94 protein-coding genes are annotated in these 93,251 nt (G+C 74.3%); 51 read left to right on the top strand and 43 right to left on the bottom strand.

Annotated features, from left to right (window positions below; genetic code table 11):
• Positions 1-137: 137 nt before the first annotated feature.
• The 3 genes from ACPXCB_RS27725 to ACPXCB_RS27715 all read right to left on the bottom strand — a co-directional run bounded on the left by ACPXCB_RS27725 (position 138) and on the right by ACPXCB_RS27715 (position 3,079).
• Positions 138-722 (bottom strand): general stress protein, encoded by a 585-nt coding sequence (locus tag ACPXCB_RS27725; protein ID WP_425878741.1) that lies wholly within the window; start codon positions 720-722, stop codon positions 138-140.
• Positions 723-774: 52 nt separating this feature from the next.
• On the bottom strand, positions 775-1,584 hold the full coding sequence (locus ACPXCB_RS27720; RefSeq protein WP_425878740.1) for a helix-turn-helix domain-containing protein: 810 nt from the start codon (positions 1,582-1,584) through the stop codon (positions 775-777).
• A 115-nt stretch (positions 1,585-1,699) separates the two neighbouring features.
• Positions 1,700-3,079, bottom strand: a complete 1,380-nt coding sequence (locus ACPXCB_RS27715; protein ID WP_425878738.1) for a glycoside hydrolase family 6 protein — start codon at positions 3,077-3,079, stop codon at positions 1,700-1,702.
• 168 nt (positions 3,080-3,247) lie between these two features.
• Between ACPXCB_RS27715 and ACPXCB_RS27710 the strand changes: the two genes are divergently transcribed.
• Positions 3,248-3,763: a metallophosphoesterase family protein gene (locus tag ACPXCB_RS27710; RefSeq protein WP_425878736.1), complete on the top strand. Its 516-nt coding sequence runs from the start codon at positions 3,248-3,250 to the stop codon at positions 3,761-3,763.
• On the opposite strand, the gene ACPXCB_RS27705 is transcribed toward ACPXCB_RS27710, so the two are convergent.
• Positions 3,757-3,972, bottom strand: a complete 216-nt coding sequence (locus ACPXCB_RS27705; RefSeq protein ID WP_132235944.1) for a DUF3072 domain-containing protein — start codon at positions 3,970-3,972, stop codon at positions 3,757-3,759. The two genes, ACPXCB_RS27710 and ACPXCB_RS27705, sit on opposite strands and share 7 nt — an antisense overlap.
• Positions 3,973-4,136: 164 nt before the next feature.
• Here ACPXCB_RS27705 and ACPXCB_RS27700 point away from each other — a divergent pair, with 164 nt between their 5' ends.
• Positions 4,137-5,078 carry an NAD(P)/FAD-dependent oxidoreductase gene (locus ACPXCB_RS27700; protein WP_425878748.1) on the top strand — a complete coding sequence of 314 codons (942 nt, stop codon included), beginning with the start codon at positions 4,137-4,139 and terminating at the stop codon, positions 5,076-5,078.
• Between the two features lie 36 nt (positions 5,079-5,114).
• Here the strand turns inward: ACPXCB_RS27700 and ACPXCB_RS27695 are convergent, their stop codons facing one another.
• The 3 genes from ACPXCB_RS27695 to ACPXCB_RS27685 all read right to left on the bottom strand — a co-directional run bounded on the left by ACPXCB_RS27695 (position 5,115) and on the right by ACPXCB_RS27685 (position 9,354).
• Positions 5,115-6,404 (bottom strand): cation:proton antiporter, encoded by a 1,290-nt coding sequence (locus tag ACPXCB_RS27695; RefSeq protein WP_425878734.1) that lies wholly within the window; start codon positions 6,402-6,404, stop codon positions 5,115-5,117.
• Between the two features lie 105 nt (positions 6,405-6,509).
• Positions 6,510-7,187 carry an HAD family hydrolase gene (locus ACPXCB_RS27690; protein WP_425878732.1) on the bottom strand — a complete coding sequence of 226 codons (678 nt, stop codon included), beginning with the start codon at positions 7,185-7,187 and terminating at the stop codon, positions 6,510-6,512.
• A 40-nt stretch (positions 7,188-7,227) separates the two neighbouring features.
• Positions 7,228-9,354 carry a SpoIIE family protein phosphatase gene (locus ACPXCB_RS27685; RefSeq protein ID WP_425878730.1) on the bottom strand — a complete coding sequence of 709 codons (2,127 nt, stop codon included), beginning with the start codon at positions 9,352-9,354 and terminating at the stop codon, positions 7,228-7,230.
• Between the two features lie 189 nt (positions 9,355-9,543).
• Here ACPXCB_RS27685 and ACPXCB_RS27680 point away from each other — a divergent pair, with 189 nt between their 5' ends.
• A complete protein-coding gene (locus ACPXCB_RS27680) occupies positions 9,544-10,410 on the top strand; it encodes a mechanosensitive ion channel family protein (RefSeq protein WP_425878729.1) in 867 nt (288 codons plus the stop codon).
• Between the two features lie 90 nt (positions 10,411-10,500).
• Here ACPXCB_RS27680 and ACPXCB_RS27675 read toward each other — a convergent pair whose 3' ends face one another.
• Entirely contained in the window at positions 10,501-10,878 is a 378-nt protein-coding gene (locus ACPXCB_RS27675) for a DUF6401 family natural product biosynthesis protein (RefSeq protein WP_357880610.1), read from the bottom strand.
• Positions 10,879-11,040: 162 nt separating this feature from the next.
• On the opposite strand from ACPXCB_RS27675, the gene ACPXCB_RS27670 reads away from it, so the two are divergent.
• The gene (locus ACPXCB_RS27670; protein WP_425878728.1) at positions 11,041-11,490 is read left to right on the top strand and encodes a hypothetical protein; all 450 of its coding nucleotides are present in this window, start codon (positions 11,041-11,043) and stop codon (positions 11,488-11,490) included.
• Positions 11,491-11,568: 78 nt separating this feature from the next.
• Here ACPXCB_RS27670 and ACPXCB_RS27665 read toward each other — a convergent pair whose 3' ends face one another.
• On the bottom strand, positions 11,569-13,338 hold the full coding sequence (locus tag ACPXCB_RS27665) for an ABC transporter ATP-binding protein (RefSeq protein WP_425878727.1): 1,770 nt from the start codon (positions 13,336-13,338) through the stop codon (positions 11,569-11,571).
• Positions 13,339-13,412: 74 nt separating this feature from the next.
• Here ACPXCB_RS27665 and ACPXCB_RS27660 point away from each other — a divergent pair, with 74 nt between their 5' ends.
• On the top strand, positions 13,413-13,976 hold the full coding sequence (locus ACPXCB_RS27660; RefSeq protein WP_425878725.1) for a TetR/AcrR family transcriptional regulator: 564 nt from the start codon (positions 13,413-13,415) through the stop codon (positions 13,974-13,976).
• Positions 13,977-14,017: 41 nt separating this feature from the next.
• Here ACPXCB_RS27660 and ACPXCB_RS27655 read toward each other — a convergent pair whose 3' ends face one another.
• Positions 14,018-14,230, bottom strand: coding sequence for a hypothetical protein (locus tag ACPXCB_RS27655; protein ID WP_132235960.1), 213 nt, complete (start codon positions 14,228-14,230; stop codon positions 14,018-14,020).
• Positions 14,231-14,384: 154 nt separating this feature from the next.
• Between ACPXCB_RS27655 and ACPXCB_RS27650 the strand changes: the two genes are divergently transcribed.
• Positions 14,385-15,593, top strand: a complete 1,209-nt coding sequence (locus tag ACPXCB_RS27650; RefSeq protein ID WP_425878723.1) for an MFS transporter — start codon at positions 14,385-14,387, stop codon at positions 15,591-15,593.
• Positions 15,594-15,666: 73 nt separating this feature from the next.
• Here ACPXCB_RS27650 and ACPXCB_RS27645 read toward each other — a convergent pair whose 3' ends face one another.
• The 4 genes from ACPXCB_RS27645 to ACPXCB_RS27630 form a co-directional block, all read right to left on the bottom strand.
• Entirely contained in the window at positions 15,667-15,927 is a 261-nt protein-coding gene (locus tag ACPXCB_RS27645) for a hypothetical protein (protein WP_425878721.1), read from the bottom strand.
• A 94-nt stretch (positions 15,928-16,021) separates the two neighbouring features.
• On the bottom strand, positions 16,022-16,483 hold the full coding sequence (locus ACPXCB_RS27640) for an SRPBCC family protein (protein ID WP_327027630.1): 462 nt from the start codon (positions 16,481-16,483) through the stop codon (positions 16,022-16,024).
• Between the two features lie 52 nt (positions 16,484-16,535).
• Positions 16,536-16,952, bottom strand: a complete 417-nt coding sequence (locus ACPXCB_RS27635) for a DUF2795 domain-containing protein (RefSeq protein WP_425878720.1) — start codon at positions 16,950-16,952, stop codon at positions 16,536-16,538.
• 72 nt (positions 16,953-17,024) lie between these two features.
• A complete protein-coding gene (locus tag ACPXCB_RS27630; RefSeq protein WP_425878718.1) occupies positions 17,025-18,005 on the bottom strand; it encodes a YihY/virulence factor BrkB family protein in 981 nt (326 codons plus the stop codon).
• 159 nt (positions 18,006-18,164) lie between these two features.
• Here ACPXCB_RS27630 and ACPXCB_RS27625 point away from each other — a divergent pair, with 159 nt between their 5' ends.
• Positions 18,165-18,566: a ChaB family protein gene (locus ACPXCB_RS27625; protein ID WP_425878716.1), complete on the top strand. Its 402-nt coding sequence runs from the start codon at positions 18,165-18,167 to the stop codon at positions 18,564-18,566.
• Positions 18,567-18,627: 61 nt separating this feature from the next.
• On the opposite strand, the gene ACPXCB_RS27620 is transcribed toward ACPXCB_RS27625, so the two are convergent.
• A complete protein-coding gene (locus tag ACPXCB_RS27620) occupies positions 18,628-20,061 on the bottom strand; it encodes an aldehyde dehydrogenase family protein (protein WP_425878714.1) in 1,434 nt (477 codons plus the stop codon).
• A gap of 70 nt (positions 20,062-20,131) precedes the next feature.
• Here ACPXCB_RS27620 and ACPXCB_RS27615 point away from each other — a divergent pair, with 70 nt between their 5' ends.
• Positions 20,132-21,736 carry a phytoene desaturase family protein gene (locus tag ACPXCB_RS27615; protein WP_425878712.1) on the top strand — a complete coding sequence of 535 codons (1,605 nt, stop codon included), beginning with the start codon at positions 20,132-20,134 and terminating at the stop codon, positions 21,734-21,736.
• Positions 21,737-22,263: 527 nt separating this feature from the next.
• Here ACPXCB_RS27615 and ACPXCB_RS27610 read toward each other — a convergent pair.
• The 3 genes from ACPXCB_RS27610 to ACPXCB_RS27600 form a co-directional block, all read right to left on the bottom strand.
• Positions 22,264-23,031 (bottom strand): polyprenol monophosphomannose synthase, encoded by a 768-nt coding sequence (locus ACPXCB_RS27610; protein WP_425878710.1) that lies wholly within the window; start codon positions 23,029-23,031, stop codon positions 22,264-22,266.
• A 119-nt stretch (positions 23,032-23,150) separates the two neighbouring features.
• Positions 23,151-24,152, bottom strand: coding sequence for an SDR family oxidoreductase (locus tag ACPXCB_RS27605; RefSeq protein ID WP_425878708.1), 1,002 nt, complete (start codon positions 24,150-24,152; stop codon positions 23,151-23,153).
• Positions 24,149-24,577: an SRPBCC family protein gene (locus ACPXCB_RS27600; protein ID WP_425878706.1), complete on the bottom strand. Its 429-nt coding sequence runs from the start codon at positions 24,575-24,577 to the stop codon at positions 24,149-24,151. The genes ACPXCB_RS27605 and ACPXCB_RS27600 overlap by 4 nt, the downstream gene beginning before the upstream one ends.
• Positions 24,578-24,862: 285 nt before the next feature.
• Here ACPXCB_RS27600 and ACPXCB_RS27595 point away from each other — a divergent pair, with 285 nt between their 5' ends.
• Genes ACPXCB_RS27595 through ACPXCB_RS27560 form a run of 8 tightly spaced genes read left to right on the top strand, consistent with a single transcriptional unit; the run spans position 24,863 to position 33,529 of the window.
• On the top strand, positions 24,863-26,524 hold the full coding sequence (locus ACPXCB_RS27595; RefSeq protein ID WP_425878747.1) for an HAD-IIIA family hydrolase: 1,662 nt from the start codon (positions 24,863-24,865) through the stop codon (positions 26,522-26,524).
• Positions 26,521-27,498 carry a glycosyltransferase gene (locus ACPXCB_RS27590; RefSeq protein WP_425878704.1) on the top strand — a complete coding sequence of 326 codons (978 nt, stop codon included), beginning with the start codon at positions 26,521-26,523 and terminating at the stop codon, positions 27,496-27,498. Before ACPXCB_RS27595 ends, ACPXCB_RS27590 begins: the two co-directional genes overlap by 4 nt.
• Positions 27,483-28,697: a glycosyltransferase gene (locus tag ACPXCB_RS27585; RefSeq protein ID WP_425878702.1), complete on the top strand. Its 1,215-nt coding sequence runs from the start codon at positions 27,483-27,485 to the stop codon at positions 28,695-28,697. Before ACPXCB_RS27590 ends, ACPXCB_RS27585 begins: the two co-directional genes overlap by 16 nt.
• Positions 28,694-29,341, top strand: a complete 648-nt coding sequence (locus ACPXCB_RS27580; RefSeq protein WP_425878745.1) for a D-sedoheptulose-7-phosphate isomerase — start codon at positions 28,694-28,696, stop codon at positions 29,339-29,341. Before ACPXCB_RS27585 ends, ACPXCB_RS27580 begins: the two co-directional genes overlap by 4 nt.
• A 13-nt stretch (positions 29,342-29,354) precedes the next feature.
• Positions 29,355-30,914, top strand: coding sequence for a PfkB family carbohydrate kinase (locus tag ACPXCB_RS27575; protein WP_425878701.1), 1,560 nt, complete (start codon positions 29,355-29,357; stop codon positions 30,912-30,914).
• Positions 30,911-31,612, top strand: coding sequence for an SDR family oxidoreductase (locus ACPXCB_RS27570; protein ID WP_425878699.1), 702 nt, complete (start codon positions 30,911-30,913; stop codon positions 31,610-31,612). Before ACPXCB_RS27575 ends, ACPXCB_RS27570 begins: the two co-directional genes overlap by 4 nt.
• Positions 31,609-32,562, top strand: coding sequence for a glycosyltransferase family 9 protein (locus ACPXCB_RS27565; protein ID WP_425878697.1), 954 nt, complete (start codon positions 31,609-31,611; stop codon positions 32,560-32,562). The genes ACPXCB_RS27570 and ACPXCB_RS27565 overlap by 4 nt, the downstream gene beginning before the upstream one ends.
• Complete coding sequence (locus ACPXCB_RS27560) at positions 32,546-33,529, top strand: DNA topoisomerase IB (protein WP_425878696.1); 984 nt, start codon at positions 32,546-32,548, stop codon at positions 33,527-33,529. The genes ACPXCB_RS27565 and ACPXCB_RS27560 overlap by 17 nt, the downstream gene beginning before the upstream one ends.
• 217 nt (positions 33,530-33,746) lie before the next feature.
• On the opposite strand, the gene ACPXCB_RS27555 is transcribed toward ACPXCB_RS27560, so the two are convergent.
• Positions 33,747-34,727, bottom strand: coding sequence for a helix-turn-helix domain-containing protein (locus ACPXCB_RS27555; protein WP_425878695.1), 981 nt, complete (start codon positions 34,725-34,727; stop codon positions 33,747-33,749).
• A 119-nt stretch (positions 34,728-34,846) separates the two neighbouring features.
• Positions 34,847-35,605 carry a TetR/AcrR family transcriptional regulator gene (locus ACPXCB_RS27550; RefSeq protein WP_425878693.1) on the bottom strand — a complete coding sequence of 253 codons (759 nt, stop codon included), beginning with the start codon at positions 35,603-35,605 and terminating at the stop codon, positions 34,847-34,849.
• A gap of 100 nt (positions 35,606-35,705) precedes the next feature.
• On the opposite strand from ACPXCB_RS27550, the gene ACPXCB_RS27545 reads away from it, so the two are divergent.
• On the top strand, positions 35,706-36,671 hold the full coding sequence (locus ACPXCB_RS27545) for an ATP-binding cassette domain-containing protein (protein ID WP_425878691.1): 966 nt from the start codon (positions 35,706-35,708) through the stop codon (positions 36,669-36,671).
• Positions 36,664-37,437 carry an ABC transporter permease gene (locus ACPXCB_RS27540; RefSeq protein ID WP_425878689.1) on the top strand — a complete coding sequence of 258 codons (774 nt, stop codon included), beginning with the start codon at positions 36,664-36,666 and terminating at the stop codon, positions 37,435-37,437. The genes ACPXCB_RS27545 and ACPXCB_RS27540 overlap by 8 nt, the downstream gene beginning before the upstream one ends.
• A 67-nt stretch (positions 37,438-37,504) precedes the next feature.
• Here ACPXCB_RS27540 and ACPXCB_RS27535 read toward each other — a convergent pair whose 3' ends face one another.
• The 4 genes from ACPXCB_RS27535 to ACPXCB_RS27520 all read right to left on the bottom strand — a co-directional run bounded on the left by ACPXCB_RS27535 (position 37,505) and on the right by ACPXCB_RS27520 (position 41,018).
• Positions 37,505-38,008, bottom strand: coding sequence for a hypothetical protein (locus ACPXCB_RS27535; protein ID WP_425878688.1), 504 nt, complete (start codon positions 38,006-38,008; stop codon positions 37,505-37,507).
• Positions 38,009-38,076: 68 nt separating this feature from the next.
• Entirely contained in the window at positions 38,077-39,708 is a 1,632-nt protein-coding gene (locus ACPXCB_RS27530; RefSeq protein WP_425878686.1) for a RecQ family ATP-dependent DNA helicase, read from the bottom strand.
• A 145-nt stretch (positions 39,709-39,853) separates the two neighbouring features.
• Entirely contained in the window at positions 39,854-40,804 is a 951-nt protein-coding gene (locus ACPXCB_RS27525; protein ID WP_425878685.1) for a TIGR03557 family F420-dependent LLM class oxidoreductase, read from the bottom strand.
• Positions 40,805-40,895: 91 nt separating this feature from the next.
• Positions 40,896-41,018 (bottom strand): hypothetical protein, encoded by a 123-nt coding sequence (locus tag ACPXCB_RS27520; protein WP_425857669.1) that lies wholly within the window; start codon positions 41,016-41,018, stop codon positions 40,896-40,898.
• A gap of 178 nt (positions 41,019-41,196) precedes the next feature.
• Here ACPXCB_RS27520 and ACPXCB_RS27515 point away from each other — a divergent pair, with 178 nt between their 5' ends.
• Positions 41,197-42,693 (top strand): glycoside hydrolase family 3 protein, encoded by a 1,497-nt coding sequence (locus ACPXCB_RS27515; protein ID WP_425878684.1) that lies wholly within the window; start codon positions 41,197-41,199, stop codon positions 42,691-42,693.
• Between the two features lie 37 nt (positions 42,694-42,730).
• Here the strand turns inward: ACPXCB_RS27515 and ACPXCB_RS27510 are convergent, their stop codons facing one another.
• Both ACPXCB_RS27510 and ACPXCB_RS27505 read right to left on the bottom strand, forming a co-directional pair.
• The gene (locus tag ACPXCB_RS27510; protein ID WP_425878682.1) at positions 42,731-43,018 is read right to left on the bottom strand and encodes a GNAT family N-acetyltransferase; all 288 of its coding nucleotides are present in this window, start codon (positions 43,016-43,018) and stop codon (positions 42,731-42,733) included.
• Positions 43,015-44,241: a cysteine desulfurase-like protein gene (locus ACPXCB_RS27505; protein ID WP_425878681.1), complete on the bottom strand. Its 1,227-nt coding sequence runs from the start codon at positions 44,239-44,241 to the stop codon at positions 43,015-43,017. The genes ACPXCB_RS27510 and ACPXCB_RS27505 overlap by 4 nt, the downstream gene beginning before the upstream one ends.
• Positions 44,242-44,332: 91 nt before the next feature.
• Between ACPXCB_RS27505 and ACPXCB_RS27500 the strand changes: the two genes are divergently transcribed.
• The 7 genes from ACPXCB_RS27500 to ACPXCB_RS27470 all read left to right on the top strand — a co-directional run bounded on the left by ACPXCB_RS27500 (position 44,333) and on the right by ACPXCB_RS27470 (position 48,744).
• Positions 44,333-44,698 (top strand): hypothetical protein, encoded by a 366-nt coding sequence (locus ACPXCB_RS27500; protein ID WP_311414303.1) that lies wholly within the window; start codon positions 44,333-44,335, stop codon positions 44,696-44,698.
• Between the two features lie 59 nt (positions 44,699-44,757).
• Positions 44,758-45,579, top strand: coding sequence for a DUF1206 domain-containing protein (locus ACPXCB_RS27495; RefSeq protein WP_425878680.1), 822 nt, complete (start codon positions 44,758-44,760; stop codon positions 45,577-45,579).
• Positions 45,580-45,661: 82 nt separating this feature from the next.
• Positions 45,662-46,858 (top strand): mechanosensitive ion channel family protein, encoded by a 1,197-nt coding sequence (locus tag ACPXCB_RS27490; protein WP_425878678.1) that lies wholly within the window; start codon positions 45,662-45,664, stop codon positions 46,856-46,858.
• 339 nt (positions 46,859-47,197) lie between these two features.
• Positions 47,198-47,632 carry a phage holin family protein gene (locus ACPXCB_RS27485; RefSeq protein WP_151456905.1) on the top strand — a complete coding sequence of 145 codons (435 nt, stop codon included), beginning with the start codon at positions 47,198-47,200 and terminating at the stop codon, positions 47,630-47,632.
• A complete protein-coding gene (locus ACPXCB_RS27480) occupies positions 47,629-47,979 on the top strand; it encodes a DUF3618 domain-containing protein (protein WP_151456904.1) in 351 nt (116 codons plus the stop codon). The genes ACPXCB_RS27485 and ACPXCB_RS27480 overlap by 4 nt, the downstream gene beginning before the upstream one ends.
• On the top strand, positions 47,976-48,248 hold the full coding sequence (locus tag ACPXCB_RS27475) for a DUF4235 domain-containing protein (protein ID WP_089001055.1): 273 nt from the start codon (positions 47,976-47,978) through the stop codon (positions 48,246-48,248). The genes ACPXCB_RS27480 and ACPXCB_RS27475 overlap by 4 nt, the downstream gene beginning before the upstream one ends.
• A 292-nt stretch (positions 48,249-48,540) precedes the next feature.
• Complete coding sequence (locus ACPXCB_RS27470) at positions 48,541-48,744, top strand: cold-shock protein (RefSeq protein WP_088962828.1); 204 nt, start codon at positions 48,541-48,543, stop codon at positions 48,742-48,744.
• Positions 48,745-48,949: 205 nt separating this feature from the next.
• Here ACPXCB_RS27470 and ACPXCB_RS27465 read toward each other — a convergent pair whose 3' ends face one another.
• Together ACPXCB_RS27465 and ACPXCB_RS27460 are read right to left on the bottom strand one after the other, a co-directional pair.
• Positions 48,950-49,144, bottom strand: a complete 195-nt coding sequence (locus tag ACPXCB_RS27465) for a hypothetical protein (RefSeq protein WP_425878676.1) — start codon at positions 49,142-49,144, stop codon at positions 48,950-48,952.
• Between the two features lie 40 nt (positions 49,145-49,184).
• On the bottom strand, positions 49,185-50,168 hold the full coding sequence (locus ACPXCB_RS27460; protein ID WP_425878675.1) for an aldo/keto reductase: 984 nt from the start codon (positions 50,166-50,168) through the stop codon (positions 49,185-49,187).
• Between the two features lie 84 nt (positions 50,169-50,252).
• Between ACPXCB_RS27460 and ACPXCB_RS27455 the strand changes: the two genes are divergently transcribed.
• Positions 50,253-51,059, top strand: a complete 807-nt coding sequence (locus tag ACPXCB_RS27455) for a trans-aconitate 2-methyltransferase (RefSeq protein ID WP_425878673.1) — start codon at positions 50,253-50,255, stop codon at positions 51,057-51,059.
• Complete coding sequence (locus ACPXCB_RS27450) at positions 51,056-52,081, top strand: adenosine deaminase (protein ID WP_425878672.1); 1,026 nt, start codon at positions 51,056-51,058, stop codon at positions 52,079-52,081. Before ACPXCB_RS27455 ends, ACPXCB_RS27450 begins: the two co-directional genes overlap by 4 nt.
• A 238-nt stretch (positions 52,082-52,319) precedes the next feature.
• Here ACPXCB_RS27450 and ACPXCB_RS27445 read toward each other — a convergent pair whose 3' ends face one another.
• Together ACPXCB_RS27445 and ACPXCB_RS27440 are read right to left on the bottom strand one after the other, a co-directional pair.
• Positions 52,320-53,708, bottom strand: coding sequence for a HAMP domain-containing sensor histidine kinase (locus tag ACPXCB_RS27445; protein WP_425878670.1), 1,389 nt, complete (start codon positions 53,706-53,708; stop codon positions 52,320-52,322).
• A 29-nt stretch (positions 53,709-53,737) separates the two neighbouring features.
• A complete protein-coding gene (locus ACPXCB_RS27440; RefSeq protein ID WP_425878668.1) occupies positions 53,738-54,427 on the bottom strand; it encodes a response regulator transcription factor in 690 nt (229 codons plus the stop codon).
• Between the two features lie 74 nt (positions 54,428-54,501).
• On the opposite strand from ACPXCB_RS27440, the gene ACPXCB_RS27435 reads away from it, so the two are divergent.
• On the top strand, positions 54,502-55,422 hold the full coding sequence (locus ACPXCB_RS27435) for an ADP-ribosylglycohydrolase family protein (RefSeq protein WP_425878666.1): 921 nt from the start codon (positions 54,502-54,504) through the stop codon (positions 55,420-55,422).
• 49 nt (positions 55,423-55,471) lie between these two features.
• Here ACPXCB_RS27435 and ACPXCB_RS27430 read toward each other — a convergent pair whose 3' ends face one another.
• Complete coding sequence (locus ACPXCB_RS27430; RefSeq protein WP_425878665.1) at positions 55,472-56,374, bottom strand: YcnI family protein; 903 nt, start codon at positions 56,372-56,374, stop codon at positions 55,472-55,474.
• A gap of 267 nt (positions 56,375-56,641) precedes the next feature.
• On the opposite strand from ACPXCB_RS27430, the gene thrS reads away from it, so the two are divergent.
• Complete coding sequence (gene thrS / locus ACPXCB_RS27425) at positions 56,642-58,642, top strand: threonine--tRNA ligase (RefSeq protein WP_425878663.1); 2,001 nt, start codon at positions 56,642-56,644, stop codon at positions 58,640-58,642.
• 58 nt (positions 58,643-58,700) lie between these two features.
• Here the strand turns inward: thrS and ACPXCB_RS27420 are convergent, their stop codons facing one another.
• Positions 58,701-59,438 carry a D-Ala-D-Ala carboxypeptidase family metallohydrolase gene (locus tag ACPXCB_RS27420; RefSeq protein ID WP_425878661.1) on the bottom strand — a complete coding sequence of 246 codons (738 nt, stop codon included), beginning with the start codon at positions 59,436-59,438 and terminating at the stop codon, positions 58,701-58,703.
• Positions 59,439-59,661: 223 nt separating this feature from the next.
• On the opposite strand from ACPXCB_RS27420, the gene ACPXCB_RS27415 reads away from it, so the two are divergent.
• Both ACPXCB_RS27415 and ACPXCB_RS27410 read left to right on the top strand, forming a co-directional pair.
• Positions 59,662-60,174 (top strand): HIT family protein, encoded by a 513-nt coding sequence (locus tag ACPXCB_RS27415; protein WP_425878744.1) that lies wholly within the window; start codon positions 59,662-59,664, stop codon positions 60,172-60,174.
• Between the two features lie 193 nt (positions 60,175-60,367).
• Positions 60,368-61,426, top strand: a complete 1,059-nt coding sequence (locus tag ACPXCB_RS27410) for an aldo/keto reductase (protein ID WP_425878659.1) — start codon at positions 60,368-60,370, stop codon at positions 61,424-61,426.
• A gap of 25 nt (positions 61,427-61,451) precedes the next feature.
• Here the strand turns inward: ACPXCB_RS27410 and ACPXCB_RS27405 are convergent, their stop codons facing one another.
• Positions 61,452-63,614 (bottom strand): elongation factor G-like protein EF-G2, encoded by a 2,163-nt coding sequence (locus tag ACPXCB_RS27405; protein WP_425878657.1) that lies wholly within the window; start codon positions 63,612-63,614, stop codon positions 61,452-61,454.
• 251 nt (positions 63,615-63,865) lie between these two features.
• Between ACPXCB_RS27405 and pgsA the strand changes: the two genes are divergently transcribed.
• The 9 genes from pgsA (at position 63,866) to ACPXCB_RS27360 (ending at position 71,207) form a co-directional block, all read left to right on the top strand.
• Positions 63,866-64,498: a phosphatidylinositol phosphate synthase gene (gene pgsA, locus ACPXCB_RS27400; protein ID WP_425878655.1), complete on the top strand. Its 633-nt coding sequence runs from the start codon at positions 63,866-63,868 to the stop codon at positions 64,496-64,498.
• A 43-nt stretch (positions 64,499-64,541) separates the two neighbouring features.
• The gene (locus ACPXCB_RS27395; RefSeq protein ID WP_425878654.1) at positions 64,542-65,474 is read left to right on the top strand and encodes a phosphatidylinositol mannoside acyltransferase; all 933 of its coding nucleotides are present in this window, start codon (positions 64,542-64,544) and stop codon (positions 65,472-65,474) included.
• Positions 65,475-65,489: 15 nt separating this feature from the next.
• The gene (locus ACPXCB_RS27390) at positions 65,490-66,650 is read left to right on the top strand and encodes a glycosyltransferase family 4 protein (RefSeq protein ID WP_425878652.1); all 1,161 of its coding nucleotides are present in this window, start codon (positions 65,490-65,492) and stop codon (positions 66,648-66,650) included.
• Positions 66,651-66,652: 2 nt separating this feature from the next.
• Complete coding sequence (locus ACPXCB_RS27385) at positions 66,653-67,153, top strand: hypothetical protein (protein WP_425878650.1); 501 nt, start codon at positions 66,653-66,655, stop codon at positions 67,151-67,153.
• A gap of 251 nt (positions 67,154-67,404) precedes the next feature.
• Entirely contained in the window at positions 67,405-68,322 is a 918-nt protein-coding gene (gene pdxS / locus ACPXCB_RS27380) for a pyridoxal 5'-phosphate synthase lyase subunit PdxS (protein WP_151456191.1), read from the top strand.
• Between the two features lie 99 nt (positions 68,323-68,421).
• Positions 68,422-69,030: a pyridoxal 5'-phosphate synthase glutaminase subunit PdxT gene (gene pdxT / locus ACPXCB_RS27375; protein ID WP_425878648.1), complete on the top strand. Its 609-nt coding sequence runs from the start codon at positions 68,422-68,424 to the stop codon at positions 69,028-69,030.
• Positions 69,031-69,147: 117 nt separating this feature from the next.
• A complete protein-coding gene (locus ACPXCB_RS27370; protein WP_425878646.1) occupies positions 69,148-69,360 on the top strand; it encodes a hypothetical protein in 213 nt (70 codons plus the stop codon).
• A 235-nt stretch (positions 69,361-69,595) separates the two neighbouring features.
• On the top strand, positions 69,596-70,345 hold the full coding sequence (locus tag ACPXCB_RS27365; protein ID WP_425878645.1) for a YebC/PmpR family DNA-binding transcriptional regulator: 750 nt from the start codon (positions 69,596-69,598) through the stop codon (positions 70,343-70,345).
• Between the two features lie 199 nt (positions 70,346-70,544).
• The gene (locus tag ACPXCB_RS27360; protein ID WP_425878643.1) at positions 70,545-71,207 is read left to right on the top strand and encodes a DUF402 domain-containing protein; all 663 of its coding nucleotides are present in this window, start codon (positions 70,545-70,547) and stop codon (positions 71,205-71,207) included.
• Positions 71,208-71,456: 249 nt separating this feature from the next.
• Here ACPXCB_RS27360 and ACPXCB_RS27355 read toward each other — a convergent pair whose 3' ends face one another.
• The 7 genes from ACPXCB_RS27355 to ACPXCB_RS27325 form a co-directional block, all read right to left on the bottom strand.
• The gene (locus ACPXCB_RS27355; protein WP_311414476.1) at positions 71,457-72,521 is read right to left on the bottom strand and encodes an ABC transporter permease; all 1,065 of its coding nucleotides are present in this window, start codon (positions 72,519-72,521) and stop codon (positions 71,457-71,459) included.
• Positions 72,518-73,411, bottom strand: a complete 894-nt coding sequence (locus tag ACPXCB_RS27350) for an ABC transporter ATP-binding protein (protein ID WP_425878640.1) — start codon at positions 73,409-73,411, stop codon at positions 72,518-72,520. Before ACPXCB_RS27350 ends, ACPXCB_RS27355 begins: the two co-directional genes overlap by 4 nt.
• 81 nt (positions 73,412-73,492) lie before the next feature.
• Positions 73,493-74,194: a response regulator gene (locus tag ACPXCB_RS27345; RefSeq protein WP_425878743.1), complete on the bottom strand. Its 702-nt coding sequence runs from the start codon at positions 74,192-74,194 to the stop codon at positions 73,493-73,495.
• 14 nt (positions 74,195-74,208) lie between these two features.
• On the bottom strand, positions 74,209-75,495 hold the full coding sequence (locus ACPXCB_RS27340; RefSeq protein WP_425878639.1) for a sensor histidine kinase: 1,287 nt from the start codon (positions 75,493-75,495) through the stop codon (positions 74,209-74,211).
• A 129-nt stretch (positions 75,496-75,624) separates the two neighbouring features.
• On the bottom strand, positions 75,625-76,575 hold the full coding sequence (locus ACPXCB_RS27335; protein ID WP_425878638.1) for an HAAS signaling domain-containing protein: 951 nt from the start codon (positions 76,573-76,575) through the stop codon (positions 75,625-75,627).
• Positions 76,572-76,913 (bottom strand): PadR family transcriptional regulator, encoded by a 342-nt coding sequence (locus ACPXCB_RS27330; protein ID WP_425878636.1) that lies wholly within the window; start codon positions 76,911-76,913, stop codon positions 76,572-76,574. The genes ACPXCB_RS27335 and ACPXCB_RS27330 overlap by 4 nt, the downstream gene beginning before the upstream one ends.
• 132 nt (positions 76,914-77,045) lie before the next feature.
• Positions 77,046-77,681: a hypothetical protein gene (locus ACPXCB_RS27325; RefSeq protein ID WP_425878635.1), complete on the bottom strand. Its 636-nt coding sequence runs from the start codon at positions 77,679-77,681 to the stop codon at positions 77,046-77,048.
• A 247-nt stretch (positions 77,682-77,928) separates the two neighbouring features.
• Here ACPXCB_RS27325 and ACPXCB_RS27320 point away from each other — a divergent pair, with 247 nt between their 5' ends.
• Positions 77,929-79,473 carry a serine/threonine-protein kinase gene (locus tag ACPXCB_RS27320; RefSeq protein WP_425878633.1) on the top strand — a complete coding sequence of 515 codons (1,545 nt, stop codon included), beginning with the start codon at positions 77,929-77,931 and terminating at the stop codon, positions 79,471-79,473.
• A 185-nt stretch (positions 79,474-79,658) separates the two neighbouring features.
• Here the strand turns inward: ACPXCB_RS27320 and ACPXCB_RS27315 are convergent, their stop codons facing one another.
• A complete protein-coding gene (locus ACPXCB_RS27315) occupies positions 79,659-80,291 on the bottom strand; it encodes a hypothetical protein (RefSeq protein ID WP_425878632.1) in 633 nt (210 codons plus the stop codon).
• Positions 80,288-80,851: an RNA polymerase sigma factor gene (locus tag ACPXCB_RS27310; protein WP_425878631.1), complete on the bottom strand. Its 564-nt coding sequence runs from the start codon at positions 80,849-80,851 to the stop codon at positions 80,288-80,290. Before ACPXCB_RS27310 ends, ACPXCB_RS27315 begins: the two co-directional genes overlap by 4 nt.
• A 268-nt stretch (positions 80,852-81,119) precedes the next feature.
• On the opposite strand from ACPXCB_RS27310, the gene dnaE reads away from it, so the two are divergent.
• From dnaE to ACPXCB_RS27295, 3 genes are all read left to right on the top strand, one after another.
• On the top strand, positions 81,120-84,650 hold the full coding sequence (gene dnaE / locus ACPXCB_RS27305) for a DNA polymerase III subunit alpha (RefSeq protein WP_425878629.1): 3,531 nt from the start codon (positions 81,120-81,122) through the stop codon (positions 84,648-84,650).
• Positions 84,651-84,712: 62 nt separating this feature from the next.
• On the top strand, positions 84,713-85,168 hold the full coding sequence (locus tag ACPXCB_RS27300; protein WP_425878627.1) for a hypothetical protein: 456 nt from the start codon (positions 84,713-84,715) through the stop codon (positions 85,166-85,168).
• A gap of 71 nt (positions 85,169-85,239) precedes the next feature.
• Positions 85,240-86,277 (top strand): aminotransferase class V-fold PLP-dependent enzyme, encoded by a 1,038-nt coding sequence (locus tag ACPXCB_RS27295; RefSeq protein ID WP_425878625.1) that lies wholly within the window; start codon positions 85,240-85,242, stop codon positions 86,275-86,277.
• Positions 86,278-86,316: 39 nt separating this feature from the next.
• On the opposite strand, the gene ACPXCB_RS27290 is transcribed toward ACPXCB_RS27295, so the two are convergent.
• Entirely contained in the window at positions 86,317-87,177 is an 861-nt protein-coding gene (locus ACPXCB_RS27290; protein ID WP_425878624.1) for an SPFH domain-containing protein, read from the bottom strand.
• 310 nt (positions 87,178-87,487) lie between these two features.
• Between ACPXCB_RS27290 and ACPXCB_RS27285 the strand changes: the two genes are divergently transcribed.
• The 6 genes from ACPXCB_RS27285 (at position 87,488) to ACPXCB_RS27260 (ending at position 92,836) form a co-directional block, all read left to right on the top strand.
• The gene (locus tag ACPXCB_RS27285; RefSeq protein WP_425878622.1) at positions 87,488-88,249 is read left to right on the top strand and encodes an ABC transporter ATP-binding protein; all 762 of its coding nucleotides are present in this window, start codon (positions 87,488-87,490) and stop codon (positions 88,247-88,249) included.
• Positions 88,236-88,928, top strand: a complete 693-nt coding sequence (locus tag ACPXCB_RS27280) for an ABC transporter ATP-binding protein (RefSeq protein WP_327027698.1) — start codon at positions 88,236-88,238, stop codon at positions 88,926-88,928. The genes ACPXCB_RS27285 and ACPXCB_RS27280 overlap by 14 nt, the downstream gene beginning before the upstream one ends.
• A 40-nt stretch (positions 88,929-88,968) precedes the next feature.
• A complete protein-coding gene (locus ACPXCB_RS27275; protein ID WP_425878621.1) occupies positions 88,969-90,228 on the top strand; it encodes an ABC transporter substrate-binding protein in 1,260 nt (419 codons plus the stop codon).
• A gap of 7 nt (positions 90,229-90,235) precedes the next feature.
• Positions 90,236-91,117, top strand: a complete 882-nt coding sequence (locus tag ACPXCB_RS27270) for a branched-chain amino acid ABC transporter permease (protein WP_425878619.1) — start codon at positions 90,236-90,238, stop codon at positions 91,115-91,117.
• Positions 91,114-92,130, top strand: coding sequence for a branched-chain amino acid ABC transporter permease (locus ACPXCB_RS27265; RefSeq protein WP_425878617.1), 1,017 nt, complete (start codon positions 91,114-91,116; stop codon positions 92,128-92,130). The genes ACPXCB_RS27270 and ACPXCB_RS27265 overlap by 4 nt, the downstream gene beginning before the upstream one ends.
• Before the next feature lie 76 nt (positions 92,131-92,206).
• Complete coding sequence (locus ACPXCB_RS27260) at positions 92,207-92,836, top strand: transcriptional regulator (protein WP_425878615.1); 630 nt, start codon at positions 92,207-92,209, stop codon at positions 92,834-92,836.
• The last annotated feature ends 415 nt before the right edge of the window (positions 92,837-93,251 follow it).

Genomic DNA, 93,251 nt, shown 5'->3' with positions numbered 1-93,251 from the left:
CCCCCCCCCCCCCCCCCCCCCCCCCCCCCCCCCCCCCCCCCCCCCCCCCCCCCCCCCCCCCCCCCCCCCCCCCCCCGGCTGCCGGACGAGGGGCGGCCCGGGGCGGTCGCGGCCGGCGGGCGACCCCGGCGAGAGCCTCAGCGGGCGGGCGTTGAGGCCGCCATGTGCATCCGGCCGAGCAGCTGACGCGCCTGCTCGGCGAACTGCGCGTCCACGAGCACGGCGTACTGGCCGGCGCGCAGCGAGCTGGCCGAGGTGAAGTCGCGCCGCCCGCCGGTCATCGCGTGCGCGACCGCGCCGAACACCGCTCCCCAGATCGCGCCGACGAGGAGCCCGACCAGGATCGCCGCGACCCAGTTGCCGGCGGTGAAGATGCCGAACAGCAGCCCGATGAAGAGTCCGAACCAGGCGCCCGTGCCGGCACCAGCCAGGGCCGCCCGCCCCGTCGTCATCCGGCCGAGCACGGTCTCGACCAGGGTGAGGTTCGTGCCGACGATGGCGCTGTGTTCGACCGGGAACCGGTTGTCCGCCAGGTAGTCGACGACCCGCTGGGCGGACGGATAGTCCGGATACGACCCGATCGTCACGGTGGGCGGACCGGTCTGTGGGCCGTGCCCGTCGTGACCGGGGCCGCTCGGGCGGCCGGCCGGACCGGACGGGAGGGTGTCGCCGCCCGGCATCCCGGGCCGCCATGCCGAGGTGGGACTCGACGGTGTGGTCATGAGTTCCTCCTTCGTCACCGCCCGCGTTCCCGCCGCCGTCGCGAGGTAACGCTCAGCGGGCGTCGGCACGCAGGTACGTGGCGGTGGCCTCGTCGGCGGGGAAGAAGGACTCGATGGAGAGCTCCTCGACCGTCACGTCCAGCGGGGTGCCGAAGGTCGAGACGGTGCTGAGGAAGGCCAGCTCGCCGCCCGGGTGACGCAGTCGCAGGGGCACGACGACGTCCCCGGCGCGGGGCAGGCCCGCGTCCGGTTCGACCGGTCCGCCCGGGTAGCCGCGCAGCTCGTCGTGCAGCGCGCCCAGCTCGGGATCGTCGGTCAGCCCCAGGTGCCGGCGCAGCCGCCCGAGCAGGTGGGCCCGCCACTCGCCGAGGTTGGCGATCCGGGGCGCCATGCCCTCGGGGTGCAGCGTCAGCCGCAGCGCGTTGGCCGGCGGCCGGAGCAGGTGCGCGGCGACGCCCTCCGTGAGCAGCGGCAGGGTGGCGTTGCCGGTCACCAGGTTCCAGCGCCGGTCCACCGCGACGGCCGGGTACGGCTCGTGCGCCCGCAGCACCCGGCGTACCGCGTCGAGGACCCGTCGCAGCTCGGGGGAGTCCAGCGGGGCGTGGGAGTAGACGGGGGCGTACCCGGCGGCCAGCAGCAGCCGGTTGCGGTCGCGCAGCGGCACGTCGAGGTGCTCGGCCAACCGCAGGACCATCTCCCGGCTCGGCGCGGAGCGCCCGGTCTCCACGAAGCTCAGGTGCCGGGTGGAGATCTCCGCCCCGACCGCGAGGGCGAGCTGGCTGAGCCCGCGCCGCCTGCGCCACTGCCGCAGCAGCGCCCCGACCGGCGCCCGCCGCTCCTGCACCGCCACGGCCACGCCCACGCGCCGATTCTAGGCCGCGCCGCCACGGCAACGCCCACGCGCCGATTCTAGGCCGCGTCGCACGGGACGGCCCCGGGCCTCGCCCGCCCCGTGCGGGACGGGCGAGGCGCGGTGGTCAGGAGCAGGCGGTGCCGTTGAGGGTGAACCCGGTCGGGGTGGGCAGGGCGCCGCCCGGCCAGGTGCCCTGGAACCCGAGCGAGACCGTGCCGCCCGTGGGCAGGCCGGCGTTCCAGGCGGCGTTGCGCACGGTGATCCGGTCGCCCGACTGGGTCCAGTCGCCGTTCCAGCCGTTGGTCAGCCGGACCCCGGCGCCGGGGGCGAACGTGAGGGTCCAGCCGGTGAGCGCGGCGCCGTGGTTGGTCACCCGCAGCTCGGCGGTGAAGCCGCCGGACCACGAGTTCGGGGTGTACGACACCGTGCAGCCGCCGGTCGGCGGGGGAGTGCTCGGCGGGGGCGTCGTGGGCGGGGCGGTGGTCGGGGGCGCCGTCGTGGGCGGGGCCGTGGTCGGCGGGGCGGTGGTGGGGGCAGGGCCGGCGGCCAGGGCCAGGTCGTACGCCCGCTGCGGCACGAACTGGCCGGCCGGCGCGATGCAGCCGTCGGCCTCGCCGGGCAGCTTCACCCACAGGTACGCGTCGATGGCGGAGTCGCCGGTGGCGGTGGTGCTCGGGGTGCCGATGGCCCGCCCGGCCGGGTCGCACCACTCGGCGCCGGCCGGCCCGTTGCCGTTGCGGCTGGTGTCGACGACCGCCTTGAGCCGGGACACCCCGGTCGCCGCGATCACGGCCTTGGCGTAGGCGACCTCGTCGGCGGTGCGCCGGTAGTTGGAGACGTTGAGCGAGATGCCGTCCGCGCTGTTGGCGACGTCCGCGCCGAGCAGCCGGGAGGCGGCCTCGCCGGGGGCGAGCCACCCGGAGTGCCCGATGTCGAAGTAGACCCTCGCGGCGGCCGAGCCCGCCTTGAGCTTCTTGCCGGCGTACGCCATGGAGGCCTTCGTCTCGGCCTGCTGGGCCGCGTTCTGGCAGCTGGTCATCAGCGGCAGCACGTCGGGTTCCAGGACGATGGTCGCCGGCCGCCCGGCCAGGCCGGCCGCGACCTGGTCGACCCACTGCCGGTACGTGGCGTGGTCGGGGGCGCCGCCGCCGCTCGCGCCGCTGCAGTCCCGGTTCGGGATGTTGTAGACGACCAGGATCGGCACCTTGCCGGCGGCCGCCGCCGCGCCGACCAGGGCGTCGACCTCGGACCGTACGGTCGAGGTGTTGGTCCGGGTGAACCACCGGCCCTGGGGAACGTTCGCGATCCGGCCGGAGATCACGGCGGCCCGGGGGTCGCCGGGGTTGGCGGCGACCCAGGCCGCCGCGGCGGTCGCCGGGTCGACGTAGAACGCCGAGTCGGCGGCGACCGCGGCGGGTGCGCGGACGATGCCGACGGTGACGGTGGCGGCGACGGTGAGCGCCGCCGCGGCGCTCAGCGCGGCGAGTGCGGGTCTGCTTCTCACGGGATCTCCAATTCCATCGAGGAGCACCGCTGGAAGCGCTCCCATGCATCGCCGTCAAACTACGTGCTGATTGCGGCGATGTGAAGGGTCCGCGTCGAGGTCGCGACTTTTTGGGGCGTCGGGCCGGCGTGCCGACCACCAGCGCGCGGCCCGCGGGAGAATGGCGGGATGCGTCTGGTGATCACCGCCGACACCCACGTGCCGAAGCGGGCCCGGGACCTGCCGGAGCCCCTCTGGGCGGCGGTCGACGCCGCCGACGTGGTGCTGCACGCGGGGGACTGGGTCGACGAGGCGCTGCTGGACGCCCTCGCCGCCCGGGCCCGCCGCCTCGTCGGGGTGTACGGCAACAACGACGGGCCGGCGCTGCGCGCCCGGCTGCCGGAGGTCGCCCGGGTGGAACTCGACGGGCTACGGGTCGCCGTCGTGCACGAGACCGGCCCGAAGGCCGGGCGGGAGAGCCGCTGCGCGGCCCGCTTCCCCGACACCGACGTGCTGGTCTTCGGCCACTCGCACATCCCCTGGGACACCCTCGCCCCGGACGGCCTGCGGCTGCTCAACCCCGGCTCGCCCACCGACCGGCGGGCCCAGCCGTACGCCACGTACCTGACGGCGCGGGTGGCGGCGGGACGGCTCGACGAGGTCGAACTGCACCGCCTGCCACCGCGCCGCCCGCCCGGTCACTGACCGCGGCCGGTCTCCTCCTGGAGTTGGTCGATCCGCTTGGAGGCCTCGGCCTTCGTCAGGCCCTCCGGCGGCTCCTCGCCCGCCTCCCGGGCCAGGGTCGCCAGGTAGGACTCCTGGGCGGCGGTCGGCGGCTCCTCGCCGGTGACCCACTCGTCCGGGTCCTTGATGGCGCCCTGCGGGTTGGCCTGGCTGCTGCTGCGGTCCGTCATGGTCTCCACCTTCCTTCGAACAGACGTGCCAATACCCCGTGCGGCGCCGAACCATGCCGCCCTGAGGCGCGTCCTACGCCCGGACGCGCCGGGCGTGTCTCCGGCCGTCCGGGCGACGCGGGCGCGCATACGATCACCGGATGACGGCGGCGCAGCGGGCGGGCGTGGTGGTGGTCGGCGCGGGCATCGCCGGAGTGGCCTGCGCGACGGAACTGGCCCGCGCCGGCATCCCGGTGGAGATCCGCGAGCGCGCCCGGGTGGCCGGCGGCCGGATGGCCAGCCGCCGCTTCGACGGCCGGCCGGCCGACACCGGCGCCGCCTACTTCACGGTCAGCGATCCGGACTTCGCCGAGGTGGCCGAGGGATGGCGCTCGGCCGGCCTGGCCCGCGAGTGGACCGACACCTTCGTCGCGTACGGCGCCGACGGCCGGCGTGCGGCGCCCGGCCCGATGCGCTGGGCGGCGACCCGGGGGCTGCGGACGCTGGTGGAGCACCTGGCCCGGGAACTGCCGGTGACCGTGGACCGGCTCGTGCTCGGCGTCGCGCCCGGGCCGGTGGTGGACGGGCGGCCCTGCGAGGCGGTGGCGCTCGCCATGCCGGGGCCGCAGGCGGCCCTGCTGCTCGACCCGGCCCTGGCCGCCGCCACCCGGGCCACGCAGGTCCAACGCTGGTCGCCGTCCCTGGCCGGGGTGCTGCGCTTCCCGGCCCGCCGGTGGGCCACCTTCCGGGGCGCCTTCGTCAACGACCACCCGCTGCTGAACCTCGTCTGCGACGACGGCGACCGCCGCGGCGACGACGCGCCGGTGCTGGTCGCCCACACCACGCCCGAGTTCGCCGCCGGCCACCTCGCCCAGCCCTCCGGGGCCGGCCGGGCGATCGAGGAGGCCGTCCGGGACCTGCTGGGGCTGCCCGAAGCAGCGGAGCACGTGCACGTGCACCGCTGGACTTACGCGAAGCCCACCGCCGGCCCCGGCGGGACGTACCACCTCGACGCCGACGGCGTCGGGCTGGCCGGTGACGCCTTCGGCGCACCCCGGGTGCAGAGCGCCTGGCTCTCCGGTCGCGACCTCGGCCGTGCCCTCGTCACCCGCCTGGGCGGAGGGTGAGGAAGCGGCCCCTCCGCACACCGGCGGGCCGGGCGGTCAACCCCCGGTGGTGACGGGCTCGCCGGCGTGGCGGCGTTCGGACGGGTCGGACGTGCGTTCCCCCGCCCGGTCCAGCAACTGCATCACCGGGGTCGCCGCGATGCCGTGCACCACCACCGACACGATCACCACGAGGCCGACGGTCGCCCAGATCAGGTCCGCCTGGGGGAAGTCGGTCTTCGCGGTCGCGTACGCGATGTAGAAGAACGAGCCGACGCCCCGGATGCCGAACAGGGCGATCACCCAGTGCTCGGCCGGTCGGCCGGGCGCCCCCCGCAGCGACAACCAGCCGAGCAGCGGGCGGAGCACGAAGACCAGCGCCAGGCCGACCGCGGCGGCCGGCCAGGTCAGCGGGCCCAGCAGGCCACCCACCACGGCGCCGCCGAAGAGCAGCAGCAACAGCACGGTGAGCAGCCGCTCCACCTGCTCGGCGAAGTCGTGCAGCACGGAGTGGAACTCATGGGTGCGTTCGGCGGCCCGGATCGCCCGCGCGGCCACGAAGACCGCCAGGAAGCCGTACCCGCTGACGACCTCCACCAGCCCGTACGCCAGGAAGGTCGCGGCCAGCGCGAGGAAGCCCTCCGAGTGCCGGGCCAGCCGCAGCTTGCTCGGGGCCCGGAAGAAGAGCTTGCCGAGCAGCCACCCGACCAGCCACCCGCCCGCCACCCCGGCCGCGACCTTCCAGAGCACGTCCACGCCGAGCCAGTGGCCCAGCCAGTCGCCGGGGGCGAGGCTGGTGGTGGCGATGGCGATGGCCGCGTACACGAAGGGGAAGGCCAGCCCGTCGTTCAGCCCGGCCTCGGAGGTGAGGGCGAAGCGGACCTCGTCCTCGGAGTCCTCGACGTCGGTGGGCTCGCCGACCTGCACGTCGGCGGCGAGCACCGGATCGGTCGGGGCGAGGGCCGCCCCCAGCAGCAACGCGGCGGCCGGCACCAGCCCGGCCCACCACCAGCCGAGCAGCGCCACCGCCACGATGCACAGCGGCATGGCGATGGCCAACAGCCGCCAGGTCGACGACCAGCGGGCCCAGCTCAACGGCCGGTCGATCTTCAGCCCGGCACCCATCAGCGCGACGATGACGCCGATCTCGGTGAGGTGGGTGGCGATCTGCGGGTGCGCGAGCGGGTCCGGATTCGGCAGCCCGACGGGGAGGACGAAGACCAGCATGCCCAGCCCGAGGAAGGCGATCGGCATGGACAGTGGTCGACGTTCGAGCACGCGGGGCAGGATCCCCGCCAGCAGCGCGCCCAGACCGACCACCGCGAACGCCACGTCCATCGGCTCCACGACCCCACCTCTCCGCCTCGCCCACGGCGTGCGGGCAGGTGGTGCAAGTCCTTGCCCCCGGAAGACTTCTCGTATTCCTCTTCGGAGCGACGGAGCTGGCGCCGGTCACCCCGCCCGGGTGACCGGCGAGTCGTCGAGGGTGGCGAGCAGCGCGGCGGGGTCCTCGTAGACGGCCACCGCACCGGCCCCGGCCAGCTCGCCCCGGCCGGTGCCGCCGCAGGTCAGACCGACGCAGGGGATGTCCAGCTCGCCGGCGGCGGCGACGTCCCACACCGAGTCACCGACGAAGACCACGAGTTCGGCGGCGAGCCCGGACTGCTCCAGCGCGGCGACCAGGATGTCCGGCGCCGGCTTGCTCTCCCGCGCGTCCGCCGAGCTGGTGATCGTGTGGATCACGTCGTCGGCGGCCAGCGCCCGGCGCAGCGCGACCACCTCGTGCTCGGCGGCGGAGGTCGCCAGCACCACCCGCAGTCCCCGCTCCGCGCAGGCGCGCAGCAGGTCGGCGGCGCGGGGCAGCGGGACCAGCCGCTCCCAGTACTCGGCGAAGAGGGTGTCGTGGGCGGCGCGCAGCTTCTGGTCCGCGCTCCGGTCGCGCTCCGGGCCGAGCAGGTGGTCGAGCAGCTTGTCCGAGCCCATCCCGATGGCGCGGTGGATCGTCGCCATGGGTACGGGCCGGTCGGTCTGGCGCAGCGCCTCCCACCAGCTCACGGTGTGCAGGTAGGTGGTGTCGACCAGGGTGCCGTCCACGTCGAAGAGGACGCCGGTGGGCTTGTCGGTGGGCATACGGTCCTCCTACCCCGTCCGGCCGGGCTGACGCCACCGCTCACGCGGGCGGGATCAGGATCTCGAACCAGACCGTCGAGCCGCGTACGGTCGGGTCCGTCCCCCACGCGTCGCTCAGCTCCTCGATCAGCCCCAGTCCCCGGCCCCGGCTGCTGAGCGTGTCGGTCTGCGCGCGGGTCACCGTGCCCCGGGTGCCCGAGTCGGCGACCGACACCAGCAGCCGCTCCGGGCTGAGGTCGATCTCCACCCGGGCGGCCGTGCCCGCGTGCAGCAGGGCGTTGGTGGTCAGCTCGCTGGTGCAGAGCACCGCCGCGCCGATGATCGACTCGGGCACCTGCCACTCCGTGAGCTGCGCGGTCATCCAGTGCCGTACCCGGCTCGGCGCGGTCGGCTCGGCCGGCACCTCCATGCCCGTCGACCTTGACGGCCGCAGCGCGTGCTCCACCGCCAGCACCGCGACGTCGTCCTCGGTGGCGCCGGGCACCGCCGCGATGGCCACCGCGCACAACGCGCGGGGGTCGCCGCTGCCCGCGCCGGCCACGGCGACGGCCAGGGCGTCCAGGCCGGTCGTCAGGTCCTGCCAGCGCCGCTCCACCACACCGTCGCTGAACAGCAGCAGCGTGTCGCCGGGGGCGAAGGGCACCGTGACGGTGCGCGGCCGGCAGCCCAGGCCCAGCGGGGCGCCAGCGGGCACGTCGAGGTACTCGGCGACCGGGGCGCCGTCCGGGGCACACCGGCGGATCAGCGGCGCGGGGTGACCGGCGCTGGCCAGGGTGAGCCGCTGCCAGTCGGCGTCGACGACCCCGAAGACCACCGTCACGAACAACTCGTGCGTGTCGCCCTCGGCGCCCAGGCTGGTCACCAACCGGTCGAGCCCGGCCAGCACGGCGTCGGGGCGGGGGTCGGTCAGCGCCAGCGCCCGCAGCGCCGCGCGGACCTGACCCATCCGGGCCGCGGCCTGCACGTCGTGGCCGGCGACGTCGCCGAGCACGATCCCCAGGCCGCCGTCGGGCAGCAGGAAGGCGTCGTAGAAGTCCCCACCGGCGGCGTTGCCGTCGACGCCCGGGTCGTAGCGGGCGGCGATCCGCATCCGGGGCAGGTCGGGCAGGTGCTCCGGCAGCATGCTGCGTTGCAGCAGCTGGGCGGTGCCGTGCTGGGTCTCGAACCGGCGGGCCCGCTCGGCGGCCTGACCGACCAGCTCGGCCGAGGCGGCCAGCAGCGCCCGTCGGGCGGCCGACCAGACGTGCGGGACCTGGTAGCCGACCGTCAGCCCGCCGCGCACCACCGAGGCCCGCAGCGGCACCGCCGCGAGCGAGCGGACCTTCTGGTCGTGCCGGTCCACCGCGATCTCCCGCAGCGGCTGGCCGTCGTCGACGAAGTGCGGCACGCCGCTGCGGGCGACGGTCACCACCGGCCCCAGCCCGTCCGGCGGGACGCGCCGCCACAGCGGGGGGAGGCGCTCGTCGGCCTCGTCCATCAGCTCGCCGCGGATGCGTCGGACCATCCGCCAGCCGCCGCCGCCCTCGTCGACGGCGAACGAGACCCGGTCGGCGTCGAACGCCGTGATCGTGTAGCGCAGCGCGACCCGGGCCACGTCGTCCAGGGTCAGGGTGCCGGCGAGCGCCGCGGCGAAGTCGCTGAGGCTCTGCAACTGCTGGGTGACCTGGGTGGTCTCCGCGGCCACGGTCAGCACGCCGACGATCCGCCCGGCGCTGTCGCGCACGGGGGAGTAGCCCCGGGTGAAGACCGACTGCTCGACCAGGCCGGGACGGCGGTGCAGCGGAAGCGTGGTCTCCTTCTCCAGGAACGGCTCCCCGGAGCGGTAGGTGTGCGCGATGGCGTCCCCGACGCCGGGCAGCGGCCAGGACTCCGCGAACACCTGGGCCGCCGGCCGGCCCACCGCGTCGGGGTGCCGGTCGCCGATCAGCTCCGCGTACGCGTCGTTGTAGACGAGCAGGTGCTCGTCGCCCAGGGTGAGGGCCATCGGTACGGGCGAGGCGAGGAGCAGTTCGGTGGCGGCCCGGACCGCCGGGTCCCACGTCCGCCACGCACCGAGCGGGGTGCCACCCCAGTCGTGGCGCGGGACGGCGGCCGCCATGCCCGACGCGGTGGGTGTTCCCGAGACCGGGGCTGGTGGGTTCGGGACCCGTCCGACCGTTCCTGGCATGAGCGCAGCCTAGCCGGAGGGTCCGTCGGCTGTTTCCGATCATGCCCTGCGCGTCGCCGGGGCCGGACGTTCGGGCAGGTCAGGGCCATTCTGCGGTGACATGTCGGGAAAAACTCGGGGACCGGGACGGCGTGCCGCGACGGTGGCGGGGTAAGCGCGCGGCGCAGTCCATGCGACAGGAGGGACATCATGCCGGAAAGCCTCGCGGTCAGGCAGGTCGACATCGGCAACGCCGTGGCCGACATGTGGAGGTCGGTGCTGCTCTTCATACCGCGGGCCATCGCGTTCATCGCGATCCTCGTGGTCGGATGGCTCATCGCCAGAGCCGTGCTCAAGATCGTGGACACGGCGTTGGAACGGGTCGGGTTCGACAAGGCGGTGGAACGGGGCGGCATCAAGCGCGCGCTGGAACGCACCAAGTACGACGCCAGTGACATCCTGGCGAGACTGGCGTACTACGCCGTGCTGCTGTTCACCCTGCAGTTCGCCTTCGGGGTGTGGGGACCCAACGCGATCAGTGACCTGATCAGCGGCGTGGTCGCCTGGCTGCCACGCGCCTTCGTGGCGATCGTCATCATCGTCGTGGCCGCCGCGATCGCCAACGCCGTCCGGGATCTGATCACCGGGGCGCTGGGCGGGCTCGCGTACGGCAAGGTCCTGGCCGACCTGGTGGCGGTCTTCATCCTCGCGCTGGGTGTGATCGGCGCGCTGAACCAGGTGGGCATCGCCACCACGGTGACCACACCGGTGCTGATCGCGGTGCTCGCCACCGTGGCCGGCATCCTGATCATCGGTGTCGGCGGTGGCCTGGTGCGGCCGATGCAGAACCGCTGGGAAGGCTGGCTGAACCGGATGGCCGAGGAGTCGCGGGCGGTGCAGGAGCACCGCCGGGCCCGGGAGGCCGGTCAGACCGACGTCGGCCGGCAGATGGCGGACCGGACGGCGGCCGAGCGCACCGAGGTCATGCCCCGCGGGCAGGAGTCCGCGACGGCCGGCGGGCGCGGCACGTACCAGTCGGGGAACGTCAGCGACGAGACCCAGCAGTTCCGCCGCTGACCTGGCGGTGAGCGAGACGGGGAGGGGTGTCCGCGGACGTGCGGGCGCCCCTCCGGCGTGTCCGGCCGGGATCCGGGGCCCGCCCGGGCTTCAGACCAGCGGGAGCGGGGCGGTCGCCGGGGCCCCGAGCGAGCGGGTCAGCGCGCAGACCGCGAGCAACCGGGTGAGCAGCCAGTCCGGTGCGGACCAGTCCACCGGCGCCGCCGGCGGCTGCCAGCCGTGCTCCAGCGCGGCGGCGCGGACACCTTCCGCGTAGCCGGCGAGCGCGGCGGCGCTCAGCGGCCGGCGGTCGCCGTCCAGGCTCTCCCGCACCGCCGCGGCGTGCTGGTCGACCAGGGCGAGCAGGCCCGGACGCGCGGCGGCGGCGGCCAGTCCCTCGGCACCGACCGAGGCGGACAGGAGAGCGAGGGTGGCTCGCGCCGAACTGGCGGCGGAACGGGCCTCGACCCGGGTGAACGGCACACGCATGGTGACCGAGGCTATCCGGCCGTGACCAGGGTCGACCTCGGCCGGTCGGCGGGTTTTTGACCCTCCCCCGAACGGTCAGCGGGCGACGTGGGCGGTTGATCCGACGTCGGTGGGGCAGGAGGGAACCGCCCGGACGGGCACAGCCGAAACCTGGAGGAACGGATGGGACGACACGAGGACGGGCCGGACGAGGAGCACCGCAGACCCGCCGGGGTCAGCGACGGGACGGTGGCGGCGCTCGGCAAGCTGAGCGAGGCGCTGGAGTGCGTCGAGCGGGTCCGCGGTCACCTCTACTCGCTGCACCAGCTGGTGGGGCACGCCGACCTGATGCTCGACGACGCCGTGGAGATGTTCCGCGCCGCCGGGCACGACCGGATCGCCGACCGTATCGACACCGACCTGCTGGGCCGCAACGTGATCGCCGGACGGTGGACGTTCCAGATCGTCGAGGACTTCGACGACAACTACTACGCCCTCTTCCGCGACCTCGACCGGGCCGCCCGGGAGGAGCTGGTCGGCGGTCGCCGGCACCTCTACGAGGCGGAGATGAAGGAACGGCGGCGCAGCCGGGGCCGACCCGGGCACGAGGCGCGCCCCGACGGCGGAGGCTAGCCGCGTGCGCCCCCGCCGCGCGCGCGACGGGCGGCCCGCCGCGTCGGCGGGTGGGCCTGCTGTACGGCCCAGGGACAGCTAGCGCGCCGCGACCGGGTGCTCCTCGGCCGCGATGCGCAGCGCCTCGACCAGGCGGCGGTAGAGGTCGTCGCCGGCCAGCAGCTCGGCGTGGGTGCCCTGGGCCCGGATCCGGCCGTGCTCCAGCACCACGATCCGGTCGGCGTCGAGCACCGTGGAGAGCCGGTGTGCGATGGTCAGCACGGCGCCGACCGCCGCGCGCTGCCGGACGCACTCCTGCAACGCCGCCTCGGTCAGCCCGTCGACCTGCGCGGTCGCCTCGTCGAGCAGCAGCACGTCGGGGGTGCGCAGCATGGCCCGGGCCAGGGCGATGCGCTGGCGCTCCCCGCCGGACACCTCCGTCGACGACAGCGACGTGTCCAGTCCGTCCGGCAGTGAGTCGATCTTGTCGTCGAGCCGGACGGCGCGCAGCACCGTCCGGATCTCCTCCTCCGTGGCGTCCGGATGGGTGAACCGCAGGTTGTCGCGGATGGTGCCGGGCACCACCGGCGTCTCCTGCTCGACGTACGCCAGCCGGGCCCGCACCTGGTCGTGCCCGTGGGCCGCGTACGGTCGGCCGTCGAGCAGCAGGTGCCCCCGCTCGGGCTCGAGGAAGCGCAGGATCAGCGAGAAGAGCGTGGTCTTGCCGGCTCCCGAGGGCCCCACGATCGCGGTGTGCCCACGCCGGGGGACGGCCAGGTCGATGTCCCGCACCGCCGGGGGCGCCTCCGGGCCGTACCGGGCGGTGACCCCGCAGAACACGAGCACCGGCTGCTCCGCGTCGGGCGTCGGCGCGCGTTCCGCCGGGGCGGGCGCCGGTCCCGCCGGCTCGGTCGCGATGGTCTCGACCTCGCGGATCCGTCCCGCCGCCGCGATCCCCGCCTGCAACGCCGTGGTGTTCTGGGTCAGCTCGGTGATCGGCCCCATCAGCTGGAACGTGTACAGCAGGAAGGCGATCAGGCTGGAGATCTCCAGCAGGCCGTGCTGGGCCCGCCAGGCGCCGATGCCCAGGATCGCGATCACCGCGAGCTGGATCCCCGTCCAGGCGATCGTCCAGACCGACGCCGTCACCCGCGCGGCCCGTACGCTGTGCGTCGCCGCCTGCCGGGCGTCGGCGACGATCCGCTCGGTCAACCGGGCCTCCGCCCGGCTGGCCTTGACCGTGCGGATCGCGCGCAGCGCCCCCTCCAGGACGCCGCCCAGCGCGCCCGTCGACTCCTGCGCCGCGGCCTGCGCCTGCCCGATGCGGGGCATCAGTGCGCCCATGACCGCGGCGACGACCAGCACGGCGGCCACGGTGCAGCCGAGCAGGAACAGGTCGAGCACCCCCATCAGCACGAGGGTGCCGGCCAGGGCGATGCCGGCGTTGACCAGGCCGACGATGCTGCCGGACGCCTCGCGTAGCAGCTGGGTGTCGGAGGTGGCCCGGGTGACCAGTTCGCCGGTGGGGCGGCGTTGCAGGTCGCCGACGCGGGCCCGGAGGTAGTGCCGGACGATCGAGGCCCGCGCGTCGAGCACGATGTGCTCGGCAAGCGTTCCGAGCAGCCGCCACTGCCACAGCGAGACGGCCGCGCCGACGACGACGAGCGCCAGCAGGGCGCCGATCGGGCGGGCCATCGACTCGCCGGCGCCGAGCGTGTCCAGGACCCACTTGGTGACCATCGGCGTCGCGAGCCCGGCCGTGTTGGCGGCGAGCCCCAGCACGAGACCGAGGAGCATCGTCCGCCGGTGCGGGACGAGGAACGAGGTGAGCGTGCGCAACCGGGGGAACGCCGGGGCGGAAGGAGTCATGCCCTGAATGGAACACCAGTGTTCCATTCAGGGCAACCGGTATTCCGAAAGGACGTGTTGGTATCGTCGCCGACGTGACCGACCAGCAGGTGTCCGGCAGTCGCGCCCGGACCCGCCAGGCCATCGTCGACGCGGCGATCGAGGTGTGGGGGCGCAACCCCGCCGCCTCCCTCGGCGACATCGCCACCGCCGCCGACGTGGGGCGTACGACGTTGCACCGCTACTTCGCCGAGCGGGCCGACCTGTTCGGGGCGGTCGGCGCCGAGGCCGGCGCCCGGCTGGACCGGGCGACCGCCCAGGCGCGGATCGCCGAGGGCGCCGGTGCGTCGGCCGTGCGCCGGCTCTGCCAGGAGTACTTCGACCTCGGCACTCTGCTCTCGCTGATCTTCACCGAGCCGGAGACCGGTGCCGGTTCCACCGACGGTGGGTGCGACCCGGACTTCGTCGCGATGGTCGAACGCGGGCACCGCGACGGCACCATCGACCCGGAGCTGCCGGCGGGGTGGGTGCAGAGCCTGATCTGGTCCCAGTTGTACGCCGGCTGGGCCTACCTGGCCGAGACCGGTGCCTCCCGGCACGAGGTGCTGCGCCTGATCCTGCGCACCGTCGACGGCGCGATCGCGGTCAAGCCGGGATGATCCGGCCGGCGCGGCGGGATGCCGTCGCGCCGGCCGCCGCGTCACTCCATGGAGCGGGCGTCCGCCGGGCGGCGGCGGGCCGCGTCGTCGGCGATGATCACGGTCGCCACCATCAGCGCGACGCAGAGGCTGAACAACCAGGAGTCGTCCGATGCCAGCTTGGCGGAGACGGGAGCCTGCAGCGCGGCGAGGAGGAAGCCGAGCCATGCCAGGCGGCGCTGACGCGTGGAGAGGATGCCGGAGCCCTGATGCATCCCGAAAGTCTTGCTCGCGACCCGGCGCTTGCCGTCAGCCGAACGGCCGATTCTGGATGAGCTGTCCGTTTTACCACCCGTCCGGACCGTAATCTTCGTCCCACCGGGGGAGGCGGACTGGCGCCGCCGTCGACTCCGGGCAGGATGGTCCTCCGTGTCCACCGCCCCGCCCCGCGCCTCGCTGCTCCTGCTGGCCTACCTCGCGTTCGTCAGCCTCGGCCTGCCCGACGGCCTGATCGGCGTGGGCTGGCCCTCGATCCGGGCCGACTTCGGCGTGCCCACCGAGGCCGTCGGCCTCGTGCTCACCGCCGGCACCGCCGGCTACCTGACCTCCAGCGTGCTGGCCGGCTTCACGCTGGCCCGGCTCGGCGTCGGCTGGCTGCTCGCCGGCAGCACGCTGCTGGCCAGCCTCGCGCTCACCGGCTACGCGTCGACCCCCGGGCTCGCCCTGATGGTGGGCTGCGCGCTGGTGCTCGGCCTGGGCTCCGGCGCGATCGACTCCGGCCTGAACGCGTACGCGGCCGGCGCCTTCGGCCCCCGGCACATGAACTGGATGCACGCGTTCTTCGGCCTCGGCGTGGCGCTCGGGCCGTTGATCATGACCGGCGCGCTCAGCGCCGGGCTCTCCTGGCGCTGGGGCTACGGCCTGGTGGCGGGGGCCCAGCTCGCGCTGGCCGCCGCGTTCGCGCTGACCGTGCGGGCCTGGCGGGACCGCGCCCCGGCCCGCGAGACCGCCGGGTCCGCCGCCGGGGAGGCCTCCGTCGCCCCACCGACCGTCACCCGGGTACGCGAGACGCTGCGCCTGCCGGCGGTCTGGCTCGGCGCGTCGGCCTTCGCCGTCTACGTGGCCATCGAGGTGGCGGCCGGGCTCTGGGCGTTCCTGCTGCTGACCGAGGGACGCGGCCTCGGTGCGGCTGTCGCCGGCGTCTGCGTCTCGGGCTACTGGGGCAGCCTGTTCGTCGGGCGCGTGGTGCAGGGCGTGGTGGCCGAACGGCTGGGCGCGGCGGTGGTGCTGCGGGGCAGCCTGGCCGGGATGGCGGTCGGGGCGGTCCTGATCGCGTTGCCGGCGCCGGCCTGGGTCGCCGTGGCCGGGCTGTTCGTCGTCGGCTTCGCCGCCGCCCCGGTCTTCCCGCTGCTCACCCTCACCACCGCCGAGCGGGTCGGTGCGGCGCACGCGGACCGGACCATCGGGCTCCAGATCGCCGCGGCCGGGCTGGGCGGCGCGCTGGTGCCCGCCGGCATCGGGGTGCTGCTCGGCAACACCTCGGTCGAGCTGCTCGGGCCGGCGCTCGTCGTCCTCGCGCTGGGCCTGATCGCCCTGCACGCGGCCGGCACCCGCCGGCCGGCCCCCACGCCCCGCTGAGCGGCGTGGACCCTTCGCGTCGAGCGGCGCGGCGGGCGGACCCGGGTGGGCCCCGCCCGCCGCGCCGTGCGGTTCACATCGTGTCCGGTCCGGTCCGGCCGGTCGTCGAGGGCCGGTACGCGCGGTCCGGGTCGGTCGGCTCCCGGTCCGCACCGGCGGCCTGCCCGCCCCGGTCCGCCGCCTGAGGGCCGTGCCCGAAGGCGGCCTCCTCTCCGGCGTCGTTCGCCGTCACGTCGTCGGCCTGGCCGTCCAGGGTCGACCGCGCGACGGCCCGGTCCAGTTCCTGGAGCGGAGTCCGTTCCTCGTCCCGCCACACCTTGTCGTCGTCCGTCATGCCAATCGCGGTACCCCGGCCGGGTCCCCGCAAACGACGATGGCCGCCGGGGGAGCCGGCGGCCATCGGAGGTTCACACCCGGGGGGCGGGGAATCAGGGCTGCGGGCGGTCGACCTTGCCGCGCCAGGCGCCGGTCTCCTGACCGCGTCGCTCGATGAACTGCTTGAAACGCTCCAGGTCGCCCTTGGCGCGCCGGTCGACGACGCCGAGCTTGTCGCCGGCCTGTTCGACCACGCCGTGCGGTTCGAACTCGAGCTGCAGCGTGACCCGGGTGTTGTCCTGGTCCAGCCGGTGGAAGGTCACCACGCCGGCCTGCTGGGTGCCGCCCGTGGAGCGCCACGCGACCCGCTCGTCCGGGAGCTGCTCGGTGATCTCGGCGTCGAACTCCCGCTTCACCCCGGCGATCTCCACCGTCCAGTGGGTCATCGTGTCCGTCAGCTGCCGGACCTCCTGGACCCCCTCCATGAAGTGGGGGAAGTCCTCGAACTGGGTCCACTGGTCGTACGCGGTGCGGACCGGGACGGAGACGTCCACGTGTTCGGTAACGCCACTCATAAGGCATCCTCCTTCGTCCGCCGGTGACGGGCCTGATCGTGCGGGGATCCGGTCACCAACGGGTCGTCTCGTTCTTGTGGCCGAGCGCCGCCCACACCTCGGATATCGTCTGGTAGCGGGTGCCCTCGGGCAGCCGCTCCAGTTCGGCGAGGATGTCCGCCGGCGCCTCGTTGTCCCGCGCGTTGGCGATCAGCGCCTCCCGGTCACCGGGCAGGGCGGCCATCGTGATGAACCGGCCGAGCCGGCTGCGTCGCTCGACGTCCTCGGAGCTCATCCCCTTGGGCGCGCCCGTACGCAGGTCGCCGGCCGGGGCCGTGGTCGGCTCCGGCTGGTCCTCACCCGCCGGCTCCGGCACGCGGGACTCGTCGACCCGCGAGCCGCCGGTCCCCGGCCCCTGCACGAGGCCGCTGACCTCCCGGCTCATCTGCTCGTCGACCCTCGGTCCGTGCTTGCTGCTGCCACGTTCCATGCCTTCTGCGCTACCCGGTGTCATCGGCGGTAAACGGGCGCACTGGCGTCGCGGCCGGTAAACCCGCGCGGGTTACGTGGTGGCCGGCGTCTTCGGGGGCAGGACCGGCTCGTCGGTGTCCGGCTCGCCGGCCTGGAGCACCCGGCCGCGCTGGAGTTCCGCGTTGATCTGCACGCCGAGCATCAGCGCGGAGTTGGACAGGTAGAGCCAGACCAGGAAGGCGATCACCGCACCGAGGCTGCCGTAGGTGGCGTCGTACGAGCCGAAGTTGGCGACGTAGAGGCCGAAGCCGAAGGAGGCGAGGGCCCAGGCGACCAGGGCCACCGCGCCGCCCGGGGTGAGCCAGCGGAACCGCGGCTGCCGGACGTTCGGCGCGGTCCAGAACAGCAGGCTCAGCAGCACCATCATGATCATCGCGAGCACGGGCCACTTGGCGATGCTCCACACCGTACGCGCCAGCCCGCCGGCGTTGATCAGGTCGCCCACCGCGTCGGTGACCGGCCCGCTGACGATCAGCCCGGTGGCGACGATCGCCAACAGCACCAGCGAGATCGCCGCCAGGCCGATCTGCACCGGCCGCAGCTTCCAGACCGGCCGCCCCTCCTCGACCCCGTAGACGGCGTTGGAGGCCCGGGTGAACGCGCCGATGAAGCCGGAGGCCGACCAGAGGGCACCGAGCAGACCGAAGCTCAGCAGCGCGCTGGCCGAGTCGTTCTGGTCGACCACGCCCCGCACCACGCCGACGAAGCCCTCGTTCGCCACCACCGAGCCGGCGCCCATGTCCCGGGCCAGGTCCAGCACGGTGTCGACGGTCTGTTCGCCGTTGGACACCAGCCCGACCAGGGCGACCACCACGATCGTGGACGGGAAGAGCGCGAGCACCCCGTAGTAGGTCAGGGCGGCGGCCCAGTCCGCGCAGTTGTCCTTGACGAAGTTGCGCACGCTGCGCACCAGCACTCCGCGCCAGGTGCGCCAGCTCAGCTGCCGTACCCGGCGGGGGATCCGCGGTCGCCGCTCCCCGGCGAGCACCGCGCCGGGTTCCGTCGTCGTCATGCCCGCTCCCTGTGCCCCGGCCGCCGGATGGCCCGGTGCATCCGGCTTCGCCTCGCCCGCCGGTACCCCTGGCCGGAAATCGACAAACCCGACCTCCGGTTTGCCGACCGGACGCGGGGGAACGGTCAGGGGGAACCCATCGACGCGGAGGAGGACGAGATGCCCGGGCGCGAGGTACTGCCCAGCACGCTGCGACGCTCCCCCAAGAAGGCGCAGCGCACCTGGGAGAAGACGCACGACTCGGCCGTGGAGACGTACGGCGAGGGGGAGCGGGCGCACCGCACCGCCTTCGCCGCCGTCAAGCACGAGTTCGAGAAGGTCGGCGACCACTGGGAGCCCAAGGGCCGCAAGGGGCCGAGCGACCGCCAGGCGGCCGGCGGCGGACCGGAGCGCCGGGCACCCACGGCCGGCGGGGTGGACGCCAACGCCACCAAGGACCACCTGATGAAGGTGGCCCGCAAGCTGGACGTGCCCGGCCGTTCGACCATGACGAAGCCCGAACTGGTCAAGGCCATCGACAAGGCGAACAACCGCCGGACCGCCAACGCCCGCGGCCGCTGAGGCCACCTTTCGGGTACGCGACGCAGGGGCTGTCCGCGCACGGACAGCCCCTGCGGGTGTCTCACCAGTGGCCGCCGCCGGGTGCCTCGATGTGCACCGCCTTCGTCGCGGTGAACTCGTCCAGCAGCTCCGGCCCGTAGCCGAAACCGTGCCCGCTGCCCCGGCGCGGATGCGCGGCACCGCCCGGCGCGCCGCCGAACACCGCGTTGACCTTCACGGTGCCCACCGGCAGCTCCCGCCAGGCGCGCTGGGCGTGACTCATCGATCCGGTCAGCACCGTCGCGGCCAGCCCGTACGGGGAGTCGGCGGCGCACCGCAGCGCCTCGGAGAACGAGTCGACGGCGACGATCGGGGCGACCGGCCCGAACGTCTCCTCGCGTACCACCGTCATGTCGTGCCGGCAGTCGGTGAGCACGGTCGCCGGGTAGAACGCCCCCGGCCCGTCGGGCAGCGTGCCGCCGGTGCGGATCCGCGCGCCCTGGGCCACCGCCGCGGTCACCTGCCCGTGCACGTGGTCGCGGTGCCGCCGGTCCACCAGCGGCCCCAGCTCGGTACGCGGGTCGCCGCCCGGACCCGTCCGCAGCTTCGTGGCCCGCTCCACCAGCGCCAGTGCGAAGTCCTCCGCGACGTCCCGGTGCACGTAGATCCGCTCCACCGCGACGCAGATCTGCCCCGCGTTGGCGAACGCGCCGACCGCCGCCTGCCCGGCCGCCCACACCGGGTCGACGTCGCCGTCCACGACGAGCGGATCGCTGCCGCCGTTCTCCAGCAGCACCTTCGCCCCGGTCCGTGCCGCCGCGGCCGCGATGGCCCGACCGGCGGCGGTGGAGCCGACGTGGGCGACGACGTCCACCTCCTGGGCGGCCAGCGCCGCCCCGACCTCCGGGCCCCCGGTCAACAGCGACAGCACCCCGGGCGGCAGCGCGGAGTCGAGCGCCTTCGCCAGCAGCCAGCCGGTCGCCGGGGCGCGCTCGCTCGGCTTGTGCAGCACCACGTTGCCGGTGACCAGGGCCGCGCCGAGCAGCCCGCAGGAGACCGCCACCGGGTCGTTCCACGGGGTGATCGCGGCGACCACCCCACGCGGCTGCGGCGTCATGAAGTCGAGGGCGTGGGTGGCGCCGTGCAGGGTCCGCCCGCCGCGCACGGGGGCGAGTTCCGCGTACTGTCGCAGCGTGCCGATCCCCGCCTCCACACCGCCCCGGGCGTCCGACAGGGGTTTGCCCATCTCGGCCGTCGTGGCCCGGGCCAGGTCGTCGGCCACCGCCGCCACGGCGTCCGCCGCCCGGTGCAGGGCCGCCGCCCGTTCCGCCGGGGCGGTCGCCGCCCACTCCGCCGCGACGCCGCGCGTCGCCTCCACCGCCTTGCCGACCTCGTCGGCCGTCGCCACCGGCGCCGAGCTGACCGGGGAGCCGTCGGCCGGATCGTGTACGACCAACTCGCCACCCTCGCCGCCCGCGCCCCACACTCCGCCTATGAGCTGCGCAACCGTGTACATGGCAGTGCATGCCCCGGCCCCGGCGCGGCAAACGCGTTTCGCCCGGTTGCTGGCCGGGTAGGCGGATCGGATGAGTTCGCCCGGCGCGGAGAGCGCGGACGCCGTCGTCGTGGGAGCAGGCCACAACGGCCTGGTCGCCGCCAATCTGCTCGCCGACGCCGGCTGGGACGTGCTGGTGCTGGAGGCCACGGAGACCCCGGGCGGGGCGGTGCGCTCCGCCGAGGTGACAGCCCCCGGCTACCTGAGCGACCTCTACAGCTCCTTCTATCCCCTCGGCTACGCCTCGCCGGTGTTGCGCGGGCTGGGGCTCGACCGGTACGGGTTGCGCTGGCGGCACTCCCCGGACGTGCTGGCCCACCTGCTGCCCGACGGGCGCGCGGCGGTGCTCAACCGCGATCCGGAGGCCACCGCGGCCTCGCTGGAGGCGTTCGCCCCGGGCGACGGCAAGCGCTGGCTGCACGCGTACGACGACTGGCGCCAGGTGGCCGAGCCGATGCTGGAGAGCATCACCAGGCCGTTCCCGCCGGTGCGCGGGGGCCTGACCCTGCTGCGCCGGCTGCGCGTGTCCGGGGCGCTGCGGCTGGCCCGGCGACTGGTGGTGCCGGTACGCAAACTCGGCGACGAACTCTTCGAGGGCGAGGGCGGCCCGGTGCTGCTGGCCGGCTGCGCCCTGCACACCGACCTGTCGCCCGAGGAGGCCGGTTCGGGCGTGTACGGCTGGCTGCTCGCCATGCTCGGCCAGCAGGTCGGCTGGCCGGTGCCCGACGGCGGCGCCCAGAAGATCACCGACGCGCTGGTGGCCCGGCTGACCGAGCGCGGCGGCCGGATCCTCTACGGCGCGCACGTCGACCGGGTGCTGACCGCCCGCGGCCGGGCGATGGGCGTGCGTACCACCGGCGGCGCCCTCTGGCGGGCCCGCCGCGCGGTGCTCGCCGACGTCCCCGCGCCCGCCCTCTACCTGGACCTGGTCGGCGCGGCGGCGCTGCCGCCCCGGTTGGTGGAGGACCTGGCGCACTTCCGCTGGGACGGCTCGACGCTGAAGGTGGACTGGGCGCTGTCGGCCCCCGTGCCGTGGACCAACCGGGCGGTCGCCGCCGCCGGCACCGTGCACCTGGGGGCGGACCTGAACGGCCTCACCAGCTACGCCGCCGCGTTGGCCCGCAAGGAGATCCCGCGCGACCCGTTCCTGCTGCTGGGACAGATGTCGGTGGCCGACCCGAGCCACTCGCCGCCGGGCACGGAGTCGCTCTGGTCGTACACCCACCTGCCGTTCCGTCAGACTTGGCGGGCCGAGGAGATCGCCGCGCACGTCGAGCGGATGGAGCAGGTGCTGGAGGAGGCCGCGCCGGGCTTCCGCAGCCTGATAGTGGGGCGGCACGTGGCCGGGCCGGCCGACCTGGAGGCGGGCGACCCGAGCCTGGTCGGCGGCGCGCTCGGCGGTGGCACCGCCGCCGCGTACCAGCAGCTGTTCCTGCGCCCGATCCCCGGCCTGGGCCGCGCGGACACGCCGGTGGACCGGCTGTTCCTGGCGAGCGCGTCGGCGCACCCGGGCGGCGGCGTGCACGGCGCGCCCGGCGCGAACGCTGCCCGCGCCGCCCTGGCCCGTGACCGCGCCCTCACCGGCCCGCTGTACGCGGCCGGGATCGACGCCGCGCACCGCGCGATCTACCGCTGACCGCCAGCACGGCGAAGAAGTCACGCCGTGCCCGTGCCCGTGCCCGTGCGCCGTGCGCGGTGCGCCGTGCGCCGTGCACGGCTGCCTGCATGAACAGGCCGATTCTTCGCGGATCCGGGCCAGCAGGGGACCCGGACGGGCGCGTGCCCGCCGGCGGATTGTGGGCGAAGTTGCTGACGGACAGTAAGGGGAGCGCTGGCCGCGCTGGTCGCTCGCTGCACCCTTTGCTCTGCACCCATATACGCAACGGTTGCTCTGGGTGACGGTCTGCGGGCGAGTCCGCCGCGTCGGCGACGAGCCAGCCCCAGGTCAGCGACGTGGTGCGTATATAGGTGCAGAGCAAAGGGCGGAGAGTGGCGATCCGGAGGCGGGGTTGATGGTTACGGAAGGTGAGGATTACGCTCCGCAGTCGCGGTGCTGGGTGATCGGACTTCCCCGTGCGGCGGACGGACTGAACTCAAGGTCGCCCGTCCGCCGCTACCGCCCGTCCGCCGCCGCTACCGCTCGCGGCGGAGGATCGGGTCGGGTCAGCGCTCGATGTTGCGGTGCTTGCTGCGCAGCTTGAACGGCATCAGCGCGCTCTCGATCTTGGTCGCGGTGGTCATCTTGGATGCGCCGTCGCGCCGCTCCTCGAAGCGGATCGGCACCTCCAGGATGGTGTGCCCCAGCTTCGTGGCCAGGTAGTGCATCTCCACCTGGAAGCTGTAGCCGTTGGACTGCACCCGCTCCAGGCCGATGTCGCGCAGCGCGTCCGCCCGCCAGATCTTGAAGCCGGCGGTGAGGTCGCGGATCCGGACCCGCAGCAGCGTGTGCACGTAGAGGTTGGCCCAGCCACTGAGCGCCCGCCGGTAGAGCGGCCAGTTCTCGTCCAGCTCGCCGCCGGGCACGTACCGGGAGCCGATCACCACGCCGGACTGGGTGGAGAGCAGCGCGCCGAGCATGCCCGGCAGCGCCTCCGGCGGGTGCGACAGGTCGGCGTCCATCTGCGCCACGTACTCGGCGCCGCCCTCGAGGGCGCGCCCGATGCCGTCCACGTAGGCCCGGCCGAGGCCCTCCTTGCCGGCCCGGTGCACGACCTCGACCCGGTCGGGGTGCTCGATGGCCAGCTTGTCCGCCACCTCACCCGTGCCGTCCGGCGAGTTGTCGTCGGCGACCAGGATCTTCAGGCCCGGCAGCGGCAGGGCCAGCAGCCGCTCGACCAGCACCGGGAGGTTGCCCGCCTCGTTGTAGGTGGGAACCACGACGGTCAGGCGTGCGTCCCGCCACGGCACGGGCAACTGCACGGGTTCGATCATGTCGGACATCCTCGGTCGGCGGACAGGGCTCCCTGAGAGCGTAGCCAGTTGCCACATCCGGGTCGAAAAGGCCACCCCTACCGCCCCGTCTTCCGCCCCGACGAGGGCCCGTTCCGGGGTCAGCGGAGGCGGCGGACCAGCGCGGTGAGCGCCACCGCCAGCCCCGCCAGGGCGGCGCCGGAGACGGCCGGCTTGTGCGTACCGATCCACAGGGCGGCCGAGCGGCCACGGGCCCGGTCGGTGAACACGCCCTCCGCGCCCCGGTCCCGTTCGTCGTCCCCGGGACGGTCCAGGTTGTCCCGCCAGGCGGCCGGGTCGATCGGGGTCTCGGTCTGCTGGCTGTCGTAGCCGTCGCGCGCCAGCTTCCGGTCGAGCAGGCCGGGGGCGAGGACGTCGCCGAGCCGGGCGCGCCAGGTCGGCCCGCCCACGTTCAGTTCGCGCGGCCCGTGGTCGGCCGCCCAGACGATCGCCTTCGCGGCCACCTCGGGTGCGAAGATCGGCGGTACGGGCTGGGGGTGGCGGGGCAGCCGGGTGCGTACCCAGGAGAACTGCGGGGTGTTGATCGCCGGCAGTTGCACCATCGACAGCTTCACGCCCGGACAGTCGTGCAGCAGCTCCGGCCGCAGCGAGTCGTTGAAGCCCTGGACGGCGTGCTTGCTCGCGCAGTACGCCGACTGCAACGGGATCCCGCGGTAGGCCAGCGCGGAGCCGACCTGCACGACCGCGCCCCGCCCACGTGCCCGCATGTGCCGCAGCGCCGCGAGGGTGCCGTGCACGGTGCCGAGGTAGTTGACCTCGGTGACCCGCCGGAACTCGGTGGCCGGGATCTCCCACGCCGGGGCGAAGACGGAGACCATCGCGTTGTTCACCCACACGTCGATGCCGCCGAACCGGTGCACCACGTCGTCGGCGGCCTGCTGCACCGCCTCGGCGTCGGCCACGTCCACCCGGTAGGTGCGCACGTCCGAGGCGCCCAGCTCCCGGCAGTCGCGCTCGGCGGCCGCCAGCCCGGCCTCGCCGCGGGCGAGCAGCGCGAGCCGGGCGCCGCGCTCGGCGTACCGGCGGGCGACCGCCCGTCCCACGCCGGCGCTCGCCCCGGTGACCACCACGGCCTGCGTCATGCGTCCGCCTTCTGCCGCACGGCGATGTCGGCCAGCCGGGTCAGGGTCTCCTTGTTGCGCTGGTGCAGCACCAGGTCGTTGATCTTGTTGCGTACCCAGTGCAGGGGACCGGCGGCGAAGTCCTCGCCGATGCGTACCCGGGTGGCGTCCGAGCCGACCGCTTCGAGGGTGAACACCACGATGGCCTCCCCGGCCGGCCAGAGGCCGGCGCGGATCACCAACCGGCGCGGCGGGTCACAGGTCAGCACCGTGGAGACGTCGTGCAGGGAGAACGGCCACGGCCCGGCCTTGTGGTGCAGTTGGCTGCCCACCCGGGGCCAGGCGTCGTCCACGTCGCGCACGTGCACCGTGCCCACGACCCAGTCGCTGTACGTCCACCCGTCCGCCAGCACCGCCCAGACCTGCTGCGGGGAAGCTTTGATCACTTTCTCCACAATCGCCACTGCGCTCCCATACCCCGGGTGCGGCCGGGGCTAACGGTGCCGACGGGTTAGCTTCTCCCGGGCGACGGGTAACGGCACCTGCGGGCCGGCGTGTCGACGCCGCCGCCGTACGACGCGGCGGGCGCGTCCGGGACGACGTTTACTCCCCGGGGCGCCGGGAACCCGCCGGCTGTGCGACAGGACCAGGTGGAGCCGGATCAGCGCAGGTCAGCCCGGGTTTTTGCCGGCGCTGACGGCACCGCGTCCGGGCCCGTCCTGTTCGACGCGGTGCTGCTGGACCGCGACGGCACGCTGATCGAGGACGTGCCGTACAACGGCGACCCCGAGAAGGTACGGCCGGTGCCGGGGGCACGGGCCGCCCTGGACCGGTTGCGGGCGGCGGGCCTGCGGCTGGCGGTGGTGACGAACCAGTCCGGCCTGGCCCGTGGCTTGTTCACCAGGGCGCAGATGCGGGCGGTGCACGCCCGGGTCGAGCGGTTGCTGGGGCCGTTCGACGCCTGGCTGGTGTGTCCGCACGACGACGGCGACGGATGCGGGTGCCGCAAGCCGGCGCCGGGGCTGGTGCACGCCGCGGCGCGGGAGTTGGGCACCGTGCCGTCGCGGTGCGTGCTGGTGGGGGACATCGGCCGGGACATGATCGCGGCATCGGCCGCGGGCGCGTCGGGGATCCTGGTGCCCACGCCGGTGACCCGCCCGCAGGAGGTGGCCGCCGCCCCGCAGGTGGCCCCCGATCTCCCGGCGGCGGTGACGGAGATCCTGCGCCGCCAGGCGGCGCTCGACCCGGCCACCTACCGGCAGGCCGACACCGACACCGACGCCGCGCGGGGCGCCGGCGGGCGTCGGGCGGGGACCGTGCTGGTGGTACGCGCCGACTCGGCCGGCGACGTGCTGGTGACCGGACCCGCCATCCGCGCCGTCGCCGCCCATGCCGAGCGGGTGGTGTTGCTGTGCGGGCCCCGGGGACGCGCCGCGGCGGAACTCCTGCCCGGCGTCGACGAGATCGTCGAACACCGGCTGCCCTGGATCGACCCCGCGCCCGACCCCGTCGACCCCGCCGACATGCGTCAGCTCGCCGACCGGCTCACCGCCGTGCACGCCGACGAGGCGGTCGTCTTCACCAGCTTCCACCAGTCACCCCTGCCCCTGGCCCTGCTGCTGCGCCTGGCCGGGGTCGGACGCGTGAGCGCCATCAGCGACGACTACCCGGGCAGCCTGCTCGACGTACGGCACCGCGTGCCGACCGGCGTACCCGAACCGGAACGCGCGCTCTCCCTCGCCGCCGCCGCCGGCTTCACCCTCGCCGACCACGACGGACCCGCCCTGCGCCTGCGTCCGGCGCAGGCGCCGCCGCCGGAGGTCGGCGCGCCCGGCTACGTGGTGCTGCACCCCGGCTCGGCGGCGCAGGCCCGGGGCTGCCCGCCGGAGCTGGCCGCGCGGATCGCCCGCGCCCTGACGGCCGCCGGCCACCGGGTGGTGGTCACCGGCGGCCCCGACGAGCAGGAGCTGACCGCGCGGGTGGCCGGCGACGTCGCCGTCGACCTGGGCGGGCGGACCGGCCTCGCCGGGCTGGCCGCGACGGTCGCCGGCGCCGGCGCGGTCGTGGTCGGCAACACCGGCCCCGCGCACCTCGCCGCCGCCCACGGGGTGCCGGTGGTCAGCCTGTTCGCCCCCACGGTGCCGTTCGGGCAGTGGGGGCCGTGGCGGGTGCCCACGGTGCGCCTCGGCGACGCGGAGGCCGCCTGCCGCGACACCCGCGCGGCGCGCTGCCCGGTGCCCGGACACCCCTGCCTCAGCGGCGTCGGCCCCGAGGAGGTCGTCGACGCGCTGCGGCTGCTCGGGGTGACCCCGTCGGTCCGGTCGGGGCCGCCCACCGGCAGCCCGCCCGCCGGCGGGCCGACGCTGGCCACCATCGGCGGGAGCGGCGGATGAACCTGCTCCTGTGGCACGTGCACGGCTCCTGGACCACGTCGTTCGTGCACGGCAAGCACCGGTACCTGGTGCCCGTCACCCCGGACCGGGGCCCCTACGGCCTCGGCCGCGCCCGCACCTACCCGTGGCCCGACACGGCCGTCGAGGTGACCCCCGAGCAGCTGCGCACCGCCGACGTCGACCTGGTCGTCCTGCAACGCCCCGAGGAGATCGACCTTGCCGAGCGGTGGCTCGGTCGGCGACCCGGCCGCGACGTACCCGCCGTCTACGTCGAGCACAACACGCCCAAGGACGGCGACGTCCCCGACAGCCGGCACCCCATGGCCGACCGCGACGACCTGCTCGTCGCCCACGTCACCGGGTTCAACGAGCTGTTCTGGGACACCGGCACCACCCGCACCACCGTGGTCGACCACGGCATCGTCCCTCCCGCCGTGCGGTACACGGGCGAGCTCGACCGGCTCGCGGTGGTGATCAACGAGCCGGTACGCCGGTGGCGGGTCACCGGCACCGACCTGCTGCCCCGCTTCGCCGAGATCGCCCCGCTGGACGTCTTCGGCATGAAGGTCGCCGGGCTGGCCGAGCACCTTGGCCTGCCCGCCGACCGGCTCACCAGCCACGACGACCTGCCCCAGCACCGGATGCACGCCGAGTTGGGGCGGCGGCGGGCGTACCTGCACCTGTGCCGGTGGACCTCGCTGGGGCTGAGCCTGATCGAGGCGATGTCCATCGGGATGCCGGTGGTCGCGCTGGCCGCCACGGAGGCGGCGATGGCGGTGCCACCGGGGGCGGGCGCGCTGTCCACCCGGCTCGACACCCTGCTCGACGCGGCCCGCCGGTTCGTCGACGAGCCGGCGGAGGCACGCCGGGCGGGGGAGCGGGCCCGCGCCGCCGCCCGGGACCGCTACGGCCTCGACCGTTTCCTCGCCGACTGGGACCGGCTGCTGGAGGAGGAAGTATGCGCATCGCGATGATCTCGGAGCACGCCAGCCCGCTCGCCATCCTGGGCGGCGAGGACGCCGGCGGTCAGAACACGCATGTCGCCGAGCTCTCCGCCGCCCTCGCGGCCGCCGGACACGACGTGCGGGTCTACACCCGCCGCGACGCCGTGGACCTGCCGGTGACCGTACGCAGTCCGGACGGCTACGACGTGGTGCACGTCCCGGCGGGGCCGGCCGAGCCGGTCGCCAAGGACGCCCTGCTGCCGCACATGCGGGAGTTCAGCCGCTGGCTGGTCGACCGGTGGCGGGGCGGCGACTGGATGCCCGAGGTGATCCACGCGCACTTCTGGATGAGCGGCCTCGCCGCGCTGGCCGCCAGCCGGCAGACCGGCGTTCCGGTCGTGCAGACGTACCACGCCCTGGGGGTGGTCAAGCGGCGGCACCAGGGCGTGCAGGACACCAGCCCGGCCCGCCGGATCGGCTACGAGCGGGAGCTGGGCCGGGCCGTCGACCGGGTCATCGCCCAGTGCCGCGACGAGGTCGGCGAGCTGGTCCGGATGGGCGTGCCCCGGTCCCGGATGACGGTCGTGCCGTCCGGGGTCAACCTGGGCACGTTCGCCCCGCTGGGGCCGACCGCCGAGCGGGAGGACGGCCGGCCGCGGATCCTGACCGTCGGCCGGCTGGTCGAGCGCAAGGGCTTCCAGACGGTCGTGCGGGCGATGGCGTACGTGCCCGAGGCCGAGTGTGTCGTCGTCGGCGGCCCGCCCGCCGGCCTGCTGGAGACCGACCCGTACGCCCGCCGGCTGCGCGCCCTCGCGGTCAGCTGCGGGGTCGCCGACCGGGTCAAACTGGTCGGCGCGGTGCCCCGCGAGGAGATGGGCCGCTGGTACCGCTCGGCGGACGTCCTGGTGGCCGCCCCCTGGTACGAGCCGTTCGGGCTCACCCCGCTGGAGGCGATGGCGTGCGGCGTGCCCGTGGTGGGCACCGCCGTCGGCGGGATCAAGGACACCGTGGTCGAGGGCGTCACCGGCGACCTGGTGCCGGCCCGGGACCCGCGTGCGCTGGGCGCCGCGATCCAGGGGCTGCTCGACGACCGGATCCGCCGCTTCGCGTACGCGACGGCGGCGCGGGAACGGGCCCGGCTCCGGTACTCCTGGGCGGCCACGGCGGAGCGGCTGGTGGAGGTCTACGGCGACGTGGCGGTCCACCGGCCGACCCGGGTGGTGGCCTGATGGCGGCACCCACGCCGCTGGACGCGCACCTGACGAACCTGGCGGCGGCGCTGGTGCCCTTCCGACGGCACGAGACGCTGCTGGCCCGCTGGGGGGAGGCCCTCGCGCGTCGGCTGGTCGACGGCGGCCGGCTGCTGGTGGCCGGCAACGGCGGCAGCGCCGCCGAGGCCCAGCACCTCACCGCCGAGCTCGTCGGGAAACTCCGCGACGACCGCCAGCCCCTGTCCGCCATCGCGTTGCACGCGGAGACCTCCGCGATGACCGCCATCGGCAACGACTACGGCTACGACGAGGTCTTCGCCCGCCAGGTACGCGCCCACGGCCGCGCCGGCGACGTCCTGCTGCTGCTGTCGACCAGCGGCACCAGCGCCAACCTGCTCGCCGCCGCCCGGGCCGGCCGCGACAGTGGACTCACCTGCTGGGCCCTGACCGGTCCCGCCCCCAACCCCCTGGCGGAGCTGTGCCACGACGTGCTCGCCGTCGGCTCGGTCGACAGCCAGGTGGTGCAGGAACTCCACCTCGTGACCAGCCACCTCCTCTGCGAGTACGTCGAGCGGGCGCTGCCGGTGGCGCCCGCCGCGCCCGTACGGACCGGGGTCGAGGTGGTGCTCGACGGCGGTGCAGGTCAGCAGGTCCAGGCGTGATGAGGAGGGCAGCGTGAGGGGACCCGTCGTGGTGGTCGGTGACACCCTGCTGGACCGGGACGTCGAGGGGGTGGTGAACCGGCTCTGCCCGGACTCGCCCGTGCCGGTGCTGGACGAGACCGCGCACGTCGACCGGCCCGGCGGCGCCGGGCTGGCCGCCGTCTTCGCCGCCGCGCAGGGCGCCGACGTGGTGCTGGTGACCGCGCTGGCGGACGACGCGGGGGGTGCCCGGCTCGCCTCGTTGCTCACCGACGCCGGCGTGCAGGTGTATCCCCTCGGGCTGCACGGCGGCACGCCGGAGAAGGTCCGGCTGCGCGCCCGGGGCCGGGTGCTGCTGCGCCACGACCGGGGCGGCGCGGCCGGTACGCCCGGCGAGCCGTCCGAGGCGGCGCTGCGGGTGATCGCCCGGGCCTCCGCCGTGCTGGTCAGCGACTACGGCCGGGGCGTCGCCCGGCAGCCCGCGCTGCGGGCGGCGCTGGCCGCCACCCGGGCGCCGGTGGTCTGGGACCCGCATCCGCGGGGACCGGCGGCGGTTCCGGGGGTGCACCTGGTGACCCCCAACGAGTCCGAGGTGCGGGAGCTGATCACGGTCGCGCCGGGAGCGACCCGGCTGGCGACGGCGGCGCGGGGCGCCCAGGGGCTGCGCCAGCGCTGGCGCGCCGGCGCGGTCGCGGTGACCCTGGGCGGGGACGGGGCGCTGCTCTGCCACGCCGGCGCGACGCCGATGGTGGTGCCCGCCCCGGCCGTCGCCGAGGGGGACACCTGCGGGGCCGGTGACCGGTTCGCGGCCACCGCCAGCCTCGCCCTGGCGCGGGGGGCGCTGGTCTCCGAGGCGGTGCAGGAGGCGGTCGCCGAGGCGTCGGCGTACGTGGCCGGCGGGGGAGTGGCGACGGCGCTGCCGCGGGCGGTGCGTCCGCTGCCGCCGGCGGTCTGCGGCCCCGGCGGCGAGCGCGTCGGCGTGGCCGCGGCGGCCGGCGTGGTGTCGGCGGTACGCGCGTCCGGCGGGACGGTGGTGGCCACCGGCGGCTGCTTCGACCTGCTGCACGCCGGGCACGTGGCGACGTTGCAGGCCGCCCGGCAGCTCGGCGACTGCCTGGTGGTCTGCCTCAACTCCGACGCGAGCGTGTCGGGGCTGAAGGGCCCGGACCGGCCGGTGATCCCGCAGGGCGACCGGGCCCGGCTGCTCGCGGCGCTGAGCTGCGTCGACGCGGTCATGATCTTCGACGAGGCCACCCCGCACGCGGCGCTGTCGTGGCTGCGGCCGGACGTCTGGGTGAAGGGGGGCGACTACGCCGGTGACGGCGGCGAGCCGGCCCTGCCCGAGGCGGAGGTCCTGCGCCGCTGGGGCGGCAACGCCGTGGTGGTGCCGTACCTGGACGGCCGCTCCACGACCGGGCTGATCGCCGCCGCCCGCTCCACCGGCACCGTCGGGCCGCTCGTCGGGCCGCCGCTCACCGACACCGTGCCGTTGGCCGGTCCCGCTCCCGGTGGCGCGTCGGCGAGGCCTGGCGGCGAGCCCGAACGGGCGCGGGCCGGCCTCGCGGGACCGACGACGGCGGAGGGCACCCGATGAGCGCCGGGTCGCCCGGCGCGGGGCGCACCGTGCTCGTCACGGGCGGATCGAGCGGCCTGGGCGCCGCCGTGGTCGCGGCCGTGGCCCGGGCCGGCGGCCGTCCGCTGGTGCTGGACCGGCAGGCGCCCGCCGACGGGGTGCCGTGGGTGGAGTGCGACCTGGCCGACACCCGCGCCGCGGAGGCCGCCACCCGGCAGCTCGCCGAGCGCTCAGGCGGGCTGGACGCGGTGGTCACCGCGGCGGGGATGGACGTGCCCGGGAAGCTGGCGGACACCCCCGGCGAGACCTGGGAGCGGATCGTGGCCGTGGACCTGCTCGCCACGGCGGCCGTCGTACGGGCCGCCCTGCCCTTCCTGGAGACCTCCCGGGGGAGCATCGTCACCGTCGCCTCCACGCTCGGGGTGAAGGCCGTGGCCGACGCGACCGCGTACTGCGCCGCGAAGTTCGGGGTCGTCGGCTTCACCCGGGCCCTCGCCGCCGAACTCGCCGGCAGGGTCGGCGTCACGCTGCTCATCCCCGGCGGCATGCGCACGGCGTTCTTCGACGAGCGCGACGTCGCGTACAAGCCCGGTCCCGACGCCGTCCTGAACGACCCCGCCGACACCGCCGCCGCCGTCATGTTCGCGCTGTCCCAACCCGCCGGCTGCGCCGTCCGCGAGATGGTCGTCTGCGCCGACCAGGAGACCTCCTACCCGTGATCCTCGCCCTGCGCGCCCTCGGCGTCGGCGACCTCGCCACCGCCGTCCCGGCCCTGCGCGCCCTGCGTGCCGCCCACCCCGGCCGGGACCTCGTCCTCGCGGCACCCGGCTGGCTGGCGCCGCTGGTCGACCTGGTCGGCGGCGTCGACCGGCTGGTGCCCACGGACGGGCTCGGTCGCCCCGACCCGGCCCTGCGGACGCCGCGCGTCGCCGTGAACCTGCACGGCCGGGGGCCCGAGTCGCACCGGATGCTCGCCGGTACCCGTCCCGGTCGGCTGCTCGCCTACGCCAGCCCCGAGGCCGGCCACCACGACGGCCCCGGATGGCGCGACGACGAACACGAGGTCGACCGCTGGTGCCGGCTCCTCGACTGGTACGGCATCCCCGCCGACCGCACCGACCTGGACCTGCGGCGCCCGGCCCCCGGCGGCGCCCCGACCGGCGTGACCGTGCTGCACCCGGGCTCCAAGATCCCGGCGAAGCGCTGGCCGCCCGGACGCTTCGCCGCGCTGGCCCGGCAACTGGCCGCCCGGGGGCACCGGGTGGTGCTCACCGGCAGCCCCGACGAGCGGGCCACCGCGCAGCGGATCGCGGACGCCGCGGGGCTGCCCGCCGACGCGGTGCTGGCCGGCCGGACGGACCTGGGCCGGCTGGCCGCGCTGGTGGCGTACGCCCGATTGGTGGTCAGCGGGGACACGGGTGTGGCGCACCTGGCGACCGGCTACCGCACCCCGTCGGTGGTGCTCTTCGGCCCGGTCTCCCCGGCGCAGTGGGGACCGCCGCCGGACCGGCCCCGGCACCGGGTGCTGTGGGCGGGTGGACAGGGACCGCCCAGGTGGGACGGGGTGGGAAGCCATCCGACGCTGGCGGCCATCGGGGTCGACGAGGTGGTGGCCACCGTGGACGAGGTGGAACGGGCGGTGCGGGTCTGTCGTGCGGTTGCGGCGTAGTGATCCGGGCAGGCCGGGGTACGGGCGGCGCCGGCGCGGCCGGGGCTGGCTCTTCCTGGACCCGTCCGGGCAGCCGGTGCGCGACCCCGACCGGTTGGGCCGGCTGCGTGAGCTGGTGATCCCGCCCGCCTGGCGCGACGTGTGGATCTGTCCGTACCCGAACGGGCACATCCAGGCCACCGGCATCGACGCGGCCGGGCGCAAGCAGTACCTCTACCACCCGACGTGGCGCCAGAGGCGCGACGAGGCGAAGTTCGACCACGTGCTGAAGGTGGCCCGCCGGCTGCCGGTGCTGCGCGAGCGGGTCGGGCGGGACCTGTCCGGCCGGGGACTGCACCGCGACCGGGTGCTGGCGACGGTGACCCGGCTGCTGGACATGGGCACGTTCCGGGTCGGCAGCGACCAGTACGCGGCCGGCGACGACCCGACGTTCGGGGTGTCGACCCTGCGCCCCGAGCACGCCCGGTCCCGGGGCGGCTGCGTGGTGTTCGAGTTCCGCGCCAAGGGCGGCATCGAGCAGGTGCGTCGCATCGAGGACCCGGAGCTGTGCCGGGTGCTGGTCAACCTGCGCCGCCAGCGCCGGTCGGCGGACCGGCTGTTCGGCTACCGGGACGGCGGGGACTGGCGCGACGTGCGCAGCGACGAGGTCAACGAGTACCTGCGGGACGCCAGCGGCGGGGAGATGACGGCGAAGGACTTCCGCACCTGGCACGCCACGGTGCGGGCGGCGACCGAACTGGCGACGGTGGGCCCGCCGCGCTCGGCGACCGCCGGCAGACGGGCGGTCGCGGCGGTGATGCGTGACGTCGCCGAGCTGCTCGGCAACACCGCCACCGTGGCCCGCACGTCCTACGTCGACCCGCGCGTGGTCGACCTCTTCCACGACGGCGTGGTGGCCCCGGTCGACCCCGCGACGCCCCGCGAGAAGGCCGAGCGGATCGTGCTCGAACTGCTGGAGGACGCCTGAGGCGGCCCCGGCGCCGGTCCTGAGTGGGGGCGCCGGGGCCGGGCCGGGTCACCGGGCGACCGCCCGCCTCCCCCGTGGCGGCGGGCGGCTCGCCAGGGCCCCCGTCGGCGGTCCGATCCCACCGTCGCCGTGGCAGGGAGGGGTCGGACACCTCGCCGTCAGTCTGCCCCGACCGGGTTGACCGTGGACGCCGCCGGGTTGACTCTCCGTGCCGCGCTCACTCCGCCTGGCCGGCCCGCCAGGCCTGCGGCCCGACGCCGTGCGCCTTGCGGAAGATCCGGCTGAAGTGGGCCTTGTCAGGGAAGCCCCAGCGGGCCCCGATCGTCTGGATCGGCTGGCCGCGCAGGCCCGGGTCGGCGAGGTCGTGCCGGCACCGCGCCAGCCGCAGTTCGCGGATGTACGACGCGACCGTCGACTCCTCGGCCTCGAAGAGCCGGTGCAGGGTACGCAGTGAGACGTGGTGCGCGTCCGCCACCACCTGCGGGCTCAGCGTCGCGTCCCCGAGGTGCCGCTGGATGTACGCCCGTATCTGGGTGACGAGGGCGCGCCTGCGGACCTCGGTCGGCACCGCGTCCTCGGCCACCAGGTGCCGACCGAGCATGGTGGACGCCAGGTCGAGCCCGACGGCGCCGAGGCGGGCGGCGTCGGCGGCGTGGTACTGCTCGGGATGGTGGGCGATCTGGAGGAGGAACTGGGCCAGCAGCGCGCCGATCCCCTCGGTGCCCGACATCCGGCCGCCGAGCAGCGGCGCCAGCCGGTCCGGCGACAGCGGCAGCGCGGCGTGCGGGATGATCGCCACGACGGACCGGGCCGGATCGCGGCCGTCGTCGTTGCCGAGGTGCCGCACCCCGTGCGGCCGCGACCCGTCGTAGAAGATGAACTCATCCGGCCCCAGCACGCTGCTCCGGCCGGCCTGGCTGGCCGCGCCGTCCCCGTCGACGGTGAGCGCCAGCGTGTAGATCTCCGGGGCCGACTCGCGCCCCTGCCTCGGCGTCCGGACGCCCTCCAGCGACGGGTACCGGTAGTTGACCACCTGGATCGGGCCGAGTTCGACGATCTCCGCCCGGGCGGTGAAGTCGTGCGCGTGCTCCGTGCGGATCCGCAGCGGCGAGGCCGTACGCGCCACGACGTCGAGCCACATGTCGAAGCGTTCGGCCGCCGGCACCTGCTCGGTGTCGACGGTGGTCCGCCGAAGCATCCGCTCCCCCGTCCTCGCGCCGGTCCGGTGTCCATTGTCCATCGTGGGCGCCCGCCCCGCCCAGCGCGTTTCCCGGCCCCGGCTTCCGCCCGCCCCGGGCCCCGGTCGACGGGGCCGGGTCAGGCCGTGGGCGTCCGGCTCTGGATCAGCACCTCGACGCCGTCGAGGATCCGGTCGAGGCCGAACTGCCACTCCGTGTCGAACACCTCGTCCTGCTGTCCCTCTGCGTCCTCCGCCAGCAGCTCCCGGATCGCCGGGTAGGCGCCGTGCCGGGTCAGCAGGGCGAGCTGGTGCCAGTACCGCATCCCGGCGTCGTCGGGGTCGAGCTGTTCGCGCGCCGCGGCCTCGTCGAGGTCGGCGGTGAGCGTGGCCCAGTTCCGGGCGTACCCGCTGACCAGCATGATCGTCGAGAGCCGCTCGATGCCGTGCAGGCCGGTGCCGTGCAGGGCGGCCAGCCCCTGCTCCATCCAGCGCACCTGGTTGGGGCCCAACGGCGGGCCGCTGATCGGGACCTGCCGGATCCACGGGTGGCGGTGGATCGCCGTCATGTTGGCCAGCGCCCAGCGGGCGAGCGCCGGCCGCCAACCCTCGCCCGGGGCGCGTGGCGCGGGCGGGTCCCCGTACGCGGTGTCGGCCATGAGCTCCAGCAGGTCGTTCTTGGCGGAGACGTAGCGGTAGAGCGACATGGTCGCCACGCCCAGCTCGCCGGCGACCCGGCTCATCGACACGGCCGGCAGTCCGTCGGCCTCGGCCACCCGGATACCGGCGGCCACCACCTGCCGCATCGTGAGGCTGCGCCGGGGTCCCTTGCCGGGTCGTTCCCGCAGGCCCCAGGCGAGCTCGATGCTCTCCGGCAGCTCGACGTCGGCGTCGCTCATCCTCACCTCCCGGTACGGCTGTTGACCGCCATCCTAGCTTCTGCGTATGGTGCACGCAGAACAGCGTATGACGTACGCAGAACGCGGAGAGTGAGGGGCGATGGGAGTGACAGACGCGGCGGTGGAGACCGTCGACCTACGCAGGTCCTACGGCGGGGTGGCGGTGCTCGACGGCCTGACCATGCGGGTCGCCCGGGGCAGCGTGTACGCCCTGCTGGGCCCGAACGGGGCGGGCAAGACCACGACCGTCCGGATCCTGGCCACGCTCACCACGCCCGACGGGGGCGTGGCCCGCGTGGCCGGCCACGACGTGGTCCGCGACCGGAGCCGGGTCCGGCGGGCGATCAGCCTCGCCGGCCAACACGCGGCGCTCGACGACCAGCAGACGGGCGCGGAGAACCTGCACATGATGGCCCGGCTGACCGGGCTGGCCCCGGCCGCCGCCCGGCGGCGCGCCACGGACCTGCTGGAGCGCTTCGACCTGGTCGCCGCCGGCAGGCGGCGGGTGGTGACCTACTCCGGCGGGATGCGCCGCCGGCTCGACCTCGCGGCCAGCCTGGTCGGCCAGCCGTCCGTGATCTTCCTCGACGAGCCGACCACCGGCCTCGACCCGCGCAGCCGGCAGGGGCTGTGGGAGGTGGTCGCCGAGTTGGCCGGCACCGGGGTGACGGTGCTGCTCACCACGCAGTACCTGGAGGAGGCCGACCGGCTCGCCGACCGGATCGCGGTGCTGCACGGGGGCCGGCTGGCCGCCGAGGGCAGCGCGGACGACCTCAAGCGCCGGTTCGGCGCCCACCGGCTGGAGCTGACGCTGCGTGACGCGCGGCGCTTCGCCGAGGCGGCGCACCGCCTCGGCGCGCGCGTCACGCACCGCGACCCGGCCCGGCTGGTGCTGGCGGTCGCCACCGACGGCGGCGCGCCGGAGATCCGCCACCTGCTCGACGAGGTCGATCCCGACCGGCAGGGGCTCGCCCGGTTCACCGTCCGCGAGGCGACCCTGGACGACGTCTTCCTCACCCTCACCGGCGACCCGGTGACGGCCCGGCGGGAGGCGGCCGGTGTCTGAGCTGACCCTGCGACCGACCCGGGCCGGCGAGGCCCTCGTCATGATGGCGCGCTGCGTACGGCTGTCCCGGCGCAACGTCGACGCGCTGCTGACCTCGCTGCTGCTGCCGGTGCTGCTGATGTTGCTCTTCGTCTACCTGTTCGGGGGCGCGATCGACACCGGCACCCGCTACGTCACCTACGTCGTGCCCGGCGTCCTGCTGCTCTGCGCCAGCTTCGGCGCGGCGACCACCGCCGTCAGCGTGACCACCGACCTGACCAACGGGGTCATCGAGCGGTTCCGCACGATGGACGTCAGCGCCACCGCGATCCTCGGTGGGCACGTCGCCGCCAGCATCGCCCGCAACGCCGTCTCCACCGTGCTGGTGCTGGCCCTCGCCGTCGCCATCGGCTTCCGGCCGGCCGTGGACCCGCTGCGTTGGCTGGCCGCGTTCGGGGTGCTGCTGCTCTTCCTGCTCGCCATGTCGTGGCTGTCGGCCGCGTTCGGCCTGCTGGCCCGCACCCCGGAGGCCGCCAGCGGCTTCACCTTCCTGGCGATGTTCCTGCCGTACCCGAGCAGCGCCTTCGTGCCGGTGGAGACGATGCCGGGCTGGATCCGCGGCTTCGCCGACCACCAGCCCGTCACGCCCGTCATCGAGACGCTGCGCGCCCTGCTGCTGGGCACCCCGACGGGCACCGCCCCCGCCCTGGCGGTGGCCTGGTGCCTCGGCGTCCTGGCCGTCTCGGTGCCCCTGACCGCCGTGCTGTTCCGCCGCCGCGTGGCCTGACCGCCACCCCCTGGGGGGCACGCGACGGCGGCACCGGACCCCGTCCGGTGCCGCCGTCGTCGTCACGTCAGTCGTTGAGCACCTGGGAGAGCCGATCGCGGAAGCGCCGCTCCGAGTCGCTGACCACGTCCCCGCCGAGGCCCAGGATGCCGCCGCTGGACGCCGCGCCCACCACCTGCTCGGCGATCCCCACCAGCCAGTGCTTGTAGGCGCCGGCCTCGCCCTCGTCCGTCCGGGCGGCCAGCAGCACCGCCGCCTCCCTGGCCCGGCCCAGCACGTCCTCCAGGTAGGCGCGCGGGTCGGACGGCGCGATGACCGGCATCTCCTCGCCGGCCTCCGGGTCGCCCACCCGGGTGACGATCTCGCCGGCCACGGCCGCGACCAGCGGGCTGGCCGACTCCCGGCCGGCGGCGATGGTCTCCAGCCCGGCGGCGTTCTCGGCCATGGTGCGCCGGGTGCCGTCGGACTCGGCGGCGCTCGCCGCGGTCAGCACCGACTGCGGCAGGCCGACCAACAGCCCCCACTCCTCGTCGGAGAAACCGAATCCGGTGTACGCCGGCTGCTCGATCACGGCAAAGCCCCTTTCCGCACTGATGTCGCTCGTCGTCCACGGCCCCGGCCAGCGGTGCCCGGCTCAGGCTAGTCGAGGGTCAGCAGGCCCTGTTCGGACACCACGCTGACGGACAGCGTCTTGTACCCCACCTCGTCGAAGAGAACCGTCATCCGGTCCTCCTCGTAGCTCAGCACCAGGCCGTGCCCCCACTCCGGATGCCGGACCTGGCTGTGCACGGGGAAGGGCCCGACCGCGCCGTCGTCGGGGGTGCTGGTGCCGGCGTGGCAGTTGTCGCAGTGCCCGCAGACCTCGGTCATCTGCTCACCGAAGTAGGCCAGCAGCGTCTGCCCCCGGCAGGCGGTGGTCTCGGCGAAGGCCCGCATCATGTCGGTACGCGACCGGGTCACGGTCTGCTGCCGCTCGGCCTCCGCCAGGGCCGCCGCGGCGGCGTCCACGGGCGCGGGGGAATAGCGGGGGACGCCGATGCGCTGCTTCGCCCTCGGCTCGGCCGCGCCGACCTGCTCCAGCAGGGCGAGGTACTGGCCGAGCTTGCGCGGGCCGAGCCCGGTGAGCTCGCGCAGCTCCTTCTTGTTCCGTGCCTTCTTGCGCAGCAGCGCGGACAGGTCGCGCAGCTCGTCGGCGTTCGGCAGGCCGCCGCTGAAGAAGCGTTGCAGCCCGACGTCCTCGCCCTGCCACAACAGCAGCACCCGGGCCGGGGCGCCGTCGCGGCCGGCCCGCCCGATCTCCTGGAAGTAGCTGTCCGGCGAGTCCGGCAGCGCCATGTGGACCACCCAGGCGATGTTCGGCTTGTCGATGCCCATGCCGAAGGCCGAGGTGGCAACCATGATCGGCACCTGGTCGGCGAGGAACGCCTCGTGCAGCTCGGCGCGTGGCCCCGCCGCCATTCCGCCGTGGTAGTACTGGGTCGGGTAACCGGCGTCGGTGAGCCGGGCCGCCAGCTCCTCGGCGGAGCGCCGGGTGGGCACGTAGATGATGCCGGGCCGGGTGTCGTCGCTCAGCAGGGCGAGCAGCCGCCGCCACCGGTAGTCCTCCGTCGGGCAGTGCGCCACCTCGAGGAACAGGTTGGGCCGGTCCAGCCCGGAGACCACCACCTCGGGCTCGGTCAGCCGCAGCCGGGCGATGATGTCGTCGCGTACGGGCGGGGAGGCGGTGGCGGTCAGCGCCACCACCGGCGGCCGGCCGATGCCGTCGATCAGGTGACCCAGCGCCAGGTAGTCCGGGCGGAAGTCGTGCCCCCAGGCGGAGATGCAGTGCGCCTCGTCGATCGCCACCAGCGCCGGCTTCAGCGACTTCACCTCGGCCATCCGGTCCGGGTTGGCGAGCTGCTCCGGGGTGATGAAGAGGAACTCGGCCCGCCCCTCGCGGATCTCGGCGATCGCCTGCGCCTGCTGGGCGGCCGACTCGTTCGAGCTGATCCGCACCGCACGCAGCTCCGGCCGCTGCCGCTCGTTGAGCGCCGCGATCTGGTCCTGCTGGAGGGCGAGCAGCGGGGAGATCACCACGGTCGGGCCGGGGATCAGGCTGGCCGGGATCTGGTAGATCGCCGACTTGCCGGCGCCGGTGGGCAGCACCACCAGGGCGTCACGGCGCTTCATGACCGCCCGCATGGCGGCCAACTGGTGGGGCCGCAGTGCGGTCCAGCCGAAGAGGTTCTTGGCCGCGCGGCGCAGTGTCGTGGAGTGCGTGGACAGTTTCATCGAGGGCCGGAGGTACCCCCGGCGATCAGCGGCGAAACCGGCGCCGACGTGGTCCTCCTCGCGCCGGCCCGCCGCACCCGTCCGGTGCCGCTGCCGGGTCGCCGTTCCCCGGGCGCCCGCGCGTGCCCGGGCGCCCGGGGAACGGTCAGCGTACGCGGGGGAACACCTCGCGCTGGTAGAGGTCGAGCAGGCCCTGCCAGTCCGGGCCGGTGTTGGCCACGTAGACCTCGTCGAAGCCGGCCTTGGCGTACTCGTCGATCTTCGCCAGGTGCGCGTCGGTGTCCCGCCCGCAGACGAAGGCGTCCTTCATCGCCTCCGGCTGGACCAGCTCGCCGGCCTGCTCGAAGTGCCGTGGCGACGGCAGCACCTGGGACAGCTCGCCCGGCACCCCGGCGTTCGGCCAGCGCTCGTACGCGATCCGCACGCCCTCCTCCTCGGTCTGCGCGTACGCCGCCTTGAAACCGGCCTGGCACGGCTTGTCGCCGCCGCCGTTCTCCCGGAACCGCTGGACGAGTTCGGCGTCGGGCGAGGTGTTGACGAAGCCGTCGCCGATGCGGGCGGCGAGGTCGACGGCCTTGGGGCCGAAGCCCGAGACGTAGACCGGCGGGGGAGTGTCCGGCAGCGTGTAGATCCGGGCGTGCTCGACGGTGTAGTGCCTGCCGTGGTGGTTGACGAAGCCGCCCCGCCACAGCTCGCGCATCACCTCGACGGCCTCCTCCAGCATCTCCAGCCGGACGTCGGCCTGCGGCCAGGCGTCGCCGAGGATGTGCTCGTTGAGCGCCTCGCCGCTGCCCACCCCGAGCACGAACCGCCCGGAGTGCATGACCGCGCTGGTGGCCGCCGCCTGCGCCAGGACGGCCGGGTGGATGCGCACCGTCGGGCAGGTCACGGCGGTGGTGACCGGGAGCTGGCAGACCTGGCTGAGCGCGCCGATCACGGACCAGACGAATGGGCTCTGCCCCTGCGCGTCCGTCCACGGGTGGTAGTGGTCGGAGATCCAGAGCGCCTCGAAGCCGGCCCGCTCCGCGCCGCGCGCCTGCTCCAGCAGCTCGGCCGGCGTGTACTCCTCGGTGGACAGAAAGTAGCCGATCCTCATCGTTCCCCCTCGCCGTGTCGTACCGGTCCAACGAGGCAGGCGGTACCCCGACGGCCGCCGTCGAACCGCGGTGCCGGCGCCGGGCGGCGCCTCAGCGCCGGAACATCGCGCGGATCGCGGCAAGCAGCAACAGGCCGCCGACGACCAGGCCGAGCAGGCGTACGCCGGGGATGTCGGCCGAGCTCGTCGCGTCGGCCAGCAGCAGGGGATCCATCCCCGAACTGTCCCCAGCTCCGCGCCCGACGGCAACTGTAAGGTTTATTGACTATTTCCTCGCACGGTGTGACCATGTCAGCACCGCCGCCGGTGGCGGGCCGCCGGGCGCGGAGAAGACGGGGGTACGACGACCGCATGAGCGAGCGACACATCAGCCACCACACCGGCGGGCCGGCGTGAGCGGGCGCGACGGGAGCCTGACGGCCCTGGCCGCCGCCGTCCTCCAGCCGGGATTCGTCGGCACAACGCCGCCACCCTGGATCTGCCGCTGGCTCGGCGAGGGCCTCGGCTCCGTGGTGCTCTTCGCCCGCAATGTGGTCGACCCGGAGCAGGTGGCCGCCCTCACCGCCACCCTGCGCGCCGAGCGCCCCGACGTCGTCGTCGCCATCGACGAGGAGGCCGGCGACGTGACCCGGATCGAGTCCGCCCGCGGCAGCTCCCGGCCCGGCAACTTCGCCCTCGGCGCGGTGGACGACCCGGCGCTGACCGAGGAGGTCGCCCGCGACCTGGGCGCCGACCTCGCCGCGCTGGGGATCACCCTCGACTACGCCCCCGACGCCGACGTCAACTCCAACCCGGCCAACCCGGTCATCGGCGTACGCGCCTTCGGCGCCGAGCCGGCGCTGGTCGCCCGGCACACCGCCGCCTGGGTACGCGGCCTCCAGTCGGGCGGGGTCGCCGCCTGCGCCAAGCACTTCCCGGGGCACGGCGACACCCAGGTCGACTCGCACCACGACCTGCCCCGGATCGGCGCCGACCGGGCCCGCCTCGACGCCGTGGAGCTGGCCCCGTTCCGGGCCGCCGTGGCCGCCGGGGTGCAGGCCGTGATGACCGGCCACCTGCTGGTGCCGGCGCTGGACCCGGAGCTGCCCGCCACCCTCAGCAACCGGATCCTGGGCGGGCTGCTCCGCGACGAGCTGGGCTTCTCCGGCGTCGTGGTCACCGACGCGGTGGAGATGCGGGCGGTCGCCGACCGGTACGGCTTCGCGGCCACGGCCGTGCGCGCCCTCGCCGCCGGCGCCGACGCGATCTGCGTCGGCGGGGAGCGCGCCGACGAGGGGACGGCCCGGCTGCTGCGGGACGCCATCGTCGCCGCGGTCGTCGCCGGCGACCTGCCCGAGGAGCGCCTCGCCGAGGCGGCCAAGCGGGTGGGACAGCTCGCCGCCTGGACGGTGGCCGCCCGGACCGAGCGGCCGTCCCGGTCCCGCCCGAGCGCCGCCGGTTCGACCGTCGGGCTGGCCGCCGCCCGCCGGGCGCTGCGGGTCACCACCGCGCCCGCCGGCGTCGGCGCGCTGCCGCTGACCGGCCCCGTCCACGTGGTCGAGTTCGAGCCGCCGCGCAACATCGCGATCGGTCCGGAGACCCCGTGGGGGCTCGCCGCCCCGCTGGCCGACCTGCTCGCCGGCACCACCACCGTCCGCTACGCCGAGGCCGACGTGCCCGCCGACCCGACCGCCGGGGCGGCCGGCCGGTGCGTGGTGCTGGTGGTGCGCGACCTGCACCGGCACGACTGGATGCGGGCGTCGGTGAGCCGTGCGCTGGCCGCCCGCCCGGACGCGGTCGTGGTCGAGCTGGGCGTGCCCGAGCTGGTCACCGGCGCGGTCCACGTCGCCACCCACGGCGCCACCCGGGCCGCCGCCCACGCCGCCGTCGGGCTGCTGACGGGCCGCTGACCGCTCTCCGCACCCCGGCCGGCCCGGTGTCCCCGGGCTACGGCTCGGGGGTGACCAGGTCGGCGTACTCGGGGTGGCGGCCGATGAACGCCGCCATGAACGGGCAGCGCGGCAGCACCGTCGTGCCGCGCTCGCGGAGCTGGTCGAGGGTGCCCCGGACCAGGGCCGCGCCGACGCCCATGTTCTGGAACCTCGGGTCGACCTCGGTGTGGGTGAAGACCAGCACCTCGCCGCGCGGCAGGTACGCGGTGAACCCGGCCAGCGCGTCGTCGACCAGGATCTCGAACCGGTGCTTGGCGGGATTGTCCTCGACCAGGGTGCTCACCCGGCCATTCTGCCCCCGCGACCGGCGAGCCGGTCCAGTTCGCCGAGCAACCGGTCCACCTCGTCGGCCGTGTTGTAGTGGTAGAGGCTGGCGCGTACCGCCCCGCCGCTGTCGCGCAGCCCCATCGCCTGGAAGTACTCGTACGCGTAGTAGTCGCCGGCGGAGAGGCAGAAGCCGGCCGCGCCCAGCTCCTCCTGGGTCCGCTGCGGGGAGAGCCCGGCCAGCCGGAAGGACACCGTCGGGCAGCGCCGGGCGGGGGAGCCGAGCACCGTGACCCCGGGCAGCGCGGTCAGTCCGGCGAGCAGCCGGTCCAGCAGCGACTCCTCGTACGCCCGCGCGGCGCTCAGCCCGGTGACCAGCCGCTCGCGGCGGCTCCCGGTGGCCGCCGGGTCCAGCCCGGCCAGGTGGTCCACGGCGGCGGCCACGCCGGCCAGCAGGGGGAAGCTCGGGGTGCCGTACTCGAAGCGGTCCGGCACCGCGTCGGAGGAGGGCAGCAGCTTCGCCGGGCGCAGCCGCTCCCACGTCGCCGGGGCGGCCACCATCGCGGCCAGGTGCGGGCCCGACCACTTGTACGCGCTGGTGACCAGGAAGTCGGCGCCCAGCGCGGCGACGTCGGTGGGCCCGTGCGGCACCGAGTGCACGCCGTCGACGCAGACCAGCGCGCCGGCGGCGTGCGCGGTCGCGGCGATCGCCGCCACGTCCGGGACGGTGCCGGTCGCGTTGCTGCCCGCGGTCACCGCGACCAGCCGCGTCCGCTCGCCGACCAGTTCCGCGTAGCGGGCCGCCGGCAGCTCCGCGGTGTCCCGGTCGAACTCGGCCCAGCGCACCGTCGCGCCGGCGGCCTCGGCCGCCTGCACCCAGGGCCGTACGTTCGCGTCGTGGTCGAGCCGGGAGACCACGACCTCGTCGCCGGGCCGCCAGCCGGCACCCAGGGTCCGGGCCAGGGTGTACGTCAGCGCCGTGGCGCTCGGCCCCAGCACCACCCCCTCGGGTTCGGCGCCGAGCAGGTCGGCCACGGCCGAGCGGGCGGCGGCCACCAGCTCCAGCGAGCGCCGGCCGGGCGCGAAGGCGGCGCTGCGGTTGCCCACCACCGCGCGCATGGCGGCGGTGACCGCGTCGACGACTCCGGCGGCGGTCTGGGTGCCCCCGGCGCCGTCGAGGTGGACGAAGCCCTCGGCGAGGGCGGGGTAGGCGGCCCGGGTGCGGGCGATGTCGAACGGCATGCCCGGGACCCTAACGCCCCGCCTCCGGCGCCCCACCTGCGCGGATGATCACGCACTGCCGGAGTGGCCGCCGTCTCGTACCCTTGGCGGGGTGACGAACCGACGTGTTGCCTTCCCGCTGACCCCCACCCGCCGGGCCGCCGGCCTGTTGGCCGGCCTGGCGCTCGGCGCCGCCGTACTCGCCGGTTGCAGCTCCGAGGGCGCCAGCACCGACTGCGGTCTGGACGCCTGCACCGTCACCTTCGACCGGGGCGTGGACGCCAGCGCCACCATCCTCGGGGTGGAGGCGAAGCTGATCGGCGCGCAGGGCGACCAGGTCACCGTCGAGGTCGCCGGCGAGCAGTTGTCGCTGACGACGGGCCAGCAGGCCACCGAGGTCGGCGGCTTCGCGGTGACACTGGACAGCGTCACCGACCAGGAGGTCAAGATCCGGGTGTCGAGGAATCCCGGCAACTGATCCGTCGGGGCGGCGGTGGCCGACGTTTGGAAATCTTCGTATTCGGTGATTGAGGCGCCATGTCACTCACCCGGAATGCCGAAGCCACCGCCTCCCGTACGGCGAACAGCAGGTGGCTCGAGTTGTTGGCCAGAGTCGGTTTCATCGGCTACGGCATCGTGCACCTCCTGTTCGCCTGGCTGGCGTTGCAGATCGCGTTCGGCAAGCCCGGCGACGACGGCGACCAGTCCGGCGCGCTGCGCACCATCGCCCAGCAGCCGCTCGGCAAGTTCCTCGTCGTCACCATCGCGGTCGGCCTGCTCGCCATGGCGATCTGGCAGGCGCTGGAGGCGGCCGTCGGGCACCGCGCCGAGCGCGGCAAGGAGCGCGTCTGGGAGCGGATCGCCTCGGCGGGACGCACCGTCGTCTACCTCTACTTCGCCTGGACGGCCTTCAAGGTCTTCAAGGACGCCGGCTCCAACAGCGCCGACCAGCAGGAGGCGCTGACCGGCAAGCTCATGGAGTCCTCCGGTGGCCGCTGGCTGGTCGGCCTGGCCGGGCTCGGCCTCGCCGCGATCGGCGTCGGCCTGGTGATCTACGGGCTGATCAAGCGCTTCGAGAAGCACCTCAAGACCGGTGAGATGGACGCCAGGACGCGCCAGCTCACCCGCCGGCTGGGCATGGCCGGCTACATCGCCAAGGGTGTCGCGTACGGCATCTCCGGCCTGCTGATCATCCTGGCCGCCGTCAACTACGACCCCGAGAAGGCCCGCGGTCTGGACGCGGCACTGCGCACGCTGCGCGACCAGGCGTACGGCCAGATCCTGCTCACCCTGGTGGCGCTCGGTATCGCCGCCTTCGGCGTCTTCTGCTTCCTGCAGTCCCGGTATCGCAAGGTCTGAACCTGGTCGATTCCGGCGTCGCCGGGCACTATTGGGCCTTTGCCCGAAGCACGTGCCCGGCGTCAGGAGGAGGAAGACACCTGTGCAGAGCTACCTCGGGTCGATCGTCGCCGCGCTCGCCGCGGCGGCGATCGCCTTGTTCGCGGTCGAGGTCGCGCACCGCGTGATCCGGCGGGTCGGTCGGCGCTCGCTGCTGCTGACCGAGCTCACCGACCACGCGCACCGGTCGATCCAGGTCGCCGCCACCGTCGTCGCCGTCCAGTTCGCCGTGCGGTTCAGCACCGGCTACGCGGTCGGCGACCAGTGGCGGCAGGTGCTGCTGCACCTGCTGGTGCTCGGCGTGATCGCCAGCGTCGCCTGGCTGGTCGCCTCGCTGTTCGTCGTGGCGGAGGACACCGCACTGGCCCGGTTCCGGGTGGACGTGCCGGACAACCGGCACGCGCGGCGGGTGCGGACCCAGGTGGTCATGCTGCGCCGGTTGACGATCGCGGTGATCGTCGTGCTGGCGGTGGGCGTGATGCTGATGACCTTCCCGGCCGTACGCGGCATCGGCGCCGGGGTGCTGACCAGCGCCGGTGTGGTCGGTGTGGTCGCCGCGCTGGCCGCGCAGAGCCTGCTGGGCAACGTCTTCGCCGGGCTCCAGCTCGCCTTCAGTGACGCGGTCCGCCTCGACGACGTCGTGGTGGTCGAGGGGGAGTGGGGCCGCATCGAGGAGCTGACGCTCAGCTACGTGGTCGTGCAGATCTGGGACGACCGGCGGCTGATCCTGCCCACCTCGTACTTCACCAGCAAGCCGTTCCAGAACTGGACCCGCACCGAGGCGGCGGTGCTGGGCACCGCCGAGTTCGACGTCGACTGGGCGGTGCCGGTGCAGGCCATGCGGGAGGAGCTGCGCCGCCTCGTCGAGGGCACCGAGCTGTGGGACGGCCGGGTCTGCGTGCTCCAGGTGACCGACGCGACCGGCGGGACGATCAAGGTGCGTGCCCTGGTCAGCGCCGCCGGCGCCGGCAGCCTCTGGGACCTGCGCTGCCTGGTCCGCGAGCACCTGGTCGCCTGGATCCGGGACCACCGGCCGACCGCCATGCCCCGGATGCGTACCGAGATCGGGGACGCGGAGAGCAACCTGGCCTGGCAGTGGGTACGCCCCCGCCGACCGGTGCGCCGGCTCAACGACCCCGAGGTGCCCGACGACGCCCGGGTCTTCGGCGGCAGCGACGACGGCGACGCCCGCAGCGAGGCCTTCATCGGCCCCGACGAGCCCGCCGAATCCCGCCGCTGACCACCCTCCGTCTCGCTACCCCCACCCCACCCGGTCCCACCCCACCCCGCCCCAAGGGCGGGGCGGGGGCGCGGGGTGGGTGGGTCGTGACCTGTGGGGGGCGGGGGCGTTGGAAGTGTGGGCGGGGTTGTGCCTCGTGGGGCGGCCGGGCGGAGTGCGCAGGCTCGGGAAGTTTGACCGGGCGTTTGGCGGGGACCTGCTGCGCGACGCTTCTGCACCTTCTTCCGCGCCGTGCGGCGGCTCGGGGACGCGGCGGTCCGGGCTCACCGGCTGCCGGGCGAAGGATTGACGGGCGGCGACTCCGGGCATACAGCGCGGTGATGATGAAAGGAGGACAGCATGGCTGACGTGGCGAACGCCCGCACATCCCGTACCGGGAGCGAGCCGTCCACCGCCGAGCTGGTGCAACGGGCCACGGAGCAGGTCTCCCGCCTGGTCCGGGACGAACTGGCCCTGGCCCGGGCGGAGCTGACCCAGAAGGGCAAGCACGCCGGTATCGGCATCGGTCTCTTCGGCGGCGGCGGGGCGCTGGCGCTGTACGGCCTGGGTGCCCTGGTCGCCACCGCGATCCTGTTGCTCGACCTGGTGCTTCCGGCCTGGGCGGCGGCCCTGATCGTCGCGGTGGTGCTCTTCGCGATGGCCGGGGTCCTGGCCCTGGTGGGCAAGAAGCAGGTCAGCCAGGCGGTCCCGCCGGTGCCGCAGGCTGCGGTCCGTAGCGTCCGGGCGGACGTGGACACGGTCGCCGCCGCCGTGAAGGACAGGGGACGGGCATGACGACGGGCAACGGCCGGGGCACCGGCGACACCGAGGCGCTGCGGGAGGAGATCCGGCGGACCCGGGTCGAGCTGGGCGAGACGATGGAGGCGTTGGCGGCCAAGGCCGACGTCAAGGCGCGGCTGAGGTCCTCCGCCGACCAGGCGAAGGAGCGGATGCGGGACCAGACGGCGCAGACCGTGGCCCGGGTGCGCGGGCAGGCGGCGCAGAAGGCGCAGCTCGCGCGGGAGCAGGCGCAGGAGAAGGGCGCCGTCGTACGGCGTAACCCGACGCCGTTCGTCGCCCTCGCGGCGGGCGCGGTGGCGGCCTTGATCGTGTTGGTGATCGTTCGGGGGAGGCAGCGGTGAGCAGGGGCATCGGGAAGGCCGCGTACAAGCCGGTCGGCGTGTTGATGGGCATCGCCGCCGGTACGGTCGCGGGCGCGATCTTCCGGCAGGTGTGGAAGATGACGGCGGGCGACGGCGAGGCGCCCAGCGCCACCGACGAGGACCGCGGCTGGGGCGAGGTCCTGGCGGCGGCGGCGTTGCAGGGTGCCATCTTCGCGGTCGTCCGGGCCGCCGTCGACCGGGGTGGCGCGGTGGGCGTACGCCGGTTCACCGGAAGCTGGCCGGACTGATCGGACGACGACGAAAAGGACCCCCGTACCGGTGCGCTGGTGCGGGGGTCTTTTCGCGCGGGTGCAAGGGCCCACCCAGCGGATCTTCGGCACCCGTCAGGTCACATGTCGAAGAATTTCGTCCGGTACTCTGTGCAGAGTTTTCGCTACGTGGTTTGCTGTTCCACGCTGTTGAGAGATGGCGTGGGTTGAGCGAAGTCTCCTTCGTGGGGGCCGCCTCAGGCACCGCTGCTCGAAAACGGCCAATCGGCCGCACGGCGTGCTCGGCCGCCAGTTTTAGAAGGAGATTCACATGGCGCAGGGAACCGTGAAGTGGTTCAACGCAGACAAGGGCTTCGGCTTCATCACCGTCGACGGCGGGGGTGCTGACGTGTTCGTCCACTTCTCGGCCATCCAGTCCAGCGGCTACCGCAGCCTGGAGGAGAACCAGCGGGTGGAGTTCGAGATCGCCCAGGGTCAGAAGGGTCCGCAGGCCGAGCAGGTCCGCCCCATCTGAGCAGTGCCGGTCGGCAGCCGCCGGCCACTGCTGTGATCCGCCGCCCGGATCACAGCCAAGCCCCGTATCCCGCCCGGGATGCGGGGCTTTCCGCGTTCACGAGGCCCGCCGCCGCGGCCGGTATGCGAGCTGTCGGCGCCCGGCCTGTCGCTCGCGAACCTGGCCGCCCGCTTCAAGGGGCAGCCGAGACGGCGGCGGACGGCGCTCAGCGTCGCTTGCGGGCGTGCAGCCCGAACCAGAGCGCGACCAGCCCGGCCGCGACGACGACGGGCCCCAGCACGGCCCAGATCCGCTGGTCGGTCATCACGCTGCCCTCGACGTAGCCGAGGCCCTGCACCGTCCACACCGCACCGCCGACCACGGCGAGCAGGCCGAGGGTGAGCGGCAGCCAGCCCTTCATCGCGATTTCCCTCCGTCGATCCCCGTCCGGGCCGCCCGACTCACCACCGGTCGTGCACCCGCGGACGGACCAGTTCGTCGTAGACCTCCGCCACCGCCGCCAGCTCCCGTCCGGAGAGCGGGGCCTGGCCGGCCACGGCGGCGTTGCCCCGGGCCTGGGTGGCGTCGCGGGCGCCGGGGATGACCACGGTGACGCCGGGCTGGTCGAGGACCCAGCGCAGCGCGAACTGGGCCATCGTGCGCCCGTCGCCGGCCAGCGGCGCCAGCCGGCGTACGGCGGCCAGGCCCAGCGCGAAGTCGACACCGGAGAAGGTCTCGCCCACGTCGAACGCCTCGCCGTGCCGGTTGTAGGTGCGGTGGTCGTCGGCGGCGAAGGTGGTGTGTTCGTCGTACCGGCCGGAGAGCAGCCCGCTGGCCAGCGGGACGCGGGCGACGACGCCGACCCCGGCGGCGGCAGCGGCCGGGAGCACCCGGTCGAGGGGCTTGTGCCGCAGTGCGTTGAGGATGATCTGGACGCTGGCCACCCCCGGCCGGGCGATGGCGGTGAGCGCCTGCTCGCAGGTCTCCACGCTCACCCCGTAGCCGGCGACGCGTTCCTCGGCGACCAGGGTGTCCAGCGCGTCGAAGACGGCGTCGTCGGCGAAGACGGCGGTGGGCGGGCAGTGCAGCTGCACCAGGTCGAGGGTGTCCGTGCCGAGGTTGCGCCGGGACCGGTCGGTCCACTCGCGGAAGTGCGCCAGGGTGTACGCCTCGGGCGTCTGCGCGACCCGGCGGCCCATCTTGGTGGCCACGGTCAGCCCGGCGTCGGGCCGGCTGCGCAGGAACCGCCCGATGAGCTGCTCGCTGCGTCCGTCGCCGTAGACGTCCGCCGTGTCGAGGAAGGTGACCCCCGACTCGACTGCGGCGGTCAGCACGGCGGTGGCGTCGGCCTCGGTGACCGTGCCCCAGTCCGCGCCGAGCTGCCAGGCGCCCAGCCCGATCACCCCGACGCGCCGCCCCAGCCGGGGGAAGGTGCGCTGCTCCATGGGACTGAGCCTAGTGATCGGCTTGTCCGGTGGCGCGGCGGGCCGTACGGTAAACAAGACGGACGTACGGTTTGGGAGGCAGCGATGTGGGATCCGACGACGTACCTGCGCTACGGCGACGAGCGCTCCCGACCCTTCCACGACCTGCTCGCCCGGGTCCCGGCCGAGCGCCCGCGCGCGGTGGTCGACCTCGGCTGCGGCCCGGGCAACCTGACCGCCACCCTCGCCGCGCGGTGGCCGGACAGCCGGGTCGCCGGCCTCGACTCCTCACCCGAGATGATCGCGGAGGCCGCCGCCACCACAGCTGCCGCCACTGGGGTCTCCTTCGCCGTCGGCGACGTCCGGCACTGGCACCCGGAACCCGACGTGGACGTCGTGGTCAGCAACGCCGTGCTCCAGTGGGTGCCCGGCCACCGTGAGCTGCTCACCCGCTGGGCCCGGGAACTGCCCGCCGGCGCCTGGCTGGCCGTGCAGGTGCCGGGCAACTTCGACGCCCCCTCGCACCGGGCGCTGCGCGAGGTCGCCGACCGGCCGGCGTGGCGTGCCGACGTCGCCCCGCTGCTGCGCCGACCCCCGGCCGACGACACCGCCGTCGGCTACGCCGAGCTGCTGACCGGTGCCGGCTGCGCGGTGGACGCCTGGGAGACTACCTACGTGCACCTGCTGCCGGCCCGCGTCGATGCGGACCACCCCGTGCTGAGCTGGCTGGAGGGGACCGCGCTCCGGCCGGTCCGCGCGGCCCTGGACGCCGCCGGCTGGGCCGACTTCCGGGCCGAGCTGGGCGTACGACTCGCCGAGGCGTACCCGGTGCGGCACGCTCAGGTGCACTTCCCGTTCCGCCGCGTCTTCTTCGTCGCCCGCACCGGCGCCCGCGCAGAGGAGAACCAGTGACCGACCTGCAAACCTTCATCGCCGGACTGCCCAAGGTGGAGCTGCACGTGCACCACGTCGGCTCCGCCTCGCCCCGGATCGTCGCCGAGCTGGCCGCCCGCCACGAGGGCCGCAGCCCCGTGCCCGCCGACCCCACCGCGCTCGCCGACTACTTCGCCTTCCGCGACTTCGCGCACTTCATCGAGGTCTACCTGAGCGTCGTGGACCTCATCCGTGACCCCGAGGACGTCTGGCTGCTCACCCACGAGGTCGCCCGCGAGCTGGCCCGCCAGCAGGTCCGCTACGCCGAGCTGACCGTCACGCCCTACTCGCACGTGCACCGGGGGATCCCCGCGCCCGCCTTCTGCGAGGCGATCGAGGACGCCCGCAAGCGGGCGGAGGCGGACTTCGGCATCGAGCTGCGCTGGTGCTTCGACATCCCCGGCGAGGCCGGCCTGCCGGCGGCCGAGGAGACGCTGCGCATCTCGCTGGAGGAGCGCCCGGACGGGCTGATCAGCTTCGGCCTCGGCGGCCCCGAGATCGGGGTGCCCCGGCCGCAGTTCAAGCCGTACTTCGACCGGGCCCGGGCGGCCGGGCTGCGCTCGGTGCCGCACGCCGGCGAGACCACCGGCCCGCAGACCGTCTGGGACGCGCTGCGCGACCTCGGCGCGGAGCGGATCGGGCACGGCATCTCCGCCGCGCGGGACCCAGAGCTGCTGGCCTATCTCGCCGAGCACCGCATCGGCATGGAGGTCTGCCCGACCTCCAACGTGCGTACCCGCGCGGTCGCCAGCATCGAGGAGCACCCGCTGCGGCAGTTGGTCGAGGCCGGCCTGCTGGTCACCATCAACTCCGACGACCCGCCGATGTTCGGCACCACCCTCGACGAGGAGTACGCCGTCGCGGCCCGGCTGCTCGACGTGGGCCCGGAGGGGCTGGCGGCGCTGGCCCGCGACGCGGTGACCGCCTCGTTCCTGGACCCGGCCGGCAAGCGGCGGATCACCGCCGAGATCGACGCCCACCTGGCCGCCGCCACCGGCTGAGCGCGGAGAGGGGGCGGCGCGCGGCGGGAGGAGGTGTGGGGGGACCGAGTCTCCCGCCGCGCGCCCGGCTCCACCGGCCGGTGGGGTGCCCCGAGGCATTGACCGGTGGAACTGATGGGTTCGGATTCGATCCTGTCAGCCCCGGCCCGCTCCGGCACCACGGTTAACCCCGATCTAAGGAAGACTTGCGCCGCCCCACAACCGGCCGCCGAACCGGGGCGCCCGCCCGGGCCGCGGCTCAGTCGTCGGTGGGCCGCTGGCGGGGCCAGCGGCGGCTGCCGGTCTTCTGCTCCCGGGCCAGCCGGCCGACCAGGCCGAAGCGGCTGACCTGCCGGGGCGTCGCCTCCGGGTCGGCGAGCAGCATCACCACGCTCGCCCCGCCCAGCCGGGCCCGGTCGATGCTGACCGAGCCGTTCGCCTGCAACGCCACCCGCTTGGCGATGTCCAGCCCCAGCCCCGTCGAGCCCTGGTCGCTGGTGCCCCGGCGCAGGGCCCGGTCCGGGTTGGCGATCCCCGGACCGGCGTCGTCGATCCGGATGGCCACGTACCCGTCGCGGCGCGAGACCGCCACCTCGAACGCGGTGCCCTGCGGGGTGTACCGGAAGACGTTGCCGATCACCGCGTCCAGCGCGGCGGCCAGCTCGGCCCGGGGCACCGGCGCCGGGATGCGCAGCTGGGCGCCGCTGACCCGGTGCGGCCGGTTCTGGTCGCCGGCCAGCGCGGCCCAGAACACCATCCGGTCGCGTACCACCTCGCTGACGTCGCACATCGCCGGCCCGGCCTCGTGCGCGACGGCTTTGCGGGTGGTCTTGATCAGCACGTCGATCTCGCCCTCGAGGGTGACGATCGCCTGCCGGATCCGGCGGATGCCGCGCCGCCGGTCCAGTTCCGCCTCGCTGAACGAGCCCACGCTGGTGTCGTCGGACTCCAGCGCCTCCGCGTCGAGCCGCAGCACCGTCAGCGGGGTGCGCAGCCGGTGCGACAGGTCGGCGACCAGTTCCCGCTCGTCGGTGCGGGCGGCGTCCAGCCGGTCGGCCATCCGGTTGAAGGCGTGCCCTGCCTCGGCCAGCTCCCGTGGGCCGCTCGGGTCGACGCGTACGCCCTGGTCGCCGTCGCCGATCGCGAGCGCCGCGCGGACCAGGCCCCGGGCCGAGTCGACCGCGCGGGCGGCGACCCGGTCCACCACCAGCACCGCCGCGCCCACCAGGGCGGCAGCCACCCCGAGCAGCAGCAGCCACCGGCTGTTGCCGGCCAGCTCCGACTCGGGCACGAAGACCTCGACCACGGCCGTGGTGTCGCCGAGCACCACCGGGTCCAGCCGGAGCACGCCGCCCTCGACGTCGACGACCACGGAACGCCGCTCGGCCCGCGCGCGTTCGAGGCTCCCGGCGTCGGCCCGGCCCGCCGACTCGTCCACCCCGAGCCCGCGTACGACCGGCCGGGTGGCCGGGTCGTCGCCGCTGGCCGCCACGACACGCTGCACCACGGCGGGGTCGGTGCTGACGGCGAGCGCGCCGGTCACCAGCGCGCTGCGCCGGGCGGCGTCCGCGATGGCCTCCTCGCGCGCCCTGTCGGCGAGACCGAGGGCGAGCGGGACGAGGAACGCGAGCGCCACCAGGGCGCACATGCCGGCCGTGAGCAGGGCCAGCGACGGCCTCAGTCCGGCGCCACCAGCCGGAAGCCGACCCCCCGCACGGTGCGCAGGTAGCGCGGCTTCGCCGCGGACTCGCCCATTTTGCGGCGCAGCCAGTACAGGTGAACGTCGATGGTCTGGTCCTCGCCGACCGATGGCTGCCGCCATACCTCCTCCAGAAGTTCCCGGCGGGACACTACCCGGCCCGGCCGCGCGGCGAGATAGGCCAGCAGGTCGAATTCCTTGCGGGTCAGCGCCAGCGGCTCGCCGTCGAGGTGGGCGCTGCGCTCGCCGATGTCCACCCGCAGGCCGCCGACGCTGTGCACGGCCGGTTGCACCGTGCGGCTGGCCCGCCCGGCCCGGCGCAGCACGGTGGTGATCCGCGCGTCGAGGTGCGCGCCGGTGAACGGCTTGACCATGTAGTCGTCGGCCCCGGCGCGCAGCAGCCGTACCACGGACTGCTCGTCGTCGCGGGCGGTGGCGATGATGATCGGCACGTCGGTGATGCCGCGCAGCATCCGCAACGCGTCCGAGCCGTCGAGGTCGGGCAGCCCGAGGTCGAGCACCACGAGGTCGGGGGTCTCGGCCGCCACCCGGCGCAGCGCGTCCAGCGCCGTGCCGACGGCGTGCACGGCGTGCCCCCGGTCGGCGAGGGATCGCAGCATCGCGCCGCGTACGACGTGATCGTCTTCGACCAGGAGCACGGTGGCCACAGCAAGACCGTACCCGCGGTGGCAAGTTGATCGCGTTTGCGGCGCACGCCGTAGAAGGGCAAGCTGGTACAACGATGTCCTTCACGCTCTTTTCCGACACCCGCCTCGCGCTGGCCCGGGACTCGCTCGCCGGCCTGTCGGTGGGCGACGCGCTCGGCTCACAGTTCTTCGTTCCCGGCCGGCATCCGGCCGACCTGGCCGCCGGGAAGCTGCCCGCACCGCCGTGGCAGTGGACCGACGACACCGAGATGGCCTGCTCGGTGGTCGCCGCCCTGGCCGAGACCGGCCGGATCGACCGGGACGCGCTCGCCGCGGCCTTCGCCGAGCGCTGCGAGCCCTACCGGGGGTACGGGCCGGGCGCGGTGACCATCCTGCGGCTGATCCGCACCGGCACGCCGTGGCCGGTGGCGGCCGCCTCCGCCTTCGACGGCCAGGGCTCCTGCGGCAACGGCGCGGCGATGCGGGTCGGCCCGCTGGGCGCGTGGTACGCCGACTCCACCGCGCGGGCGGCGGCGCAGGCCCGGGCGTCGGCGGAGGTGACCCACGCGCACCCGGAGGGCGTCGCCGGCGCGGTCGCGGTGGCGGTGGCCGCGTCGCTGGCCGCCCGCGCCCGCCTCGACGGCCACCGGCCCGCCCCGGAGCGGCTGCTGGCCGGCGTCACCGCCGTGCTGGACCCGACCACCGAGGTGCACCGGGGCGTACGCCGGGCCGCCGGCCTGCTCGACCGTTCGGTCGCCGAGGCCGCCGACGTGCTCGGCAACGGCTCCCGGGTCACCGCCCAGGACACCGTCGCCTTCACCTGCTGGGTGGCCGCCGTGCACCTGGACGACTACCCGGCGGCGGTCCGCGCGTGCGTCGAGGCCGGCGGGGACGTCGACACCACCGCCGCCATCGTCGGGGCGGTGGTGGCCGCGCACACCGGCGTCGGCACGCCGGGTGGGGTGCCGGCCGACTGGCTGGCCGCCCGCGAGCCCCTGCCAAACTGGGCCGGCTGACCGCCGCCCTGGTCCACGCCCTGACGCCCGCCCGTCCCGCGCGCCGTGCTCAGCGGGCGGCGACCGGCCTGCCCGGCGACTCCGCCCCGGCGGCGGCCGGGCCGGGCCCGGCCGGGTCGGTCCGGGGCGTCGGGTCCTCCCGCAGCACCGACAGGTCGACCGGCTCGGCCGGCTCGCGGCGGCGCCAGCGGCTGACCAGCCAGCCGATCGCCGCGCCTCCGCCGAGGCCGGCGAGCAGCCCGGCGGCCAGCATCCCGTCCGCGTTCCCGCCGTCGCCCGGGGCGTCGCCGCCCGCCGGCCCACCGGCCGCCCGGGCCCGCGCGGCCGGGACGTCGCCAGCCCCGTCGCCAGCCCCGTCGGCCGCCGGGGCGGCGCCGTGCCCGCCGTGCCCGGCCGCCGCGCCGGGGGCCGCCGGCAGCAGGGTGAGCGTCGGCGCCCGGCGAGCCCCGGTCGGCCCGGCCCAGCGCACCACCGTGCCGTCGGCGTACGTGCGCAGCACCTCGAAGGTGAGCCGGTCGGTCTGCGGCAACGGCCCCATGGACAGGGTGAGCCGGGCCGGGCCGGGAGCGGTGCCGGGCATCCGGACCCAGGTCACCGCGCTGGTCACCTCGTCGACCCGGGACGAGTGGATGCCGGCGACCGGCTGGTCGAGCCTGCGGGAGGTGATCCGGGGCGCCCAGCCGGGCACCGACATCGGATAGACCTCGGCGATCGGGGCGTCGGCCGGCAGCCGGATCTCGATCCGCTCGGCGCGGGCGCCCGGCAGTTCGTCGGGCACCACGAACTCCAGCTTCACCGAACCGCCCTGTCGCGCCTGCGTCGGGCTGGTCGTCACGTCGGTCGCGTACGCCGGGGCGGGCCAGGTCAGCACCCCGGCCGCCGCCAGGACGGCCACCGTCGCGGCCCGGCGCCGGGGCCGGGGCTCGGGCCGCACACCGTGCATCGTCGCCATCGTCGGTCCCATCCGTCTCCACGGGGCCGGCACCGGTTCCGGCCACATCCGGTAGTTCGGATGCGGGGACGGAAAGGTTCAACGCAGGGCTCGGGACGCCGGCCGGACCCGGCGCGCTCGGATCCTCCCGGGGTGCCGGCGGGGGCGGCGCCCGTCCCACGGACCCCGGGGGCGGTGGCGTCGGCGACCGTGCCGGCGGGGGCGACCGATAGCATCGCAGGAGCCGAACGTTCGGCGTCATCCGTGCCGTCTGCTGGAGGAGTCACCGTGTCCGCACCCCGTACCCCCGCCGTGGCCGACCCCGTCGTCGTCGCCGCCGGGACCACGGCGGCCGACGCGGTGGCCGCGGCCGGTCTGCCCGCGTCCGGCCCGAAGGCGATCGTGGTGGTCCGCGACCCGCAGGGCCAGCTGCGCGACCTGGACTGGGTCCCGCAGGCCGACACCGAGGTCGAGCCGGTCAGCCTCGACTCGCCGGACGGGCTCGACGTGCTGCGGCACTCCTGCGCGCACGTGCTCGCCCAGGCCGTGCAGGACGTCTTCCCGGAGGCCAAGCTCGGCATCGGCCCGCCCATCGAGAACGGCTTCTACTACGACTTCGCCGTCGACAAGCCGTTCCAGCCGGACGACCTCGGCAAGCTCGAGAAGCGGATGCAGGAGATCGTCAAATCCGGCCAGCGGTTCCGCCGCCGGCGCTTCGGCAGCCTCGACGAGGCGAAGGCCGAGCTGGCCGCCGAGCCGTTCAAGCTGGAGCTCATCGACGTCAAGGGCGAAGGGCTGGACACCTCCGAGGTGATGGAGGTGGGCGGCGGCGAGCTGACCATCTACGACAACCTCGCCGCCAAGGAGGACAAGGTCTGCTGGTCGGACCTGTGCCGGGGCCCGCACCTGCCGAACACCCGGCTGATCGGCGCGTTCAAGCTGATGCGCTCGGCCGCCGCGTACTGGCGCGGGTCGGAGAAGAACCCGCAGCTCCAGCGGGTCTACGGCACCGCCTGGCCGACCCGGGACGAGCTGAAGGCGTACCTGAAGCTGCTGGAGGAGGCCGCGCGGCGCGACCACCGCAAGCTCGGCGTGGACCTGGACCTGTTCAGCTTCCCCGACGAGCTGGGTTCGGGCCTGGCGGTCTTCCACCCCAAGGGCGGCATCATCCGCCGGGAGATGGAGAACTACTCCCGCATCAAGCACGAGCAGGCCGGCTACGCCTTCGTCAACACGCCGCACATCACCAAGGGCCACCTGTACGAGGTCTCCGGGCACCTGGACTGGTACGCCGACGGCATGTTCCCGCCCATGGAGGTCGAGGGCGCGAGCTACTACCTCAAGCCGATGAACTGCCCGATGCACGACCTGATCTTCCGGTCCCGGGGGCGGTCCTACCGCGAGCTGCCGCTGCGGATGTTCGAGTTCGGCACGGTCTACCGCTACGAGAAGTCCGGCGTGGTGCACGGCCTGACCCGGGTGCGCGGCATGACCCAGGACGACGCGCACATCTTCTGCACCGAGGAGCAGATGGCGGGCGAGCTGAAGTCGCTGCTCGTCTTCGTGCTCGAGCTGCTGCGTGACTACGGCCTGGACGACTTCTACCTGGAGCTGTCCACCCGCAACCCGGAGAAGTCGGTCGGCACCGACGAGAACTGGGAGCGGGCCACCGAGGCCCTGCGCTCCGCCGCCGAGGAGTCCGGGCTGGACCTGGTGCCCGACCCGGGTGGCGCGGCCTTCTACGGCCCGAAGATCTCGGTGCAGGCCAAGGACGCGATCGGCCGGACCTGGCAGATGTCCACCATCCAGGTCGACTTCAACCTGCCGGAGCGCTTCGGCCTCGAGTACCAGGCCGCCGACGGCACCCGGCAGCGGCCGGTGATGATCCACCGGGCGCTCTTCGGCTCGATCGAGCGCTTCTTCGGGGTGCTCACCGAGCACTACGCGGGCGCGTTCCCGGCGTGGCTGGCCCCGGTGCAGGTGGTCGGCATCCCGATCCGCGAGGACCACACCGACTACCTGCACGGCTTCGTCGCCGCGCTGCGCGCCGAGGGCGTCCGCGCCCAGGTCGACGCGGGCGACGACCGGATGCAGAAGAAGATCCGCACCGCCCAGCAGCAGAAGGTCCCGTTCATGGTGATCGCCGGCGACGACGACGTGGCCGCCGGCACCGTCTCGTTCCGCTACCGGGACGGCTCGCAGCGCAACGGGGTGCCGGTCGCCGACGCCGTGGCCCACGTGCTCGACGTGGTCGGCTCCCGGACCAACGTCGGTCCGTCCGCCGCCTGACCCGCGACGCACCGAAGGCCCCCCGCGCGGGGGGCCTTCGTCATGGGGTCGTCAGGTGTCAGATCCCGCAGCTCGGCGCGGACCAGCCGCCGACCGCCCCGACGTGGGTGTGGTCGTTGTGACCCGGGTAGCCGGGGCCGAGGATGTTGCCGAAGCCGTGGTAGCGGGCCTGCTGGGCGAGCCGGCAGAACGAGGGCGACCCGACCAGGTCGACGCCGTCGCCGTAGAGGTGCCGGCTGTTGGAGGCGCCGCCGACCGCGCTGTTGCAGGAGTAGCTGCGGAAGCCGCTGCTGATGTTGATCGACACGTTGCCGAGGGCCTTGCGCATGGCCTGGAGCTTCCACATCGACACCAGCGCGTTGAACCGGGCGGTGCTGGCGGAGACCGCGCCACCGGACCAGGTGCTGTTGCACCGGTTCAGCTCCGCGTAGGTGAAGTTGACCGGGGTGCAGTCGTCGTCCTGCAACGCGTAGAGCTGGTTCTGGGTCGCCGGCCCGGCGATGCCGTCCGCGGCCAGGCCGTACGCCTGCTGGAAGCGGATCACGGCGGACCGGGTGGCCGGGCCGAACGAGCCGTCGAGGGAGAGCTGGGCGTTGTAGCCGGGGTAGCCGGCGAGCCGGATCTGCAGCTGCCGGACGTCTTCGCCGGTGGCGCCCTGGGAGAGGGCGCGTCCCCATGTGTAGCAGCCGTCCGCCTGCGCGGGGCTGCTGGTCGCCACCACGCCCACGAGGGCGGTGGAGGCGGCGAGCGCGCAAGCGGCGAGCGCCCGGCCAAAGCGGCGGAATGCGGTTCTCACGATGGGCTCCCATCGACAGGGGATGATGTGTTTGGATGGATTCTTCATTCACGTTCATCAGTTCGTCAAGAACTTTCGCCCCCTATCCGTCCCCCTGAACGCGTCCCGGACCCCAGGGGGCTTCAGGGGCGGGCACGGACTGGCGTACGGCGTCCGGAGCGACCGTCGCCGGGAACGTAGGATCGGTGGCGTGACTGGGGTGGAACGGCACATGGACAGCGGCATGGCCGACGGCCTGGAGCGGCTCTGGACTCCGCACCGGATGACCTACATCTCCGGGGAGGACCGGCCCGAGGGCGGCTACGAGCGGCCCGCCGGCTGCCCGTTCTGCCGGGCCCCGGGGCTGGCGCCCGAGGAGAGCCTGGTGGTGGCCCGGGGCGAGCACGTGTTCGCGGTGCTCAACCTCTATCCCTACAACCCCGGGCACCTGCTGGTCTGCCCCTACCGGCACGTGGCCGACTACACCGAGCTGGACCTGGCCGAGACCACCGAACTGGCGGCGCACACCCAGACCGCCATGCGGGTGGTACGCAAGGTGAGCAACGCGCACGGGTTCAACCTGGGCATGAACCAGGGCGGCGTGGCCGGCGCGGGCATCGCCGCGCACCTGCACCAGCACGTGGTGCCCCGCTGGGGCGGCGACGCCAACTTCATGCCCGTGATCGGGCAGACGAAGGTCCTGCCGCAGCTGCTCACCGACACCCGCGACCTGTTCACCCGGGCCTGGCCGACCTAGACCGACCCTCGCAATTCCCGGCGGTCCGTGACGGGTGCGGCTCCGCCTGCCGGGGCCCCTCCCCGCCCGCCGGCCCCGCTCCCGCACCGATCGCCACCCCCGAGAAGAGTCCGGGCCGGTCGGCGGCTGCGGGCGGTCGTGTCGTCGGCAAACTTCCCGCCCCGGGCAGGGCGCGAGGTGGCACGATCTGGCGATGGCAGTGACGACGCGGACGTTGGGCCGCAGCGGCATCGAGGTCAGCGCCCTCGGCATGGGGTGCTGGGCGATCGGCGGCCCCTGGGCCGAGGGCAGCCAGCCGCTGGGCTGGGGCGCCGTCGACGACGACGAGTCGGTCCGCGCGATCCGGCACGCGCTCGACCTCGGTGTGACGCTCTTCGACACCGCCGACACCTACGGGGCCGGGCACGGCGAGCGGGTGCTCGGCCGGGCCGTCGCCGGCCGACGCGACGAGGCCGTGATCGCCACCAAGTGGGGCTGGACCTTCGACGAGGCCACCCGCCAGGCCACCGGCGAGGACCCCTCCCCGGCGTACCTGCGGCGGGCCGTCGCGCACTCGCTGCGCCGGCTGGGCACCGACCGGATCGACCTCTACCAGCTGCACCTGGCGGACCTGCCGGTGCCGCGGGCCGAGGCGCTCGTCGGCACCCTGGAGGACCTGGTCGCCGAAGGGCTGATCCGGGCGTACGGCTGGAGCACCGACCGCCCAGACCGGGCCGCCGCGTTCGGGCGGGACGCCCGGCACGCCACCGCCGTGCAGCACACGCTGTCGGTGCTCCGGGACGCCCCCGAACTGCTCGCCGTCTGCGACAAGTACGACCTCGCCAGCGTCAACCGGGGACCGCTGGGCATGGGCCTGCTCTCCGGCAAGTACACGGCCGGCTCCACGCTGCCCCGCGACGACGTACGCGGGGTCGCCCCCGGTTGGCTGGAGTGGTTCCGGGGCGGCCGGCCGGCGCCGGAGTGGCTGCGTCGCGTCACCGCCGTGCGGGCGGCGTTGACCGCTGACGGGCGTACCCTCGCGCAGGGCGCGCTCGGGTGGCTCTGGGCGCGCAGCGACCGCACCGTCCCGATTCCCGGCTGCCGCACCGTGGCCCAGGTGGAGGAGAACGCCGGAGCCCTGCGCCGGGGCCCGCTGCCGGCCGACCAGTTCGCCGAGGTGGAGCGCCAGCTGGCTGCGCTGCGGTCGGCCGCCCTCCGCGACGCAGACCGCCCCTACCGGCCGAGCCCGCTGCCCCCCACCGCCCGCCCCTGACCCGGCCCCGCCCGGGGGCCGGTGCTCAGGGGTGGGTGGGGTGTTCCTTGCGGAGCTGGTCGGCCAGGTGGCTGGGCATCGGGTCGTAGCGGACGAAGTGGCGGCGGAACATGCCGGTGCCCGACGTCATGGAGCGCAGCTCGACCGCGTAGCGGAGCAGCTCCGTGGCGGGCACCTCGGCGCGGACCACGGTGCGCCCCTCGGCCTCGGGGTCGGCCTCGGTGCCGAGCACCCGGCCCCGCCGACCGGACAGGTCGCCCATCACCGCGCCCACCGAGGAGTCGGGGACCCGGACCACCACCTCGTCGATCGGCTCCAGCAGCGCCGGCTGCCCCTTCCCGGCGGCGTCGCGCAGGGCGAGCGCCCCGGCGGTCTGGAAGGCCGCGTCGGAGGAGTCGACGCTGTGCGCCTTGCCGTCGAGGAGGGTCACCCGCAGGTCCACCACCGGGTGGCCGGCGACCAGGCCGCGTTCCATCTGGGCGCGGATGCCCTTCTCGACGGAGGGGACGTAGTTGTGCGGCACCGCCCCGCCGACCACCCGGTCGACGAACTCGAATCCGGCGCCGGGCGGCAGCGGCTCGACCTCGATGTCGCAGACGGCGTACTGGCCGTGGCCGCCGGACTGCTTGACGTGCCGGCCGTGCCCTCTCGCCGCGACGGTCAGCGTCTCGCGCAGCGCCACCCGGACCGGCTCGGTGTCCAGCTCCACCCCGCCGGCGCGCAGGCGCTCCAGCACCACGTCGGCGTGCGCCTCGCCCATGCACCAGAGCACCAGCTGGTGGGTCTCCGGGCTGCGCTCCAGCCGCATGGTGGGGTCGCCGGCGACCAGGCGGGCCAGGTTCCGCGCGAGGGCGTCCTCGTCGGCGCGGCTGCGGGCCACGACGGCCACCGGCAGCAGCGGCTCGGGCATCTCCCAGGGGGCGATCAGCAGCGGGTCGTCCTTGGCGGAGACGGTGTCGCCGGTCTCCGCGCTGCCCGACTTGGTGATGGCGCAGATGTCGCCGGCCACGCAGACGCCCACCTCGCGCAGGCTCGCGCCCAGCGGCGTGTAGATGTGGCCGACCCGCTCGTCGGCGTCGTGGTCGGGGTGGCCCCGCTCGGCCATGCCGTGCCCGGAGACGTGCACGGTCTGCTCGGGACGCAGGGTGCCGGAGAAGACCCGGACCAGGGAGACCCGCCCGACGTGCCGGTCGACGGTCGTCCTGACCACCTCGGCGACCAGCGGGCCGTCCGGATCGCAGGTCAGCGGCGGCCGGGGGGAGCCGTCCACCCCGGCGACCGCCGGCAGCTCGTGCTCCAGCGGCGAGGGGAAGCCGGCGGTGAGCACCTCCAGCAGCGCGTCCAGCCCCACGCCGGTCTCGGCGCAGACCGGCACCACCGGGTAGAAGTGGCCGCGGGCGACCGCCTTCTCCAGGTCGTCGACGAGCACGTCGGTGCCGATCTCCTCGCCGGCGAGGTAGCGGTCCAGCAGGGACTCGTCCTCGCTCTCGGCGATGATCCCCTCGATCAGCTCGTTGCGGGACTCGACGATGGCGGGCAGGTGCTCCGGGTCCGGCTCGCGTACCTCGGCCGGCAGGCCGGCGGTGTAGTCGAAGACCCGGCGGGTGATCAGGCCGAGCAGGCCGACGGTGGAGATCCCGTCGTCGCCGAGCATCGGCAGGTAGAGCGGGAGCACGTTGTCGCCGAAGACCCGCTGGCACAGCGCCACGGCCTCGTCGAAGTCGGCGCGCGGGTGGTCCAGCCGGGCCACGGCCACCGCCCGGGGCATGTCGACCGCCGCGCACTCCTCCCAGAGGGCGGCGGTGGCGGCGTCCATCCCGTCGACGGCGGAGACCACGAACAGCGCCGCGTCGGCGGCCCGCAGGCCGGCCCGCAGCTCGCCCACGAAGTCGGCGTAGCCGGGGGTGTCGAGCAGATTGACCTTGACCCCGCCGTGCAGCAGCGGGGCGCAGGCCAGGCTCACCGAGCGCTGCTGGCGTACGGCTGCCGGGTCGTGGTCGCAGACGGTGGTGCCGTCGGCGACGTTGCCGGCCCGGCCGTTCGTGCCGCTCGCCGCGAGCAGCGCCTCGACCAGGGTCGTCTTGCCCGCTCCGGAGTGCCCGACGAGCACCACGTTGCGGATCCTGCCGGGCTCGGTCACCACCGGCGCGCCGCCGGCGGCCCCCTTCTCCTGACTCTTCTGCGCCATGGGGCGCACCTCCCTCAGCCGTGGTTGGTGGCGACCGCCGCGCGCGACGGGGAAGCGGCCCAGTCGGGTTCCGCGGCGACATCCTCCGGTGTGGTGCCGGGTTGCGGGTAATCAACGGGCGGGTGGGTGAGCTGGCTCACGTCCCTGCACCGATCTCACACCCGATCCGGGCCGGCACAAGGCTCCGTCCCCGCGGGTCGCCTGACCGGCCGTACCGCTGCTGCTCCGCGGACCGTTATCGTGGGAGCGCCATGGCGAAGATCTTCCAAGTGTCGGCCCGCGCGGGGATGACCCGTGTCGTCGAGCCGGTCGCACGCCGCCTGCTCCGAGCGGGCGTAACTCCCAACGCGGTCACCGTGGCGGGCACCCTCGGGGTGCTCGTCGGCGCACTCGGCTTCGGTGCCCGCGGTCATCTGGTCGCCGGGGCCCTGATAGTCACCTTCTTCGCGCTCACCGACCTGCTCGACGGGACGATGGCCCGGATGAGCGGGGGCTCGACGAAGTTCGGGGCGTTCCTCGATTCGAGCATGGACCGGGTCGCCGACAGCGCCGTCTTCGGCGCGGTGGCGTACTGGCTGGCGACCCAGCACCAGTACTCGGGCGTCGCCGCCGCGCTGCTCTGCCTGGCCGCCGGCGGGCTGGTCTCCTATGTCAAGGCCCGCGCCGAGGGGCTCGGCATGACCTGCAACGTGGGCATCGCCGAGCGCACCGAGCGGCTGCTCATCGTCGGCGTCGGCGGTCTGCTCACCGGCTTCAACGTCAAGCCCGCGCTGGAGATCGCGCTCTGGCTGCTCGCCGCCGTGTCGATCTTCACCGTCGGCCAGCGCATGACCCACGTCTACCGCCAGGCCCAGCGGGTGCACACCCCGGGCGGGCAGGGGTGAGCGCGACACCCGCGGGTCGGCCGGGGCCGGAGGGCCGGCGCCGGTGAACCTCACCGAGCTCGGCTACATCGCCGGGTGGCGCGTGATCCGCGCGCTGCCCCGGTCCGTCGCGGCGGCGGCGTTCCGGGCGGGCGCCGACCGCGCCCACCGTCGCGGCGGCGGGGGTACGGCCCGACTGCGCGCGAACCTGCGCCGGGTGGTCGGCCCCGACCTGCCGGAGGCCGAGCTCGACGAGCTGGTCCGTCGTGGCCTGCGCTCGTACGCCCGGTACTGGCTGGAGGCGTTCCGGCTGCCCACGCTCAGCCGGGCGGAGACCCTGGCCGGTTTCCGGCTCGACGGCGAGGAGAAGCTCGCCGCCGACGTGGCGGCCGGCCGGGGCGCGGTGGTGGCGCTGCCGCACGCCGGCAACTGGGACGCCGCCGGCGCCTGGGTCGCGGCGACCGGCTGGCCGATCACCACCGTCGCCGAGCGGCTCAAGCCCGAGGGCGTCTACCAGCGCTTCCTCGCCTTCCGACGCAGCCTGGGCATGGAGATCCTGCCCACCCACGGCGGCGAGCGGCCCGCGTTCGACGTGCTGGTCGACCGGGTCCGGGCCGGCACGGTGGTGCCCCTGCTGGCCGACCGGGATCTCTCCGCGCGGGGCGTGGAGGTCGAGTTCTTCGGCCACCGCACCCGGATGCCCCCGGGCCCGGCCCTGCTCGCGCTGCGCACCGGAGCGCCCCTCTACGTCGCCTCGATGTGGTACGAGGCGGACGTGGCGTGCGCCTCGATCGAGGGACCGCTGCCGCTGCCCGGCCCGGAGGAGGGCCCGCTCGACCAGCGGGTCCGGTCGCTGACCCAGCGGATCGCCGACGGTCTGGCGGCGGGCATCGCCCGGCATCCGGAAGACTGGCACATGTTGCAGCGGATGTGGCTGGACCAGCACGGCAGGGGCGGCGACGCGGCCCTGCCCTCCCCGGCCGCCGGACAGGCGTAAGGGAGGCGTTTGCACGTGCGCATCGGCATCGTGTGCCCGTACTCCTTCGACGTGCCCGGTGGGGTGCAGAACCACGTCATGGACCTCGCCGAGGCGCTGATCGGGCTCGGGCACGAGGTGAGCGTGCTCGCCCCGGCCGACGAGGACTCCCCGCTGCCGCCGTACGTGGTGCCGGCGGGACGGGCCCTGCCCCTGCCGTACAACGGCTCGGTGGCCCGCATCGCCTTCGGCCCGGTCTCCACCGCGCGGGTGCGGCGGTGGATCATCCGGGGCGAGTTCGACGTGCTGCACGTGCACGAGCCGCTGACCCTGAGCCTGTCGCTGCTGGCCGTGCTCTCCGCCCGTGGCCCGGTGGTGGCGACCTTCCACACCGCGATGACCCGGTCGCGGGCCCTGGCCGCCGCGCAGGGCGTGCTCCAGATCGTGCTGGAGCGGATCACCGCCCGGATCGCGGTGAGCGCGCTGGCGCGCAAGGTGCAGGTCGAGCACATGGACGGCGGGGCGGTGGAGATCCCCAACGGGGTGGCCGTCGCGAAGTTCAGTCACGCGCAGCCCCTGCCGGGCTGGCCGGGGGAGTGCCCGCCGGGCCGCGACGGGGCGATCGGGTTCCTCGGCCGGTTCACCGAGGCCCGCAAGGGCTTCCCGATCCTGCGCGACGCCTTCGTGGAGCTGACCCGGCAGCGGCCCGGCCTGCGACTGCTGGTGGCCGGCCCCGGCGACGCGGACGACCTGTTCGGCCGGTTCCCGGCCGACCTGCGGGACCGGGTGACCTTCCTCGGGCTGGTCTCCGAGGAGGACAAGGCGCGGATGTTGCGCAGCGTGCACCTCTACGTGGCGCCGAACACCGGCGGCGAGTCGTTCGGCATGATCCTCACCGAGGCGCTCGCGGCGGGCACGACCGTCGTCGCCAGCGACCTCGACGCGTTCCGCCGCGTGCTCGACGGCGGCCGGGCGGGCCGGCTCTTCCCGACCGGGGACCCGGCCGCGCTGCGTACCGCCCTCACCGACCTGCTCGACGATCCCGGCGCCCGGGCCGCGCTGACCGCCTGCGGTGACCAGGTGGTGGCCACCTTCGACTGGCCCGTGGTCGCCCGGCGGGTGCTGGAGGTGTACGCGGCGGCGATCGAGGCCACCGACGGGCGGGTCATGGACACCGAATGGGTGGGGCTGGACTGACGATGTCGAGCTTCTGGTGGGTGCTCGCGGCCCTGGTCGTCGGGCTGGTGGCGGCGTACCTCGTCTGGACCGCCGGGCGGGTCGGCCGGCTGCACGCGCGGGCGGAGCTGGCGGCCCGCGCCCTGGAGGCCCACCTGCTGCGCCGGGCGGCGGCCGCCGCGGTCCTGGCCGAGCGCCGCTACGGCGTCGAGCTGTACGCGGCGGCGCGGATCGCGCTGGACGCCGAGCCCGACGAGCGGGAGGCCGCCGAGAACGACCTCACCCGCCAGTTGCGGGCGGTGGAGCTGGACCCGGCGGATCCGGACTGCGAGACGGTGATCGGCGCCAGCCGGCGGCTCGCCCTGGCCCGTCAGGTGCACACCGACCTGGTCCGCGACGCCCGCGCGGCGCGCAGCCGTCCCCTGGTGCGGCTGTTGCGGATGGGGCGCCGGCAGCCGTGGCCGACCTACTTCGACATCGACGACCCCACCCTGACCGTCCCGGCTGACGTCCCCGCCACCTGACCTCGCGCAGCGGGCGTCCCCGGCGTCGCGGGGACGGACTTCGCGGCAGGGGGCATCGCGGGCGGGGCGGGCGGGGGAGGGACGGACTTCGCATCCGGGAGCAGCGGGGCAGGCGGGGAGGAACCAGGCGGGGGCGGTGATGGCTGCCACAGTGCAGGCCACCATGGGCCTGATTGGCTGTCGGATCGGCGTTGGGACCGTCGTAGCATTTCCGCAGCCACCCCCAGAGCATGTTCGAGGAGCGATGACCCGTGCCCGAAACCACTGCCCAGAACGCTAGCGCCAGCCCCGTCACCGGCACCGCCCGCGTCAAGCGCGGCATGGCCGAGATGCTCAAGGGCGGCGTGATCATGGACGTGGTCAACGCCGAGCAGGCCAAGATCGCCGAGGACGCCGGCGCCGTCGCGGTGATGGCGCTCGAGCGGGTGCCCGCCGACATCCGCGCCCAGGGCGGGGTGTCCCGGATGAGCGACCCCGACATGATCGACGGCATCATCAACGCCGTCTCCATCCCGGTCATGGCCAAGGCCCGGATCGGTCACTTCGTGGAGGCCCAGATCCTCCAGTCGCTCGGCGTCGACTACGTCGACGAGTCCGAGGTGCTGACCCCGGCCGACTTCGCGAACCACATCGACAAGTGGGCCTTCACCGTCCCCTTCGTCTGCGGGGCGACCAACCTCGGCGAGGCCCTGCGCCGGATCACCGAGGGCGCGGCCATGATCCGCTCCAAGGGCGAGGCCGGCACCGGTGACGTCTCCAACGCCACGACCCACATGCGCAAGATCCGCCAGGAGATCCGCCGGCTCAGCTCGCTGCCGACCGACGAGCTGTTCGTGGCCGCCAAGGAGCTCCAGGCGCCGTACGAGCTGGTCAAGGAGGTCGCCGAGAGCGGCAAGCTGCCGGTGGTGCTCTTCACCGCCGGTGGGATCGCCACCCCGGCCGACGCCGCGATGATGATGCAGCTCGGCGCCGAGGGCGTCTTCGTCGGCTCCGGCATCTTCAAGTCCGGCAACCCCGCGCAGCGCGCCGCCGCGATCGTCAAGGCCACCACCTTCCACGACGACCCGGACGTGCTGGCCAAGGTCTCCCGGGGCCTGGGTGAGGCGATGGTCGGCATCAACGTCGACGAGATCCCGCAGCCGCACCGCCTGGCCGAGCGCGGCTGGTGAGCTGCCAGGAGGGGCACCTTCCTGTCGCCTGGTGCACAGGAAGGTGCCCCTCCTGACAAGGCAACCAAGCCGCCACGTCCACCACGAGAGGAACGGCAGATGAGCGACGCACCCGTGATCGGCGTGCTCGCCCTCCAGGGCGACGTGCGCGAGCACGTGGCCGCGCTGGCCGAGGCCGGCGCGGACGCCCGCCCGGTACGCCGTGCGCGGGAGTTGGACGAGGTGGACGGGCTGGTCGTCCCCGGCGGCGAGTCCACCACGATCAGCAAGCTCGCCGACATCTTCGAGCTGCGCGACCCGATCGACAAGCGCATCGCCGACGGCATGCCGGTCTACGGCTCCTGCGCCGGCATGATCATGCTGGCCACCGAGGTCCTCGACGGCCGGCCCGACCAGCGCGGCTTCGCCGGCATCGAGATGACCGTGCGGCGCAACGCGTTCGGCCGGCAGGTCGACTCCTTCGAGGCGCCGGTGGGGGTCACCGGGATCGAGGGCGGCCCGTTCCACGCGGTGTTCATCCGGGCGCCGTGGGTCGAGCGGGTCGGCGACGGCGTCGAGGTGCTCGGCACGGTCACCGAGGGCCCGGCCGCCGGGCGGGTCGTGGCGGTGCGGCAGGGCAACCTGCTGGCCACCTCGTTCCATCCCGAGCTGACCGGCGACGCGCGGGTGCACGCATACTTCGTGGCGATGGTCCGGGCGTCCCGCTGAGTGGCGGCGACGGGTCCTCCACCCGGGAGGGCCCGCCGCCTCAGCCGGCCACCGAGCGCAGGCTCCGGCCGTGGTTCGCCGGAGCACCTGCGCCTGCTCGGGGCCGTCCACGAGGAGGTGGCCCGGACCCAGCCGGCCGGGCTGCGGTTCGTGACGCTCCAACTGGACGACGAGCGGAGCTTCGTGGACATCGCCGTGGCGCCCGAGCTGCCGGGCCCGTTGCCGGAGCTGGAGTCGTTCCGCCGCTACCGGCCCGGCTTGGAGGACCGGTGCGAACAGCGGTCCACCTCCGGGTTCAGGGTGCTGGGCTCGTACGGCTTCGGGTCCTGACCGCAGCCGCGCTTTCGTCCCGTCCGTCCCGTTGCGGGCGGGCGGGGCGGGGCGGCGGCGCGCGGCGCGGGTGACAGCGACTCGCCGGGCGTCGGTAGGATTGCCGAGATTCGGCGGGGCCAGCTGCCCGTCACGGCTTTCCCGCAGGGCTGCCCGGCACCACCGCGTGCGCCGGCGGGAGCGGGGGCGTGCGCGGTCGGTCGATGCAGACGGCGGGTAGCAACGGAGGTAGCAGATGTCCGGCCACTCAAAGTGGGCGACGACCAAGCACAAGAAGGCGGTCATCGACGCCAAGCGCGGCAAGATGTTCGCCAAGCTGATCAAGAACGTCGAGGTCGCCGCGCGCACCGGCGGCGGTGACCCGGCCGGCAACCCGACGCTCTACGACGCCATCCAGAAGGCGAAGAAGAACTCGGTCCCCAACGACAACATCGACCGCGCCGTCAAGCGCGGCTCGGGCCTGGAGGCCGGTGGCGCCGACTGGCAGACCATCATGTACGAGGGCTACGGCCCGAACGGCGTGGCGATGCTCATCGAGTGCCTCACCGACAACCGCAACCGCGCGGCCACCGAGGTGCGCACCGCGCTGACCCGCAACGGCGGCTCGCTCGCCGACGCGGGCTCGGTGTCGTACATGTTCTCCCGCAAGGGCGTCGTGCTCGTCCCGAAGGCCGGCACGACCGAGGACGACGTGATGATGTCGGTCCTCGACGCCGGCGCCGAGGAGGTCAACGACCTGGGCGAGGCGTTCGAGGTGGTCTCCGAGCCGACCGACCTGATCGCCGTCCGCACCGCGCTCCAGGACGCCGGCATCGAATACGAGTCGGCCGAGTCGTCGCTGATCCCGAGCGTCAACGTCCCCCTCGACGAGGAGGGCGCCCGCAAGATCTTCAAGCTGATCGACGTCCTGGAGGACTGCGACGACGTGCAGAACGTCTACGCGAACTTCGACGTGAGCGACGAGGTGATGGAGGCCGTCGGCTGATCCGAGGTCCCCGGCGCGCAGCCCCGCACCGCCGCGACCGCCGTCGACTCCCGGCACCGACCGGGAGCCGGCGGCGGGAGGCGGTGGCCCGCGTGTCGCCGCCGCGCGGGCGCGTGCTGTCCGACGTACGACCGATTTAGCCGGACTCGCGGGGTCCGTGGTCGGGGGTGTGCCGCCCCGCGCTGGCTAGGCTGCGGGCGTGGACCACTCGGGCCGGGCGGAGCGAGACGATGGTCGGGCGGGCGACGGTGGCCGGTTCGCGCCGGGCGATGTCGTGGTCCGGCGCGAGATCCTGCACGGCGAGGTGTGGTTCGGCTGCCCGACGATCTGCGTCGAGGACACGCCCGACCTGCTCGTGCTCTACCTGCCCCCGGGCGCGGAGTTCGGCTTCCCCGAGGCCGGCGGCTTCCCGTGCGGGCGGCACCCGTGGCAGGTCGCCGGGCACCGGGCGTGGAGCGGGCACGGCAAGCTGATGCTGCACCGCCCAGGTGAGGCACACTCCGTGGACGTCTTCTGGACCGGCCCGCAGCGCGCCTTCGCCGGGTGGTACTTCAACCTCCAGGAGCCGTTGCGGCGTACCCCGGTCGGGGTCGACACCCTCGACCACGAGCTGGATCTCTGGTGGGGTGCCGGCGCCGACCGCTACGTCTGGAAGGACGTGGAGATGTTCGCCCAGCGCCTGGAAGAGGGGCGCTACCCGGGGATGGCCGACGCGATCCGGGCCGAGGGCGACCGGATCGCTGCCCTGCTCGACGCGGGGGAGCGCTGGTGGGACGAGGCCTGGTCGACCTGGCGTCCGGACCCGGCCTGGCCGGTGCCGGCCCTGCCGTCCGGCTGGGACACGGTCCCACCGCCCCGCTGATCGTCGGCCGCCGCGACCGACGTCGCGCCGGCCGCATCCGCCGCCGTTGCGCCGGCGGGGCCCCCGCCCCCCGGCGCCCGCGCGCAGCCCCGCCGCGTGACGCGCCCCCCCCCCCCCCCCCCCCCCCAGGGGCCCGCCGCCCACCCCGCCCCCCCCCCCCCCCCCGCGCCCCCCCCCCCCCCCCCCGGCCCCCCCCCCCCCCCCCCCCCCCGCGCCCCCGCCCCCCCCCCCCCCCCCCGGCGCCGGCGCTCAGCCCAGCGTCTTCTCGCGCGACCGCCACGCCGCCCGCACCGAGGTGCGGCCGTTGGTGCGCAGCAGCGAGCCCTCGTACACCCGGGCCCCGGCGGCCACGAACGCGGCGGCCGCGACCAGCAGCAGGGCCAGGGACACCAGCGGCTCCCAGCCGGCCGCGTCCCCGGTGAACAGCCGCAACGGCATGGCCGTCGGCGCGGAGAACGGCACGTAGGACAGCACCCGCATGGCCGTCGCGTTGTCGTTCAGGAAGATCACCGCGAAGAACGGCAGCATGACCGCGAGCTGCACCGGCGTCGACACGCCGGCGATGTCCTCCTGGCGGTTCACCAGTGCACCGGCCGCCGCCCACATGGCCGCGACCAGCACGAAGCCGAGCAGGAAGAACGGCAGGAACCAGCCGATCGCCGGGGCCAGCAGCGAGAGCAGCCCGCCGCTGTCGCCGAACTGCACACCGACCAGGGCGACGAGGGCGACCAGGGCGATCTGCCCGAGGGCCAGCACCGTGCCGGCGATCATCTTGCCGGCCAGCAACGCCCGTACCGGCACCGCGGCGACCAGGATCTCCACGATCCTCGTCTGCTTCTCCTCGACGATGCTCTGCGCGATCTGCACGCCGAAGGTCTGCGAGGTGACGAAGAAGATGAACGCGAAGGCGAACGGCACCAGGAAGGCCACCACCGGGTCCACCGCGTCGGGGTCCAGCAGCCGGACCGCGGGCTGCGTGCTCAGCGCCGCCACCACGTCGTCGGGGGCCTCGTCCATGGCCAGCACCGCCGGCCCGGAGACCACCGCGGCGTCGACGTCGCCATCGCGTACGGCCTGCTCGGCGGCGCGGTCGTCGGGGACCGTACGGACCTCCAGCCCCGCCTCGCGCAGCGGGCCGGCCGCCGACGCGGTCACCGCCACGCTCGACGGGCCGCCGGAGAGCAGCGGCGGCAGGATGGTCGCGGCGGCGGCGATCAGCAGGAAGAACAGGGTGCTGAACAGGAAGGTGCGGTCGCGCAGCTTGACCCGGATCTCCCGGGCGGCGACCAACCGGGTGGCCTGCATCGTGTTCACTGGGCGACCTCTCGGAAGATCTCGGTGAGGGAGGGGCTGACCGGGCGGAACGCGCGGACCGGGCCGCGCGCCAGCGCCGCGTGCAACACCGGCTGCTCGTCCGCGCCGGGCGCGAGGTCGAACACGGCGCGCGCGCCGTCCAGGTCGACGAGGGTCACCCCCGGCTGGTCCCGCAGCCAGCCGGCGTCGGTCTCCACCACCAGCTCGTACCGGGGCACGGTGTACGTCGCGCGCAGCTCCTCCCGGCTGCCGGCGGCCCGGATCACGCCGCCGCCGATGATCACCAGGTCGTCGCAGAGCCGCTCGACGACGTCCAGCTGATGGCTGGAGAACAGCACCGGCGCGCCCGCGGCGGCCCGCTCCCGCAGGACCGCCACGACCGTGTCCACGGCCAACGGGTCGAGCCCGGAGAACGGCTCGTCGAGCACCAGCACCTCGGGGTCGTGCACCAGGGCGGCGGCGATCTGCGCGCGCTGCTGGTTGCCCAGCGACAGCGTCTCCAGCAGGTCGTCGCCGCGCTCGGCGAGCCCGACCCGCTCCAGCAGCGCGTCCGTGTTGCGTCGCGCCGCGGCGGCGGTCATCCCGTGCAGCCGACCCAGGTAGGTCACCTGTTCCCGGACGCTCATCTTCGGGTAGAGGCCACGTTCCTCCGGCATGTAGCCGAAGCGCTGGCGGGCCTGCCGGCTCAGCGGAGCGCCCTGCCAGGTGATCTCGCCGGCGTCCGGGGCGAGCACCCCGAGGATGATCCGCATGGCGGTGGTCTTGCCAGCGCCGTTGCCGCCCACGAAGCCGGTCATCCGGCCGGCGGCCACGTCGAAGGACACGTTCTGGAGCACCCGCCGGTCGCCGAAGCTGCGGTCGACGCCGTCGAGGCGGAGCACATTGGTCACGGCGTCCACGCTAGATCGCCGGCCGCGCCCCGCCGTCCGCCCCGAGATCGAGCACGCCGTCCCCCTCATGGCGGAGCCGGGTCAGCCGCCGGGACGCACCACCCCGTGTTCGTACGCGAAGACCACCGCCTGCACCCGGTCGCGCAGGCCCAGCTTGGCGAGCACCCGGCTGACGTGGGTCTTCACCGTCGCCTCGCCCAGGTGCAGCTCGGCGGCGATCTCGGCGTTGCTGGCGCCGCCGGCGACCAGGACCAGGACCTCCCGCTCGCGGGGGGTGAGGTCCCGCAGCGCCGCCTCGGGAGTCGTCCTCGGGCTGCCCGGCGGGCCGGGCTCGCCGGGGCGGGCGAAGGTGGCGATCACCCGCCGGGTGAGTTCCGGGGCGAGCAGACCGTCGCCCCGGGCGAGCACCCGGATCGCCTCGATCAGGGCCTCCGGGGTGCCGTTCTTGAGCAGGAAGCCGCTGGCCCCGGCGCGCAGCGCGGCGAACAGGTAGTCGTCCCGGTCGAACGTGGTGAGGATCAGTACGGCCGGCCCGCCCGGCCCGTCCTGCCCGGCCGTGATCCGGCGGGTGGCCTCCAGCCCGTCGACCCCGGGCATCTCGACGTCCATCAGCACGACGTCCGGACGCAGCGCCCGGGCCATGCTGGCGGCGCGCTCCCCGTCGGCGGCCTCCCCGACGACCTCGATGTCGTCCTCCACCTCCAGGATGACCCGGAAGCCGGTGCGGACCAGGTGCTGGTCGTCGGCGAGCAGCACCCGGACCGGACGGTCGGTCCCGGGCACCTCGTGTCCGGCGCTCACGCGGGCCGCCCCGCCGGCAGCGGCAGCGGGAACCGGGCGCGTACCCGCCAGCCGCCGCCGGCGCGCGGGCCGACCTCCAGCGCGCCGCCGTGGGTGGCGACCCGCTCGCGCATCCCGACCAGGCCGAGCCCGTCGGCGTTCGCCGGGCGGGTCGCCCGTCCGTCATCGGTCACGTCGACCTCCACCTCGTGTGCCAGGTAGCGGATCCGCACGTCGAGCGCGCTCGCGCCCTCGGCGTGCTTGAGCGTGTTCGTCACGGCCTCCTGGGCCACCCGGTACGCGGCCTGCGAGACCGACTCCGGCAGCGGTGTCGGGTCCCCGTACACGCCCATGGTGGCCCGCAGCCCGGCCTCGCGGGCGCGCTCGACCACGGCCGCGATCTGGTCGACTCCGGCGGGTCCCGGCTGCTCCGGGCGGTCCGGGCCGCCGTCGCGGGCGCGGAGCAGGCCGAGCATCCGGCGCAGCTCGTCGACGGCCGTTCGGGCGGTCTCCTCGATCGCGCTCAGCGCCGCGCGGGCCTTGACCGGGTCCTTGTCGAACACCCGGCGGGCGGCGGACGCCTGCACCCCCATCACCGACACGTGGTGGGCGACCACGTCGTGCAGCTCCCGGGCGATGCGGACCCGCTCGCCCACCACCGCGTGCTCGCGGATCTCGGCCTGCGAGCGGCGCAGCTCCTCGGCCCGTGCCTGCACCTCGTGCTGCCGCCGGGCGGCCAGCCACGCCGTCTCCCCGAAGAAGTACGCGAACCCGAAGTAGAGGCCGTTGACCAGCACCCCGTTCACCATGGCCGCGAGCAACGGGGGCACGGGCCCGACGGCGCGGGCGAACGCGTCCGGGGGGATGGTGGTGTAGGTGGTGGCGTAGTAGACCCCGAGCCACAGGAACATGGTGGCGATGACGCCGATCCGCAGTCGCCGGGACAGCCGCCGTTCCCGGCCCCACGCGCCCAACGTGTAGAGGGCGGCGAACAGCGCCCACGAGGCGAGCTGCGTCTCCGGGGCGGAGCGGGCCTGCGCGGCGATGAACGCGATCGAGACCACCAGCGTGACGGCGGCGGGGAACCGGCGTCGCCAGATCAGCGGCAGGGTCACCGCGACGGTCCAGAAGATCTGTTCCGGGCCGGACGGCGGCGGGCCGAGCAGGAACGCTCCGGTGCTGCGGGCCAGGGTCAGGCTGAACAGCGCCAGGACGGTCGCGGCCAGCCCGGTGTAGACGTCCAGCCGGCGCTGCTCCGGGGTGGGCCCGGGGCGCCGCCAGCCCTCGTCGGTGTCGCTGTTCATCCGGGTCAGGATCTCATCCCGCCGGTCGCCCCCGGTCCGGCACCCGGCCGGGGCGGCCCGGCCCCGTTGCGGTGCCGGCACGCGTCACGGCCCGGCACGCGTGGCGCGCCGGGCCGTGACGGTGGTGGATCAGGTGCGGTTGCGCCACGTCTTGACGGCGCTGTCGAGGATGTCCCAGAGCGTCACCAGCACCGTGCCGGCGATCACGGCGGTCGCCACCAGGTTCAGGTTGTCGCCCTCGCCGAGCCACTCGAAGCGGGCCACGAACTCGGGGTTGAGCAGCCGGTCGGTCGACATCAGCCAGACCACCGGCCCCGCGAACGCCAGGCCGAGCACCGCGTTGACCGCGACCAGCGGCCAGGTCCAGCGCCCGACCCGGTACTTGGCGAACTCCAGGCCGATCGTGGCCACCAGCACCGCGATCAGGAACGGCAGCCAGAAGCTCCACAGGGCCGGGTCGAGGATCGGCAGGTTCTCGCCGTCGTCGGTGGGCACGAACGAGCGGAAGTGCTGCATCGGCAGGTACGCGATGACCAGCGCCAGGAAGGTGACCGAGGCGGCGATGTCGGTGAGGGTGATCTGCCGGTCGGTCGTGTCCTCCGGGAGCTGGTCGACGCTCCACCTGGGCAGGTGCAGGGGGGTCTTGGTGCGCTCCAGCACCGCGAAGACCACGGTCACCCAGAAGGCGATCTGGACGGCCACCTGGAAGGCGGTGGTGATGCCCGCGCCGATCCCCTCGCCCGCGTTGCCGCCGTCGGCGACCCTGAGCAGGCCGGCCAGCACGCCGACCAGGGCCGGGATGAAGCTGAGCAGCAGCTTCATCAGCCGCGACCAGGCCAGGTAGTAGGCCGGTCCGATGAGCTGCAACCGGCGGTCGGCGTAGCGGGCGGCGAGCTTGTCCGGGTCGCCCAGCTCCGTGAGCACCTCCCGCTCGGCGACGGCGGTGTCCTGCCCGCCGGCCGTACGGCCCTCGACCATGTCCGCGATCGAGGCGCGCAGCTCGGTGGCGATCTCCGCGCGGCGCGCGACCGGCACCGAACGCAGGGTCGCGGCGAGGTATCGGTCGGTCAGGGTGGTCATCGGTTGGCTCCTTCGATCAGCCCGGTCAGGGAGGTCTGCACTGTGGCGAGGTCGGTGAGGAGTCGGCCCAGCACCGACTCGCCCTCCTCGCTGGTCCGGTAGAACTTGCGTGGCCGGCTCTCCTCGGTGTTCCACTCGCTGGTCAGCAGCCCCTGCTCCTCCAGCCGCCGCAGCAGCGGGTAGAGCGTGTTGGCGTCGACCGGAAAGCCGTGGTCGGAGAGGCGTTGCAGCAACGCGTAACCGTAGTCGGGACGGCGCAGCGCGACGAGGCTCGCCACCACCACGGTGCCCCGACGCAACTCCTGGAGGTGCGTTCGCAGGATCTCATCGCTAACCATGCGTCACACCATACTGTGTGCCACACACCATTGTCCACTGCTACATCATCGTGTGCGTCAACATCAGTGTGTTCGGGCGAAACGGACGGCGGCGGGCCCTCGGAGGGGTCCGCCGCCGTGGATGCCGGTCGCTCAGCAGGACCGGCCCTCCCGGAAGCCGCGCTCGACGACGGACGCCGGCCCGACCTGGAGGTAGCCGACCCCCGGCCGGATCGGGTGGCCGGTGAACAGCTCCACCCGGGAACCGACGCGCACCAGATAGGCCGAGGCGTCGTCCGCGTCGTTGCGGATCAGCGAGCCCCGCGGGCCGTAGATCTCCTCCAGGGCGGCGAAGGACATGCCCACCCCCGCGCCGGCGGGCGTGCGCGGCGGCGCGGTGGCGGTGCCCACCTCCACCAGCCGCCCGTCGCGGAAGGCCAGCAGGATCTTCCCCGCCCAGGCCCCGGTGACGCCGGCACGGACCGTGCCGTCGCAGTCGGGAGCCACCCAGTCGATGAGGCCGGCCGCCGACAGGCGAGCCAGGCCGGCTCCGATCCGGAACGGCCCGGCGCCCCGGACACTGATGAGCCGGACCTCGTCGGGATCGGCGGCAGCCGGGCGGGCGGCGCCGTCCGTATCCGTGCCGAGGCGGCCGTCGGCACGTGCGGACAGGTTCCCGGCGACGGCGGCCGGCCTGGGCGCGGCGGCGGCCGGTGCCGCCGCGGTGATCGGCACGAGCCCGGCCGTGGCCAGCAGGGCGGTGACGACGGTGTACGAGAGACGGTGCACGGGGATCTCCTCCTCCGGAGTGCGGGTGTCCTTGTCCTGTTGGTCACCCGTCCGGCCGGATCGGTTCGTCGGGTTCCCGACCGATGCGCCCCCGACCGATGCGCCAGACCGATGCGCCCCGCCCGGTGCGGCCCGGCCCGCCCGACGCGCCGAGCCCGCGTGGCGTCGCGGGCTGCCCCCGGCCCGCAGTGCCGTCTACTGTCGAGGCGGAACGGCGACCGGCGGTGCCGGTGTCGGGGGTGGTGCGGTGACCAGTCCGGGGCGGATCGGGCCCTACCGGGTCGAGCGACTTCTGGGCACGGGGTCGTTCGCGACGGTGTGGCTGGCCCACGACCCGATGCTCGACTCCCGGGTGGCGATCAAGGTGCTGGCCGAGAACTGGCACCACGACCTGCGGGTACGGGAGCGCTTCCTGGACGAGGCCCGCCTGCTGCGCCGGCTCGACGACGCGCGGCTGGTCCGCGTCCACGCGGTCGGCGAGCTGGCCGACGGCCGGCCGTACTCGGTGCTGACCTGGGCCGACGGCGGCAGCCTGCGCGACCGGCTGGCGGCCGGGCCGATGCCGGCGCCCGCCGCCCTGGAGTTGCTGGCCGAGATCGCCGCCGGCGTCGCCGTCCTGCACCGGCACGGCGTGGTGCACCGCGACCTGAGCCCGGGCAACGTCCTGTTCCGCTCCGGCCCGGACGGCGAGCGGGTGCTGATCGCCGACCTCGGGCTGGCCAAGGCCCTCGCCGCAGCCTCCGGTCTCACCGCCCGGGCCGGCACCCCCGGCTACATGGCCCCGGAGCAGGACGACCCGTTCGCCATCGTCGGCACCCGCGCCGACGTGTACGCGCTGGGCCGGCTCGGCCTCCGCCTCCTCGCCCCGGCCGCCGACGCCGGTGCCGCCCCCGGCACCGTCGCCCAGGCGGCGGGCGGGGCGGGTGGGGGCGCCCCGCCGGAGGTGGCCGCGGTCCTGCGGCGGGCCACCGCGCCCCGGGCGGCGGACCGGTACCCGGACGCCACCGCCTTCCGCGCCGCCCTGCGCCGCCCCGCCCCGGCTGCCTCCGCCCCGGCTGCCTCCGCCCCGGCCGCTCCCGCGCCGGCCGCCTCCGACCCGGCCGTCCCCGACCCGGCCGTCCCCGTGCCGGCCGTCCCCGTGCCGGCTGCCCCCGTGCCGGCCGCCGCCGCCCCGGCCGCTCCCGCTCCGGCCGCCGGGACGGTCAGGCATCCGGTCCGGCGGGCGCGCTCGGAGGGGCGGCCGGTCGCCCGGCGGCGGCTCGGCGTGCTGGCGCTGGGGGTCCTGACCCTCCTGGCAACCGGGTCCACCGCCGGCGACGACACGGCGGGCCGGCGGGACGCCGGAAGCTGGACGAGCGGGCCGCTCACCGTCGCGCTGCCGCCCGGGTGGCGGGCCACCGGCACCGGCTGGGCCGGCCGGTACGGGCCCGACGGCCGGCTCGAACCGGCCCTGGTGATGTCGCCCGACCCGCACCGGTGGGCGGCCGACCCCACCGTGCCGGGTGCCTTCGTCGGGCTGTCCACCAGCATCGCCGGGCGCACCAGCCCGGCGGGATTCGTCGCCGAGCGTCCCCATGCGGCGTGTGCCGCCGCGCCCGTACGCCGCACCCGGCAGGCGGGCGTGGACTGGGTGGTGGCCCGGTTCACCTGTGACCAGGGGCGGCCCGAGGTGGTCGAGGCCGCCGGGCTCGCACCCGGCCGCGCCGGCCTGGTCTACGTGCAGATCACGCCCCCGGCCGGCAGCCGGGCCGACTTCGTCGACGCGCTGCTGGCCGGGGTGAGGGTGAGCTAGTGCCCGCGTCGCGCGGCCTCGAACCCGGTGGTCCGCGCCGCGCGGGGCGGTGGTGGCCGCCGAGCCGAGGCCCTAGCTCTCCCGGGGACCGCCCCGTTCCGCGCGCTCCCCGGCCCGGTCCCCGCGCGGAGCGGACGCCCCGGGGGCGTACGCCGGCGCCGGCGCGCCGCCGCCCTCCGTCGGTGCTAGCGCACCACCACCGTGACCGTGTGCGTCGTACCGCCCTGGGGGATCAGCACGTCCACCGTGCCGGGGCGGACGAACCGGATGTCGACCACCCCCGCCTCGTAGTTGCGGGAGACCAGGTCCTCCCGGTCCACGCCGACCTCACCCGGTCCGATGCCGATGATCCGCAGCACCCCGCCGGTCGCGAAGCAGAGCGAGCGCAGCAGCGCCAGCTCGGTCTCGGCCAGCACCAGGTCGTGGCGTACCGCCCCGAAGCAGGTGCCGGGCAGCTCGCCCGGCGAGCGCGTCGCGGTCGGCGTACGCCCGGCGGCGGTCGTGGGGGGAGCAGCCGGCGGGGGCCGGCGGGACGGCGGGACGACGGCCGACGTGTCCGGCGGACGGCCTGGCGTGCTCGGCGACGGCGGGGAGGCCGACGGTGGGAGGGCCGACGGGGAGGGCGAGGCCGGGCCGGGGGAGCGGGAGGCCGGCGCCTGCACGGGCAGCGGGGAGACGGGAGCGTCCCCGCCGCCGCACCCCGCGAGCGGCACGGCCACGGTCACGGCGACCACCGCGATCCCGGCGAGTCGCGGCGCGGAGAACCGCGAGCCGCCGGAGCCGCGCGGCGCGCCCCGGCGGCGGTCCGTCGCCGTCATCGCCGGCCCTCGCCGGCGGCGGGCTCACCGGAGAGCCGGTGGCGCAGCTGCCGGCGGGCCTCGTGGATCCGCGACTTGACGGTGCCCTCGGGTACGCCGAGCAGGCCGGCGATCTCCCGGTAGCCCAGCCCCAGGACGTCACGCAGGGTCACCGCCTCGGCGAGTTCGGGGCGCAGCGCGTCGAGCGCGTCGAGCAGGTCCAGCCGGGTGCCGGCGACCACGCTCGTGCGGCGCGGGTCCACCGGCTCCGGCAGCGGCACGCCGCCGGCCTCCACCAGCCAGCGCCGCCGCAGCACCCGGTACGTCGAACGGGCCCGGTTGGCCGTCAGCCGGTACAGCCAGGTGTGGAACGACGAGCGGCCCTCGAACCGGCCGATGCCCCGGGCCAGCGCGAGCAGCGCGTCCTGGCACGCCTCCTCGGCGTCCTCCCGGTTCGGCAGCAGACGGGCGCAGAGCCGCAGCACCTCCGGGCGGACCGCGACCAGCAGCGCGTCGAGCGCCGCGGGATCGCCGCGCGCCGCCGACTCGACCAGCTCCTCGACACCGTCCGGGAGGGGCATCAGGTCGTCCAATGCTCGCCGGATACCGTCCGCCCAGGCTACGGCCGCCGCCGCCGGTGGGGGCGCCCCGAGTCCGGGAACCGACTGCCGGAGGCCGTCGTGGGCCCCGCCGAGCGTCGGCGGCCCGCGCGAGGCGGGGTGGTCGGAGAGACCCGTGCCACCCCGGCCCGGCCCGTCCGCGCGGCGTCTGGAGCCGCGTTCGGCGGCGGCGATAGGGTAGGCCGTCCGAGCTCGACCATCCCATGAACCGACCCGGGGGGCGCCACGCATGGGCGATTCGTTCGCGCATCTGCACGTGCACACGGAGTACTCGATGCTCGACGGGGCGGCCCGGCTGAAGGACCTCTTCGCCGAGGTCAAGCGGCAGGGCATGCCGGCGGTGGCGATGACCGACCACGGCAACATGCACGGCGCGAACGACTTCTACAAGCAGGCGATGGCCGCCGGCGTCACCCCGATCCTCGGCATCGAGGCGTACGTGGCGCCCGAGTCGCGGTTCCACAAGCAGCGGGTGAAGTGGGGCCGGCCGGAGCAGAAGAGCGACGACGTCTCCGGCAGCGGCGGCTACACCCACATGACCATCTGGGCGAAGAACAAGACCGGCCTGCACAACCTCTTCAAGCTGACCAGCCGGTCGTACACCGAGGGGTTCTTCGTCAAGTGGCCGCGGATGGACGCGGAGCTGCTCGCCGCCAACGCCGACGGGTTGATGGCCACCACCGGCTGCCCCTCCGGCGAGGTACAGACCCGGCTGCGCCTGGGCCAGTACGACGAGGCGCTCAAGGCCGCCGCGCGGTACCAGGAGATGTTCGGCAAGGAGAACTACTTCCTGGAGGTCATGGACCACGGCATCAGCATCGAGAGCCGGGTCCGCCAGGAGCTGCATGACATCTCCCGCAAGCTGGACATCCCGCCGGTGGTCACGAACGACTCGCACTACACCCACGAGTCGCAGGCCGAGGCGCACGACGTGCTGCTCTGCGTGCAGACGGCGGCGAACGTCGCCGACCCGAACCGGTTCCGGTTCGACGGCAGCGGCTACTACATCAAGTCCGCCGACGAGATGCGCGCCGTCGACAACTCCGATTTCTGGCTGGAGGGCTGCCGCAACACCCTGCTGGTGGCCGAGAAGGTCGACCCCGCCGGGATGTTCGAGTTCCACAACCTGATGCCCCGCTTCCCGGTCCCGGACGGGGAGACCGAGGAATCCTGGTTCCGCAAGGAGACCTTCGCCGGGCTGGAACGGCGCTACCCCGGCGGCATCCCCGAGGGGCACGTCAGGCAGGCCGAGTACGAGCTGGGCGTCATCATCCAGATGGGCTTCCCGTCGTACTTCCTCGTGGTCGCCGACTTCATCCAGTGGGCGAAGAACCAGGGCATCGCCGTGGGCCCGGGCCGTGGCTCGGCCGCCGGCTCGCTGGTCGCGTACGCGCTGGGCATCACCGACCTCGACCCGATCCAGCACGGCCTGATCTTCGAGCGGTTCCTCAACCCCGAGCGCGTCTCCATGCCGGATGTCGACATCGACTTCGACGAGCGCCGGCGCGGCGAGGTGATCAAGTACGTCACCGACAAGTGGGGCGAGGACAAGGTCGCCCAGATCGCCACCTTCGGCACGATCAAGGCGAAGGCCGCGATCAAGGACTCGGCCCGGGTGCTCGGCTACCCGTACGCGGTGGGCGACCGGATCACCAAGGCGATGCCCCCGGCGGTGATGGGCAAGGACATCCCCCTGGAGGGCATCTTCGACCCGAAGCACCCCCGCTACGCCGAGGCCGGCGAGCTCCGGGGCATGTACGAGGCGGAGTCGGACGTCAAGAAGGTCATCGACACGGCCCGGGGTATCGAGGGGCTGATCCGGCAGACCGGCGTGCACGCCGCCGGCGTCATCATGTCCGCCGAGCCGATCATCGACCACATCCCGCTGATGCGCCGGGACTCCGACGGGGTCATCATCACCCAGTTCGACTACCCGACGTGCGAGTCGCTCGGGCTGTTGAAGATGGACTTCCTCGGCCTGCGCAACCTGACGATCATCGACGACGCGGTGAAGAACATCCAGCTCAACCACGGCAAGGAGCTGGAACTGCTGGCGCTGCCGCTGGACGACAGGGCCGCGTACGAGCTGCTGGCCCGGGGCGACACCCTGGGCGTGTTCCAGCTCGACGGCGGGCCGATGCGCTCCCTGCTGCGGATGATGAAGCCGGACAACTTCGAGGACATCTCCGCCGTCCTCGCGCTCTACCGGCCCGGCCCGATGGGCGTCGACTCGCACACCAACTACGCGCTGCGCAAGAACAACCTCCAGGAAATCTCCCCGATCCACCCGGAGCTGGAGGAACCGCTGCGCGAGATCCTCGCGCCCACCTACGGCCTGATCGTCTACCAGGAGCAGGTGCAGCGCGCCGCGCAGATCCTCGCCGGCTACACCCTCGGCCAGGCCGACCTGCTGCGCCGCGCGATGGGCAAGAAGAAGAAGGAGATCCTCGACAAGGAGTTCATCCCCTTCCGGGACGGCTGCCGGGAGCGGGGCTACTCGGACGAGGCGATCCAGAAGGTCTGGGACGTGCTGGTCCCGTTCGCCGGCTACGCCTTCAACAAGGCGCACTCGGCGGCGTACGGGCTGGTGTCGTACTGGACCGCGTACCTGAAGGCGCACTACCCGGCCGAGTACATGGCGGCGCTGCTCACGTCCGTCGGCGACGACAAGGACAAGATGGCGCTCTACCTGTCGGAGTGCCGCCGGATGCGCATCCAGGTGCTGCCGCCGGACGTGAACACCTCCGCGGGGCCGTTCACCCCGGTCGGCAAGGAGATCCGGTTCGGCCTCGGCGCGGTGCGCAACGTCGGCGCGAACGTGGTCGCCGCGATCATGCGCTGCCGGGACGAGAAGGGCGAGTACGCCGACTTCTACGACTTCCTGTCGAAGGTCGACGCCGTGGTCTGCAACAAGAAGACCATCGAATCGCTGATCAAGGCCGGGGCGTTCGACTCGCTCGGGCACTCCCGCAAGGCGCTGCTCACGGTGCACGCGGAGGCGATCGACGCGTACGCCGACGTCAAGCGCAAGGAGGCCGTCGGCCAGTACGACCTCTTCGGCGCCGGGTTCGGCGACGCGGAGACCAACAGCACCACGGTGATGCCGGTCATCGGCGACGGGGAGTGGGACAAGCGCGACAAGCTCGCCTTCGAACGCGAGATGCTCGGCCTCTACGTCTCCGACCACCCGCTGTTCGGCCTGGAGCACGTCCTCGGCGCGGCGGCGGACTGCACCATCGCCTCCCTGTCCGAGGAGGGCACCGTCCCGGACGGGGCCGTGGTCACCCTCGCCGGCATCCTCTCCGGGGTGCAGCGGCGCGTCACCAAGCAGGGCCGGGCCTGGGCGTCGGCCACCCTGGAGGACCTCGCCGGCGGCGTGGAGACCCTCTTCTTCCCCAACACCTACGAGGTGATCGGGCAGTACATCGCCGAGGACGCCATCGTGGTGGTGAAGGGGCGGGTGGACCGGCGCGACGACACGCCCCGGATCATGGCGATGGACATGTCCATGCCGGACGTCAGCAGCACCCCGGGGAGCAAGCCGATCACCCTGACCATCCCGGTGCACCGGTGCACCCCGCCGCTGGTGGAGCGGCTCAAGGAGACCCTGGTGCTGCATCCGGGCGACACCGAGGTGCACGTCAAGCTGCTCAACGGCGGCCGGACCACCACCCTGCGGCTGGGGCCGTTCCGGGTGGCGGCGACCACCGCGCTGATGGGCGACCTGAAGAGCGTCCTCGGCCCCGCCAACGTCAGCTGACGCCGCCGGTCCTCGGGCTCGCCAGTCGGCGGACCCGCGGCGGATGCGGCATGATCGCGGGCATGACCGTGCCCGCCGGGGAGGCCGTCGCGAGCCCGCTGCGGGTCCGCGACCTGGTGCCGGACTTCCTGGCGTACGCGCGCCGCGCCGCGCACGTCCCCCGGCAGCGGTGGGCGGAGCTGTGGCGGACGCACTACCTGGCACCCCACCGCGACCTGTACGCGACGCTGGACCGTCAGGGCGACTGGTCCGGGGTGGACGACCTCGAAGGTGTCCTGGAACGGCTGCACGGGCGGGAGGCGGTGTTCGCCGCCCGCGCGGAACGGCTGGCCGCGCTGCTGCCCGCCACCGTCGCCGGGGTGGGCCGGGCGATGCGCCGCTGCGGCTACCTGGTCGGCCTGGAACTGGCCCGGCTCCTGCGCGAGCGCCATCCGCTGCACGAGATCGCCGCCTGGGACCTCGACCGAGGGCTCGACGAGGTGCGACGAGGTCTGCACGTCCTGCGCGCGGCGACCTGAACCAGCGCCCGGGGCCGCGAGCGCGGGATTGGCCATCCCGGTACGCGGCGCGGGTGGCTAGCGTCGGTGAGGTGGAGATCGCACAGGCGCAGAAGTTGTGGCAGCCGCAGCCGGGTTGGCTGAACACCGCCAGCTACGGCCTCCCGCCCGATCCGGTGTGGGACGCGGTGCAGGAGGCGTTGACCGACTGGCGGGCCGGGCGCACGTCGTGGGAGGGCTGGGGCCAGGCCACCGAGCGGGCGCGGGCCGCCTTCGCCAGCCTGGTCGGGGTGCCGGTCGCCGACGTCGCGGTCGGCAGCACGGTCTCGCAGCTGCTGGCCCCGGTCGCCGCCGCCCTGCCCGCCGGCGCGACCGTCGTGGTGCCGGAGGTCGAGTTCACCTCCAACCTCTTCCCGTGGCTGGTGCAGGTCGAGCGGGGCGTGCGGGTGCGCACCGTGCCGCTGGCCGGGCTCGTCGACGCGATCGACGCCGACACCGACCTGGTCGCGTTCAGTCTGGTGCAGTCGGCCGACGGCGCGATCGCCCCGTACGCCGACGTGGTCGCGGCGGCCCGGGCGCACGGCGCGTTCGTCGCGGTCGACGCCACCCAGGCGTGCGGCTGGCTGCCGTTCGACGCGAGCCTCGCCGACCTGGTCGCGGTCGGCGCGTACAAGTGGCTGATGGCACCGCGCGGCTCCGCGTTCGCCTACCTGGCGCCCGCGCTGCGGGAGCGGCTGCGCCCCGACGCCGCCGGCTGGTACGCGGGGGACGACCCGCACGCCTCCTACTACGGCCCGCCGCTGCGCCTGGCCGGCGACGCGCGCCGGTTCGACATCTCGCCAGCGTGGTTCAGCTGGGTCGGCACGGCCCCCGCACTGGAACTGCTCGCCGAGATAGGCGTGCCGGCCGTGCACGCGCACGACGTCGCCCTGGCCAACCGGTTCCTCGCCGGGCTGGGCCGGCCGCCGGGGGAGAGCGCGATCGTCGCGGTGGAGGTGCCGAGCGCGGCGGAGCGGCTGGAGCGGGCCGGCGTCCGGGCGGCGGTCCGTGCCGGCCGGGTGCGGGCGTCCTTCCACGTCTACTCCACCGAGGCCGACGTCGACCTCGCCCTGGACGCGCTCACCGGCTGAAGCCGGGGCGGCCAAGGGCGGGTCGACGCCGGCCGGCCGTCACTTGGCGCCGGTGATGATCCCGGGGTTGATGCAGAGGCCGGGGTTGCTGCCGTTGCGTTCGGCGATCTCCAGGCACCGCGACACCTTGTCGACCTTCGCGTTGGTCTCGGTGATCTGCTTCTGGATGGCGGCGTTCTTCCGGTCCTGCTCCAGGTTGCGGGTCTGGGCGAGCTTGTCCTGGAAGGCCTTGATGTTGCCCTCGGTCTTGTCGTCGTGGTTGACCCGGGTGATGGTCACCGACAGGATGTCGACGTCGCTGGAGAGCCGCGACTCGGCGCTGGTCTTGATGCTCTCGGCGAAGGGCTTCAGGTCCACGTTCAGGCTGCCGGTGCTCGAGTCGATCTTCTCCAGCGGGTTGTAGGTGGCGAAGGCGTCGTTGACGGCGCTGTCGAGCTGCACGCCCACCCGCTGGCCCCGGAAGCTGTCGAAGTCGCCCTTGTAGTCCATGAACTGCTTGGGCGCGTTCTCCGGCTTGACCTGCCACTCGACGAGCACCTCGACGCAGGCGTCGGCGAGGGTGCCGGTGCGGACCCGCACGCAGTGGTCGCCGCCGATGTGGTCGTACTTCTGCCGGCCGGCGTCCCACTCGCCGACCTTCTGCCACGGTGCCACCCACTTCAGGCCGGAGCCGGTGACCTTCCCCGTCGGCTTGCCGAAGCTGGTGACGATGCCGACCGAACGGATCGGCACGGAGTGGGCGCTGGAGCCGATCGTGAACACGGCCGCGCCGACGAGGCAGGCGACCGCAGCCAGGGTGGCGGTCCCCTTCGTCGACGTCTTCGAGGCGGCGAGCGCCAGCAGGCCGGAGATCGCCAGGCCGACGGAGAAGATGATCGCAACAGTGAAGCCGAAGGGCATTTCGCTCGGCACCTTTCGCGGGAGGGGGCCATCACCCTAGGGGCACCGGTCAAGGCGAAACGCAGGTGGGGCGCGGCCGTGGCGCGCCCACATGACGTGGTACGCGGTGGCTCGACAGTCACCGCCGTCGATTCCGGCGGGCGGGGTGGCCGGGCGGCGGGGTGGCGTTCCCGCACGGTCGGGCGCCCCGGAATGTGGCTGTCATCGACATAGTTCGTCATCACGGCCCCGCCGTAGGTTTCCAGGACGCGACGGCCATGTGACCGCGGTCACCGAGCCGGTCGTCGCCGGACCTACGAAGGAGTAGGCGATGGCCGGGCAAGCGCTCCTGTCAGCCCGCGGGCTGACCCGTGACTTCCGGGGCTTCCGGGCGGTCGACGGGGTCGACCTCGACATCGCGGCGGACAGCGTCCACGCGCTCGTCGGCCCGAACGGCGCCGGGAAGACCACCCTGTTCAACCTGCTCACCGGGTTTCTGCGGCCCAGCGGCGGGCGCATCGAGCTGGACGGCCGCGACGTGACGGGGCTGCCCCCCGAGCGGGTCGCCCGGCTCGGCGTGGCCCGGTCGTTCCAGATCACCAGCCTCTTCCCGCAGCTCTCCGCGCGGGAGCACGTCGAGTTGGCGCTGCAGAGCCCGAGCGGGCTGGGCTGGCGGTTCTGGCGCTCGGCGAAGCTGATGCGCCGCTACACCGACCGGGCCGGCGAACTGCTCGACATGGTCGGGCTGGCCGAGCTGTCCGAGGCCCCCGCCGAGGCGCTGGCGTACGGGCGCAAGCGAGCGCTGGAGCTGGCCATCGCCCTCGCCCTGGACCCGAAGGTGCTGCTGCTCGACGAGCCGACCGCCGGGATGGGCCTGGAGGACGTCGACCGCACCGTCGAGCTGGTCTCGCGGGTCCGGCGGGGCCGGACGGTGGTGCTGGTCGAGCACAACATGAGCGTGGTCGGGCGGCTCGCCGACACCGTCACCGTCCTGCAGGCCGGCAAGGTCCTCGTCGAGGGCCCGTACGAGCAGGTGCGCGCCGACGAGCGCGTGATCACCGCCTACCTGGGAGCCGCCGATGCTGCGCATTGAGAACCTGTCCGCCTGGTACGGCGAGGCGCAGGTGCTGCGGGAGGTCAGCCTGGACGTCGCCGCCGGCGAGGTGGTCACCCTTGTCGGGCGCAACGGCGCCGGCAAGTCCACCCTGCTGCGCTGCGTGATGGGCCTGCACGCCGGCCAGCGCGGCCGGATCGAGCTGGACGGGCGGGACGTCGGGAGGCTGCCCGCGTACCGGCGGGCGCGGTTGGGGCTCGGCTGGGTCCCCGACGACCGGGGCAGCTACGCCACGCTGAGCGTGACGGAGAACCTCACCCTGCCGCCGACCGTCGGGCCCGACCCGTGGTCGCTGGAGCGCGTGTACGAGGCGTTCCCCGCCCTGCACCAGCGGCGGGACTCGGCCGCCACCATGCTCTCCGGCGGCGAGCAGCAGATGCTCGCGCTGGCCCGGGTGCTGCGGATGGGCGCCCGGCTGCTGCTCTGCGACGAACCGACCGAGGGGCTCTCGCCGCTGCTCGTGCAGCAGGTCGGCGACCTCCTGCGTGAGGCCAAACGGCACGGGGTGACCGTGCTGCTGGTCGAACAGAACCTGCACTTCGCCACCGGCGTCGCCGACCGGCACTACCTGCTGGCCGAGGGACGCGTCGTGGAGGCGATGGACAACTCCGAGGTGCGCTCCCGGGAGCGGGAGCTGCTGTCGTACCTCGGCATCTGAATTTCGATTCGACGATCCGCGCGGCGCGCGGGGTGGAGGGATGGGCATGCGTAGGACGGTGGGTGTGGCTGCCGCTTCGGCGGCGGCGATGGTGCTGGTCGCGGGCTGTGGGGGCGGTGGACCGCAGTCGGGCGGGGACCAGAAGCTGACCGGCGGCAAGATCGTGCTGGGCGTGTTGAACGACCAGTCCGGCGCCTACTCGGAGCTCTCCGGCAAGAACTCGGTGAAGGCCGTGGAGATGGCGATCGCCGACTTCAAGGCGAAGCACGGCGACAAGGCGGTGACGAAGGACATCACCGTGGAGACCGCCGACCACCAGAACAAGCCGGACGTGGCCAACAGCAAGGCCCAGGAGATGTACGACCGCCAGGGCGTCGACCTCATCCTCGACGTGCCGACCTCCTCGGCGGCGCTGCGGGTGGCCGACGTGGCGAAGGAGAAGAAGAAGCTCTACTTCAACATCGGCGCCGCGACCACCGACCTGACCGGCAAGAGCTGCAACAAGTACACGTTCCACTACGCGTACGACACCTACATGCTGGCCAACGGCACGGGTAAGACCACCACGGAGCAGGTCGGCAAGAACTGGTACATCCTCTACCCGAACTACGCCTTCGGCCAGGACATGGAGAAGAGCTTCACCGCCGCCATCACCGCCGCCGGCGGAAAGGTCGTCGGCAAGGACGGGGCGCCGTTCCCGAACACCAGCGGCGACTTCTCCACGTTCCTGCTCAAGGCGCCGACGCTCAACCCGAAGCCGGAGGTGCTCGGCACCATGCAGGCCGGCGCGGAGCTGGTCAACGTGGTCAAGCAGTACAACGAGTTCAAGCTGCGGGAGAAGGGCGTCGGCCTGGCCGTCGGCCTGATGTTCATCACCGACATCCACTCGCTCACCCCGGCCGCGCTCGCCGGCACCACCTACACCGACGCCTGGTACTGGAACTTCGACCAGCAGAACCGCGAGTTCGCCGACCGGTTCCAGAAGGAGACCGGTACCCGGCCGTCCTTCGCCCACGCGGCCAACTACTCCGCCGCCATCCAGTACCTGGAGGCCGCGCAGGCCGCCGGCACCGACGACGCCGACACGGTGGTCAAGGAGCTGGAGGGCAAGGAGGTCAACGACGTCTTCCTGCGCAACGGCAAGATCCGCGCCGAGGACCACCGGGTGATCCACGACGCGTACCTGGCCCAGGTGAAGCCCCAGTCCGAGGTTTCCGAGCCGTGGGACTACGTCAAGGTGCTCAAGACCATTCCTGCCGCCGAGGCGTTCGCCGCGCCGTCGTCGGCGTGCAAGATGTGACGAGCCGATGACGGGCTTTCTGCAGAACACGTTCAACGGGTTGGTGAGCGGGGCGTTCTACGCCCTGCTCGCCCTCGGGCTCGCGGTCATCTTCGGCATGCTGCGAGTGGTCAACTTCGCCCACGGGGCGTTCTACATGCTCGGCGCCTTCGGCGCGTACGTGCTGCTCACCGAGGCGGGCGTGCCGTTCTGGGCGGCGCTGGTGATCATGCCGGTGGGCCTCGGCCTGGTCGGCATGGCGCTGGAACGGGCCTTCATCCACCGGCTCACCAAGCTCGACCCGCTCTACAACTTCCTGCTCACCTTCGGCCTCGTGCTGATCCTCCAGGATCTGGTGAAGCTCCGGTACGGCGTGCAGTCCAGCCCCTACGAGACCCCGTCCGCGCTGAGCGGGTCGGTCGACTTCGGGCTCTTCGACTTCCCGACCTACCGGGTCTTCATCCTCGGCTTCGCGGTCGCCGTCTGCGTCGGCGTCTGGTGGGTGCTCACCCGCACCCGCATCGGCATGGTGGTCCGGGCCTCGACCGAGCGGCCCGAGCTGACCCGGGCGTTCGGCATCGACGTCGGGCGCTGGGTCACGCCCGTCTTCGGCTTCGGCATCGGCCTCGCCGGGCTCGCCGGGGTGCTGGCCGCCCCGATGCGGGCCGTGAACCCGCTGATGGGCGCCGACCTGATCATCGTGGTCTTCGCGGTGGTGGTGATCGGCGGGCTGGGCTCGATCTTCGGGTCCGTCGCCGCCGGCTTCGGCATCGGCCTGGTGCAGGCGTGGGGCGAGTCGTACCTGTCGGAATTCCCGATCGTGTCCCAGACGATCGTCTTCATCGTGATGGCCGTCGTGCTGCTCTGGCGCCCGACCGGGCTGTTCGGCCGTGAGGAGGCACCGGCATGACAAGCACCGTCGACACCGCGACCGACGCCGGTCGCCCGGCGCCGAGGTCCGGGCTGGTCGCCGTGACCCGGGCCCCCGGCTGGGTCCGGTACGCGCTGCTCGCCGTCGGGCTGCTGGTGGCGTTCTGGCTGCCCAACGGGCTCTACCCGGCGGTGGCGGTGGACATCCTCTGCTGGGCGTTGTTCGCCGTCGCCGTGGACCTGCTGCTCGGCTTCACCGGGCTGATGTCCTTCGGGCACGCGGCCTTCTGGGGCGCCTCCGCGTACGTCACCGGGTTGACGGCCATCCACCTCGGCCTGCCGTTCCCGGTGGCCGTGCTGGCCGGGGCGCTCGCCGCGGCCGTGCTCGCGGTGCCGATCGGCTACCTGGCGGTGAAGCGGACCGGCATCTACTTCGCCATGGTCACCCTGGCGTTCGCGCAGATGGTCTACTACGTGGCCAACGAGTGGCGCTCGGTCACCCGTGGCGAGAACGGCCTGCAGGGCGTGCCCCGCGAGCTGTTCGGGCTGGACCTGACCGACGACTACTACTTCTACTACGCGATCCTGCCGATCGTGGTGCTCGGGCTGGCCGCCGCCTGGCGGATCGTGAACTCGCCCTTCGGTCGGGTGCTGGTCGGCATCCGCGACAACCCGGCACGGGCCCGCGCGCTGGGCTACCCGGTGCACCGCTACAAGCTGACCGCGTTCGTGCTTTCCGGGTTCATCGCCGGGCTCGGCGGCGGGCTGTTCGCCGTCGGGCACCGCTTCGTCTCCCTGGAGGTGCTGCACTGGACCACCTCCGGTAAGGCCGTCATCGTGGTGGTGCTCGGCGGGATCGGCACGCTCTGGGGCGGGGTGCTCGGCGCGGGCATCGTGGTCCGCCTGGAGGACTGGCTGTCGTTCTCCGGTTTCGAGGCGATCGGCCTGGTCACCGGGGGCATCTTCGTCCTCGTCGTGCTGGTGTTCCGGCGCGGCATCTGGGGCAGCGCCGCAGCCCTGGCGGCGCGCTGGGCGGCGTCCCGCCGCCGGTAGTCGCACCCGGGCGCATCCGTCCGCGGCCCTCCAGACGAACCTCCGGGTAGTGAACGTCTACCCGGGGGTACGTCTGGTGCTGACAGATCCCATGCCGGTCGGGGCCGTCGAGACCGCGCGCAAGCAGTTGTCGCTGGCAGCCGAGGACCTCGACGCCAACCGGGTCGCCGCGCTCGTCGTCGAGGTGGCCGACGAGTGGGGCGCGGCGGCGCTGTGGGAACAGGTCTGCGTGCCGATGCTGGCCGCACTGCCCGGGCACACCGCCATCGAGGTCGCCGTCGAACACGCCCTCGCCGAGGGCGTCCGCGTCGGCCTGGACGTGTTCCGGCGCGTACCGGGCCGTCCGCTGCCCACCGGCGGCGTGCTGTTGGCCGGCGCGGAGCAGGAGACACACTGCCTGGGCCTGCACGCGCTGGCTGCCGCGCTGCGCGAGCGGTCCCGGGGCGGTCTGCTGCTCGGGCCGGCACTGCCGTGGACGGCGCTCGCCAGCGCCGCCCGTCGGGTCCGCCCGCGCATCGTCGTGGTCTGGGCGCAGACGCCGGTCACCGGGCGCGCGTACCGCCTGGTGCGCTTCGCCCGCGACTTCCCGGCGATCCGGGCGTACGGCGCCGGCCCGGGCTGGATCGAGCCGCTCGCCGCACCGGCGACCCGACTGTCCACGCTGCCCGCCGCCGTCACCGCCTGCGCCGCGCCGCTCCCGCCCTGACGGGGGAGGTGGGGGCGACACCACGTGCTCGTGCTCGACCTTCGGACGGCATCGGTGGCCGGGCACCACGTACTCGACCTCAACCAGATCTACGGCCTCAGCCAGCCACCGACTCCGCTCCCTGACGAACGGTAGGAGCGTCCGGCTGCCCACCAGTCCGCCGCCGGCTGCCCGCCAACCCGTCGTGGCTTCGGCCGCCGCCCGGCCCGGAACCGCCGTCGGGCCCCTCGCGGATGGCCGGCGGTGGACGTGCCGCTGGCCGGCACCCCGTGTTCGGGTGCCGGCCAGCGATCCCCCCTGTGGTGGAAAGTCTGTGTCAGCTGTTCCAGTGCTCGGCGACCAGGTCGGCGGCCTGCTGCTCCCACTGGGCGTAGTGGTCGGGGTAGGCCGACACCTGCACCGTCTGGGCGGCCTT

The sequence above is a fragment of the Micromonospora sp. DT62 genome (assembly GCF_049847285.1).
Classification (GTDB): domain Bacteria; phylum Actinomycetota; class Actinomycetes; order Mycobacteriales; family Micromonosporaceae; genus Micromonospora; species Micromonospora reichwaldensis.
Note: the sequence above shows the minus strand (reverse complement) of the source record. Positions and strands in the feature narration are given on the sequence as shown.

What these genes read in the sequence shown, in the direction of transcription:
- ACPXCB_RS27725 (WP_425878741.1), bottom strand. Translation starts at nt 722, where the DNA reads ATGACCACACCGTCGAGTCCCACCTCGGCATGGCGGCCCGGGATGCCG.
- ACPXCB_RS27710 (WP_425878736.1), top strand. Translation starts at nt 3,248, where the DNA reads ATGCGTCTGGTGATCACCGCCGACACCCACGTGCCGAAGCGGGCCCGG.
- ACPXCB_RS27705 (WP_132235944.1), bottom strand. Translation starts at nt 3,972, where the DNA reads ATGACGGACCGCAGCAGCAGCCAGGCCAACCCGCAGGGCGCCATCAAG.
- ACPXCB_RS27690 (WP_425878732.1), bottom strand. Translation starts at nt 7,187, where the DNA reads ATGCCCACCGACAAGCCCACCGGCGTCCTCTTCGACGTGGACGGCACC.
- ACPXCB_RS27685 (WP_425878730.1), bottom strand. Translation starts at nt 9,354, where the DNA reads ATGCCAGGAACGGTCGGACGGGTCCCGAACCCACCAGCCCCGGTCTCG.
- ACPXCB_RS27680 (WP_425878729.1), top strand. Translation starts at nt 9,544, where the DNA reads ATGCCGGAAAGCCTCGCGGTCAGGCAGGTCGACATCGGCAACGCCGTG.
- ACPXCB_RS27675 (WP_357880610.1), bottom strand. Translation starts at nt 10,878, where the DNA reads ATGCGTGTGCCGTTCACCCGGGTCGAGGCCCGTTCCGCCGCCAGTTCG.
- ACPXCB_RS27670 (WP_425878728.1), top strand. Translation starts at nt 11,041, where the DNA reads ATGGGACGACACGAGGACGGGCCGGACGAGGAGCACCGCAGACCCGCC.
- ACPXCB_RS27665 (WP_425878727.1), bottom strand. Translation starts at nt 13,338, where the DNA reads ATGACTCCTTCCGCCCCGGCGTTCCCCCGGTTGCGCACGCTCACCTCG.
- ACPXCB_RS27655 (WP_132235960.1), bottom strand. Translation starts at nt 14,230, where the DNA reads ATGCATCAGGGCTCCGGCATCCTCTCCACGCGTCAGCGCCGCCTGGCA.
- ACPXCB_RS27645 (WP_425878721.1), bottom strand. Translation starts at nt 15,927, where the DNA reads ATGACGGACGACGACAAGGTGTGGCGGGACGAGGAACGGACTCCGCTC.
- ACPXCB_RS27640 (WP_327027630.1), bottom strand. Translation starts at nt 16,483, where the DNA reads ATGAGTGGCGTTACCGAACACGTGGACGTCTCCGTCCCGGTCCGCACC.
- ACPXCB_RS27635 (WP_425878720.1), bottom strand. Translation starts at nt 16,952, where the DNA reads ATGGAACGTGGCAGCAGCAAGCACGGACCGAGGGTCGACGAGCAGATG.
- ACPXCB_RS27630 (WP_425878718.1), bottom strand. Translation starts at nt 18,005, where the DNA reads ATGACGACGACGGAACCCGGCGCGGTGCTCGCCGGGGAGCGGCGACCG.
- ACPXCB_RS27625 (WP_425878716.1), top strand. Translation starts at nt 18,165, where the DNA reads ATGCCCGGGCGCGAGGTACTGCCCAGCACGCTGCGACGCTCCCCCAAG.
- ACPXCB_RS27620 (WP_425878714.1), bottom strand. Translation starts at nt 20,061, where the DNA reads ATGTACACGGTTGCGCAGCTCATAGGCGGAGTGTGGGGCGCGGGCGGC.
- ACPXCB_RS27615 (WP_425878712.1), top strand. Translation starts at nt 20,132, where the DNA reads ATGAGTTCGCCCGGCGCGGAGAGCGCGGACGCCGTCGTCGTGGGAGCA.
- ACPXCB_RS27610 (WP_425878710.1), bottom strand. Translation starts at nt 23,031, where the DNA reads ATGATCGAACCCGTGCAGTTGCCCGTGCCGTGGCGGGACGCACGCCTG.
- ACPXCB_RS27605 (WP_425878708.1), bottom strand. Translation starts at nt 24,152, where the DNA reads ATGACGCAGGCCGTGGTGGTCACCGGGGCGAGCGCCGGCGTGGGACGG.
- ACPXCB_RS27590 (WP_425878704.1), top strand. Translation starts at nt 26,521, where the DNA reads ATGAACCTGCTCCTGTGGCACGTGCACGGCTCCTGGACCACGTCGTTC.
- ACPXCB_RS27585 (WP_425878702.1), top strand. Translation starts at nt 27,483, where the DNA reads ATGCGCATCGCGATGATCTCGGAGCACGCCAGCCCGCTCGCCATCCTG.
- ACPXCB_RS27570 (WP_425878699.1), top strand. Translation starts at nt 30,911, where the DNA reads ATGAGCGCCGGGTCGCCCGGCGCGGGGCGCACCGTGCTCGTCACGGGC.
- ACPXCB_RS27555 (WP_425878695.1), bottom strand. Translation starts at nt 34,727, where the DNA reads ATGCTTCGGCGGACCACCGTCGACACCGAGCAGGTGCCGGCGGCCGAA.
- ACPXCB_RS27550 (WP_425878693.1), bottom strand. Translation starts at nt 35,605, where the DNA reads ATGAGCGACGCCGACGTCGAGCTGCCGGAGAGCATCGAGCTCGCCTGG.
- ACPXCB_RS27545 (WP_425878691.1), top strand. Translation starts at nt 35,706, where the DNA reads ATGGGAGTGACAGACGCGGCGGTGGAGACCGTCGACCTACGCAGGTCC.
- ACPXCB_RS27530 (WP_425878686.1), bottom strand. Translation starts at nt 39,708, where the DNA reads ATGAAACTGTCCACGCACTCCACGACACTGCGCCGCGCGGCCAAGAAC.
- ACPXCB_RS27525 (WP_425878685.1), bottom strand. Translation starts at nt 40,804, where the DNA reads ATGAGGATCGGCTACTTTCTGTCCACCGAGGAGTACACGCCGGCCGAG.
- ACPXCB_RS27520 (WP_425857669.1), bottom strand. Translation starts at nt 41,018, where the DNA reads ATGGATCCCCTGCTGCTGGCCGACGCGACGAGCTCGGCCGACATCCCC.
- ACPXCB_RS27505 (WP_425878681.1), bottom strand. Translation starts at nt 44,241, where the DNA reads ATGCCGTTCGACATCGCCCGCACCCGGGCCGCCTACCCCGCCCTCGCC.
- ACPXCB_RS27495 (WP_425878680.1), top strand. Translation starts at nt 44,758, where the DNA reads ATGTCACTCACCCGGAATGCCGAAGCCACCGCCTCCCGTACGGCGAAC.
- ACPXCB_RS27485 (WP_151456905.1), top strand. Translation starts at nt 47,198, where the DNA reads ATGGCTGACGTGGCGAACGCCCGCACATCCCGTACCGGGAGCGAGCCG.
- ACPXCB_RS27480 (WP_151456904.1), top strand. Translation starts at nt 47,629, where the DNA reads ATGACGACGGGCAACGGCCGGGGCACCGGCGACACCGAGGCGCTGCGG.
- ACPXCB_RS27470 (WP_088962828.1), top strand. Translation starts at nt 48,541, where the DNA reads ATGGCGCAGGGAACCGTGAAGTGGTTCAACGCAGACAAGGGCTTCGGC.
- ACPXCB_RS27465 (WP_425878676.1), bottom strand. Translation starts at nt 49,144, where the DNA reads ATGAAGGGCTGGCTGCCGCTCACCCTCGGCCTGCTCGCCGTGGTCGGC.
- ACPXCB_RS27460 (WP_425878675.1), bottom strand. Translation starts at nt 50,168, where the DNA reads ATGGAGCAGCGCACCTTCCCCCGGCTGGGGCGGCGCGTCGGGGTGATC.
- ACPXCB_RS27455 (WP_425878673.1), top strand. Translation starts at nt 50,253, where the DNA reads ATGTGGGATCCGACGACGTACCTGCGCTACGGCGACGAGCGCTCCCGA.
- ACPXCB_RS27445 (WP_425878670.1), bottom strand. Translation starts at nt 53,708, where the DNA reads ATGTGCGCCCTGGTGGCGCTCGCGTTCCTCGTCCCGCTCGCCCTCGGT.
- ACPXCB_RS27435 (WP_425878666.1), top strand. Translation starts at nt 54,502, where the DNA reads ATGTCCTTCACGCTCTTTTCCGACACCCGCCTCGCGCTGGCCCGGGAC.
- ACPXCB_RS27430 (WP_425878665.1), bottom strand. Translation starts at nt 56,374, where the DNA reads ATGGCGACGATGCACGGTGTGCGGCCCGAGCCCCGGCCCCGGCGCCGG.
- ACPXCB_RS27415 (WP_425878744.1), top strand. Translation starts at nt 59,662, where the DNA reads ATGGCCGACGGCCTGGAGCGGCTCTGGACTCCGCACCGGATGACCTAC.
- ACPXCB_RS27410 (WP_425878659.1), top strand. Translation starts at nt 60,368, where the DNA reads ATGGCAGTGACGACGCGGACGTTGGGCCGCAGCGGCATCGAGGTCAGC.
- ACPXCB_RS27405 (WP_425878657.1), bottom strand. Translation starts at nt 63,614, where the DNA reads ATGGCGCAGAAGAGTCAGGAGAAGGGGGCCGCCGGCGGCGCGCCGGTG.
- pgsA (WP_425878655.1), top strand. Translation starts at nt 63,866, where the DNA reads ATGGCGAAGATCTTCCAAGTGTCGGCCCGCGCGGGGATGACCCGTGTC.
- ACPXCB_RS27385 (WP_425878650.1), top strand. Translation starts at nt 66,653, where the DNA reads ATGTCGAGCTTCTGGTGGGTGCTCGCGGCCCTGGTCGTCGGGCTGGTG.
- pdxT (WP_425878648.1), top strand. Translation starts at nt 68,422, where the DNA reads ATGAGCGACGCACCCGTGATCGGCGTGCTCGCCCTCCAGGGCGACGTG.
- ACPXCB_RS27365 (WP_425878645.1), top strand. Translation starts at nt 69,596, where the DNA reads ATGTCCGGCCACTCAAAGTGGGCGACGACCAAGCACAAGAAGGCGGTC.
- ACPXCB_RS27340 (WP_425878639.1), bottom strand. Translation starts at nt 75,495, where the DNA reads ATGAACAGCGACACCGACGAGGGCTGGCGGCGCCCCGGGCCCACCCCG.
- ACPXCB_RS27335 (WP_425878638.1), bottom strand. Translation starts at nt 76,575, where the DNA reads ATGACCACCCTGACCGACCGATACCTCGCCGCGACCCTGCGTTCGGTG.
- ACPXCB_RS27330 (WP_425878636.1), bottom strand. Translation starts at nt 76,913, where the DNA reads ATGGTTAGCGATGAGATCCTGCGAACGCACCTCCAGGAGTTGCGTCGG.
- ACPXCB_RS27315 (WP_425878632.1), bottom strand. Translation starts at nt 80,291, where the DNA reads ATGACGGCGACGGACCGCCGCCGGGGCGCGCCGCGCGGCTCCGGCGGC.
- ACPXCB_RS27310 (WP_425878631.1), bottom strand. Translation starts at nt 80,851, where the DNA reads ATGCCCCTCCCGGACGGTGTCGAGGAGCTGGTCGAGTCGGCGGCGCGC.
- dnaE (WP_425878629.1), top strand. Translation starts at nt 81,120, where the DNA reads ATGGGCGATTCGTTCGCGCATCTGCACGTGCACACGGAGTACTCGATG.
- ACPXCB_RS27300 (WP_425878627.1), top strand. Translation starts at nt 84,713, where the DNA reads ATGACCGTGCCCGCCGGGGAGGCCGTCGCGAGCCCGCTGCGGGTCCGC.
- ACPXCB_RS27290 (WP_425878624.1), bottom strand. Translation starts at nt 87,177, where the DNA reads ATGCCCTTCGGCTTCACTGTTGCGATCATCTTCTCCGTCGGCCTGGCG.
- ACPXCB_RS27285 (WP_425878622.1), top strand. Translation starts at nt 87,488, where the DNA reads ATGGCCGGGCAAGCGCTCCTGTCAGCCCGCGGGCTGACCCGTGACTTC.
- ACPXCB_RS27280 (WP_327027698.1), top strand. Translation starts at nt 88,236, where the DNA reads ATGCTGCGCATTGAGAACCTGTCCGCCTGGTACGGCGAGGCGCAGGTG.
- ACPXCB_RS27275 (WP_425878621.1), top strand. Translation starts at nt 88,969, where the DNA reads ATGGGCATGCGTAGGACGGTGGGTGTGGCTGCCGCTTCGGCGGCGGCG.
- ACPXCB_RS27270 (WP_425878619.1), top strand. Translation starts at nt 90,236, where the DNA reads ATGACGGGCTTTCTGCAGAACACGTTCAACGGGTTGGTGAGCGGGGCG.
- ACPXCB_RS27265 (WP_425878617.1), top strand. Translation starts at nt 91,114, where the DNA reads ATGACAAGCACCGTCGACACCGCGACCGACGCCGGTCGCCCGGCGCCG.